104 protein-coding genes and 6 tRNA genes (2 of these 110 cut by a window edge) are annotated in these 112,213 nt (G+C 72.1%); 36 read left to right on the top strand and 74 right to left on the bottom strand.

Features of this window, described 5'->3' with window-relative positions:
• From ASD48_RS40530 to ASD48_RS40560, 7 genes are all read right to left on the bottom strand, one after another.
• Positions 1-1,919, bottom strand: partial view of a hypothetical protein gene (locus ASD48_RS40530; RefSeq protein ID WP_057606938.1) — the 5' portion only. It extends 817 nt beyond the left edge of the window; the window shows 1,919 of its 2,736 coding nt (coding positions 1-1,919); it begins with the start codon at positions 1,917-1,919; its stop codon lies beyond the left edge, outside the window.
• Between the two features lie 124 nt (positions 1,920-2,043).
• Complete coding sequence (locus ASD48_RS40535; RefSeq protein ID WP_057606939.1) at positions 2,044-2,643, bottom strand: hypothetical protein; 600 nt, start codon at positions 2,641-2,643, stop codon at positions 2,044-2,046.
• Positions 2,644-2,653: 10 nt separating this feature from the next.
• Positions 2,654-3,529 (bottom strand): carbohydrate ABC transporter permease, encoded by an 876-nt coding sequence (locus tag ASD48_RS40540; protein WP_057606940.1) that lies wholly within the window; start codon positions 3,527-3,529, stop codon positions 2,654-2,656.
• A complete protein-coding gene (locus ASD48_RS40545; protein ID WP_057606941.1) occupies positions 3,526-4,482 on the bottom strand; it encodes a sugar ABC transporter permease in 957 nt (318 codons plus the stop codon). The genes ASD48_RS40540 and ASD48_RS40545 overlap by 4 nt, the downstream gene beginning before the upstream one ends.
• 14 nt (positions 4,483-4,496) lie before the next feature.
• Complete coding sequence (locus ASD48_RS40550) at positions 4,497-5,786, bottom strand: extracellular solute-binding protein (RefSeq protein WP_057606942.1); 1,290 nt, start codon at positions 5,784-5,786, stop codon at positions 4,497-4,499.
• A gap of 1,143 nt (positions 5,787-6,929) precedes the next feature.
• Positions 6,930-7,001 (bottom strand) — tRNA-Val (locus ASD48_RS40555).
• A 78-nt stretch (positions 7,002-7,079) separates the two neighbouring features.
• Positions 7,080-7,541 carry a TIGR02611 family protein gene (locus tag ASD48_RS40560; RefSeq protein ID WP_057606943.1) on the bottom strand — a complete coding sequence of 154 codons (462 nt, stop codon included), beginning with the start codon at positions 7,539-7,541 and terminating at the stop codon, positions 7,080-7,082.
• A gap of 191 nt (positions 7,542-7,732) precedes the next feature.
• Here ASD48_RS40560 and ASD48_RS40565 point away from each other — a divergent pair, with 191 nt between their 5' ends.
• Both ASD48_RS40565 and ASD48_RS40570 read left to right on the top strand, forming a co-directional pair.
• Entirely contained in the window at positions 7,733-8,146 is a 414-nt protein-coding gene (locus ASD48_RS40565) for an SsgA family sporulation/cell division regulator (RefSeq protein WP_004002642.1), read from the top strand.
• Between the two features lie 285 nt (positions 8,147-8,431).
• Positions 8,432-8,992, top strand: a complete 561-nt coding sequence (locus tag ASD48_RS40570) for a CGNR zinc finger domain-containing protein (protein WP_057606944.1) — start codon at positions 8,432-8,434, stop codon at positions 8,990-8,992.
• 171 nt (positions 8,993-9,163) lie between these two features.
• Here ASD48_RS40570 and ASD48_RS44980 read toward each other — a convergent pair whose 3' ends face one another.
• Complete coding sequence (locus tag ASD48_RS44980) at positions 9,164-9,316, bottom strand: hypothetical protein (RefSeq protein ID WP_020128804.1); 153 nt, start codon at positions 9,314-9,316, stop codon at positions 9,164-9,166.
• 181 nt (positions 9,317-9,497) lie between these two features.
• Positions 9,498-9,944, bottom strand: a complete 447-nt coding sequence (locus ASD48_RS40575) for a hypothetical protein (protein ID WP_057606945.1) — start codon at positions 9,942-9,944, stop codon at positions 9,498-9,500.
• A gap of 264 nt (positions 9,945-10,208) precedes the next feature.
• Here ASD48_RS40575 and ASD48_RS40580 point away from each other — a divergent pair, with 264 nt between their 5' ends.
• Positions 10,209-10,757, top strand: coding sequence for a DsbA family protein (locus tag ASD48_RS40580; protein ID WP_057606946.1), 549 nt, complete (start codon positions 10,209-10,211; stop codon positions 10,755-10,757).
• An 18-nt stretch (positions 10,758-10,775) separates the two neighbouring features.
• Here ASD48_RS40580 and ASD48_RS40585 read toward each other — a convergent pair whose 3' ends face one another.
• The 3 genes from ASD48_RS40585 to ASD48_RS40595 all read right to left on the bottom strand — a co-directional run bounded on the left by ASD48_RS40585 (position 10,776) and on the right by ASD48_RS40595 (position 13,580).
• Positions 10,776-11,600, bottom strand: a complete 825-nt coding sequence (locus ASD48_RS40585) for a GNAT family N-acetyltransferase (protein WP_199876201.1) — start codon at positions 11,598-11,600, stop codon at positions 10,776-10,778.
• A gap of 109 nt (positions 11,601-11,709) precedes the next feature.
• Complete coding sequence (locus ASD48_RS40590; RefSeq protein ID WP_057606947.1) at positions 11,710-12,531, bottom strand: aminodeoxychorismate lyase; 822 nt, start codon at positions 12,529-12,531, stop codon at positions 11,710-11,712.
• Complete coding sequence (locus tag ASD48_RS40595) at positions 12,528-13,580, bottom strand: chorismate-binding protein (protein WP_057607058.1); 1,053 nt, start codon at positions 13,578-13,580, stop codon at positions 12,528-12,530. The genes ASD48_RS40590 and ASD48_RS40595 overlap by 4 nt, the downstream gene beginning before the upstream one ends.
• Before the next feature lie 189 nt (positions 13,581-13,769).
• Here ASD48_RS40595 and ASD48_RS40600 point away from each other — a divergent pair.
• The 5 genes from ASD48_RS40600 (at position 13,770) to ASD48_RS40620 (ending at position 14,239) form a co-directional block, all read left to right on the top strand.
• Positions 13,770-13,842: transfer RNA gene (locus ASD48_RS40600), tRNA-Gly, on the top strand.
• A gap of 46 nt (positions 13,843-13,888) precedes the next feature.
• A tRNA-Cys gene (locus tag ASD48_RS40605) sits at positions 13,889-13,962 on the top strand.
• Between the two features lies 1 nt (position 13,963).
• Positions 13,964-14,035, top strand: a tRNA-Val gene (locus ASD48_RS40610).
• Between the two features lie 26 nt (positions 14,036-14,061).
• Positions 14,062-14,133, top strand: a tRNA-Val gene (locus ASD48_RS40615).
• A 34-nt stretch (positions 14,134-14,167) separates the two neighbouring features.
• Positions 14,168-14,239, top strand: a tRNA-Val gene (locus ASD48_RS40620).
• Between the two features lie 56 nt (positions 14,240-14,295).
• On the opposite strand, the gene ASD48_RS40625 is transcribed toward ASD48_RS40620, so the two are convergent.
• The 3 genes from ASD48_RS40625 to ASD48_RS40635 all read right to left on the bottom strand — a co-directional run bounded on the left by ASD48_RS40625 (position 14,296) and on the right by ASD48_RS40635 (position 16,162).
• Positions 14,296-14,595 (bottom strand): zf-TFIIB domain-containing protein, encoded by a 300-nt coding sequence (locus ASD48_RS40625; RefSeq protein ID WP_057606948.1) that lies wholly within the window; start codon positions 14,593-14,595, stop codon positions 14,296-14,298.
• Positions 14,596-14,676: 81 nt separating this feature from the next.
• Positions 14,677-15,612 (bottom strand): aminoglycoside phosphotransferase family protein, encoded by a 936-nt coding sequence (locus tag ASD48_RS40630; protein ID WP_057606949.1) that lies wholly within the window; start codon positions 15,610-15,612, stop codon positions 14,677-14,679.
• Between the two features lie 355 nt (positions 15,613-15,967).
• Positions 15,968-16,162 (bottom strand): hypothetical protein, encoded by a 195-nt coding sequence (locus ASD48_RS40635; protein ID WP_054239472.1) that lies wholly within the window; start codon positions 16,160-16,162, stop codon positions 15,968-15,970.
• A 612-nt stretch (positions 16,163-16,774) separates the two neighbouring features.
• On the opposite strand from ASD48_RS40635, the gene ASD48_RS40640 reads away from it, so the two are divergent.
• Positions 16,775-18,136 (top strand): serine/threonine-protein kinase, encoded by a 1,362-nt coding sequence (locus ASD48_RS40640; RefSeq protein WP_057606950.1) that lies wholly within the window; start codon positions 16,775-16,777, stop codon positions 18,134-18,136.
• Between the two features lie 42 nt (positions 18,137-18,178).
• Here ASD48_RS40640 and ASD48_RS40645 read toward each other — a convergent pair whose 3' ends face one another.
• The 3 genes from ASD48_RS40645 to ASD48_RS40655 form a co-directional block, all read right to left on the bottom strand.
• Positions 18,179-18,931: an anti-sigma factor gene (locus tag ASD48_RS40645; RefSeq protein WP_057606951.1), complete on the bottom strand. Its 753-nt coding sequence runs from the start codon at positions 18,929-18,931 to the stop codon at positions 18,179-18,181.
• Complete coding sequence (gene sigK / locus ASD48_RS40650; RefSeq protein ID WP_057606952.1) at positions 18,928-19,494, bottom strand: ECF RNA polymerase sigma factor SigK; 567 nt, start codon at positions 19,492-19,494, stop codon at positions 18,928-18,930. Before sigK ends, ASD48_RS40645 begins: the two co-directional genes overlap by 4 nt.
• Positions 19,495-19,581: 87 nt before the next feature.
• A complete protein-coding gene (locus ASD48_RS40655; RefSeq protein WP_057606953.1) occupies positions 19,582-20,022 on the bottom strand; it encodes an ATP-binding protein in 441 nt (146 codons plus the stop codon).
• Between the two features lie 386 nt (positions 20,023-20,408).
• Here ASD48_RS40655 and ASD48_RS40660 point away from each other — a divergent pair, with 386 nt between their 5' ends.
• Positions 20,409-20,750: a hypothetical protein gene (locus ASD48_RS40660; RefSeq protein WP_057606954.1), complete on the top strand. Its 342-nt coding sequence runs from the start codon at positions 20,409-20,411 to the stop codon at positions 20,748-20,750.
• 72 nt (positions 20,751-20,822) lie between these two features.
• Here the strand turns inward: ASD48_RS40660 and ASD48_RS40665 are convergent, their stop codons facing one another.
• The 8 genes from ASD48_RS40665 to ASD48_RS40700 all read right to left on the bottom strand — a co-directional run bounded on the left by ASD48_RS40665 (position 20,823) and on the right by ASD48_RS40700 (position 32,809).
• A complete protein-coding gene (locus ASD48_RS40665) occupies positions 20,823-21,698 on the bottom strand; it encodes an RNA methyltransferase (RefSeq protein WP_057606955.1) in 876 nt (291 codons plus the stop codon).
• Between the two features lie 64 nt (positions 21,699-21,762).
• Complete coding sequence (gene cobA, locus ASD48_RS40670; RefSeq protein WP_057606956.1) at positions 21,763-22,995, bottom strand: uroporphyrinogen-III C-methyltransferase; 1,233 nt, start codon at positions 22,993-22,995, stop codon at positions 21,763-21,765.
• A gap of 147 nt (positions 22,996-23,142) precedes the next feature.
• Complete coding sequence (gene cobT, locus ASD48_RS40675; protein ID WP_057606957.1) at positions 23,143-27,498, bottom strand: nicotinate-nucleotide--dimethylbenzimidazole phosphoribosyltransferase; 4,356 nt, start codon at positions 27,496-27,498, stop codon at positions 23,143-23,145.
• A 501-nt stretch (positions 27,499-27,999) separates the two neighbouring features.
• Positions 28,000-29,223: a precorrin-6y C5,15-methyltransferase (decarboxylating) subunit CbiE gene (gene cbiE / locus ASD48_RS40680; protein WP_057606958.1), complete on the bottom strand. Its 1,224-nt coding sequence runs from the start codon at positions 29,221-29,223 to the stop codon at positions 28,000-28,002.
• Between the two features lie 96 nt (positions 29,224-29,319).
• Positions 29,320-29,958 carry a GNAT family N-acetyltransferase gene (locus tag ASD48_RS40685; RefSeq protein WP_057606959.1) on the bottom strand — a complete coding sequence of 213 codons (639 nt, stop codon included), beginning with the start codon at positions 29,956-29,958 and terminating at the stop codon, positions 29,320-29,322.
• A 169-nt stretch (positions 29,959-30,127) separates the two neighbouring features.
• On the bottom strand, positions 30,128-30,955 hold the full coding sequence (locus ASD48_RS40690; RefSeq protein ID WP_057606960.1) for a MetQ/NlpA family ABC transporter substrate-binding protein: 828 nt from the start codon (positions 30,953-30,955) through the stop codon (positions 30,128-30,130).
• Positions 30,956-31,031: 76 nt separating this feature from the next.
• Positions 31,032-31,769 (bottom strand): methionine ABC transporter permease, encoded by a 738-nt coding sequence (locus ASD48_RS40695; protein WP_057606961.1) that lies wholly within the window; start codon positions 31,767-31,769, stop codon positions 31,032-31,034.
• A complete protein-coding gene (locus ASD48_RS40700; protein WP_057606962.1) occupies positions 31,766-32,809 on the bottom strand; it encodes an ATP-binding cassette domain-containing protein in 1,044 nt (347 codons plus the stop codon). The genes ASD48_RS40695 and ASD48_RS40700 overlap by 4 nt, the downstream gene beginning before the upstream one ends.
• A 649-nt stretch (positions 32,810-33,458) precedes the next feature.
• On the opposite strand from ASD48_RS40700, the gene ASD48_RS40705 reads away from it, so the two are divergent.
• Together ASD48_RS40705 and ASD48_RS40710 are read left to right on the top strand one after the other, a co-directional pair.
• Positions 33,459-33,818 carry a hypothetical protein gene (locus ASD48_RS40705; protein WP_057606963.1) on the top strand — a complete coding sequence of 120 codons (360 nt, stop codon included), beginning with the start codon at positions 33,459-33,461 and terminating at the stop codon, positions 33,816-33,818.
• A 1-nt stretch (position 33,819) separates the two neighbouring features.
• Positions 33,820-34,245 (top strand): hypothetical protein, encoded by a 426-nt coding sequence (locus ASD48_RS40710; protein ID WP_057606964.1) that lies wholly within the window; start codon positions 33,820-33,822, stop codon positions 34,243-34,245.
• Here ASD48_RS40710 and ASD48_RS40715 read toward each other — a convergent pair.
• The 3 genes from ASD48_RS40715 to ASD48_RS40725 all read right to left on the bottom strand — a co-directional run bounded on the left by ASD48_RS40715 (position 34,235) and on the right by ASD48_RS40725 (position 36,533).
• Positions 34,235-34,732 carry a GNAT family N-acetyltransferase gene (locus ASD48_RS40715; protein WP_057606965.1) on the bottom strand — a complete coding sequence of 166 codons (498 nt, stop codon included), beginning with the start codon at positions 34,730-34,732 and terminating at the stop codon, positions 34,235-34,237. The genes ASD48_RS40710 and ASD48_RS40715 overlap by 11 nt on opposite strands.
• 45 nt (positions 34,733-34,777) lie before the next feature.
• Entirely contained in the window at positions 34,778-35,284 is a 507-nt protein-coding gene (locus ASD48_RS40720; protein WP_057606966.1) for a sigma-70 family RNA polymerase sigma factor, read from the bottom strand.
• 67 nt (positions 35,285-35,351) lie between these two features.
• Positions 35,352-36,533 (bottom strand): glycerophosphodiester phosphodiesterase, encoded by a 1,182-nt coding sequence (locus ASD48_RS40725; protein WP_057606967.1) that lies wholly within the window; start codon positions 36,531-36,533, stop codon positions 35,352-35,354.
• Positions 36,534-36,843: 310 nt separating this feature from the next.
• Here ASD48_RS40725 and ASD48_RS40730 point away from each other — a divergent pair, with 310 nt between their 5' ends.
• Positions 36,844-37,515 (top strand): lysophospholipid acyltransferase family protein, encoded by a 672-nt coding sequence (locus tag ASD48_RS40730; RefSeq protein ID WP_054239454.1) that lies wholly within the window; start codon positions 36,844-36,846, stop codon positions 37,513-37,515.
• Between the two features lie 234 nt (positions 37,516-37,749).
• Here ASD48_RS40730 and ASD48_RS40735 read toward each other — a convergent pair whose 3' ends face one another.
• The 4 genes from ASD48_RS40735 to argH all read right to left on the bottom strand — a co-directional run bounded on the left by ASD48_RS40735 (position 37,750) and on the right by argH (position 42,700).
• Positions 37,750-39,273 carry an MFS transporter gene (locus ASD48_RS40735; protein ID WP_057606968.1) on the bottom strand — a complete coding sequence of 508 codons (1,524 nt, stop codon included), beginning with the start codon at positions 39,271-39,273 and terminating at the stop codon, positions 37,750-37,752.
• Positions 39,270-39,917, bottom strand: a complete 648-nt coding sequence (locus ASD48_RS40740) for a TetR/AcrR family transcriptional regulator (protein ID WP_242432873.1) — start codon at positions 39,915-39,917, stop codon at positions 39,270-39,272. The genes ASD48_RS40735 and ASD48_RS40740 overlap by 4 nt, the downstream gene beginning before the upstream one ends.
• A gap of 101 nt (positions 39,918-40,018) precedes the next feature.
• Positions 40,019-40,990: an aldo/keto reductase gene (locus ASD48_RS40745; RefSeq protein ID WP_057606969.1), complete on the bottom strand. Its 972-nt coding sequence runs from the start codon at positions 40,988-40,990 to the stop codon at positions 40,019-40,021.
• A 276-nt stretch (positions 40,991-41,266) separates the two neighbouring features.
• The gene (argH, locus tag ASD48_RS40750) at positions 41,267-42,700 is read right to left on the bottom strand and encodes an argininosuccinate lyase (RefSeq protein WP_057606970.1); all 1,434 of its coding nucleotides are present in this window, start codon (positions 42,698-42,700) and stop codon (positions 41,267-41,269) included.
• 211 nt (positions 42,701-42,911) lie between these two features.
• Between argH and ASD48_RS40755 the strand changes: the two genes are divergently transcribed.
• The 7 genes from ASD48_RS40755 to ASD48_RS40785 all read left to right on the top strand — a co-directional run bounded on the left by ASD48_RS40755 (position 42,912) and on the right by ASD48_RS40785 (position 50,641).
• Positions 42,912-43,805 (top strand): hypothetical protein, encoded by an 894-nt coding sequence (locus ASD48_RS40755; RefSeq protein ID WP_057606971.1) that lies wholly within the window; start codon positions 42,912-42,914, stop codon positions 43,803-43,805.
• A gap of 125 nt (positions 43,806-43,930) precedes the next feature.
• The gene (locus ASD48_RS40760) at positions 43,931-44,512 is read left to right on the top strand and encodes a pyridoxamine 5'-phosphate oxidase family protein (protein WP_057606972.1); all 582 of its coding nucleotides are present in this window, start codon (positions 43,931-43,933) and stop codon (positions 44,510-44,512) included.
• 140 nt (positions 44,513-44,652) lie between these two features.
• Positions 44,653-46,353 carry a heme peroxidase family protein gene (locus tag ASD48_RS40765; protein ID WP_107104519.1) on the top strand — a complete coding sequence of 567 codons (1,701 nt, stop codon included), beginning with the start codon at positions 44,653-44,655 and terminating at the stop codon, positions 46,351-46,353.
• A gap of 105 nt (positions 46,354-46,458) precedes the next feature.
• A complete protein-coding gene (locus ASD48_RS40770) occupies positions 46,459-47,166 on the top strand; it encodes a L,D-transpeptidase family protein (RefSeq protein WP_057606973.1) in 708 nt (235 codons plus the stop codon).
• A 157-nt stretch (positions 47,167-47,323) separates the two neighbouring features.
• Entirely contained in the window at positions 47,324-48,706 is a 1,383-nt protein-coding gene (locus ASD48_RS40775; protein ID WP_057606974.1) for a ferredoxin reductase family protein, read from the top strand.
• 56 nt (positions 48,707-48,762) lie between these two features.
• A complete protein-coding gene (locus tag ASD48_RS40780; RefSeq protein ID WP_057606975.1) occupies positions 48,763-49,848 on the top strand; it encodes an FMN-binding protein in 1,086 nt (361 codons plus the stop codon).
• Positions 49,841-50,641 carry an FAD:protein FMN transferase gene (locus tag ASD48_RS40785; RefSeq protein WP_242432874.1) on the top strand — a complete coding sequence of 267 codons (801 nt, stop codon included), beginning with the start codon at positions 49,841-49,843 and terminating at the stop codon, positions 50,639-50,641. Before ASD48_RS40780 ends, ASD48_RS40785 begins: the two co-directional genes overlap by 8 nt.
• A gap of 637 nt (positions 50,642-51,278) precedes the next feature.
• Here ASD48_RS40785 and ASD48_RS40790 read toward each other — a convergent pair.
• The 5 genes from ASD48_RS40790 to argC are packed head-to-tail and all read right to left on the bottom strand — an operon-like array spanning position 51,279 to position 56,153.
• Positions 51,279-51,824 carry an arginine repressor gene (locus ASD48_RS40790; protein WP_057606976.1) on the bottom strand — a complete coding sequence of 182 codons (546 nt, stop codon included), beginning with the start codon at positions 51,822-51,824 and terminating at the stop codon, positions 51,279-51,281.
• A gap of 30 nt (positions 51,825-51,854) precedes the next feature.
• Positions 51,855-53,042: an acetylornithine transaminase gene (locus ASD48_RS40795; protein WP_057606977.1), complete on the bottom strand. Its 1,188-nt coding sequence runs from the start codon at positions 53,040-53,042 to the stop codon at positions 51,855-51,857.
• Entirely contained in the window at positions 53,039-53,980 is a 942-nt protein-coding gene (gene argB, locus ASD48_RS40800) for an acetylglutamate kinase (RefSeq protein WP_057606978.1), read from the bottom strand. The genes ASD48_RS40795 and argB overlap by 4 nt, the downstream gene beginning before the upstream one ends.
• Positions 53,977-55,128, bottom strand: a complete 1,152-nt coding sequence (gene argJ, locus ASD48_RS40805; protein ID WP_057606979.1) for a bifunctional glutamate N-acetyltransferase/amino-acid acetyltransferase ArgJ — start codon at positions 55,126-55,128, stop codon at positions 53,977-53,979. The genes argB and argJ overlap by 4 nt, the downstream gene beginning before the upstream one ends.
• Entirely contained in the window at positions 55,125-56,153 is a 1,029-nt protein-coding gene (gene argC, locus ASD48_RS40810; RefSeq protein ID WP_057606980.1) for an N-acetyl-gamma-glutamyl-phosphate reductase, read from the bottom strand. Before argC ends, argJ begins: the two co-directional genes overlap by 4 nt.
• Positions 56,154-56,279: 126 nt before the next feature.
• Here argC and ASD48_RS40815 point away from each other — a divergent pair, with 126 nt between their 5' ends.
• The gene (locus tag ASD48_RS40815; RefSeq protein ID WP_057606981.1) at positions 56,280-56,939 is read left to right on the top strand and encodes a hypothetical protein; all 660 of its coding nucleotides are present in this window, start codon (positions 56,280-56,282) and stop codon (positions 56,937-56,939) included.
• 57 nt (positions 56,940-56,996) lie between these two features.
• On the opposite strand, the gene ASD48_RS40820 is transcribed toward ASD48_RS40815, so the two are convergent.
• Entirely contained in the window at positions 56,997-59,486 is a 2,490-nt protein-coding gene (locus tag ASD48_RS40820) for an alpha-L-arabinofuranosidase C-terminal domain-containing protein (protein WP_057606982.1), read from the bottom strand.
• A gap of 136 nt (positions 59,487-59,622) precedes the next feature.
• Between ASD48_RS40820 and ASD48_RS40825 the strand changes: the two genes are divergently transcribed.
• Complete coding sequence (locus ASD48_RS40825; RefSeq protein ID WP_057606983.1) at positions 59,623-60,090, top strand: DUF6314 family protein; 468 nt, start codon at positions 59,623-59,625, stop codon at positions 60,088-60,090.
• Here the strand turns inward: ASD48_RS40825 and ASD48_RS40830 are convergent.
• From ASD48_RS40830 to ASD48_RS40840, 3 genes are all read right to left on the bottom strand, one after another.
• Positions 60,072-60,665: a histidine phosphatase family protein gene (locus ASD48_RS40830; RefSeq protein WP_057606984.1), complete on the bottom strand. Its 594-nt coding sequence runs from the start codon at positions 60,663-60,665 to the stop codon at positions 60,072-60,074. The genes ASD48_RS40825 and ASD48_RS40830 overlap by 19 nt on opposite strands.
• 255 nt (positions 60,666-60,920) lie before the next feature.
• Positions 60,921-61,373: a GNAT family N-acetyltransferase gene (locus tag ASD48_RS40835; RefSeq protein WP_057607061.1), complete on the bottom strand. Its 453-nt coding sequence runs from the start codon at positions 61,371-61,373 to the stop codon at positions 60,921-60,923.
• Between the two features lie 45 nt (positions 61,374-61,418).
• Positions 61,419-62,876, bottom strand: coding sequence for a PLP-dependent aminotransferase family protein (locus ASD48_RS40840; RefSeq protein ID WP_079074264.1), 1,458 nt, complete (start codon positions 62,874-62,876; stop codon positions 61,419-61,421).
• Here ASD48_RS40840 and ASD48_RS40845 point away from each other — a divergent pair.
• Positions 62,875-63,873, top strand: coding sequence for a DMT family transporter (locus ASD48_RS40845; RefSeq protein WP_057606986.1), 999 nt, complete (start codon positions 62,875-62,877; stop codon positions 63,871-63,873). The genes ASD48_RS40840 and ASD48_RS40845 overlap by 2 nt on opposite strands.
• 43 nt (positions 63,874-63,916) lie before the next feature.
• Complete coding sequence (locus ASD48_RS40850) at positions 63,917-64,117, top strand: DUF1918 domain-containing protein (protein WP_057606987.1); 201 nt, start codon at positions 63,917-63,919, stop codon at positions 64,115-64,117.
• A 1-nt stretch (position 64,118) separates the two neighbouring features.
• On the opposite strand, the gene ASD48_RS40855 is transcribed toward ASD48_RS40850, so the two are convergent.
• The gene (locus ASD48_RS40855) at positions 64,119-65,339 is read right to left on the bottom strand and encodes a family 10 glycosylhydrolase (RefSeq protein WP_057606988.1); all 1,221 of its coding nucleotides are present in this window, start codon (positions 65,337-65,339) and stop codon (positions 64,119-64,121) included.
• Positions 65,340-65,521: 182 nt separating this feature from the next.
• Between ASD48_RS40855 and ASD48_RS40860 the strand changes: the two genes are divergently transcribed.
• Together ASD48_RS40860 and ASD48_RS40865 are read left to right on the top strand one after the other, a co-directional pair.
• A complete protein-coding gene (locus ASD48_RS40860) occupies positions 65,522-66,394 on the top strand; it encodes a 3-hydroxybutyryl-CoA dehydrogenase (protein ID WP_079074265.1) in 873 nt (290 codons plus the stop codon).
• 173 nt (positions 66,395-66,567) lie between these two features.
• Complete coding sequence (locus ASD48_RS40865) at positions 66,568-66,825, top strand: hypothetical protein (protein ID WP_057606989.1); 258 nt, start codon at positions 66,568-66,570, stop codon at positions 66,823-66,825.
• A gap of 104 nt (positions 66,826-66,929) precedes the next feature.
• Here the strand turns inward: ASD48_RS40865 and ASD48_RS40870 are convergent, their stop codons facing one another.
• The 10 genes from ASD48_RS40870 to infC all read right to left on the bottom strand — a co-directional run bounded on the left by ASD48_RS40870 (position 66,930) and on the right by infC (position 77,958).
• Positions 66,930-67,466, bottom strand: a complete 537-nt coding sequence (locus ASD48_RS40870) for an NUDIX hydrolase (protein ID WP_079074266.1) — start codon at positions 67,464-67,466, stop codon at positions 66,930-66,932.
• A gap of 160 nt (positions 67,467-67,626) precedes the next feature.
• Positions 67,627-68,967, bottom strand: coding sequence for a hypothetical protein (locus ASD48_RS40875; RefSeq protein ID WP_057606991.1), 1,341 nt, complete (start codon positions 68,965-68,967; stop codon positions 67,627-67,629).
• 211 nt (positions 68,968-69,178) lie between these two features.
• On the bottom strand, positions 69,179-70,219 hold the full coding sequence (locus tag ASD48_RS40880; protein WP_057606992.1) for a PP2C family protein-serine/threonine phosphatase: 1,041 nt from the start codon (positions 70,217-70,219) through the stop codon (positions 69,179-69,181).
• Between the two features lie 221 nt (positions 70,220-70,440).
• Positions 70,441-72,963 (bottom strand): phenylalanine--tRNA ligase subunit beta, encoded by a 2,523-nt coding sequence (gene pheT, locus ASD48_RS40885; RefSeq protein ID WP_057606993.1) that lies wholly within the window; start codon positions 72,961-72,963, stop codon positions 70,441-70,443.
• On the bottom strand, positions 72,963-74,084 hold the full coding sequence (gene pheS, locus ASD48_RS40890) for a phenylalanine--tRNA ligase subunit alpha (RefSeq protein ID WP_057606994.1): 1,122 nt from the start codon (positions 74,082-74,084) through the stop codon (positions 72,963-72,965). The genes pheT and pheS overlap by 1 nt, the downstream gene beginning before the upstream one ends.
• A gap of 151 nt (positions 74,085-74,235) precedes the next feature.
• The gene (locus tag ASD48_RS40895; RefSeq protein ID WP_057606995.1) at positions 74,236-75,375 is read right to left on the bottom strand and encodes an ATP-binding protein; all 1,140 of its coding nucleotides are present in this window, start codon (positions 75,373-75,375) and stop codon (positions 74,236-74,238) included.
• A 53-nt stretch (positions 75,376-75,428) separates the two neighbouring features.
• Positions 75,429-76,289, bottom strand: coding sequence for an RNA methyltransferase (locus ASD48_RS40900; protein WP_057606996.1), 861 nt, complete (start codon positions 76,287-76,289; stop codon positions 75,429-75,431).
• A gap of 187 nt (positions 76,290-76,476) precedes the next feature.
• Complete coding sequence (gene rplT / locus ASD48_RS40905; protein ID WP_020132316.1) at positions 76,477-76,860, bottom strand: 50S ribosomal protein L20; 384 nt, start codon at positions 76,858-76,860, stop codon at positions 76,477-76,479.
• 97 nt (positions 76,861-76,957) lie between these two features.
• Positions 76,958-77,152 carry a 50S ribosomal protein L35 gene (rpmI, locus tag ASD48_RS40910; protein ID WP_006607578.1) on the bottom strand — a complete coding sequence of 65 codons (195 nt, stop codon included), beginning with the start codon at positions 77,150-77,152 and terminating at the stop codon, positions 76,958-76,960.
• A gap of 107 nt (positions 77,153-77,259) precedes the next feature.
• Positions 77,260-77,958, bottom strand: coding sequence for a translation initiation factor IF-3 (infC, locus tag ASD48_RS40915; RefSeq protein WP_079074267.1), 699 nt, complete (start codon positions 77,956-77,958; stop codon positions 77,260-77,262).
• A gap of 393 nt (positions 77,959-78,351) precedes the next feature.
• Here infC and ASD48_RS40920 point away from each other — a divergent pair, with 393 nt between their 5' ends.
• Positions 78,352-78,729 carry a DUF1844 domain-containing protein gene (locus ASD48_RS40920; RefSeq protein ID WP_057606998.1) on the top strand — a complete coding sequence of 126 codons (378 nt, stop codon included), beginning with the start codon at positions 78,352-78,354 and terminating at the stop codon, positions 78,727-78,729.
• A 99-nt stretch (positions 78,730-78,828) separates the two neighbouring features.
• On the opposite strand, the gene ASD48_RS40925 is transcribed toward ASD48_RS40920, so the two are convergent.
• Entirely contained in the window at positions 78,829-79,560 is a 732-nt protein-coding gene (locus ASD48_RS40925) for an SseB family protein (protein ID WP_057607063.1), read from the bottom strand.
• A 151-nt stretch (positions 79,561-79,711) separates the two neighbouring features.
• Here ASD48_RS40925 and ASD48_RS40930 point away from each other — a divergent pair, with 151 nt between their 5' ends.
• Entirely contained in the window at positions 79,712-80,734 is a 1,023-nt protein-coding gene (locus ASD48_RS40930; RefSeq protein ID WP_057606999.1) for a serine hydrolase, read from the top strand.
• A gap of 13 nt (positions 80,735-80,747) precedes the next feature.
• On the opposite strand, the gene mycP is transcribed toward ASD48_RS40930, so the two are convergent.
• Both mycP and ASD48_RS40940 read right to left on the bottom strand, forming a co-directional pair.
• Positions 80,748-81,956, bottom strand: coding sequence for a type VII secretion-associated serine protease mycosin (gene mycP / locus ASD48_RS40935; RefSeq protein ID WP_057607000.1), 1,209 nt, complete (start codon positions 81,954-81,956; stop codon positions 80,748-80,750).
• A complete protein-coding gene (locus ASD48_RS40940) occupies positions 81,953-82,792 on the bottom strand; it encodes a hypothetical protein (RefSeq protein WP_348983251.1) in 840 nt (279 codons plus the stop codon). The genes mycP and ASD48_RS40940 overlap by 4 nt, the downstream gene beginning before the upstream one ends.
• A 2,051-nt stretch (positions 82,793-84,843) precedes the next feature.
• On the opposite strand from ASD48_RS40940, the gene ASD48_RS40945 reads away from it, so the two are divergent.
• Entirely contained in the window at positions 84,844-86,046 is a 1,203-nt protein-coding gene (locus ASD48_RS40945; protein ID WP_057607001.1) for an amino acid deaminase/aldolase, read from the top strand.
• 19 nt (positions 86,047-86,065) lie between these two features.
• Here ASD48_RS40945 and ASD48_RS40950 read toward each other — a convergent pair whose 3' ends face one another.
• From ASD48_RS40950 to ASD48_RS40960, 3 genes are all read right to left on the bottom strand, one after another.
• Complete coding sequence (locus ASD48_RS40950; RefSeq protein ID WP_057607002.1) at positions 86,066-86,857, bottom strand: 3-oxoacyl-ACP reductase; 792 nt, start codon at positions 86,855-86,857, stop codon at positions 86,066-86,068.
• The gene (locus ASD48_RS40955) at positions 86,854-88,275 is read right to left on the bottom strand and encodes an aldehyde dehydrogenase family protein (protein WP_057607003.1); all 1,422 of its coding nucleotides are present in this window, start codon (positions 88,273-88,275) and stop codon (positions 86,854-86,856) included. Before ASD48_RS40955 ends, ASD48_RS40950 begins: the two co-directional genes overlap by 4 nt.
• Positions 88,276-88,407: 132 nt before the next feature.
• Positions 88,408-89,772, bottom strand: a complete 1,365-nt coding sequence (locus ASD48_RS40960; protein WP_057607004.1) for a glutamine synthetase family protein — start codon at positions 89,770-89,772, stop codon at positions 88,408-88,410.
• Between the two features lie 105 nt (positions 89,773-89,877).
• Between ASD48_RS40960 and ASD48_RS40965 the strand changes: the two genes are divergently transcribed.
• Together ASD48_RS40965 and ASD48_RS40970 are read left to right on the top strand one after the other, a co-directional pair.
• Positions 89,878-90,612 (top strand): FCD domain-containing protein, encoded by a 735-nt coding sequence (locus ASD48_RS40965; protein WP_020132305.1) that lies wholly within the window; start codon positions 89,878-89,880, stop codon positions 90,610-90,612.
• 40 nt (positions 90,613-90,652) lie between these two features.
• Positions 90,653-91,363 (top strand): gamma-glutamyl-gamma-aminobutyrate hydrolase family protein, encoded by a 711-nt coding sequence (locus ASD48_RS40970; protein ID WP_057607005.1) that lies wholly within the window; start codon positions 90,653-90,655, stop codon positions 91,361-91,363.
• Positions 91,364-91,448: 85 nt separating this feature from the next.
• On the opposite strand, the gene ASD48_RS40975 is transcribed toward ASD48_RS40970, so the two are convergent.
• Positions 91,449-92,378: a LysR family transcriptional regulator gene (locus ASD48_RS40975; RefSeq protein WP_057607006.1), complete on the bottom strand. Its 930-nt coding sequence runs from the start codon at positions 92,376-92,378 to the stop codon at positions 91,449-91,451.
• Positions 92,379-92,448: 70 nt separating this feature from the next.
• On the opposite strand from ASD48_RS40975, the gene ASD48_RS40980 reads away from it, so the two are divergent.
• Positions 92,449-93,615: a TDT family transporter gene (locus ASD48_RS40980; RefSeq protein WP_057607007.1), complete on the top strand. Its 1,167-nt coding sequence runs from the start codon at positions 92,449-92,451 to the stop codon at positions 93,613-93,615.
• Here the strand turns inward: ASD48_RS40980 and ASD48_RS40985 are convergent.
• From ASD48_RS40985 to ASD48_RS41000, 4 genes are all read right to left on the bottom strand, one after another.
• Positions 93,527-94,246 carry a helical backbone metal receptor gene (locus ASD48_RS40985; RefSeq protein ID WP_057607008.1) on the bottom strand — a complete coding sequence of 240 codons (720 nt, stop codon included), beginning with the start codon at positions 94,244-94,246 and terminating at the stop codon, positions 93,527-93,529. The genes ASD48_RS40980 and ASD48_RS40985 overlap by 89 nt on opposite strands.
• A complete protein-coding gene (locus ASD48_RS40990) occupies positions 94,246-94,830 on the bottom strand; it encodes an XRE family transcriptional regulator (RefSeq protein ID WP_057607009.1) in 585 nt (194 codons plus the stop codon). The genes ASD48_RS40985 and ASD48_RS40990 overlap by 1 nt, the downstream gene beginning before the upstream one ends.
• A 507-nt stretch (positions 94,831-95,337) precedes the next feature.
• The gene (locus tag ASD48_RS40995; protein ID WP_057607010.1) at positions 95,338-97,152 is read right to left on the bottom strand and encodes an ABC transporter permease/substrate binding protein; all 1,815 of its coding nucleotides are present in this window, start codon (positions 97,150-97,152) and stop codon (positions 95,338-95,340) included.
• Positions 97,145-98,230: a betaine/proline/choline family ABC transporter ATP-binding protein gene (locus ASD48_RS41000; protein ID WP_057607011.1), complete on the bottom strand. Its 1,086-nt coding sequence runs from the start codon at positions 98,228-98,230 to the stop codon at positions 97,145-97,147. The genes ASD48_RS40995 and ASD48_RS41000 overlap by 8 nt, the downstream gene beginning before the upstream one ends.
• A gap of 207 nt (positions 98,231-98,437) precedes the next feature.
• Here ASD48_RS41000 and ASD48_RS41005 point away from each other — a divergent pair, with 207 nt between their 5' ends.
• Together ASD48_RS41005 and ASD48_RS41010 are read left to right on the top strand one after the other, a co-directional pair.
• On the top strand, positions 98,438-99,376 hold the full coding sequence (locus ASD48_RS41005; RefSeq protein ID WP_242432877.1) for a 5'-3' exonuclease: 939 nt from the start codon (positions 98,438-98,440) through the stop codon (positions 99,374-99,376).
• Positions 99,377-99,537: 161 nt separating this feature from the next.
• Positions 99,538-100,383, top strand: a complete 846-nt coding sequence (locus ASD48_RS41010; protein ID WP_057607012.1) for a siderophore-interacting protein — start codon at positions 99,538-99,540, stop codon at positions 100,381-100,383.
• 68 nt (positions 100,384-100,451) lie between these two features.
• Here ASD48_RS41010 and ASD48_RS41015 read toward each other — a convergent pair whose 3' ends face one another.
• The 3 genes from ASD48_RS41015 to ASD48_RS41025 form a co-directional block, all read right to left on the bottom strand.
• Positions 100,452-101,228: an ABC transporter permease gene (locus ASD48_RS41015; RefSeq protein WP_057607013.1), complete on the bottom strand. Its 777-nt coding sequence runs from the start codon at positions 101,226-101,228 to the stop codon at positions 100,452-100,454.
• Positions 101,225-102,250: an ATP-binding cassette domain-containing protein gene (locus ASD48_RS41020; RefSeq protein WP_057607014.1), complete on the bottom strand. Its 1,026-nt coding sequence runs from the start codon at positions 102,248-102,250 to the stop codon at positions 101,225-101,227. Before ASD48_RS41020 ends, ASD48_RS41015 begins: the two co-directional genes overlap by 4 nt.
• A 167-nt stretch (positions 102,251-102,417) precedes the next feature.
• A complete protein-coding gene (locus ASD48_RS41025; RefSeq protein ID WP_057607066.1) occupies positions 102,418-103,038 on the bottom strand; it encodes a PadR family transcriptional regulator in 621 nt (206 codons plus the stop codon).
• A 255-nt stretch (positions 103,039-103,293) separates the two neighbouring features.
• Between ASD48_RS41025 and ASD48_RS41030 the strand changes: the two genes are divergently transcribed.
• Positions 103,294-104,850: an amino acid permease gene (locus ASD48_RS41030; protein WP_057607015.1), complete on the top strand. Its 1,557-nt coding sequence runs from the start codon at positions 103,294-103,296 to the stop codon at positions 104,848-104,850.
• 422 nt (positions 104,851-105,272) lie between these two features.
• Here ASD48_RS41030 and ASD48_RS41035 read toward each other — a convergent pair whose 3' ends face one another.
• Positions 105,273-105,854: a GNAT family N-acetyltransferase gene (locus ASD48_RS41035; protein WP_057607067.1), complete on the bottom strand. Its 582-nt coding sequence runs from the start codon at positions 105,852-105,854 to the stop codon at positions 105,273-105,275.
• A 66-nt stretch (positions 105,855-105,920) separates the two neighbouring features.
• On the opposite strand from ASD48_RS41035, the gene ASD48_RS41040 reads away from it, so the two are divergent.
• A complete protein-coding gene (locus ASD48_RS41040; protein ID WP_057607016.1) occupies positions 105,921-106,892 on the top strand; it encodes an RluA family pseudouridine synthase in 972 nt (323 codons plus the stop codon).
• On the opposite strand, the gene ASD48_RS41045 is transcribed toward ASD48_RS41040, so the two are convergent.
• From ASD48_RS41045 to ASD48_RS41070, 6 genes are all read right to left on the bottom strand, one after another.
• Positions 106,886-108,394: a cytochrome P450 gene (locus ASD48_RS41045; RefSeq protein ID WP_057607017.1), complete on the bottom strand. Its 1,509-nt coding sequence runs from the start codon at positions 108,392-108,394 to the stop codon at positions 106,886-106,888. The genes ASD48_RS41040 and ASD48_RS41045 overlap by 7 nt on opposite strands.
• Positions 108,395-108,451: 57 nt before the next feature.
• Entirely contained in the window at positions 108,452-109,072 is a 621-nt protein-coding gene (locus tag ASD48_RS41050) for an ATP/GTP-binding protein (protein ID WP_057607018.1), read from the bottom strand.
• Positions 109,053-109,484, bottom strand: a complete 432-nt coding sequence (locus ASD48_RS41055) for a DUF742 domain-containing protein (protein ID WP_057607019.1) — start codon at positions 109,482-109,484, stop codon at positions 109,053-109,055. Before ASD48_RS41055 ends, ASD48_RS41050 begins: the two co-directional genes overlap by 20 nt.
• A complete protein-coding gene (locus tag ASD48_RS41060; protein WP_057607020.1) occupies positions 109,481-109,888 on the bottom strand; it encodes a roadblock/LC7 domain-containing protein in 408 nt (135 codons plus the stop codon). The genes ASD48_RS41055 and ASD48_RS41060 overlap by 4 nt, the downstream gene beginning before the upstream one ends.
• Complete coding sequence (locus tag ASD48_RS41065; RefSeq protein WP_199876203.1) at positions 109,885-111,513, bottom strand: ATP-binding protein; 1,629 nt, start codon at positions 111,511-111,513, stop codon at positions 109,885-109,887. Before ASD48_RS41065 ends, ASD48_RS41060 begins: the two co-directional genes overlap by 4 nt.
• A gap of 279 nt (positions 111,514-111,792) precedes the next feature.
• A protein-coding gene (locus ASD48_RS41070; protein ID WP_057607022.1) for a TetR/AcrR family transcriptional regulator crosses the window boundary here: on the bottom strand, positions 111,793-112,213 show its 3' portion. It continues 206 nt past the right edge of the window; only the last 421 of its 627 coding nucleotides appear in the window; its start codon lies beyond the right edge, outside the window — the gene reads right to left on this strand; the stop codon is at positions 111,793-111,795.

Here is a 112,213-nt window from a genome sequence, read left to right on the forward strand (position 1 = left end):
TCGGCGTAGTGCTGTACGCCGTGCCGGGTGCCCAGGCCCGCCCACTGGCCGAGGTGGTAGACGTCGACCTCGCCGGTGTGCCGGGTCATCGCCTCGGCGAAGCGGAAGATGTCCGCGCGGCCGCTGCGCAGATAGGCGAACCAGAGCCAGAGGTCCGGTGACAGCTCGGAGTTGTCCCAGGCGTAGCCGCCGATGTCGTACCGCCACTGGTGCCTGACGGTGTCGTAGGTGTGCATGATGTCGCCGTAGTCCCAGAAGCCGTACCAACGGCGCTGCTCCACCTGGTCCTTGTAGTAGGTGAAGAGGAAGTCGAGATGGTCCTCGATCTTCGCCTTGGCGGGAGTGGAGCGGTCCGGCTCGGCGTAGAGGCCGGGGCCGAACACCTTGGCCTTGATCAGCTGCTTGGGCGGGGCGGCGAGCTGGGGCAGCAGCCGTACGGCCTCGACCTGCTCGGCGAGTTCCTCCGGGGCCGGCGTCGACTCGTTGGCCCAGAAGAGGAGTTCGGAGGTGCGGGCGATGCCGTAGGGGGTGCCGAAGCCGGGCTCGTAGTCCTCGTAGGTGATGTTGAGGCCCTCGAGCTGTTCGGGGAAGGTGTCCTGGCCCATGCCGTCGTGGTAGAAGCGCAGGTCCATGGGCTGCGCCTCGGGCGACCAGAGCCAGAGGGTGACCTCGGCCTCGTCGGTGTGCGCGTCGCGGATGTCGAGCTGGGCGGGGTGCTTCTCCCAGAAGTCCCTGAGGCCGAAGGAGAAGCCGCCGCTCACCCCGCCGACGTATCCGAAGCCGGAGGCCCGCTTGCCGCCGCCCGCGCCGATCCAGCCGTAGCCCTTCTTGGTGCGCTTGCGCAGCGCGAAGCCGTCCGCGGACAGCTGGGAGAGGGTGTAGTCGCCCCACTCGGGGATGTACTGGAGGCGGGTGGTGACCCGCTGGTCCCAGGTGGCGGGGTCGGGGAGCTTCTGGCCGGCGTACTGGGCGGCCTGCACCGCCGCGCCGGGGTCCCGGCGCAGACCGGTGATGCCCTTGACCGCCTCGCGCAGCAGACCGGTGCCCTCGCCGCCGATGCGGATGTGTCGGTCGTAGGACTCGTCGCGCATCGGGACGGTGAAGCGGACGCCCAGCCCCCGGATGAAGTCGCCGCTCGCCTTGCCGGGCTCCTGTTTGCCGTCGTAGGTGATGGTGTGCACCATGCGGAAGGAGTCGGCGCCCGCGTAGAAGTACAGGCGGATGGAGAAGGGGAGCCAGCTGCGGCTGCCCTTGCGGTGCTTGCCGTCGATGCGGACGACCGCGCGGACCGGGCCGCTCTGCTCGACGGTGACGCCGTCGACGGCGCCCTCGAAGCGCTCGGTCCTGACGGTGCCCTGGTCCTCGTCCTCGATCTCGGGCTGCCGGATCAGGACCAGCCGGCCGTTCTTGGCGATCTCGGTGGAGCCGCGGGTGACGGACTTGATGAGCGTGGCGCCCGACTTGCCGATCTTCGCGGTGATGACGCCCGTCGACACGTCGATGGTGCCGCCGCTCTTGTCGACGGTGACCTTCCTGGCGGGCGCGGCCGGGGTGCCCGCGGCGAGGGTGAGCTTGCCGGAGCCCGAACCGACCGCGTGGGCCGTCCACTTCAGCGACCCGTCCGGCCAGTAGGCGAGCGGCCAGGACTGTACGGGGACGTCCTTGCCGTCGGCGTCCGTCAGCGCGAAGGTCTGGTCCTCCTGGTACGTGCCCATGGGCCAGGGCACGCCGAGCGTGGAACCGGGGGCGGCGCCGAGGCCGCCGTCCTCCAGCCAGTCCAGGGTCACCGGATCGGCGTCGGCCGCGGCGGCTCTCGGCGCGGCCTGCGCGTCCTTGGCGCCCAGGGCCCAGCTGAACTGGGCGGCGGCTCCGGCGACGGCAGCCGCCTTGAGGAGGGACCTACGGGGGATGGGAGACATGGGATGCAGCCTTTCCTTTCCGTGCGGGTGCAGGGGTGGTTCCGTGCGGGTGCAGGGGTGGTCAGGGGCATGACAGAGAGAGGTGCGGCGCCCGGGGCGCCGGCCTGGTGCGAGGTCACACGCGTCAGCGGTGCCGGTACCGCTCCTCCACGGCGACGGCCGCCGCCGCGACCGCCCCGAGGACGGGGACCGCCAGCGGCGCGACGACCCAGGCGGACAGGACCACGACGGCCAGCCCGCAGACGACCAGGAAGGACCCGGCGGGATCGCGTACGGTCCGGCGCCCGGCCTCCGCGAGCAGCGCCCGCCAGGCACGGCCCGGAGTCCAGACGGCGGCCGCCCGCAGCAGAGCCACGGCGAGCCCGATCAGCGCGAGGATGCCGACGGCACCGACGAGCGGCCCACCGGGAATCCCGGCCCGTGCGGCCAGGACGTCCACCCAGACCGCGGCCGCCGCCGCCCATCCGGCGAGCCCGACGGCCCACCCGCCGCGCACGGCCGCCCGGAAGTCCGCGACGAACTCCCGCGCGCCACCGACCTCATGGGACGTACGACGCCGCAGGTGCCGGGCGCCGGCCGCGAAGGCCGCGGGGTAGGTGACGACCCCGAGACAGGCCACGGCGATCCACACGCCGGTGAGCAGACACTCGGCGAAGACCGCGAAACGCTCGCCGAACACCGACTCCCTGCGCGCGGAGCGGGCCTTCACCCGTGCTTGCGCCATGGTGGCCCCCTCAGCCCTTCAGTCCGGAGGTGGCCATGCCGTCGATCAGATAGCGCTGGAAGGCCATGAAGAAGGCGATGACCGGAACCAGCGCCACCAGCGACATCGCGATCATGCTGCCGTAGTTGGAGATGCCCTCCTGGTCGCGGAACATCATCAGGCCGAGCGACACGGTGTACTTGGACGGGGTGTTGAGATAGATCAACGGCCCCATGAAGTCGTTCCACGCGTTGATGAACGTGAAGATGGCGCTGGTGATGATCGCCGGGCGGCTCAGCGGCAGCACGATGGACCAGTAGGTCCGCAGATGCCCGCAGCCGTCGAGCTTGGCGGCCTCGTCCAGCTCGCGCGGCAGCCCCCGCATGAACTGCACCATCAGGAAGACGAAGAACGCCTCCGTGGCCAGGAACTTGCCCGCGACGAGCGGCACGAGCGTGTCGATGTACCCGAGGTTGCGGAACAGCACGTACTGCGGGATGAGCAGCACATGGTACGGCAGCAGCAGGGTGCCGATCATCAGGGTGAACAGCAGGTTCCGCCCGGCGAACCGGATCTTGGCGAAGGCGTACGCCGTCAGCGAGCTGGAGAGCACCACACCGACCACGGCCAGGCCCGCGTACATCAGCGAGTTGGTGAAGAAGCTGGTGATGGAGATGCCGGAGATGCCGTCGGCGAGCCCGGAGAAGTTCGCCCAGACCGGTTCGGTGGGCAGCAGGTCGAGGCTGGCGATGATGTCCTTGCTCGGCTTGAACGAGGCGCCGAGCACCCAGACGACCGGGTAGAGCACGACCGCGAGCACGAGGATCGCGCCCACGTGCCAGACGAGGGATCCGATGCGCCGCCGCTCGTGCGCGGGGCGCACGGCGGGGCTGGTGGCACTGGTCACTTGGCGGCCTCCTCGTAGTGCACCCACTTCTTCTGCGACCAGAACAGGACTGCCGTGACGAGCGCCACCGCGATCACCAGCGTCCAGGCCATCGCGGAGGCGAAGCCCATCTGGGCCTCCTTGAAGCCCTTCTGATACAGGTAACAGGTGTAGACCAAGGTGGCGTCGGCGGGTCCGCACCGGGTGTCGGAGACGACGTACGCCGAGCCGAACACCTGGAACGCGTGGATGGACTCCAGCAGCACGTTGAAGAAGAGCACCGGGGAGATCATCGGCAGCGTGATGTTCCAGAACCGCCGGAAGGGGCCGGCCCCGTCCATCTCCGCGGCCTCGTACAGTTCCTGCGGCACCTGCTTGAGCCCCGCCAGGAAGATGACCATCGGCGCCCCGAACTGCCAGATGCTCAGTGCCACCAGGGAGTACAGGACGTAGTCCGGGTTGCCGATCCAGCCGCCGACGTCCAGCCCGAAGATCTTCTGCGTACGGTCCACGACGGCGTCGTCCGAGAACAGCGCCCGCCACACGAAGCCCACGGAGACGCTGGCGCCGATCAGCGACGGCATGTAGAACGCGGCCCGGTACAGGGCCTGGCCGCGCCGCTTCTGCGCGAGCAGCAGCGCCACGCCGAGCGCGAGGAGCAGCTTCAGCGGTGTGGCCACGACGACGTACTTCAGGGTGACCTCGACCGACTTCTGCCAGCGCGGGTCCTGGAACATCGTCGTGAAGTTGTCGAGCCCCACCCACCGGGGCGGCGTGAACAGGTTGTAGCTGGTGAACGCGTAGTAGAGCGACGCGATCATCGGCCCCGCCGTGAGCAGCAGGAAACCCGCGATCCACGGCGACATGAAGAGATAGCCGGCGAGGTTCTCGCGGCGCCGCCCGCGCCGCCCGGCGACAGGAGCGGCGGACCGCTTCTTCGCCGGGCGCGCGGGCGCTTCCTTGACGAGCGTCATGGTGGTACGTCCCCTCAGCCCGCGAACGCGGCCTTGGCCTCGCTGAACAGTGCCTTCGCGGCGTCGGCCGGCTTGGTCTTGCCCTGGGCGACCTCACCGCCGATCCGCAGGAAGGCCGCCTCGATGACGTCCGCACCGGACGGGTGCGGGGTGATCTTCCCGAGGACACCGGCCTTGGCGACCTCGTCCTCGTAGGCCGCGACGCCCTTGTTGTTGGGGTCGGTCGGCTTGAAGGCGTCGTACTGCTCGGTGGTGGAGAGGATGCCGCGGTCGTAGCCCATGATCTTGCCGACCTCGGGGTCGTGGACCATGAAGTCGATGAACTGGGCCACTTCCTTCGGGTACTTCGTCCCGGAGAAGGCGCTCAGCATCAGCGAACCGAGGTACTGGCCGGTGTCCTTGCCGTCCGTGGTGGGGATCGGCGCGAGCCCGTAGTCCGACTCGCCCTCGCCCTGGTAGCGGATGGAGAAGTTGTCCCAGGTGAACTCGGACGCGGCGAGGCCCGCCGAGAGTCCGGACTTCGGCTTGACCTGCTCGATCTTCTTCGGGTCGGCGACCAGCCCGGACTTCACGCGCTTGTAGCCGTCCTCCCACCACTGCGTCACATCGGCCTCGGTGAAACCGAGATCGCTGTCGGTGAAGAAGGCCTTGCCGTTCTGACGCAGGTACAGGTCGTAGAGGTACATGATGGCGAAGTAGCCGGTGTCACCGGCGATCTTCAGCTTGTCCTGGATCTTCTGCAGCGCGGCGAAGTACTCGTCCCAGGTCCACCCGAACTTCGCCTCGACGCCCGCCTTCTGGAAGGCCTTGAGATCGATGACCAGCGACATGGTGTTGGCGCCGACCGGAATACCGATCTGCTTGCCGTCGACCTGACCGTTCGCCAGTACGCCGTTGCGGAAGTTCTCCAGGCTCAGGTTCCCGGCGTCCGCCTGGGTCTTGAGATCCATCAGAACTCCGCGCTTGTCGTACTTGCGCAGAAAGCCGACCGCATTCTGGAAAACGTCCGGCGGATTCCCGCCCGAGGCCTGCGTCTGGAACTTCTCCCAGAACGCCTCGTAGTCGGTGAATTCGGGCTTGATCTTGATCTTCGGGTACTTCTTCTCGAAGAGCGCGATCGTCTTCTTGATGGCGATGGTGCGCGGCTCGCCACCCCACCACGCGTAACGGATCGTGACCGTCCCGTCGGCCGACGCACCGTCGCCTCCCCCGCACCCCGTGGTCGCGGCCAGGCCCAGTGTGGCCGCCGTCGCTCCCGCGGCCTTCAGGATCGTTCGCCTCTCAACATTCCTGCTGGTTCCCACAGTCGGGCCCTCCCCGCAGCGTCGTTGCCGCTTGCATGAATCGTTTCAAGAAAGCGCTTGCTGGCACAAGGTACGAGGGGGTTGAGAGAGCGTCAATGATTCGGACAGGAATTTCTTGCACGGGGCTTCGCCGGCGAACCGCGCCCAGGCGAGGGGCGCGAGCTCGCCGACCGGACGAACTCGCAGGTGAGAGACGTCCGTTCGGAGCACCGAACCGCCGACCGGTCCTCGAAAGATCACGCCGAGGGGCTGAAATCCGCCTGCGGGTAAGAGAGTCGGCCGAGGAGCGGGAGCCTGGCGGGACGAGGGGGCGTGACGATGACGAGCGGGCGTTGACGAGCGGGTCGCCCGGCACCCGGCTCGCCTCCTTGCCGTCCACCTCGACCGGAACGCGCTCGACCACCGGCGGCCGACGAGCCGTGCGCCGTGATGGCGAACGAGCCGCACGGGAGCGGGATGGCGCTTCCCTGACGCTGACGCGGGAGCGGGAACGGGCGGACGAGCGGGTCGAAGCCCGCGCCGGCGTTCACGCGGAATCCCGCAGGGGCGGAGGCGGGGCGGGTGAGGCGAGGGATGGCGCAGGGGGCGGGGGCGGCGGTAGGGGGCTCGTCGCCGGCAGGGCCCCGAGGCGGGCGCGCGGCCGGGCCAGTAGGGCCGGAGGGGGACGTGGCGGTCCCGAAGCGGCGGGGAGGTGGTGCGGCGGTCCCGAGCGGAATGGCACCGCCACCGGGCCTGAAGGGGCGGAGAAGCGGCGCGGCCCTGATTGGCGGCGGAGAGGGGGGCACCTCTGGGGCCGAAGGGGCGGAGACGCACTGCCGCCGGGCCAGAAGGGGCGGAAAAGCGGCGCAGCAGCCCCGAGCGGCGGAGAGGGGGCGCCTCTGGGGCCCGAGGCGGCGGAGACGCACCGCCCCCGGGCCGAAGGGGCGGAGGGGTGACGCCGCCGGGGACCGGAGGGGCGGAGGCGCGACGCGGTCGGGACTGGCGGCCAGGGGGCTAGGCGGGCACGGGCGGGGCGGGGCGGGGCGGCGCCTGCCGCCTGCCGCCTGCCGCCTGCCGCCTGCCGCCTGCCGCCTGCCGCCTGCCGCCTGCCGCCTGCCGCCTGTCGGCCCGCCTGCGTTCTCGCAGGCGGGCCGACGTTCCGGGTGGGCGATACTGGGTTCGAACCAGTGACCTCTTCGGTGTGAACGAAGCGCTCTCCCACTGAGCTAATCGCCCGGACGCAGGAAGAACATTACCCCATGTCAGGGGGTGGCTGTGACCAGGACCGATCCTCCCCCGCGGCTCCGCGGCGGATCACTGGTCCTTGATCTTCCAGGGCATCTCGAAGCCGAACTTCCACAGGTAGACACCCGTCAGGACGGCGATGATCACGAGGCCGATCGCGGTCAGGGTGATGTTGCGGCGGCGGACCTTCGGATCGAGCGCGCGCTGGGCCGCCTCGGTGACCTTGCGCTTGGTCCAGCGGAGCACCAGCTGTGCCCAGACGAACTCGGTCGCCCAGATCGCCATGCCGCCGAAGATCACCACCCAGCCGGGACCGGGCAGCGGCAGCATGACCACGCCGGCGGCCACCACGGCGAGGCCGATCACGAAGACCCCGACCTGCCAGCTCAGATGCAGCATGCGGCGCGCCTTGACGAATTCGGGCGCCCTGGAGCCGAGCCCCTGGCCCTGCTGATCCTCGGCCGTTCCGTCCGGCTTCGACCCGTCGACCGCCACGACTGCCTCGCCCGCTCCGTCACTCCCCGTGTTCATACAGCCCGACCTTACCCGAGAGAATCCGGTCACCGGAATGGTGGTACTGGGCGAACGCGCTGTCGGCCGGAAGAGTTACGTAAAGGCACGCAAAACACTCAGAGGGGTTTACAACGGCACCGTAGGTGGCATGTCGATTTCGCCGACGTGCGAATCCCCGAGCGCACACTGAGCGAAAGGCCCTGGCGCTTATGAACACCACGGTCAGCTGCGAGCTGCACCTGCGCCTCGTTGTGTCGAGCGAGTCCTCCCTGCCTGTCCCCGCAGGCCTGCGGTACGACACGGCCGACCCCTACGCCGTGCACGCCACCTTCCACACCGGTGCCGAGGAGACCGTCGAGTGGGTGTTCGCCCGCGACCTGCTCGCCGAGGGCCTGCACCGGCCCACGGGCACCGGCGACGTCCGTGTCTGGCCGTCGCGCAGTCATGGTCAGGGCGTCGTCTGCATCGCCCTGAGCTCTCCCGAGGGCGAAGCCCTGCTCGAGGCCCCTGCGAGGGCCCTGGAGTCCTTCCTGAAGCGGACTGACGCCGCCGTGCCCCCTGGCACGGAACACCGGCACTTCGATCTCGATCAGGAGCTCTCGCACATCCTGGCGGAGAGCTAGGGCGAGGCTCACACCGAGCTGCCCGGCGCCGTCCACTCGGGGAGACGGCTCGGGCCAGGACAACCGAATAGGGCATGCGCCGACGCCGTGCCACGGGTCTCCCGTGGGGCGGCGTCGGCGTGCGCGCGGCATGTCCCGCGGCGTCCGGGCGGCACTCCCCCGGCCTCCCGGTGCCGGGCGCCCGGGGATCCGGTCCCCGAGTGACCGTCGCTCGACGGCCCGGTGCGGCTACCATCGGCCAGCATCGGCGGGCGCTCGCCCGACCCCCAGGCCAGGGAGCGAAATGTGCTGATCACCCACGACACCCGGTGTGCGCTCGATGCCGTGGTGGAACTGGTGAACACCGCACCGGAGGACGACTCGACTCCGGACGCGCTGCCGGATGTCGCCGCCCTCGCGGATTTCGTACGAAAGCACGAGATCAGTGACGTCGGCGTGCTGTCCGAGTTCGACCTGTCCGCGGTACGCAAGATCCGCGGGCGGTTCGCCGGGATCTTCGCCGCTTCGGACCCACGGACCGCCGCCGGGCTGATCAACGAGCTGGTCGCCGCCGCGGGCACCACGCCACGCCTCACGGATCACGACGGCTACGACTGGCATGTGCACTACTTCGCGCCCGGTGCCTCCGTCGCCGACCATCTGGCGGCCGACTGCGGAATGGCCCTGGCGTTCTTCGTGGTGGCCGGGGAGCAGGAGCGGCTCCGGCGCTGCGAGGCCCCGGACTGCCGGCGCGCCTTCGTCGACCTCTCCCGCAACCGCTCCCGCCGGTACTGCGACAGCCGCACCTGCGGCAACCGCCTGCACGTGGCCGCCTACCGGGCGCGCCGCAAGGAGGCGGCGGGCTGACGGCCGGCCTCGCCGCGCGGCAGGTCCCTCTCGCGATCCCTCTCGCGGTTCCTCTACGCCCGTCGATGCCGTCGATGCCCCACGACGTCCCTTGATGTCCCCCGACGCCACGTGATGTCGTTCGACGCCGACGCGGCCCCGGCGGGTGACGCCGGGGACCGCGGGTACGGCTCAGAGCAGCAGCAGATCATGCAGCGAAGCCATGAGCAGCAGACACCCGATCACCGCTAGAAAGATCATCAGCGGTGGCTGGGAAAGGGCGAAGAGGCACCCGCGCGGCTCGTCCTGCGGCGGCGCGGCGTCGCTCTGTGTCGTGTCCAGCATCTCGCGGGCGATGATGACGCAGGTGACGCCCCTCGCGCGATCACGCGCCCGGAATGAGCGGGAGTGCGCCGTATTCCGTGACGTCGATGTCCTGCCGTGATCACTTCCGCGCACAGGCAGGCCGACTGTGTCGTTTCAAGCACCCGGGCCACCCCGTGGCCAGGGGTTCATCGGCCTCGGCTCATATGCCGTGCTTCTTCAGGATGGCCTCGATGTCGCTGAAGTCGTCGGCGCCGCCGGTCGCGCGGGGTGCGGCCGCGGGACGCGACGCCGGCCGGGAGGCCTGGCCCAAGGTGGGCGCGGAGGCGGCGGGGGCCACCGCCTCGGCCTGCGCGGAGCGGGCCGCCGCTCTGCGCTCCTTGCGGCTGCCGCCGCGACGGCGCTCCACGGTGCGAGTGGTGGCGAACAGGGCCCAGGCCCCGCCGAGCACGGCGAATCCCGCCCAGGCCGTCGGGCTGAAGGCGGTGTCGGCGGCCCATTCGACGACGCCGGTCATCACGAGGCCCAGCGGCACCAGGGCGTAGGCGGCGATGCGGGCGGCCGCCAGGAAGCGCTTGCGGTACGCGGTGACCACCGCGATGCCGAGGCCGGCCACGGCGGCGGCGGAACAGACGGTCTCGGCAATCATCCGGTCCTCCAGGCGTGGGATCGCTCGGGCAGAGGTTCACATCGACTCGGCACCGCGGGCCGGCGGCCCCGCGCCTCGTCCCTTCCATCCTGCACCTGCGCACCGCTCGCGGGCCATGTTCCGGCCGGACATCAGGGACATCTCCGGGTCGGCTCCTCCGCAGGTGTCGCACCGGCCAGCCCCCGCGGTCCGGCGGGGAGCGCCGTGCCCCGCGGGCGGAGGTCCGGATTGGGGCGGCCGGGCAGTGGCTGGAAGACTGGCGTCATGAACGACGCGTCCCCGACCTCCGCCTCCGCCTCCGGCCCTGCGGCCGCCCGTCCCGCCGTCGTCCTCGACGTCTGGTGCGAGCTCCAGTGCCCGGACTGCCGCGGCGCCCTCGACGACCTGCGCGCCCTGCGCGAGCGGTACGGCGACCGGCTGGAGCTGCGGCTTCGGCACTTCCCGCTGGAGAAGCACAAGCACGCCTTCGCCGCGGCGCAGGCCGCCGAGGAGGCCCTGGAACAGGGGCAGGGATGGCCGTACGTCGAGGCCGTGCTGGCCCGGGTCGAGGAGCTGGACCGTGGGGGAGAACCCTTCCTGGTCGAGGTCGCCGGTGAACTCGGTCTCGACGCCGAGGAGTTCGACACCGCCCTGATCGACGGACGGCACATCCTGATCGTGGACGCGGACCAGGCCGAGGGCAAGGCGATCGGCATCACCGGCACCCCGACGTACGTCATCGGCGGCGAACGTCTCGACGGCGGCAAGAGCCAGGACGGGCTGCGCGAGCGCATCGAGGAGATCGCCGACCGGCTGCTGGCCGAAGAGGCCTGAGCCGGGCTCCGCGCCGCGTCAGACGAGGTTCTTGTACATCGAGTAACCCACGGGCAGATATCCGAGGGACTCGTAGAGCCGCTCGGCCGGGGTGTTGCCGGCGAAGACGTTGAGGCCGAGAACGCGCTTGTCCGCCGCGATCGCCTGGGCCTCGGCCAGCAGCATCAGCGAACGTCCGTGGCCGCGGCCGCGGAAGGCCTCGTCGGTCTCGACGTCGTACACGAACGCCTTGTCGCCGACGATCGCCACCCAGAGCGTGCCGACCCGGGTGCCCTCCTGCTCCAGGACGCTGAACAGCATGTTCTCCGTCGCCCGGCCCTGCGGCAGCAGCATTTCGTGGTCCCGCCGCGACCCGGCCCGCGCCTCGTCCTCGGGCACCCCGCGATCCGCCCAGTCCTGGGCGTAGGACGCGACGCCGTGCTCGAACCAGGGCACGTACTCGGCCTCCGTCATGGGCCTGCCCCGGCTGCCCTCGGGCAGCCGGGGAGCGGTGGCACCCAGAACCTTCTCCAGGCCGCGGTTGCGGTGGACGTAGCCGAGGGCCACCGCCATCCGCAGGGCCGTCGCCGCGTCGGCGGGCACCCTGAGCTCGATCCGCCGGCAGCCCCAGCCCCGGGCCACCTCTTCGGCGGCCAGCGCGGCCACCGTGCCCCGCCCGCGCCCGCGGTCCGGTTCCTCGATGTGGAGGTCGGCGATCCGGGCGACGCGGGGGCCGAACACGGGGGACGTCGAGAGATGGACCGCTCCGACGGGACGGCTGTTCACGCACACCTGGTAGTGGCGTGACAGTGCCCCGTCGGCGGCGTGCTGAAGCGGCTCGGTCGGCCGCAGGGTCGTGGTCATCAGGGGCTTTCTACCCAACCCCGGCGAGCAACGTCAGCCTGTTTTCCCGGTCCTTGCGGCTGCGGTCCGCGGGGTCACGGGTTCGGTACGACGTACGCGGTACGCGGCTCTACGGATCGAGATCGTCGGCGGCGCGCTCGGCGAAGATCCGCATCGCCTTGGCCGTCACCGGCCCCGGCGCGCCCGGCAGTTCGCGGTCGTCGACGCGGTGAACGGCCTGGACGTCCCGCAGCGTGGAGGTGAGGAAGACCTCCTCGGCCCGCTCCAGCACGTCCAGCGGCAGGTCGGTCTCCTTGGCGCCGGTCCACTCGGCGGTCAGCTCGCGCGTGATGCCCGCGAGGCAGCCGGAGGCGAGCGGCGGGGTGTGGATCTCTCCGTCCAGGACGACGAACACGTTGGACCCGGTGCCCTCGCAGAGCTGCCCGACCGTGTTGGCGAACAGCGCCTCGGTGGCACCGTGTTGGTGGGCGCGGGCCAGGGCGACGACGTTCTCGGCGTACGAGGTCGTCTTCAGGCCGGTGAGCGCGCCGCGTTCGTTGCGGGTCCAGGGGACCGTGACGACGGCCGTGGAATCGGCGCGGCGGGTGGTCTCCCCCAGGGCGACGACGAGGGTGGGGCCGTGTTCGCCGCGGTCGGAGCCGAGCGGGCCGTGGCCGCCGGTGTAGGTGATGCGCAGCCGGCCGAGCGGCATCGGGTTGGCCTCGAGGACGGCGGCGCAGGCGCGGCGGACCTCGTCGTGGTCGGGGTCCGGCAGGCCGAGGCCGCGCGCGGAGCGGGTCAGCCGGTCGAGATGGCGGGTCAGCGCGAACGTCACGCCGTCCACCGCCTTCACCGTCTCGAAGATGCCGTCGCCCACGGTCAGTCCGTGGTCGAAGACGGAGACACGGGCGGACCCGCTGTCCTGCAGCCCGCCGTCGAGCCAGATCTTCACGTCAGTCCCTCTCCTTCGGCCTCGTACGTTCCCGACGCTACCGCGAGCAGCCGGGAGGCCTTCAGCTCGGTCTCCTCCCACTCGGCCTCGGGGTCCGAGCCCCAGGTGATGCCCGCGCCGGTGCCGAAGCGCAGTACGGCCGCGCCCCCGGGGGCGCGGTCGATCCAGAAGGTGCGGATGCCGACCGCCAGCTCGCCGGTCCCCCGGTCGGCGTCGACCCAGCCGATGCCGCCGCAGTACGGGCCGCGCGGTGCCGTCTCCAGCGCGTCGATGATCCGCAGGGCGCTGGACTTGGGGGCGCCGGTGACCGATCCGGGAGGGAAGGCCGCGTCGAGCAGCTCCGGCCAGCCGGCGCCGTCGCGCAGCTCGCCGCGGACCGTGGACACGAGGTGGACCAGACCGGGGTGCTTCTCCACGGCGCACAGGTCGGGGACGCTCACGCTGCCGGTGGCGCAGACCTGACCGAGGTCGTTGCGGACGAGGTCCACGATCATCACGTTCTCGGCGTAGTCCTTCTCCAGGAGGTCCGCCTCGGTGCGTCCGGTGCCCTTGATGGGCCCGGACTCGACGACCCGGCCGGCACGGCGCAGGAAGAGTTCGGGCGACGCGGTGGCCGTCTCTATGCCGTGCCCCGGGAGACGAATCGTTCCTGCGTACGGCGCCGGGTTGCCCCGGGCCAGCAGGGCGGTCAGCGCGTCCACGTCGGCGTCGGACGCGACCGGCGCCGTCAGGACCCGGCACAGGTTGGCCTGGTACACCCGGCCGGCCGCGATGTGCTCCCGGATGCGACGCACACCCGCCGTGTACGCGGCGCGGTCGAGGGACGACGTCCAGTCACCGGCCGAGGGCCCGCGCCATGCGCCGGGCACGGGAGCGGGCACCGGCTCCTCGCGCACGTCGGCGAAACGCGCGCAGACCGGACGGCCCTCGAAGTCGGCACACACGGCCCAGAAACCGGCGGCTTCGAGCGCGGCCGGATCGCTGGTCACATCGAGGAGGCCGGTGGCGACTCGGGTGCCGAAACGGGCGAGAGGAGGGAGGTCGAGCACGTGGTCGAGTGTATGGCGGGTCACCCGAGAGGTGGTCCGGGCAGGCCCCACATGCCCCGGCCGGGGGCCCTGACCAGGTCGGGGAGTGGACACAGCGCAGCACGCTGCACAAACGCGTTTTTGTACTGGCCCGGGTATCCGCTAGAGTTCAACACGTCGCCGGGACGCGAGAGCCGACCGAAACGACATGCGGACGTAGCTCAGTTGGTAGAGCGCAACCTTGCCAAGGTTGAGGTCGCCAGTTCGAACCTGGTCGTCCGCTCGCAGAAAACAGGAAGAGGGGGATCATCCCGAACCCCCTCACTCCTGGTGGAGTGGCCGAGAGGCGAGGCAACGGCCTGCAAAGCCGTCTACACGGGTTCAAATCCCGTCTCCACCTCCAAGGACGATTAGCTCAGCGGGAGAGCGCTTCCCTGACACGGAAGAGGTCACTGGTTCAATCCCAGTATCGTCCACTGGATCTGTTCGAAGATCCGAACCCGCGCGATTAGCTCAGCGGGAGAGCGCTTCCCTGACACGGAAGAGGTCACTGGTTCAATCCCAGTATCGCGCACGCACCGCACACGCCCCTCGGGTCGTGGTCCCGAGGACGATTAGCTCAGCGGGAGAGCGCTTCCCTGACACGGAAGAGGTCACTGGTTCAATCCCAGTATCGTCCACACATCAAGAAGCCCCCGGCCGCCTTCGCGGTCGGGGGCTTCTTGTCGTTACCGGTTCAGCTGGAGAACAGCATCCGGCCGAAGCCCTTCTGGCGGTGGTGCCCGCCGTGGTGGCCGCCGTAGTGACCGCCGCCCTGCGGGGCACCCCAGGCGGGCGCGGCCGGAGCGGCCTGGGGGTACGCCTGCGGGGCGGCCGGCGGCGGCGGGCCCGGCTGGGACCACTGGGACTCCAGGCGGGTCAGCGCCTCCAGCTCGCCGTAGTCGAGGAAGATCCCGCGGCAGTTGCTGCACTGTTCGATCTGGACGCCGTTGCGGTTGTACGTGTGCATCTGAGCGTGACACTTCGGGCACTGCATGGTTCGGCTCAACTCCTCGCCGGTCGGTGCTGTTTCGCGTACCGCCAGGACAGACACTGTCCGGCTGCGGTCGGTTGCACCCTACTTCGCCCGGCCGGCCGTCAACTGCGGGGGGACGGAACCCATTCGGGCACAGGCGTCGACAAGGCACCGCTCGACCTCGTCGAGGGCCCGGCCCTCCGCGAGCGACTTCGTGACAGAACGTGCCGCGGTCTGCACCGTGAGTGCGCGTGCCGGGACGTCGAGGGCTGCCCAGGGGTCGCCGTCCAGGGGGACGGCGGGCCCGCCCCGGGCGCGGTAGGCGGTGAGGAAGCGGGTCCACTCCTCGGGCGGGAGGAGACCGCAGGCGTACCAGGCGGCGGGGCGGGCGAGATCCCAGGCCGGTACGCCGACGCCGACATCGTCGACGTCGATCAGGCGCCAGGGCCCGTCGGGTGCCGGATGGCGGACGAGCTGGCCGAGGTGGAGGTCGCCGTGACAGAGGGTGGCGGTGTCGGGCATGGGGGCTTCGGCGCGGGCCCAGGCCGGCAGCGCGTGCCAGGCGCCCAGGACGGGGGCGACGGCGGGGTGGGGCCCGGCCGCCCGGAGGCGGGCCACGGCGTGGGCGGCCTTGGCGGGACCGCGCATCTCCGGCAGCCCGGCCGGAGCGGGGGTGCGATGCAGCCGGGCGAGCAGGGTGCCCGCGGCCTCCCAGGGGGCCAGGTCGGGATCGTCCGGGTCCACCGGGGTGCCGTACGGCCAGAAGGTCACCAGACGGCCGTGGAGCACGGCCGGGGCCGGTGCGAGCGGCGGGAGGAGGATGCCGGGGAGCCGGGCGGCGAGGGTGAGGCGCGGGGCCAGTCCGGCCGGGTCGGTGTCGGGGGCGTGCGCCTTCGCGACGGTGTCGGCATGCCGGACGACGGTGGCGTCGGGGCGGTCGGCGAGGGTGGCCGCGCCGCAGGGACAGGACGGCGTGCCCTCGTGCGCCTTGGCTCCGGCTCGGCGGGAGAGCTCGGTGAGCAGGGGGTGGGCGGTCACGAGGCTCCCTGGGCGGCGGAGTGCGGGTCTTCCCGAGAGGGTACGCAGCCGGGGTCACCGGAGTCGCGGGGCACCGGAGGCGGGGAGCACCGAAGGCGAGCAGCACCGGAGGCGAGGGGTGCCGAAGTCGAAAAGCACCGGAGGCACCGGAGGCGAGGGGCATCTCGGTCACGGGCGGCCTGAAGAGGGGACGCAGGGCACCGGGGCAAGCGACGCGGGGCGCCGGGAAAAGCAATGCAGGCGCAGCTCCCCAGCTGCGCCTGCATTTTTTGCCGTCCGCCGCACCCCCGTCCCCACGGGGTTTCATGGGTGGATGTCCCCGCCCGGACCGCTCTTCCGGGCCTGGGGTCGCCGCTCAGCGCCCCAGCATCACTCCCACGGACGACGCCTGTGTGGCCACCGTCTCCCAGCCGTCGAAGACGACGAGGAGCAGGACCGCCAGGGGAAGGGCCATCAGCGTCGCCACCAGGGGGTGGCGGCGGCCCGTGCGACGAGGGCGCGTACCGCGTCCCTGTGCGCGGATCATCGTCCGCGGTGCCGTAAGAGCCATGGTCCCTCTCCTGACCTGATCAGTTGTCGTTGGCAGCGGCGGGTGTCTGACCTCGGGGGACGAGTGCTGCACCCGCCGCTTGACCTCAAATCTAGGCGCGGGACGGCCGCCGGGCGTCATGCCCTCGTACCGATTGCCGGGCCTCCCGGAGGATGAGCCATGACCTGCGAAGTACTCCCCTGGGTGGAGAGATGGTCCTAGGTCTCAGGGTCTTCCCGGAGGGGCTCTCCGGTCCGGTCCGGACACCCGCTCCGCATCGGGGCGTGGGGCAGGGCCCCGGGCCGTGACTTCGCTCACTCCGCCGCCCTCCGCCGTGCCGCCGCCACCCCTCGCCGGGCCGCCCGGCGGGCCGTCACCCCCCGGGTCCGGCTCCGGTCGCCGGCGTCGGCGCCGGTTCGCGAGCGGTCATCTGTCACTGGATCAATCCACTGTCCGGAAAGGGTGGTTGGGGCGGAGCGATGGCCAAGGCAGGCCTGTCCGACGGGTCTCTGAGCACCCTTCACATTCGCCGCCGGGCACCGACAATCCATCGGTACGAGAGGGCGCGGCCTCTGCGCGCGAACGGCCGTGGAAACGTAAGCTGTGCCACGTCACACGGACCGGGCAGCGGGGATGAACATGGCGATGATGCGCCTGAGGCGCGAGGACCCGCGCGTCGTCGGCTCGTTCAGGCTTCACCGACGGCTCGGCGCGGGTGGGATGGGCGTCGTCTACCTGGGTTCCGACAAGAAGGGGCAGCGGGTCGCGCTGAAGGTGATCCGGCCCGATCTCGCGGAGGACCAGGAGTTCCGGTCGCGGTTCGCGCGCGAGGTCTCGGCGGCCCGGCGGATCCGGGGCGGCTGCACCGCGCGGCTGGTCGCGGCGGATCTGGACGCCGAGCGGCCGTGGTTCGCCACCCAGTACGTGCCGGGACCCTCCCTCCACGACAAGGTCAACGACGAGGGGCCGCTCGGGGCCGCCGAACTGGCCTCGATCGGAGCCGCGCTGTCGGAAGGGCTGGTCGCCGTCCACGAGGCCGGGGTCGTGCACCGGGACCTGAAGCCCTCCAACATCCTGCTCTCCCCCAAGGGCCCGCGGATCATCGACTTCGGCATCGCCTGGGCGACGGGTGCCTCCACGCTGACGCACGTCGGCACGGCGGTCGGCTCCCCCGGCTTCCTCGCGCCCGAGCAGGTGCGCGGGGCGCTGGTCACCCCGGCCACCGACGTGTTCTCGCTCGGCGCCACGCTCGCCTACGCCTCGACGGCCGATTCACCCTTCGGCCACGGCAGTTCCGAGGTGATGCTGTACCGCGTGGTGCACGAGGAGCCGCACCTGCACGGTGTGCCGGACGCGCTGGCCCCGCTGGTGCGCGCCTGTCTGGCGAAGGACCCGGAGGAGCGGCCCAGCACCCTCGATCTCTCCCTGCGTCTGAAGGAGATCGCCACCCGGGAGGCCCAGGGACTGGCGGACGCGCGTCCTCCGGGTCCCCGCGCCGCCGAGGCGGATCGTCCGACGGGGCGGCTCTCCGACCCCGGTCACCCCGAGCGCACGCTGCGCCAGCAGGCCGGACCCGGTACTCCGCCGCCGCGGAACGGGGCGCCGCCCGCGCGTGGTTCGGTCCCCTCGCGGGGCGGAGCGCCGGCTCGCGGCGGCAATGCCGTACGGGGCGGCGGTGCCTCGTCGTCGCGGTCGGGGGCCCGGCCCGCCCCCTCGCGCAACACCCGCCCCGGCAGCGGCAACCGGCCCGCGTCCCGTGGCGGTGCCCGGCGCCCGGGGCCGAGGACCACGGGAACCGGGCGGCGGCCCGCCAATCCGCGGCTGCTGCGCCAGCGGCTGTTCGTGTTCGTCGTGGTGACCGTGCTGGTCGCGCTCGGCATCGCCGTCGTCCAGGGCTGCCAGGGGCCGGCGCGCGGGCTCGGCGGCGGCGAGGGCGTCGTACGGCAGGAACAGCAGCACCTCCGTCCGCAGCCGGGCGATCCGCTCGGGGACTGAGCCGGAGCTGAACCGGCCGCCGGGGAGGGGGCCGGGACCGCGTCAGGCGGTGATGGGGATGATGCCCAGGGGCTCGGTGGTGGGCTGCGGTGAGCCGCCGGCCGGTTCGACGGTGATTCCCACGGCGACGGCGTCGGCGGGCGATCCCTTCAGGACGTGGGAGCCGTTCGGCGCGCTGCCGGTCACCAGGCCCGCCGGGCGGACGTCGCCCGCCTCGGCCGCGTACCAGAGCTCGTAGACCTTGCCCCCGGTCAGGGCGGGAAGACCGTAGGCGGCGAAGACCGCCCGCGCCTCGTCGAGGGAGACCACGACGGCGGCGGCGGTCCCGCCGGTCAGTTTTCCGGTGTGGACGGTGGCGTCGGGTGCGGTGAGGACCTCCGTGATCGCGGCGCCCGCGGTGCGGGCCTGCTGCTCGGCCAGGGCCGCCCGGGTACGCGCGTCGTCCGCCTCCACGTGCTGCCGGACGGCGATGCCGCCGAGCGCGGCGGCCGCCGCGATGCTCGCGGCGAGCGCGAAGCGCAGCACCCGGTGCGCGGGGGCCCGTGAGCGGTGCGGGACCTGGTCCTGACGGGTGTGGGCGACGGCCTGGAGGGTGCGGGCCCGCGCCTGCGCTGTCACCGGGACGTTCTGCACCGAGGCGCCGAGCCGGGCGGTGGTCTCGAGGAGACCGGCCGCCTCCCGCCGGCACTCCTCGCAACCGGCGAGATGGTTCTCGAACGCGGACTCCTCGGCGGGCGGCAGGGCGTACAGCACATACGCGCCGACGGCCAGGTGGCGGTCCTCCTCAGGTGTCATGCGTCGGCCTCCAGACAGGCGCGCAGTCGCCGGAGCCCCGCGCGCATTCGGGACTTGACCGTTCCTTCGGGGGTGGACAGTGCGTCGGCGACCTCGAGGTAGGTCAGGCCCTGGTAGTAGGCCAGCATCAGCGGCACGCGCTCCTGGCGGGCCAGCGCGGTGAGACAGCGGTGGAGCCGCCGCTGCTCGTCGTGGTCCTGGACGATCTCGGCCACCTCGTCGAAGGGCCGCTGCGGTTCGAGGGTGACCGTGCGGTGTTCGCGAGCCGAGCCCGCCTGCGCGGCGCGTACCCGGTCCACCGCCCGGCGGTGGGCCACGGTGAGGACCCAGGCCTTCGCCGTTCCCCGCTCGGGGCTGTAGCGGCCCGCGGTGCGCCAGACCTCGATCATGACCTCCTGGGTCACCTCCTCGGCCTGCGCGACGTCCCTCAGGATCCGGCACGCCAGTCCCATGACACTGCCGGACAGCGCGTCGTAGACGCCGGTGAACGCGTCATGGTCGCCACCCGCCACCCGGGCCAGCAGGTCCTCCACTCGGGCGTCCGGATCGAAGCTGTGCGGCAAAGCCCTGCTCCCCTCGTGCCTCGTGCTGGGTTCGGACGGCCCGCCCACGGCGTGTGCGGAGGGAAGAGACCTGCACCGGGTGGCTCCTCACCGCTCCGGGGACGGGGCGCGCGCGGATCTCAGGTCGAGCAGGACGTGTACGGTCTTGCCGCCGATGGCGGGGACCAGCCGGATCTGTCCGCCCAGTCCGCGGATGACCCCCATGCCGAAGCCGCCGCGCTCGTCGCCGTCCGAGCGGCGGTGGAGTTCGGGGAGCTCCTCGCTGTGGTCGGCGACGGCGATGTCCAGCCGGCCGTCGCGCATCGTCAGCGTCAGCCGGCAGGGGCCGCGGGTATGGCGGACCGCGTTGGTCACGAGTTCGGAGACGACGAGGACCGCGTCCGGCACGCGATCGACCGGGTCGGTCGCCTTCAGCCAGCTCTCACTGACCTGACGGGCGAGGGACGGGGCCCGCCGGGAGTGCGGCAGGGCGACGGCACAGCGCGCCGTCGTCGGCGGTGCCGTCGGCGGTGACGTGGTGGTGGACATGAGGGCTCCCCTGGAACGAGCGTCGGGGACGTGTTGTGTTCGCAGGGGATTCGTAGCCGCACCGCACACGGATGCCGCCGTGCTCTACCCGAAAGCCTCAGGTTCTCACCCGGCCGGGCGAACGGGGGTCCGCGCGTTCCGCGGGGAGGTCCTCGGCCTTGCGTCGCCGCGACCTTTATGCCGCTCCGACATTTTTTCCGCTTTGTCGTCATCCGTCCGGCTTCCGGGTCCGAATCCTCCGCGTCCGGCACAGCGGGACAGGGAACGTCGTTCCTCCCGGATCCCTACTCCGGATCCGCACCACGCCATCGGCGCGACCGGTGCACGGGAGTCGCGTGACCTCCTCGCATGTGCTCTTCGCTCGACGTTCAAGGGAGATGTGTCCGATGACCGCTTTCCTGCGAGCCCGCCGCCTGGTGGCCGGAGCCGCCGCGACGGGCCTACTGGCCGGAGGGGCCGTGCTGGGCATGTCCGGTGCGGCGACCGCGGCCCCCGCTCCCGCTTCCGCCTCGACCGTGGTGACCACCGACCACGACGGTAAGTGCCACTGGGTGAAGGGCCACTGGGAGAAGAAGTGGGTGAAGGGTCACTGGGAGAAGAAGCGGGTCCATCACAAGACCTGGCACCACGGCCACTGGGAGAACCACTACACCTACAAGTGGGTCTACGTTCCCGGCCACTGGGACCACCAGTGGGTCAAGGGGCACTGGGAGTGCCACCACCGCTGACGGCGGCCGTGCGCGGGTGAGGGCCGGAGGCACCATGCCGTCCGGCCCTCGCTCCACGACCGGGTAGGGCCCTCAGGAGAACCTGGGCCGGGTCGCGTAGAACGCGACGGCGGAGGCGGCCGCCACGTTGAGGGAGTCGATCCCGGCGGACATGGGGATGCGCACCCATTCGTCCGCCGCCCGCAGGGCGTACGTGGAGAGTCCGTGTCCCTCCGAGCCCAGCATGATGGCGCTCTTCTCGAAGCGTGCCGGGTTCAGCTCGTCGAGCGGGGTCGCCTTCTCGTCCGGCGTCATGGCGAGGATGTCGTACCCGGCGTCGCGCACGACGTCGAGCCCGGCCGGCCAGGCGTCGAACCGGGCGTAGGGAACCGAGAAGACGGCACCCATCGACACCTTGATCGCCCGCCGGTAGAGGGGGTCGGCGCAGTCCGGTGAGAGCAGGATCGCCTTGATGCCCAGTGCGGCGGCACTGCGGAAGGCGGCCCCGAGGTTAGCGTGATCGACGAATCCCTCGAAGACGGCGACGCGCTGACCCGCGTCGTCCGGTGGTTCCACGAGGTGGTCGCCGGCCGGCCCCGGGACGGCGGTCCGGCGGGCGGCCTGGAGGAGTTCGGCGGCGTCCGGCAGCGGTTTGCGCTGCATGGAGGCCAGCGCGCCGCGGTGGACGTGATAGCCGGTGACCCGTTCGGCGAGCTCCGGGCTGACGGCGTAGACCGGCGCCGGGAGCTCGTCGATGACATCGCGCATGACGTCGACCCACTTGGCGGAGAGCAGCATCGAGCGCATCTCGTACCCGGCGTCCTTGGCCCGGCGGATGACCTTCTCGCCCTCGGCGATGAACAGGCCCTCGGCGGGCTCGCGCTTGCGGCGCAGCTCGACGTCGGTCAGGCCGGTGTAGTCGCGCAGGCGCGGGTCGTCGGGGTCCTCAACGGTGATGAGATCGGCCACAGGGGTGATACTGCCTTGTCCTGGGTGTGGTGCCAACGGCTCGGAACGGTTGTGTTACCCGCGGTTACTCGGAGCTCCGCGAGCCGACGGCGACGACCGCGCCGACGACGATCACCGCGGGAGGCCTGACCTCCTGCGTACGGACCTCCTCGGCGACCGTGGCGAGCGTCGCGTCCACCCGGCGCTGGGCGGCCGTCGTGCCCTCCTGGACGAGGGCGACCGGGGTGTCGGGCGACTTGCCGTGCGCGACGAGCGTCTCGGCGATCTTCCCGATCTTGTCGACGCCCATGAGGATCACCAGGGTGCCGGTGAGCTTCGCGAGGGAGGGCCAGTCGACCAGGGACCGCTCGTCATCGGGAGCGACATGCCCGCTGACCACCGTGAACTCATGGGCGACGCCCCGGTGGGTGACCGGGATGCCGGCCGCGCCGGGCACCGAGATCGAGCTGGAGATGCCCGGCACCACCGTGCAGGCGATGCCGGCCTCCGCGAGGGCCTGGAGCTCCTCCATGCCTCGGCCGAAGACGTACGGGTCGCCGCCCTTGAGGCGGACGACCGACTTGCCCTGCTTGGCGTGCTCGATCAGCGCGTTGTTGATGGCCTCCTGGGCCATGAACCGGCCGTAGGGGATCTTCGCGGCGTCGATCACCTCGACATGCGGCGGGAGTTCGGCCAGCAGGTCGCGCGGGCCGAGCCGGTCCGCGATGACGACGTCCGCCTCGGCGAGGAGGCGCCGCCCGCGGACCGTGATCAGATCCGGGTCGCCGGGACCGCCGCCGACCAGCGCGACACCGGGGGTCCGGGTGCGGTGGTGAGGGGCGACGAGGGTGCCGTCGCGCAGCCCCTCGACGACCGCGTCGCGGATGGCGGCGGTGTGGCGCGGGTCGCGGCCGCGGGCGTCGGTGGTGAGCACGGCGACCGTGACCCCCTCGCTGTGGCCGGTCGCCGGGGTCCAGGCGGTCGCGGCGTCGGCGTCGTCGGAGCGGACGCACCAGACGCGGTGCGCCTCGGCTTCGGCGGAGGCCCGGCCGTTCGCCTCGGGGTCGCTCGTGGCGATGAGGGCGTACCAGGCATCGGCGAGGTCACCCTCGGCGTACGGGCGCTTCGACCAGGTGATCTCGCCCGTGTCCGCCATCGCTTCCACCGAGGGCGTCGCCGCGGGGGACACGAGGTGGACGTCGGCGCCTGCCGCTATCAGCGCGGGGAGTCGGCGCTGGGCGACCTGGCCGCCGCCGAGGACGACGACCCTGCGGCCGGCGAGACGGAGGCCTACGGGGTAGGCGGGGTGTTCGGCCATGAGGGTGCGGCTCCTCGTACGGGCAGAGAGCAGAGGGTGGGCGCTGCGGCTCTGGAGCGGCCCTGACGTGCGCATTTTAGAGGTGACTTCAGCATGCGGCGGGGCCGGGGGCAGCACAAGCGCGTGCCCCCGGCCCCCGAGCGGGCCCTACTTCTCGGTGACGCCCGCCGAATCGAACGTCGCCACCTCGTGCATCGCCCGGGCTGTGCTCTGCACCAGCGGCAGCGCGAGCAGGGCGCCCGTTCCCTCGCCGAGGCGGAGGTCGAGGTCGACCAGAGGACGCAGGCCCAGCTTGTTCAGGGCGGCCACATGACCGGGTTCGGCGCTGCGGTGGCCCGCGATGCAGGCCGCGAGGACCTCGGGGGCGATGGCGCGGGCGACCAGCGCGGCGGCGCCGGCGCTGACGCCGTCCAGGATCACGGGCGTGCGCAGGGAGGCGCCGCCGAGGAGGAGGCCGACCAGCGCCGCGTGTTCGAAGCCGCCGATCGCGGCCAGGACACCGATGGGGTCCGCCGGGTCCGGCTGGTGGACCTCCAGTGCGCGGCGCACGACCTCGGTCTTGCGGGCGAGGGTCTCGTCGTTGATACCGGTGCCGCGGCCGGTGACCTCGGCCGGGTCGGCGCCCGTGAAGACCGAGATGAGGGCCGCCGACGCCGTGGTGTTCGCGATCCCCATCTCGCCCGTGAGCAGCGCCTTGTTGCCGGCCGCGACCAGGTCCCGGGCGGTCTCGATGCCGACCTCGATGGCCTGCTTGGCCTCCTCGCGGGTCATCGCGGGGCCGGTGGTCATGTCGGACGTGCCCGCGCGGATCTTGCGGGGCAGGAGACCGGGGGTCGCGGGGAGGTCGGCGGCGACGCCCACGTCCACCACGCAGACCTCGGCGCCCACCTGGGTCGCGAAGGCGTTGCAGACCGCTCCCCCGCCGAGGAAGTTGGCGACCATCTGGGCCGTCACCTCCTGCGGCCAGGGGGTGACCCCCTGCGCGTGCACCCCGTGGTCGCCCGCGAAGATCGCGACGGCCGCGGGCTCCGGGATGGGCGGCGGGCACTGCCGGGAGAGGCCGGACAGCTGCGCGGAGATGATCTCCAGCATGCCGAGCGAGCCCGGCGGCTTCGTCATGCGCTTCTGCCGCTCCCAGGCCTCGCCGAGCGCCTTGGCGTCCAGCGGACGGACGCTGGCGACGGTCTCGGCAAGCAGGTCGTGCGGGTCCTCGCCGGGCAGCGCGCGGCGGCCGTACGTCTCCTCGTGGACGACCCAGGACAGCGGACGGCGCTTGGCCCAGCCGGCCTGCATCAGCTCGGGTTCGTCCGGGAACTCGTCGACGTAGCCGACGCACAGGTAGGCGACCACTTCGAGGTGCTCGGGCAGGCCCAGCGCGCGGACCATCTCGCGCTCGTCGAAGAAACTGACCCAGCCGACACCGAGGCCCTCGGCGCGGGCGGCGAGCCAGAGGTTCTCGACCGCGAGCGCGGAGGAGTACGGCGCCATCTGCGGCTGGGTGTGCCGCCCGAGGGTGTGGCGGCCGCCGCGGGTCGGGTCGGCGGTGACGACGATGTTCACCGGGGTGTCGAGGATCGCCTCGATCTTCAGTTCCTTGAACTGCTTCGCGCGGCCCTTCGGCAGCGACTTCGCGTAGGCGTCCCGCTGACGGTTCGCCAGTTCGTGCATCGCGCGCCGGGTGTCGGCGGAGCGGATGACGACGAAGTCCCAGGGCTGCGAGTGCCCCACGGAGGGCGCGGTGTGGGCGGCCTCCAGGACGCGCAGCAGCACCTCGTGCGGGATCGGGTCGGCGCGGAATCCGTTGCGGATGTCCCGGCGCTCACGCATGACCTTCAGGACGGCCTCGCGCTCGGCGTCGTCGTACGCGGGCGCGGCGGGGCCGGTGGACTCTCGGACTTCTTCCACGGGAGCCGGGCTCTCTTCCTGGTCTGCGGCCCTGGTTTCCAGGTCCTCCGGGCTCTGTGCGGCATCGGGGTCGATGCCGGTCTCGGGCTCCGTGTCCGGGGTCGCCGGGGCGGGAGCGGGGTCGGCGCCGCGGGGGGCGGGGACCGTGACGGTGGGCGCGGCGGCGTCCGCTTCGGCGCTCTGCCCCGGTTCCGCCGCCGCGGGGGCGGTCTGCTCCTCCGTGGGAAGCACAACGGGGTGCGGCGGGGTCGGGGCGAGGTGCGGGGTGCTGGGCACCGTGCCCTCGACCGGCACGAACCGGCCCAGGGGCTGGTCCGGCGACGCCGACCCGTCCGACCGGTCGAGCCGCTCCTGCCGGGCAGCCGCAGGGGCGGCGGGCGCCGCGAGCGCGGTCACCGGACCCTGGGCGGGCTGGGGGTGGGCGTGCGCGGGCGCCTGCCCGGCCGGCTGCGGGATGACCGTGGCGTCCACGGCCACGGGGACCGCGACCGCCCCGGGCTCGGGGAGGACCTGGGGCGCCTCGACGGGCGACTCCGCCGCCGGCGGTTCCGACTGCGGTTCCGACTGCGGTTCCGCGGCAGACTCCGGAGCCGGTTCGGGCTCGGGCTCCGACTGCTCGGGCTCCGGCTCCGCGAGGGCGGCGGCGGGGTCGGGCTCCGACTGACCGACCGGGGCCTCCGCCTCGGGCGCTGGTTCGGCTGCGGCTTCGGCTTCGGGAGCGGCCTCGGGCTGGGGCTCGGGCTCGGGCTGGGGTGCCGTCCCGGGAACAGGAGCTTCCGGGATGTGAGACACGGGGGCCGCGATGTGGGCAGCCGGGGCGAGAGTCTCGTGCGAAGCCTCCACCTCCGGCTGCGGCTCGGGTGCCGTCGGCGGCTCGGGGTCGGGCAGCGGTGCGGGCCGGACGTCCTGGGACGGCTCGACGGATTGCCGCGGAGCGGGCTCGGACTGCTCGGCAAGGGCTGCCGCCGCGGCGACCTCGGCGGATGCCACGAAGGCGTCGACGAGCAGGACGGACTCGGGAGCGGCGGCGGGCGCCTGGGCCTCAGGCACGGAGGCTGCTTCGGGCGCGGCGGGCTCGGCGACGGGGCCGGGCAACTCCTGGGCGGGCGCCGCCGGTTCGGACACGTCGGGCACGGCGGTCGCCGCGGGCTCGGAGGCCTGCGCGACTGCGGGCGCAGGGGTGGGCTCGGCGGGGAGAGGCTCGGCAGGGGTGGGCTCAGGGTTCACGACGGCATCCGGCACGGGACCTTCGGCCGCGGCGCCGGGTGCGGGAACGAACTCGGCGACCGGGACCGCTTCCGCCACGGGCGCCTCGTGGGCCTGGGCCGGTGTGTCACCGGGGCCCGCCTGAGGCTCCACGGGCTCCACGTGCTCAACGGGCTGCTGGGGCTCCGGCTGCCGCGGCGCCTCGACCGGGCTCTCCTGCCCGGCGTCGGCCGCCTGAGCGACGGTCTCCGCGACGGAGTTCACTTCGGAGGCCTCGGCGGGCGCCGCCGTCTCGGCAGCCTCCGTCACCTCGGCAGGCTCCGCCACCTCGGCCGGGTCCGCGTCCTCAGCTGCCTGGGCCACGGCCGGTTCGGTCGGTGGGGTCGATGGGGTGTCCTCGGCGACGACGACCGGCGGCACGTACTCGGACCCGGACTCGGGGCCCTGGGGATCCTGGGCGGCTTCCGCTGCCTGCGCCGCGTCCACCGGTGCTCCCACCGCAGCGTCCACCGGCGCGTCGGCGGCCGGGACGGATGTGCCGTGCGTGGGCCCGTCGTCTCCGGAGAGGGGGACGTCGGCCGCGTCCTGCCCGGCCTCCGCGAGCGCGACGGCGGGAGCCTGCTCCGCCTCCGCCATCATCGCGGCTCCGAGCAGTTCGCCGGGATCGACGACCCCGTACCCGGTGGCGGCCTGCGCCGGCACGGGCGCCTCGCCGCCGACGGTTTCGGCCTCCTGGGCCTCCTGGGCCTCCTGGGGGGCGGTCGCGGCGATCGCCTCGGTCGCCACCCGGGCTACGGCGGCCTGGGCCACGCCGACCGGTTCGCGCTGCTGAGCTGCCGCGACGGTTGCCGGGGCAACCGTTTCCGCAGCCGTGGCCCCGTGCTCGACCGACGGCTGCGCGGCGCCCCAGGGAGACGCGCCCTGCGGCGGCATCTCGCGCAGCTGCGGGGTGTCGAGGTACTCGGGACCCGACGCGGACGGGCCGGTCTGTCGTACCGGCGCGCCCGCGGGGCCGCGATCGGCGAGGGAGCGGACCGGGCTCGCCGAGGCGTCGGGGATCGGCGGGCCGAGATGCAGGGGACGGCGCGGGGCCGCCTGGGGCGCCGACGGGCCGGGGAGGCGGACGGCGCTGAGGTCGACCGAACCGCTGTCACGGCCGGCCGTCTCGTGCGGGCCCGGCTCGTGCACCGTCTCGACGACCGGTTCCGGCGCTGGCGGCGCCACCTCGTTGCCCCACGCGCTCTGGGCACCCGGCAGCAGCAACAGGTCTTCGTCCTCGGCGGTGGTCTCGGAGAGGTAGGCGTACGCACCGTGCGCGGGGGCGCCCGGCTGTTCCACCATGCCTGCGCTCTCCGGCAGCCCCTCGCCCGGGACCTGGCCGGTGTCGGTCATGCGTACCCCTCGCCCATCGGTTAGTGCTTCTACGACCAGCTCACCCGGAGCGGCGCACCGACCGCCCCGTAGTGAAGAACGAGCGTCCGTGCCCAGCGGCACGAACGACCCGCCCGAAAAAGCGACAAAGCCATTCAGTGGCATTGTCCCGGCCGTAGTCGCGTCGCGACAGCGTGATCCGCGACGCCCCGCTGTGGACTGCGCCACGTTGCGCGTCCTCCGGTTCTGCCGTACCACACCCACCCCAAAAGGGATGTGTTTTCCGGACATTGACCGACGAAGTGCCGGGCGAACGGAAGCGGTACGACGATCGGCCAGCCTACCGCGCGCGGTACGACAACAGGATCACGGGGAGGGCGCGCCGGGTCACGGCCGGCGGTCGGCAGGTACCTGCCCGCCACCCGTCCCACACGGGTTCCGCACGCACCCCTCGCCTGTCCCTCACACGTGCCCCGCCTGTCGGCGGGCCCGTCCGCGAACTTCAGCGGACCTCAGCGGGCCTCAGCGGGGCGACGCGCGCCGGACGATCTCGCCGGTGAGGAGGAACGCGACGCTGCGCTCCCGCTCCGTCCAGGCCCGCGTGTCGAGTTCGACGGACTGGACGAGCGAGCACTCGACGCGGTAGCCGTGCTCGGTCAGGTCGCGGCCCACGAGTTCGGCGGCGTCGCGGGTCCCGGCGTGGGTGACGATGCGCTGCGGGCGGCGGTCGGCGACGGCGGAGACCACGGCCGCTCCCCCGCCGCCGACCCGTACGACGTCGGGTTCGGGCAGGTTCTCCAGGACGTGCGGGGCCGTGCCGTGGACGATCTGGAGCTGGACGCCGTGGCGGCGCGCGGAGCTGTCGGTGCGGGCGCACGCGTCGAGGTCCCGGTCGACGGCGAGGACGGCGGCGCCCGCCCGCGCCGCCTCGGTCGCGAAGGCGCCGCTGCCGCAGCCGATGTCCCAGACGAGATCGCCGACGCGTGGGCCGAGCCGGGCGAGTTGGGCGGCCCGCAGCAGCTCCGCCTCGCCCTCGCCGAGTCCGCCGCCGTACGCCTCGGCGGGCAGGGCCCAGCCGCGCGGGCCGGTGCCCGGGTCGCGGCCGGCGATCCAGCCGCTGTCCCCCGAGACGACCGGCCCGGTGGGACCGCCGATGACGATGACCACGTTGGGGTCGCGCCAGGTGTGGTCGGCGGCCTTGTCCGAGGTGACGACGCTGACCTGTTCGCGGGTGGTGCCGAGTTCCTCGCAGACCACGAACGTGCGGTGCACGCCGTCCATGAGCAGGCCGAGCTCGGCGGGGCCGGCGCCCGGGGAGGTGAGGACGGCGACCTTGGTGTGGGCGCGGCAGACGTTCACGGCGCGACGCAGGGTGCGCCGGTGGGCGACGACCACGTGGGCGTCGTCCCAGGGCATGCCGGCCCGGGCGAAGGCGGCGGCGACGGCGGAGACGGCCGGGACGACCTCGACCTCCAGGCCGAACTCGGGTGCGCGCAGGGTCCGTACGACGCCGAAGAAGCCCGGGTCGCCGTCGGCGAGGACGACGGCGGTGCCGCGGTGGCCCGCGATGCGGCGGGCGGCGAGGGAGACACTGCCGAGCCGGACGCGCTCCGCACCGGGCGGCACCTCGGGGAGCGCCAGGTGGTGGGGGGCGCCGGCCACCAGCGTGGCGGCGCCGAGGGCGGAGCGGGCCGCGGCGGTCAGCGGCGAACCGTCCCATCCGATCACCGTGACGCGGTCGGCCATCGTCGTCAGTCTCCCCCGGGGTTCGCGCAGGTAGCGGGCTCCGTGAGGGTACCTGTTCGGTGGGTCACGGCAATGGTGGTGGCACCGGCGCGGGGGTCAGTTCCAGTCGGTGTACGACGTGAAACCGCCGCTCTCCGCGAAGTGCTCCCCGGGGCCCTCCAGGTCCTCCGGGAGGAGGCTCCACACGATGTAGTCGGTGCGCACCTCGTTCCACCTGCCGTCCTCGGCCCGGGCGCGCGCTATGCAGGCGCCCCGCAGCACACCCTCGCTGATACAGCCGATCTTCTGCGCGACCTGCTGGGAGGCGGTGTTGTCGGCGGCCGTGCGCAGCTCGATGCGCTCGAACTTCTGGTCGCGGATCAGCCACTGGGCGGTGGCCAGCGCCGCCTCGGAGGCGTAGCCCTCGCCGCGCGCCCAGGGCGCGATGATGTACGACAGTTCGGTGGAGCGGACGTGCCAGTCGGTCCTGGCGAGCTGGATGACGCCGACCAGACGCTGGGTGAGGAACTCCGTGACCGCGAGGTCGAGGCCGCGGCCCTCGGTGCGTTCGGTGGGCGCGCGCTCGGTGATCCAGCGGCGGGCGGCCGCCTCGTCGTAGGGCTGGGGCACGGCCGTCCAGGCGGCGACCTGCTCGTCGTTCATCATGTCGGCCAGGGCGGGCACGTCGTCCTCGTCGAGGGGACGCAGCACCAACCGCTCCGTGCTGATGGAGATGGTGGGGAAGGTGCTCGTCATGCGCCGCTCCGTAACCTTCGAAACCTCGGGGTGTGACCTGCCGACCCGTCAGGGTCCGCTGAACTGCCCAGCATGCAGCATGTGAGCCCGGAACCACACCACGGGGTCCACACCGGGTGAAGGTGTGGACCCGGGGCGCGGTGGCCGGTCCTCCGGCCGGTCGAGGTGATCAGAACGAGGCGATGACGGAGCCCGCGTACTTGTCCTCGATGAACTTCTTGACCTCGGCGGAGGTGAGGAGCTTGGCGAGCTTCTTCACCCGCGGGTCGTCCTCGTTGCCGTCCTTGACGGCGAGGAAGTTGCCGTACGGGTTGTCCGTGGCGGACTCCAGGACGAGGGCGTCCGACGCGGGCTTCAGGTCCGCCTCGATGGCGTAGTTGCCGTTGATGACCGCGGCGTCCACGTCGTCGAGGGAGCGCGGGGTCTGGGCCGCCTCCAGCTCCTTGAACTTGAGCTTCTTCGGGTTCTCGGTGATGTCCGCGGGGGTCGCGTCGTTGCCCACGCCGGCCTTGAGGGTGATGAGCTTGTTCGCGGCGAGCAGCTTCAGGGCGCGGGCCTCGTTGACGCTGTCGTTGGGAACCGCGATGGTCGCGCCGCTCTTCAGGGCGTCCGCGCTCTTGACCTTGTGGGAGTAGAGGCCGAGCGGCTCCAGGTGGACCGTGACGACGGGCACGATGTGGGTGCCGTTCTTCTTGTTGAAGTCGTCGAGGTACGGCTGGTTCTGGAAGTAGTTGGCGTCGACCGAGCCGTCCTCCGTCGCCGTGTTCGGCGTGACGTAGTCGGTGAACTCCTTGACCTCCAGGTCGAGTCCCGCCTTCTTCGCCAGGTTGTCCTTGACGAAGTCGAGGATCTCGGCGTGCGGGGTCGGGCTCGCGGCGACGGTCAGCGGGCCGCTGGTGTCGGAGGCGGCGTCCTGGTCCGAGCCGCAGGCGGTCAGCCCCAGGGTGAGGGCGCCGACGGCGAGGACTGCGGTGGTGAACTTGGCGGTGTTACGCACGAAAAGTGCCTTTCCTGAGGGTGTAGCGACCCGCGTGGGGTGTGCGGGGGATCTGTGGGAGCGGCCCTGGGTGGGCTCAGGCGACCTTGCTGATGTCCGCGGCGGCCGGCTCCTTGGCCTTGAGGAGCCGGAGCTTCGGCGCGGGGCCCGAGCTGCCGCCGCGGCGGTGCAGGGAGCGGGCCGCGTAGTCGCCGGCGAACTGGATGAGCGAGATGACGACGGCGAGGATCGCCACCGTGATCCACATCAGCTCGGTCTCGAAGCGCTGGTAGCCGTAGCGGATGGCGATGTCGCCGAGGCCGCCCGCGCCCACCGTGCCGGCCATGGCGGAGTAGCCGATCAGGGCGACGATCGTGGTCGTGGTGCTCGCGATGAGCGAGGGCAGGGACTCCGGCACGAGGACCTTGCGCACGATCGTCCAGGTGTTGCCGCCCATCGCCTGCACGGCCTCGACGAGTCCGCCGTCCACTTCGCGGACGGCCGTCTCGACCAGACGCGCGAAGAAGGGGATGGCGCCGATGGCGAGCGGCACGATCGCGGCCTCGCGGCCGATGGTCGTCCCGGTGATCGTGCGGGTGAAGTTCATCAGCGCGACCATCAGGATGATGAACGGCAGCGAGCGGGCGATGTTCACGACCTGCCCGATCACCTTGTTGGCGGCCAGGTTCTGCAGCAGGCCGCCGCGGTCGGTCAGGACCAGCAGGACGCCGAGCGGGAGACCGCCGACGACGGCGATGAGCGTGGACCAGCCGACCATGTAGAGGGTGTCCCAACAGGCCTGGGACAGCAGGGGCTGCATCTCCGACCAGGTCACTTGGCACCCTCCTTCAGCAGCACGGGCTCCTGGGCCGCGTGGTCCACGATGTCGATCTGGAGGCCCTGTTCGCGCAGGAAGCCGATCGGCACCACGTTGTCCTCGTAGCGGCCGGGCAGCTCGATGCGCATGCGGCCGACCTGGAGCCCGCCGACGGTGTCGATGGCGGCGCCGAGGATCGAGATGTCGATGTTGTAGGTGCGCGACAGCTGGGAGATGACGGGCCGGGTGGCGGCCTCGCCGTGGAAGGTGACGTCGACGACGGTGCGGTCCTCGCCGGTGGCGTCGCCGCCGACCGGGAAGAGCGCGCCGGCCAGCTCGGAGCCGGGGGTCGCGAGCAGCTCGCCGACCGTGCCGGACTCGACGACGCGGCCGTTCTCCATCAGCGCGGCGGAGTCGCAGATCGACTTCACCACGTCCATCTCGTGCGTGATGAGCAGGACGGTCAGGCCCAGCTGGCGGTTCAGGTCGCGCAGCAGCTGGAGGATGGAGCGGGTGGTCTCCGGGTCGAGCGCGCTGGTGGCCTCGTCGGAGAGCAGCACCTTGGGGTCGCCGGCGAGGGCGCGGGCGATGCCGACGCGCTGCTTCTGACCGCCGGAGAGCTGGGCCGGGAAGGACTTCGCCTTGTCGGCGAGACCGACCAGGTCGAGCAGCTCCAGCGCCTTGCGGGAACGTTCCTGTCCCGAGATGCCGAGGATCTCCAGGGGCAGTTCGACGTTGTCCTGCACGGTCCGCGAGGACAGCAGGTTGAAGTGCTGGAAGACCATCCCGATCCGGCTGCGCGCCTGCCGCAGCTCCTTGCCGGCCCGGGGTCCGCGCCCGGCGAGCGCGGTGAGGTCCTGTCCGGCGACGGTGACCGTGCCGGCGGTGGGACGCTCCAGGAGGTTGATGCAGCGGATGAGCGAGGACTTGCCGGCGCCGGACTGGCCGATGACGCCGTACACCTCGCCTTCGCGGACGTGGAGGTCGACGCCGTCGAGGGCGGTGACCTCACGGCCGCGCGAGCGGTAGACCTTGGTCAGGCCCGTGGTGGTGATCACGTGGATTTCCGTCACTGTCGAGTGCGCGGGCGTGGGTGTGCCCGGGCGCACGGGTGCAGGCTGTCAGGGACGCGACACGGCTCTCGCTGTGGCGGGGAACCGGGGAGAAACATGTGCGCGGGGCGCGGCTACGTCATGTACGGCGGACTTGCGGCGCACGGACATGCCACGGCGTCTCGCTTCGGGGCGCGAGCTCGGGGTGGTGCGGGGGCCCTCTAGAAGGCGCACATTCGACACATACAACGAGCACCGGGCGTCATGGTCGCCTCGGTCGCAGGGGTGCGGCTGCTCGTAGTGGTCATGAGCATCAGTAAAGCAGACGTACGGTCCTGACCGAGACCCCGCTGTCCGCATGCCGGACAGCCGTGGACGGTGGGCGGGTCCACGCCGGGCCCGTCCGGAGATCTCCGCACCCCCGTCCGTGACCAGCGCCGACAAGGCGGACCGGCCCTTGCCGGGCGGCCGGCGCCGAGCCCGTCACCTCCATGGGCTGTGGCCAACGACACGGTCCCCGGACGGCGGGGAGGACGGCGGGGAGGACGGCGGGGAGGACGGCGGGGCAGGCGGTGCCGGGCCCGGCCGTCCGGGCCGGCGCCGGGGGCACGGGCCCGATCGCGGGACGCCTGATACGCCGTAATAAGGTCGCAGCATGCTTAATGCCCTGACGCTGGTGACCGGCGTCGCCGCGTTGCTGCTCGCCGCCTGGTGCGGCTGGGCCGCCTACCGTGACCAGCCGACGAAGGACTGGCATTTCATCGGGATGGCCGTGGTCTCCCTGCTGGCCGTGATCCAGCTGGTGGTCGGGATCGTCCAGCTGGCGCGGGGCGAGAAGCCGGAGCAGGGCACGACGATCTTCGTGGCGTATCTGCTCGGCGCGGCCGCGTGCGTTCCGGCGGCGGGGCTCATGTCACTGTCCGAGCGGACCCGCTGGGGCTCGGTGACGGCCGCCGCGGGCGGTGTCGTGCTCGCCGTGCTCGAGGTGCGGCTCTTTGACATCTGGGGAGGCTGACATGGCGGCGGTGGACGACGAGCCGGACCGGCTCATCAGCGGGCCCGGGACACTCCTGGTCTGGTTCTACGGCGTGATGGTGGTCGGGGCGGTGTCGCGGTCGGCGTACCAGATCGCGACCGAGTTCGACCGGGCGCCGCTGGCCTACGCACTCTCGGCCGTGGCGGGCGTGGTGTACGGATTCATCACGTACTCGCTGGTGCGGGGCGGCGAGAGGGCCCGCAGGGCGGCGCAGGTGTGCTGCGCCGCCGAGCTGGCGGGCGTGCTGATCGTCGGCACCTGGACCCTGGTCGAGCCGTCGGCCTTCCCCGACTCGACCGTGTGGTCGAAGTACGGGATGGGGTACGTGTTCATCCCCGTGCTGCTGCCGCTGTCCGCCCTGTACTGGCTGCGGAAGTCCCGTACCGCTGCGCGGCCTACGCCGTAGCCGCGTACTGCCCGGCCTGCTTCTCCAGGACGATCATCATGACGCCGTCCGTGCCCTGCGAGGTGCCGACCGTCTCGTAGCCGACCCGGCGGTAGAGACGGAGGTTGCCCTCGCTGCGGTGGCCGGTGAAGAGGCGGAACTTCTTGGCGCCGCGCTCCTCGGCCAGTGCCGCCTCGGCCGCGCGGAGCAGCCGTGCGCCGATGCCGTGGCCCTGGAGGCGCGGGTGGACGCAGAGCTTGCCGATGGCCGCGGCGCCGTCCTCGGTGAGACCGCCTCGTACGGAGCCGACCACCTCGTCGCCCAGGCGGGCCACGAAGACGCAGTCGGCGGCGAGTTCCTGCCGGACCGAGTCGAGGCTCTGGACGAGCGGGGCGATGCGGTAGTTGGCGTACAGCGCGGCTTCACTCTGGAAGCACAGGTACTGCAATCTGAAGATCTGCTCGGCATCCTGCTCGGTCGCCTCCGAGATGGTCACGCTCATGCCCATGTGCGCACGCCTCCCGCTCACCTGATCGCCTGTGGTCCCTCACTCCTATCCCCGCAGTTCGCGGGCCGCAACCTCCGGCGCCAGCAAACGCCGCAGACATCCCAGACATCTGGAACGTTCCGGTCCGAGACTGCCCTGTGAGATACCCAACTCCCCCGCGATCTCGCGGTAGGTGAGGTCCCGCGGCGAGAGAAGAGCCTGCAGCAGACGGGAGCAGCGGCCGGGCAGCCGGGCCACGGCCTCGCGCAGGGCGCGGTGCCGGGCGGCGGCGAGGGCGAGCTGCTCGGGGCCGCGGCCGGAGTCGTCGGCGGGGTCGCTCTCGTACGGCTGCTCGCGGCGGGTCGTACGGCGGGTGCGGCGGACCTCGGCGCGGACGGCCCGGCGCAGCCAGCCGTGGGGGTCGGAGGGCGGGCCGTCGGTGGCGAGGTGCTCCAGCAGGCGGAGCCAGACCGCCTGTTCCAGGTCGCCGGGTTCGGCCCCGGTGGCATGGGCCTCGGCGGAGGCCTCCGCGGTGAGCAGCGGGCGCAGGGTGGTGAGCAGGTCGTGCGTCATATGCCACACGATGCGGCCGCCCGGGCGGCTGGTTGCCGGGGCGGCCGACTGTCACTCCAACGGGGACTCAGGCGTTGACGAAGTCCGCGCGGGCCAGCAGGCCGGTGTCCGGGTTGTCCGTGAAGACACCGTCGATGCCGGTCGCGAAGTAGGTGCGGAACGCGCCGAAGGAGTCACCGTAGGCGTCCGCGTCCGTGCCCTTGCGGAAGCCGGTGGGCAGGAAGGGGTTCTCGTTGCGCATGGTGTACGGGTGCAGCACCAGGCCGACCGCGTGGGCGTCCTTCACCAGCGTGGTCGGGGTCGTGAGGTTGCCGGCGGCGTCCTTCGGGATCACCAGGTCCAGGGTCGGGCCGATGCCCTGGGCGTAGCCCGCGATCTCCCGCAGGCCCGCCCGGGTCACCAGGTCGGCGACCGTGCGTGGGTCGCCCGCCTCGACGAAGTCCCACGGGCGCGAGCTCGCGCCGGACAGCAGCACCACGAGGGGGTTGTCGACCAGCTTGTTCAGGCGCTGGATGCTGCTCGGCTCGAAGGACTGCACGATGACCGGCGAGTTCTTCTTGTCCTTGCCGTACTTGTGCAGCAGCTTGGCGACCCGCTCCTCCAGGCCGAGGCCCAGCTTGCGGAAGTAGGTGGGGTGCTTGGTCTCGGGGTAGATCCAGACCTGCCTGCCGCGCTTGCGGGTCTGCTCGTCCTGCCACTTCAGGACTTCCTCGAAGGTGGGGATCTCCCAGCGGCCGTTGTAGAGGGTGTTGTGCGGGCGGTTGGCCGGGATGCGCTCGACGGCGCGCAGGGTCTTCAGCTCGGCGAGGGTGAAGTCCTCGGTGAACCAGCCGGTCGTGGAGACGCCGTCGAGGACCTTCGTGGTCCTGCGGGCGGCGAACTCCGGATGGTCGGCGACGTCCGTGGTCCCGCCGATCTCCGGCTCGTGACGGCACACCAGGTGGCCGTCCCTGGTGGGGACGAGGTCCCCCGCCTCGACGATGTCGGCGCCCAGGTCGAGGGCGAGCTGGTACGAGCCGAAGGTGTGCTCCGGCCGGTAGCCGCTGGCCCCGCGGTGACCGATGATCGTCGGCACGGGCAGGCTCTTCAGGCCCTTGCCGGAGCGGGAGGAGTCGGCGGCTCTCGCCGTGCCCGACAGGCCGAGGACCGATCCGGTGGCACCGAGCACGGCGGCGCCGAGGAGCGCCCGCCGTCCGGTTCCGCCCGCGCTCGCCTGCTGGTTCGACTCCTGCGTGCCCTGCGTGTCCATGGGGCCTCCTGCCGTCGGCTCGTCCGTGCGGCCCGATCGTAGGGGCGTGGACATGACCGTCGGGAGACCTCGGTCCTAACACGCGGGTGACGGCGGATGGCAGGTGCCGTACGGCCGTCCGGCCGGTTCCGCGCGGTAGTTCACCGCGTTCCGGGCAGATGACAATAAGGAGGCGATGCCGCCGTACAGGTAAACGTACGTCAACAGTGCGTAAGACCTGGGTGACCCGATGTGCGTCACACCCGATGCCGCGAGTATCGTCCTCACCTGCACAGACTCATACCGTTTTCCCTTGACATCGGAGGGCTCGTTGTCCCGCTTCGTGCTCATCAAGGCAGTACTCGGACCGGTCATGCGCCTGATGTTCCGCCCCCGGGTCGAGGGCGCGGAGCACATCCCTGGCGACGGCCCCGTCATCCTGGCAGGCAATCACCTCACGTTCATCGACTCGATGATTCTTCCACTCGTGTGCGACCGGCAGGTCTTCTTCATCGGCAAGGACGAGTACGTCACCGGCAAGAGCCTCAAGGGCCGGCTCATGGCCTGGTTCTTCACCGGGGTCGGCATGATCCCGGTGGACCGCGACGGCGGCCGCGGTGGTGTGGCGGCCCTGATGACCGGGCGGCGGGTGCTGGAGGAGGGGAAGGTCTTCGGCATCTACCCCGAGGGCACCCGGTCGCCCGACGGCCGGCTGTACCGCGGGCGGACCGGTATCGCCCGGCTGACGCTGATGACCGGGGCGCCGGTCGTTCCCTTCGCGATGATCGGCACGGACAAGCTGCAGCCGGGCGGGGCGGGGATGCCCCGGCCCGGGCGGGTCACCGTCCGCTTCGGCGAGGCGATGGAGTTCTCCCGGTACGACGGGATGGACCGGGACCGGTATGTGCTGCGGGCCGTGACGGACTCGGTGATGACCGAGGTCATGCGGCTGTCGGGGCAGGAGTACGTGGACATGTACGCCACGAAGGCGAAAGCCGCGTAGGCCTCCGGCGGGGGCGTTTTGCGGTGCGGGGCGTTGTGGCTCGCCTCGCCGCGGGTCCCCTCGGGGGGCGTTTTGCGGTGCGGGTGCGTCGTGGCTGGCCGCGCAGTTCCCCGCGCCCCTGAGGGTGGGGGACTTGCCCGGGGGCGTGAGGGAACTGTTTCCCGCAGCCCGGAGGGTGGGGGACCTGGCCGGGGGCGGGTGGGTGTCGTTTGCTCGGCGCTGGTTCGTGGTCCTCTACTCGGTGGTCTCCAGGTGCTGGCCCCTGAGCAGGAACCACGCGGCCACCGCCGTTGCCAGCAGGACCGCCGCGCCCGCTCCGGACGCCGTGGTCAGGCCGTCGACGAAGGCCTCCCGGGCCGACGACAGCATCTCCTCGGCCGCGGCCGACGGCATGTGTCCCGCAGCCTCCACCGCGCCGCCCAGTGACTCGTGCGCCCCTTCCGGTGTGCCCGCCGGCGCCGCGAAGCCTCGGTAGACGCCCGTCACGATCGAGCCGAGTACGGCGATGCCGAGCGCCGCGCCGAGCTCGTACGCCGTCTCGGACACCGCGGACGCCGCTCCCGCCTGTTCCTTGGGCACGGAGCCCAGGATGACGTCGGCGGTCACCGTGAAGGAGAAACCCGCTCCCACGCCGACCAGCAGCAGCGCCGCGCCCAGCACGGGGTAGCCGGTGGACTGGCCGATCGTCGTCAGGGCGGCCAGCGCGAGGCCGATCGCCGCGAGGCCGCCGGAGACCACGGCCCTGACCGAGAGGCGGCGGGCCGCCCGGCCCGCGATCAGGCCGGCCACCACCGCGCCCACGGCGGCGGGAAGTTCGGCCAGACCGGCCTCGAACGGGCGCCTGCCCTGGACGAGCTGGAGGTACTGGGAGAGGAAGAACACCAGGCCGGACAGGCCCAGGATGGTCAGCAGGTCGGCCAGGACCGCCCCGCTGAAGCCGCGGTTGCGGAACAGGCGCATGTCCAGCAGGGGGGTCGGCAGGGTCAGCTGGCGGCGGACGAAGCCGTACAGCGCGGCCGCGCCCAGCAGGCCCGTGCCGACCGAGATCCCGGTGAAGCCGTGCGTGGCGGCCTCCTTGACCGCGTAGACGACGCCGATCATGCCGACCAGGGACAGCAGCACGCTGGGCAGGTCCCACGGGCCGGGGTTCGGGGTGCGGGACTCCGGGAGCGTCCTGATGCCGACGACGACCAGGACGACCATGACGGGCAGGTTGATGAGAAAGACCGAGCCCCACCAGAAGTGTTCGAGGAGGAAGCCGCCCACGATGGGGCCGACCGCGGTACCCGCGGAGGCGGTGGCGCCCCAGATGCCGACCGCGAGGCTGCGCTCGCGCGGATCGTGGAAGAGGTTGCGGATCAGGGCGAGCGTGGCGGGCATCAGGGTCGCGCCGGCGACGCCGAGCAGGGCACGCGCCGCGATCATCGTCTCCGGGGTCGTCGCGTAGGCGTTGAGGACGGATATCAGCCCGAACGCGGTGGCGCCCATGAGCAGGATCCGCTTGCGGCCGATGCGGTCGCCGAGGCTGCCCATCGAGACGAGCAGACCGGCGATGACGAAGGAGTAGACGTCGCCGATCCAGAGGAGCTGGGTGCCGGAGGGCTCGAGGTCCTCGCTGATGTAGGGGGTCGCGAGACCGAGGACGGTCGCGTCGACGGCCACCAGCAGCACGGCGAGCACGAGGACGGAGAGCGCGAGCCAACGGTCCGGACGCTTCACCGCCCCGGTCGTGGTCGTCGGCCGCAGGGTGCTGGTCATGATTCCTCTATCTGTGATGCCGAACTCTGTGGTGCGGGGTTCTGTGGTGCCGGGCTGTCGGGTGCCGGACGAGGGCCTGGGGCGTCCGGGCTCTGTGCCGAGGGCGGCCTCAGCGCGCCGCCGAGCAGCAGCTCGACGATCATGTGCTGGAAGTCCTTGGGGGCGCCCTTGCCGCTCTGCACCATCCAGGCGCCGGAGGCCAGCAGGCCGAACAGCGCCTCGGTGAGCCAGGCGGGCGTGAGGTCGATACGGAACTCACCGCTCAGTTGCCCGCGCCGGAACAGGTCCGAGATCCGGTCGTCGATCCGGGTCCAGCCGTGGTTCAGCTCCTCGCCCTCGAACAGCTGGTTCTCGGTGTAGAGGAAGGCGAGCAGGCCGGCGGCCGGTTCGATCTCCTGGACGAGCCGGCGCACGGCGTCGGGCGCGGGGCCCTCGTCCAGCCGCGCCGCATCCAGAGCGGTCTCGCACTCCGCGATGCCGAGGGCCTCCAGGGCACGCACCAGCGCGTCGCGGCCGGCGAAGTGACGGTGCAGTGTGGCCCGGCTGATCCCGGCCGCCTTGGCCACCTCGTCCATCGTCGCGGTGGATTTGCGGGTCAGCAGGGCCGCGGCTCCGCGCAGCACTTGATCACGATCGACAGCCATGAGACAAGACTAACCCAGATGAGACACTGATGTCTCATTCTGAGCGTGCGCGAGTCACTCGGGCGTGCTCAGCGCTGATGCTCGACGGTCCGGCGGATGCCTCAGTGCCAGGGCAGGCTGCCGCGCCGCTCCCAGTACGCCCGCGGCTCCTCCGCCAGTCCGGCCAGCCGGGCCACCTGATCGTCGTCGAGGTCCACGACCGCCGCGTGCAGGTTGGAGGCGAGCTGGGTGGCGGTCGCCGCGCCGGAGAGGACGACACCGGCCCAGGGTTGCCGCAGGATCAGGGCGAGGGCGACAGCGTCGCAGCCGAGCGTTGTCTGTGCCGCCACGGCCTTCAGGGCGTCCGGCGCATGCGGCTGCGCTAGGCGTCCGTTGGCCATGCCCTCCTTCACGATCACCGTGAGCCCGGCGTCATGGGCCTCGGCGAGGGCGGGGCCGGCCGAGGTCTCCAGCGCGTTGTACGTCGACTGGACGGTACGGAAGAGGGGCTCGCCGTCGACCGTCACGGCGAGGGCCGCGCGAATCGCCTCGGCCTGGGCGGGGCCGCTGGTGGAGAAACCGACGGTGAGGCCCTGCGCGGCGGACTCGGCCAGCTTGGCGTGGAGTTCCTTGTCGGTGAGGGCGGGACTGTCCGGGGTCACCGAGTGGATCTGGTAGAGGTCGAGCCGGTCGCCGAGCAGTTCCGCCGTCTCGGCGCGCTGCCGTTCGTACGTCGGGAGCCCGTGGTCCTTGACCTCGTGGCGCTCCGCGTCCGTGGTCCAGTCGGCGGTGTAGGTGTAGCCCCACTTGCTGCCCACCACGATGTCGTCCACGCCGGGCCTGGCCTTCAGCCAGTCGGCGAGGAACTCCTCGGAACGGCCGTACGAGCGGGCCACGTCGAAGTAGCGGACGCCCTGGGCGTAGGCGGCGTCGAGGAGTTCGTGGGTGCGGGCGCGCAGCGATTCGACGCTGCGATCCGCCCCGAGGTCGGTTTCCCGGCCGAGGTTGATGTAGCCGGGGCGGCCGACTGCGGCGAGGCCCAGTCCGATGTGACAGGTGGGGGTCGTCGCTGTGGCCAGTCGGGCGAAGGGCATCGCGGGCTCCGTTGGTCGGCTGCGGTACGGCTTCCGACCAACGTAGTCCGTCATGCCTTCGGTGAATGCGGGGCGCCCCGGAGCTCGGCGGATGCCGCTCGGGAGCTAGGCGGGTGCCGCTCGCCGACGGGTGCCGCTCGCCGACGGGTGCGGGTCGTGTGCGTGGCTTGTCGCGCGGTTTCCCGCACCCCTCGGGCACTGCCGCCCTCAGCACACCCCTCGGAGCACCGCCACCCTCGGCGCACCCCTCAGGGCATCACCCTCAGGGCACCGCCGTCAGCGCTTGTCCTTGGCCGTTGCCCAGGCGTGCTGAGCGGCCACGTCCGCCTTCACCTCTGCGAGCTGGATCGCCACCGCGCTGGGCGCCGTACCGCCGCGGCCGTCGCGGGAGGCGAGGGCACCGGGGACGTTGAGGACGGAGCGCACCTCGGGGGTGAGGTGGGCGGAGATCTTCGCGAACTGCTCGTCGGTGAGGCCGTCGAGTTCCTTGCCGTCGGCCTCGGCCACCTTGACGCACTCGCCGGCGACCTCGTGCGCGACCCGGAACGGCACGCCCTGCTTGACCAGCCACTCGGCGATGTCGGTGGCGAGCGAGAACCCGGCCGGGGCCAGCTCCTCCATGCGCTCACGGTGGACGGTGAGGGTGGCGACCATGCCGGTGAAGGCGGGGAGAAGGACCTCGAGCTGGTCGCAGGAGTCGAAGACCGGCTCCTTGTCCTCCTGGAGGTCACGGTTGTAGGCGAGCGGGAGGGCCTTGAGGGTCGCCATGAGACCGGTGAGGTTGCCGATCAGGCGGCCCGACTTGCCGCGCGCCAGTTCCGCGATGTCCGGGTTCTTCTTCTGCGGCATGATCGACGAGCCGGTGGAGAACGCGTCGTGCAGCGTCACGAAGGAGAACTCCTTCGTGTTCCAGATGATGATCTCCTCGGAGATCCGGGAGAGGTTCACGCCGATCATCGCGGTGATGAAGGCGAACTCGGCGACGAAGTCGCGGGACGCCGTGCCGTCGATGGAGTTGCCGACGCTGCCGCGCTCGAAGCCGAGGTCCTCGGCCACCGCCTCCGGGTCCAGCCCGAGGGAGGAGCCCGCCAGGGCGCCGGAGCCGTACGGCGACACGGCGGTGCGCTCGTCCCACTGGCGCAGGCGTTCCGCGTCCCGGGACAGCGACTGGACATGGGCGAGCACATGGTGGGCGAAGAGCACCGGCTGGGCGTGCTGGAGGTGGGTACGGCCGGGCATCGCCACGTCCGGGTGGGCCTCCGCCAGGCCGATCAGGGCGTCCTGGAGTTCGGCGATCAGGCCGCCGAGGATCCGGGCGTGGTCGCGCAGGTACATCCGGAAGAGGGTGGCGACCTGGTCGTTGCGGGAGCGGCCCGCGCGCAGCTTGCCGCCCAGGTCGGCGCCGAGGCGTTCCAGGAGGCCGCGCTCCAGGGCGGTGTGGACGTCCTCGTCGGCGATGGTGCCCACGAAGGAACCGTCGGCGACGTCCGCCTCGAGCCGGTCGAGGCCCTCGGTCATCCGGGTCAGCTCGTCCTCGGTGAGCAGCCCCGCCTTGTGCAGCACGCGCGCGTGGGCACGCGAACCGGCGATGTCGTAGGGCGCGAGGCGCCAGTCGAAGTGGACGGAGGCGGACAGCTTCGCCAGCGCCTCGGCGGGACCGTCGGCGAAACGGCCGCCCCAGAGCCTTACGTCACCGCTGTTGCTGCTCACTTGCGTTGCTCCTCACCACTGCGCTCAACGTCATGCATGAGTATGCAGTGCTATGCATGATTCGTCAATTCAACTCCGGCAGGCCGCGCGGTTCCGGATCTCGGGAATTTTTTGAAAGGAGTTTGAACAACAGCAACCGCTTACCCGTACTCACGACTGAACGCCGGCGCCGCGTTTGTACACCCACTCCTGACCCAAGTGAGGCATCCGCATGTCCAGGGCTCTTCCGAAGTACAACAAGCGTCGCGTGGTGGTCATCGGCGCGGCCGCCGCTCTGGCACTGTCCGGCGCGGTCGTCGTCAACTCCGCTCTCGCCGGGGAGTCGTCCAAGAGCAGCGGCACGACCAACGCCAAGACGCTCGCCGGCCCCGGCACCATCTCGTGCCCGGACGTGGCCTCCCAGCTTCCCGCGATCCCCGCCTCCGCGCAGGCCGAGGTCGACCGCAACCTGGCCCTGCTGCAGACGCAGATCGCCGAGGCCAACAAGCGACTCGTCGACACCGTGGGCCAGGGCGGGGCGAACTTCGTGCAGAACGCGATCCTCGGCCCGCTGGAGGGCAAGCGGGTCTCCACGATCGACCGCATCGCGATCTCGATCGGCCGCCAGGGCACCAAGCCGCAGGGCCTCGACGCGCTCGCACCGTGCGCCCTCGACGCGGGTGGCGTCGCGGACACCGGTGAGGACGCCGGAGACGACGCCGCCGCGGGCGACGAGGCCGAGGCCACCCCCGGCGCGGAGGAGACCGGCGCCGAAGGAGCGGACGGCGGCGCGGCGGAGACGGGCGACGACGCCGGCGGCGACGCGGCCGGTGTGGGCACCATCAGCTGCCCGGACGTCGCCTCGCAGCTCCCCGCGATCCCCGCCACCGCGCAGGCCGAGGTCGACCGCAACCTGGCCCTGCTCCAGACGCAGATCGACGAGGCCAACACCCGCCTCCAGAACACGGTCGGCCAGGGTGGCGCCAACTTCGTGCAGAACGCGATCCTCGGCCCGCTGGCGGACAAGCGGGTGTCCACCATCGACCGCATCGCCATCTCGATCGGCCGCAAGGGCACCAAGCCGCAGGGCCTCGACGCCCTGGCCGCCTGCACGTTGAACAAGTGACGTGACAGGCACGGCGACCGCCCCGGGAAGCGCCGGCCGGGGCGGTCGCCGTGGCGTGTTCACCTCGCACACCGTTCGTCAATCTCCTTAGACACGCGAAGGGCTTTCCCGGATAATCGTTAGACATGGGAAAGATCTACGAGCGCATCGACGGCAGGCTCCGCACCTTCATCAAGGAGCAGCCCCTCTTCTTCACCGCGACCGCCCCGCTCTCCGGCGACGGCACGGTGAACCTCTCCCCCAAGGGCCTCAAGGGCTCGTTCGCCGTTCTCGACGAACTCACCGTGGCCTACCTCGACTTCGCCGGCTCCAACGCGGAGACCATCGCGCACCTGCGGGAGAACGGCCGGATCACGCTGATGTGGTGCGCCTTCCAGGGGCCGCCGAACATCGTGCGGGTGCACGGCCGGGGCGAACCCGTCTTCCGCGACGACCCCAGGTTTTCGGAGCTCCTCGCCCGTTTCCCGGACCTGGACCCGACCCCGCACGGGCTGCGCGCGATCATCGTCGTGCACGCCGAACTCGTGCGGGACACCTGCGGGTACGCGGTGCCCTTCATGACGTACGACGAGGACCGCGAGCTGCACGCCAAGCGGTTCGCGCGGGAGGACGACGAGTCGCTCAGCGCGTACTTCGCGAAGAAGGAGTACATCGCCACGAGCATGGACGGACTGCCCGGACTGCCGTTGCCCCTGAGTCCGATTTGACGTGCATGGGCTTTCTGTACAGACAGTCAACACTTGGGCCTCTTGGGGGATTTGACGGAATTCCCCCTTCCGCCGCACTCGTCCCCTAGCGTGGCTCACGCCCGCGCGTTCTCGCGCGGGCGCGACCACATGGGGGAAACATGTTCCGACCCGCACGCGAACCACAGAGCAAACGCCACGTCCGCTCCTCGTTCTACGTCATCGGCGAGGGCATACTCGCCGAATCCCGGGACGGCGGTCCCGTGGAGCCGCAGGCCGCCTCCACCGTGGCGGACCTGCGCAAGTTCCGCTTCTCGCGGCTCGGCCCGCGCTCCGGGCCGGCCCGGCAGCTCGACCGGAACGCCCGCATCGAGCTGGCCAGGGCGATGACGGACCCCAAGCGGGACCACCCCGACCAGCGGGGGGTCCCGTCGGGGTTCACCTATCTCGGCCAGTTCGTGGACCACGACCTCACCCTGGACGCCACCGCGGTGCGCCTGGACGACGAGATCACGGTGCGCCAGCTCCTCCAGGGCCGCTCCCCGGCCCTCGACCTCGACTCCCTCTACGGCCTCGGGCCCGCCCACCGCTTCGACCGCCGGTTCTACGAGGACGACGGCCTCCGGCTGAAGTCCGGCACGACCCAGGGTGTACCGAACGACCCGTCCATCGTGGGCCTGCCCCTCACCGGGTTCGACCTGCCGAGGCAGGGCACGGGCTCACTGAGGTCCGAGCGGCGCCGGGCGCTGATCCCGGACCCGCGCAACGACGAGAACCTGGTCGTCGCCCAGGTCCACGCCGCCTTCATCCGGTTCCACAACCGGGTGGTGGCGGACCTGGTCGGCAAGGGCGTGTCGAGCGCCGTCCTCTTCGAGTCGGCACGCGAGACGGTCGTCAAGCACTACCAGTGGATGCTGCGCCACGACTTCCTGCGCAGGATCGTCGACCCCGAGATCGTCGAGGACGTGTTCGACAACGGCCGCCGGGTGTTCGAGCCCTCGCCGGGCGAGCACGACCTGCCGACCATGCCGATCGAGTTCTCCGTGGCCGCCTACCGGCTCGGGCACAGCATGGTCCGGGACCGCTACAACTGGAACCGGATCTTCGACCGCGGGCGGGGCACGCTCGAGCTGCTGTTCCGGTTCAGCGGCACCAGTGGCACCCTGTCGCCGCCTCCCGCCGACCCGGCGGACCCGGAGTCGGGGGACTTCGAGCGCCTGCCCACCAACTGGATCGCCGACTTCCGGCGGCTGTTCGCCTTCCAGGAGGCGGTGCCGGAGCGGACCGACCTCCTGGTCCCCGAGACGCAGTTCAACCTCGCCAAGCGCATCGACACCCTGCTGGTCGACCCGCTCGCCGACCTGCCGCTCGGCTCCTTCGGCGGACGCGGTCAGGCCAAGCCTCCGCAGGAGGAGCTGAACCTCGCCTTCCGCAACCTCACCCGGGCCTCGATGCTGCGGCTCGGCACGGGACAGCAGATGGTCGAGCACTTCATCGACCGCAAGGTCGACGTGGAGCCGCTGACCGCGGCCGACCTCACGCAGAGCGGCGGTGCTCAGCTCTCCGGCGGGCTCGCGGAAGCGGTCGCCCGGCACACCCCGCTGTGGTTCTACATCCTGCGGGAGGCCGAGGTGAGGGGCGACGGCAAGCTGACCGGCGTCGGCGGCCGCATCGTCGCCGAGGTGTTCCACCGGGCCATCGAGGGCAGCCGGCACTCCATCGTGCGCGACCCGTTCTGGCGTCCGTTCCTCAGCCCGGTGGAGGAGCGCAACTCCCAGGACCTCTTCGAGATGACCGACCTGCTGCTGTACGCCTTCGAAGGACGGGCCGACCAGCTCAACCCGCTGGGTCCGGTGGCCTGAGCGGCCGGCGCGGGTGGGCCTGAGCGGCCGGCGCGGGTGGGCCGGCGGCCGCACGGTCGGCCCACCCGGCCTGCCGGTGCCGCCACCCGCGCTTAGCGTCGGACCATGCGCCCTCGTGTCGTCACCACCGCCCTCGTCTGCGCGTCCCTCGGCCTGCTCGGTGCCGCGCCGGACACCGGGGCCGCCCCGCCGCTGCCGGCGCGGATGGCGGACACGGGCGGCGGCACCCAGCTGATCACCGCCGTGGCCCCGCGGACCGGTGCCACCTCGGGCACGCTCACCTGGTGGGACCTGCGGAACGGCCGGTGGGTGCCGGCCGGTTCCACGCGGGCCAGGTTCGGCGCGAAGGGCCTGGTCGAGGGCGCCTCCCGCCGGCAGGGCTCGAACACGACACCGACAGGCCTGTACGGCCTCCCCTACGCCTTCGGCATCCGGCCGGCGCCGCCAGGGACCTCGTACGCCTACCGACCGGTGCGCCAGGACTCCTGGTGGTGCCAGGACAACAAGTCCCGCGCCTACAACCGGTGGACCGAGCCGCGGCCCGCGGACTGCCGCGCGGCCGAGTCCGAGCATCTGGTCACCTACCGCACGCAGTACGCGTACGCGCTGGTCATCGGATTCAACTACGGCAGACCGGTGCGGGGCCGCGGGGCGGGAATCTTCCTGCACGTCAACGGGCGCGGCGCGACGGCCGGTTGTGTGTCGGTGACGGCGGGGGCGATGCGGCGGCTGCTGACGTGGGCCCGGCCGGGGAAGCGACCGCACCTCGCGATCGGCACGGCGGACGGGCGGACGGCGATCACCCGGTACTGAGGCCCGGCGAGGCCGCGCCGCAGCACGCCGCCCCGGCGCGAACGGCCGCGCGAGCATTCCCGGTGGTCGCGTCCGGTGACGGTCTGCGCGGATGGCTGAACACTCCGCCCCCGTGGCCCGTATCTGAGGGCCAAGGGTCCGTATCCACGGAGGAACAGTGACCACGACGATCGCCGGCGGCCGTGCCGCCCGCCGCCAGACGATGCGCCGCATCCGCCCGCGCCGCTCCCCGGCCGTCCCGTTGCTGCTCGCCGTATGGGCGGGCGCGGCGGGTGTGCTGTGGCTGTGGTGGGCCAACACGCCGAACATCGCGGACGACAACAGCAAGATCCTCAACGCGGGACGGATCACCGGGCTCCTCGCCGGGTACCTGATGGCGCTCGTGGTGCTGCAGATGGCACGGGTGCCCGCGCTGGAGCGGCGGGTGGGCTCGGACCGGGTCGCCCGCTGGCACGCGATGAGCGGCCGGTACACGCTCTGCCTGGTCTTCGCGCATGTGTTCCTGATCATGTGGGGGTACGCGCTCCAGGCCGGCAAGACGCTGGGGGACATCGTCCAGCAGACGATCGACTCCATCAACCAGCTGCCGGACATGGGCAAGGCGGCGATCGGCACCGGCCTGTTCCTGCTCATCGGGCTGGTGTCCATCGGACCCGTGCGCCGCCGGATGCCGTACGACACCTGGTACCACATCCATCTGATGACGTACGCGGCCGTGTTCCTGACGTTCTGGCACCAGATCACCACCGGCAACGACTTCGCGATCGAGCCGACCGCGAAGACCGTCTGGTACGCGCTGTACGGCTCGGTCACCGCGCTGGTCGTCTGGTATCGCATCATCGTGCCGGTCCGGCTGAACCTGCGGCACCGGCTGCGCGTCGAGGCGGTCATCGAGGAGACGCCGGGCATCGTGTCGGTGCTGATCGGCGGGCGCAAGCTGCACCGGATGGGCGCGGAGGCCGGGCAGTTCTTCCGGTGGCGGTTCATGTCGCCGGGGATGCGGTTCAGCTCCCACCCGTACTCGCTGTCGGCGGCCCCCCGCCCGGACCTCCTGCGGATCACCGTCAAGGCGATCGGCGACCACAGCGCGGCACTGCGTGAGCTGCAGCCCGGCACGAAGGTGTGGGCCGAGGGTCCGTACGGTGCGATGACGGCGTCCCGGCGCAGCCGCGGCAAGGTGCTGCTGGTGGCCGGCGGGGTCGGCATCACGCCGATGCGGGCGCTGTTCGAGACGCTGCCTGGCGCGGCCGGTGACATCACCCTTCTCTACCGGGCCAACAGCACTCAGGATCTGGCGCTGTGGGACGAGCTGGCGAAGATCGCCGACGAGCGGGGGGCGCGGCTGATGTACGCCGTGAACAGCCCAGACGGGGAGCGCCCCGACATCTCGGCGGAGTCCCTCCAGCGGAAGATCCCCGACATCGACAGCCACGACGTCTTCATGTGCGGACCCAACGGCTTCGCCCGAGGGGTGTACGAGGCACTGCGCGGCGCCGGGGTTCCCGCCCGCCGCATCCACCACGAGTCGTTCGAGATGTGAGCGACCCGTACTCACTCAAACCTCGCCACCAACGGGAATCAGGAGCTCAGGAAGAGATGAGGAAGAGCCACCCTCTTCGGCGCGTCGTACTCGCCACCGCCGCCACCGTGTCCGGGATCGTGCTGCTGCTGTCGCTGAAGCCGTCGTCCGACCCGGGCGCCGCGCAGGCGGCGGGCGCGGGCGCGGCGGCGCAGGAAGCTGCGCAGGGCGGGGCCGGGGCGGTCGTGTCGGGAACGATGACCGGTGACGCGGCGCAGACGCAGTACGGGGCCGTGCAGGTCCGGATCACCGTCGTCAACAACAAGATCACCAAGGCCGAGGCGGTCCAGGCGCCCAAGGGCGGCACCAGCTCCCAGAAGACCGAGCTGGCCGTTCCCAAGCTCAACGCCGACGTGGTCGCCAAGCAGAGCCCGGACATCGACACGGTGTCGGGCGCCACGTACACCAGCGAGGGCTACAAGAAGTCCCTCCAGTCGGCGATCGACAAGGCGAACGCCAGCGCCGGTTCCGGGGCCTCCCAGGGCTCCGGCAGCGCGCAGGCCTCCGGCACCTTCACCGGGGACGCGGCCCAGACGCAGTACGGCGCCGTCCAGGTCCGGATCACGGTCGCCGGCGGCAAGATCACCAAGGCGGAGGCCGTCCAGGCCCCCAAGGGCGGCACCAGCGACCAGAAGACCGAGCTCGCCGTCCCGAAGCTCAACGCGGCGGCGGTCGCGGCCGGCAGCGCCGACATCGACACCGTCTCCAGCGCGACCTACACGAGCGAGGGCTACAAGAAGTCCCTCCAGTCGGCGCTGGACAAGGCGAAGGCGAAGGCGGGTTCGTCGTCCGGGTCCGGCGACGCGGGGGCCTCCTCGGGGGCCGCGCAGGCCAAGACCGTCACCGGCAGCGTCGCACAGACGCAGTACGGCGCGGTCCAGGTCAGGATCACGGTCGCCAACGGGAAGATCACCAAGGCGGAGGCCGTCCAGGCGCCCAAGGGCGGCACCAGCTCGCAGAAGACCGAGCTGGCCATCCCGAAGCTCAACGCGGCGGCGGTCGCGGCCGGCAGCGCCGACATCGACACCGTCTCCAGCGCGACCTTCACCAGCGAGGGCTACAAGAAGTCCTTGCAGTCGGCGCTGGACCAGGCCGGTGGCTGACGCCGTGGCCGAGTCGGCGCCGGCTCCCGCCGTGCTGCGTCACGCGGAAGAGGTCATGGGGACCGTCTTCTCCTTCGACATCCGCGGCGGGGAGCCCGAGGCGGTGCGGGCGGCGCTGGACGAGGCGATCGCCTCGCTGCACCGGGTGAACGAGGTGTTCAGCACCTATCGCGAGGACAGCCAGGTGTCCCGGCTGGTACGCGGTGAGCTGACCGTCGAGGAGTGCGATCCGGAAGTGGCCGAGGTGCTGGAGCTGGGCGCCGAGGCGGAGCGGGTGAGCGACGGCTGGTTCAGCATGCGCTACCAGGGCCGGCTCGACCCGACCGGCATCGTGAAGGGCTGGGCCGCCGAGCGCGCGGCCCGGCTGGTCGCGGCGGCCGGTGTGAGCGGCGTGAGCGTCAACGGCGGCGGGGACGTGCAGTTGCTCGGTGTCCCCGGGCCCGAGCGGCCGTGGCGGGTCGGGGTGTCGGACCCGCTGCGCCCGGGTGGTCTCGCCGCGGTGGTCTCGGCGGCGGGAGCGGACGAACTGGCCGTCGCGACCTCCGGTACGGCGGAGCGGGGCGCCCACATCGTGGATCCGCGAACGGGCCGCTCCGCGGTGACCGACTTGGTCGCCGTGACGGTGGTGACACCACAGTTGACCTGGGCGGACTGCTGGGCCACGGCCGCGTTCGCGATGGGCTCGCGCGAGGCGCTGGGATGGCTGGAGTCCCTGCCGGACGTGGAGGCACTGCTGATCACGGCGGGCGACGAGGTGCGCTGCACGGGGGGCCTGGCCGGCCGCCTCGGCTGAGCCGTGGCCTTCCGACCCGACCCTTCGGCCCGGAGCCGCGGCCCGTCGCCTCGGCTGAGCCGTGSCCKRCCGGCCCGGGGCCGTGGCCTGYCGACCCGGAAACCGYGACCTGGCAACCCGGACCTGTGGCCCGTTGCCTCGGCTAAGCCGTGCCCGACCGGCCCGGGGCCGTGGCCTGCCGACCCGGAAACCGCGACCTGCCGACCCGGAGCCGTGGCCGATCGGCGCGGCCGTTCGGTCCGGAGCCCTGGCCCCGCCGCCTTGGCTATGCCGTGGCCTGCCGGCCCGACCCTTCGGCCCGGAGCCGTGGCCCGTCGCCTCGGCCGAGCCGCGACCCGCCGACCCGGAGCCGTGCCCGGTCGACCCGGAAACCGTGACCTGCGGACCCGGAGCCGTGGCCGACCGTCCCGGAGCCGTGGCCTGCCGACGTGGCCGGTCGCCTCGGTCGTGGCCGGTCTGGGCGGGTGGCACAACCCTGCCCTGACGGCCTGGGGCCACGCCGACCCCTCATCGGCCGCCGAGCAGCCCTTCGGTGGCCGCTCGGCGAGGCCGCTCGGTGGCCGTACTGAGCAAGGGGCCGCTCGGTGGCCGTACTGAGCAAGGGGCCGGTCAGTGGCCGTACTGGGCAGGGGGCCGGTCAGTGGCCGTTCTGGGCAAGCCGCAGCAGGTGATCCGCCAGCGCCTGTCCGCCCGCCGGTTCCCTGCTGATCAGCAGCAACGTGTCGTCGCCCGCGATCGTCCCGAGGATGTCCTGCAGCTCGGCCTGGTCGATCGCCGAGGCGAGGAACTGGGCCGCGCCCGGCGGGGTGCGCAGCACCACGAGGTTGGCGGACGCCTCCGCCGAGATCAGCAGCTCCTGCGACAGCCGCCGCATCCGCTCTTCCTTCGCCGACTCCCCGAGCGGTGCCCTGGGGGTCCGGAAACCCCCCTCACTGGGCACCGCGTAGATCAGGTCGCCGTCGTTGTTGCGGATCTTCACCGCGTTGAGCTCGTCCAGGTCCCGCGACAGCGTCGCCTGCGTGACACTCAGCCCGTCGTCCGCCAGCAGCTTCGCCAACTGGCTCTGCGACCGCACCGGTTGGCGGTTGAGGATGTCCACGATCCGGCGGTGACGCGCGGTGCGGGTCTGCGGCACGGCGGCCCCGCCCGCGCCCGGCTGCTCATGTTCCTGCGCCTGACTCATCGTCGTCTCATTCTCCGGTTCTCCGGATCGTCACTCTCCGCTCGCCGCGGCTGCGTCGAGGATTCCGGGCAGCGCCCCGAGGAACGCCTCCACCTCGTCGTCGCCGAGGTTCAGCGGCGGCATCAGCCGGACGACGTCGGGGGCGGGCACGTTCACCAGGAATCCGGCCTCCTGAGCCGCCACCCGCACCTGGGGCGCGCGGGGCTCGGTGAGCACGATACCCAGGAGCAGGCCCGCTCCCCGGACATAATCGATCAACGAGTGGCCCGCACCCTCGATTCCGGTCCGCAACTTCTCGCTCTGCCGCTTGACGTTGTCCAGCAGCCCCTCGTTCTCGATGGTGTCGAGAACGGCGAGACCGGCGGCGCAGGCGACGGGGTTGCCGCCGAAGGTGGTGCCGTGGTGGCCGGGCCGCAGCAGCTCGGCGGCCCGCCCGAAGGCGATCGTCGCGCCCAGCGGCAGTCCGCCGCCGAGGCCCTTGGCCAGCGTCACGACGTCCGGCAGGACGCCCTCGTGGGCCTGGTACTCGAACCAGTGCCCGGTCCGGCCGACGCCGGTCTGCACCTCGTCCAGGACCAGCAGGGCGCCGGTCGCCGCGGTGATCGCGCGGGCGGCCTTGAGGTAGCCGGCGGGCGGCACCACGACACCCAGTTCGCCCTGGATCGGTTCGAGGACGACGAGCGCCGTCCGGTCGGTGACCGCGGCGGCCAGCGCCTGCGCGTCGCCGAACGGCACATGGGTGACCTCGCCGGGCAGCGGCAGGAACGGGTCCCGCTTGCCGGGCTGGCCGGTGAGCGCGAGCGCGCCCATGGTCCGGCCGTGGAAGGCGCCCTCGGTGGCGACGACGTGGGTCCGCCCGGTCAGCCGGCCGATCTTGAAGGCGGCCTCGTTGGCCTCGGCGCCGGAGTTGCAGAAGAAGACCCTGCCGTCCCGGCCGAAGTGCTGGAGCAGCCGTTCGGCGAGCGTGACGGTCGGCTCGGCCATGAAGAAGTTGGAGATGTGGCCGAGGGAGCCGATCTGCCGGCTCACGGCCTCGACGACGGCCGGGTGGGCGTGACCGAGCGCGTTGACCGCGATGCCGCCGACGAAGTCGAGGTACTCCTTGCCGTCGGCGTCCCAGACCCGGCTGCCCGCGCCGCGTACGAGGGGCAGCAGCGGGGTGCCGTAGTTGTTCATGAGCGCGCTCTGCCACCGCGCGGTCAGTTCCTCGTTGCTCATGACGGCTCCCCCTGTGCGTCCGGCTGTGCGGCCGGCTCTGCGTGCGGCTTCTCGTCGGGCACGACCATGGTGCCGATGCCCTCGTCGGTGAAGATCTCCAGCAGGATCGAGTGCTGGACCCGCCCGTCGATGACCCGGGCGGTGTTCACGCCGTTGCGCACGGCGTGCAGGCAGCCCTCCATCTTCGGGACCATCCCGGAGCTCAACTCCGGCAGCAGCTTCTCCAGTTGGGAAGCCGTGAGGCGGCTGATCACCTCGTCGCTGTTGGGCCAGTCCTCGTAGAGGCCCTCGACGTCCGTGAGGACCATGAGGGTTTCGGCCCCCAGTGCCGCAGCGAGTGCCGCAGCCGCCGTATCAGCATTGACGTTGTAGACATGTCCGTCGTCCTGGGAACGGGCGATCGACGAGACGACCGGGATGCGGCCGTCGGCGAGCAGCGCCTCGATGGCGCCCGTGTCGATCGCGGTGATCTCGCCGACCCGCCCGATGTCGACCAACTCGCCGTCGATCTCGGGCTGGTGCTTGGTGGCGGTGATGGTGTGCGCGTCCTCGCCGGTCAGCCCGACGGCGAGCGGCCCGTGCTGGTTCAGCAGCCCGACCAGCTCGCGCTGGACCTGTCCGGCGAGCACCATCCGTACGACGTCCATGGCGTCCTCGGTGGTGACCCGCAGGCCGGCCTTGAACTCGCTGACGATGCCGTGGCGGTCGAGGGCGGCGCTGATCTGCGGGCCGCCGCCGTGCACGACGACGACGTGCAGGCCGGCGTGGCGCAGGAAGACGACGTCCTGGGCGAAGGCGGCCTTCAGGTCCTCGTCGATCATGGCGTTGCCGCCGAACTTGATGACGACCGTCCTGCCGTTGTGCCGGGTCAGCCAGGGCAGCGCCTCGATGAGGATCTGGGCCTTGGGCAGGGCGGTGTGCTTGCGGGTAGTGCTCATGACGAGTACGCGCTGTTCTCGTGGACGTAGTCGGCGGTGAGGTCGTTGGTCCAGATGGTGGCCGTCTCGGAGCCGGCGGCGAGGTCGGCGACGATGTGCACCTCGCGGTAGCGCATGTCCACCTTCTCGCGGTCCTCCCCGACGCCGCCGTTCTTGCAGACCCAGACGCCGTTGATGGCGACGTTGAGCCGGTCGGCCTCGAAGACGGCCCCGGTCGTGCCGATGGCGGAGAGCACCCGGCCCCAGTTGGGGTCCTCGCCGTGGATAGCGCACTTGAGGAGGTTGTTGCGGGCGATGGAGCGGCCCACCTCGACGGCGTCGTCCTCGCTCGCCGCGTTGACGACCTCGACCTTGATGTCCTTGCTTGCGCCCTCGGCGTCCCGGATCAGCTGCTGGCCGAGGTCGTCGCAGACGGTCCGTACGGCGGCGGCGAACTCCTCGTATCCCGGGGTGACTTCGGAGGCGCCGGAGGCGAGCAGCAGCACGGTGTCGTTGGTCGACATGCAGCCGTCGGAGTCGACGCGGTCGAAGGTGACCCTGGTGGCGGCGCGCAGCGCCTTGTCCAGGGTCTCGCTGTCGAGGTCGGCGTCGGTGGTGAGGACGACCAGCATGGTGGCGAGGCCGGGGGCGAGCATGCCCGCGCCCTTGGCCATGCCGCCGACGCTCCAGCCGTCCCGGGTGACGACGGACGTCTTGTGGACGGTGTCGGTGGTCTTGATGGCGATGGCGGCCTTCTCGCCGCCGTGCTCGGAGAGCTGTCCGACGGCCGTCTCGACCCCCGGCAGCAGCTTGTCCATCGGGAGCAGGACGCCGATGAGTCCGGTGGAGGCGACGGCGACCTCACCCGCGCCCAGCCCCAGCGCCTCGGCGACCTTCTCGGCGGTCGCGTGCGTGTCCTGGAAGCCCTTCGGTCCCGTGCAGGCGTTGGCGCCGCCGGAGTTGAGGATCACGGCGGACACCTGGCCGCTCTTGAGGACCTGCTCGGACCACAGCACCGGCGCGGCCTTCACACGGTTGGAGGTGAAGACGCCGGCGGCCGCGCGGCGGGGCCCGGTGTTGACCACGAGGGCCAGGTCCGGGTTGCCGTTCTGCTTGATCCCGGCGGCGATGCCCGCCGCCGTGAATCCCTTGGCTGCCGTGACGCTCACGGTGCGACTCCGATCGTGGAAAGCCCGGTGGTCTCGTCGAGCCCGAGGGCGATGTTCATGCTCTGGAGGGCGCCGCCGGCGGTGCCCTTGGTCAGGTTGTCGATGGCGCTGATGGCGATGATCCGGCCCGCGGCCGCGTCGTACGCGACCTGCACCTGAACGGCGTTGGAACCGTGGACGGACGCCGTGGCGGGCCACTGCCCCTCGGGGAGCAGGTGGACGAACGGCTCGTCGGCGAAGGCCTTCTCGTAGGCGGCGCGGACGGAGTCGGCGGTGACGCCGGGCTTCGCCTTGGCGCTGCACGTGGCGAGGATGCCGCGGGACATCGGCACGAGGGTGGGTGTGAAGGAGACGGAGACCGGCTCCCCGGCCGCCGCGCTCAGGTTCTGGATCATCTCGGGTGTGTGCCGGTGGACGCCGCCGACGCCGTACGGGGAGACGGAGCCCATGACCTCGGATCCCAGCAGGTGCGTCTTGGGCGACTTGCCGGCGCCCGAGGTGCCGGAGGCGGCGACGATCACGGCCTCCTGCTCGGCGAGGCCCGCCGTGTACGCGGGGAAGAGCGCGAGCGAGACGGCCGTGGGGTAGCAGCCCGGGACCGCGATGCGCCTTGACCCGGTGAGCGCCGCGCGGCCGCCGGGCAGTTCGGGGAGGCCGTAGGGCCAGGTCCCGGCGTGCGCGGAGCCGTAGAACCGCTCCCAGTCGCCCGCGTCCGTCAGCCGGAAGTCGGCGCCCATGTCGACGACGAGCACCCCCGGGCCGAGCTGCTCGGCGACCGCGGCGGACTGGCCGTGCGGCAGGGCGAGGAAGACGACGTCGTGTCCGGCGAGCACCTCGGGGGTGGTCTCCTGGAGGACGCGGTCGGCCAGCGGCAGCAGGTGTGGCTGGAGCGCGCCCAGCCGCTGACCCGCGTTGGAATTGCCGGTCAGGGCGCCGATCTCGACCTCGGGGTGCGTGAGGAGCAGGCGCAGCAGCTCTCCGCCCGCATACCCGCTCGCTCCGGCCACCGCCGCACGTACCACCATGACTCCTCCTCCTGGATGGCATGACTATACGTTTCGCTGCACGTTTATGCAATCCATGCATCGGCAGGGCCCGGAGCGATCTTTGCCCGGGCCGGGGGGCTGCGTAACCTCGACCCGGTGATCGCCATGACACCGATAACCAGCCTGGACCTGACCGGCTTCACCGAGCGGGAGCCGGGGGTGTGGACCGACACGGCGGGGCTCGTCCTGTCGGTCCACTTCTTCCCGCTGATCCCGGACCTGCCCGCCGCGCTGCACGAGCCGCAACGGCTCGGGGCGGGCCTCGCGCAGCTCGTGGCCGGGGCCGGTGGCGGGCTGATCGAGGCGGTGCCCGGCTCCGTGGACGGCGTGCCGGCGGTGCGCCAGCTCGTCAAGATGCCGCTGGGCAGCCGGCCGGGCCAGGCGTTCCTCGGCTCCTGGACCGTGCCGCGGGCCGGGTCCAGCACGGTCGTGAAGGTACAGGCCGCCGAGGGCGCCACGACCGGGATGCGGGAGGCCGTGATCATGGCGCAGGTGGGTCCGGCCGACTACTTCCGGCCCCACCCCTACGCGGACGGACAGCCGGGCGGTCTGCCGTACCACGTCGGCGACCACGAACAGTGGGACGCCGGGTTTCCCGACCATCCGCTCACCCTCGTGCGCGCCGCCCTGAACCGGATCACGCCCACGATCACCTTCGACGACCGCTTCAAGGCCCTGCCGCCGTTCGGCGGGCCGGCCGACCCGCGGACGCTGCCGCACCTGCCGCCGCCCAAGCGCGGCTGGTTCCGGCGCAAGGGCGTCTGAGGGGCCGTGGACGGCCGGCGGGTGCGGGCCTCGATCGCCCGCACCCGCCGGGACGCGCTAACGCTGTCTGATCCGCAGGAAGGTGATCGAGTTCGCCGGGAAGGTGTAGGTGAATTCTCCGGCCACCCCGCTGAAGGTGGAGGTCACCGGTGCGACCGCGGTCGCGGTCTCCGTGTTGACCGCCTCCGGGGCGGCGGCCAGCGTGGTCACCTTCGCCCTGGACGCGACCTTGGCACCGCCGAGGTCGATCGCCGTACGGGCGTCCGTGGACTGGGCGTTGACGACCTTGACGATCAGATCGCCGGTCTTCCTGTCCTTGGTCACGACCTGGCGGAACGGCTCGGCCGGCTTGTCGTCGGTGAAGCTGCCCCACTCCTGGCCGTCGAGGTAGAGGGTGACCTGGCGGCCCCGCACCTTGACGTCGATGTCGTAGGCGCGGCCGGTCTCGACGGACCCGGCCTTGGAGACCAGCGTCGACTTGCCGCCGTCCACGGCCTGCTCGACGGCGGACTGGGTGTTGTTCCAGCCGCCGAGGTTCCACCAGTAGTAGTTGCCGGTGTCCTTGACGCCGAAGGCGACCAGGAAGCCCTCCTTGCCGGACGTCTTGGTGGCCTTCACATGCAGGTCGTAGTCGTGCCAGCCGACGTCACCGGCCGAGACCATGGTGTTCTCGGCGGCGGTGTCGCTCTGCACGTACTGCCCGTCCTGGAGCGACCAGCTGCCGCCGCCCGTGTGCGTCCACTTCGAGGCGTCGCCGGAGAAGTCGTCGCTCAGCAGCGCTTCGCCGTTCGCGCCGGTCACCCGCACGTCGTCGTACGCCGCGCCGGTGGCCCAGGTCGACAGGCCGACGGCGCCGGTGATGGGGCCCTGGAGGGACGGGGTCCCGGTGGCCGTCGACGGCACCACCCGGTCGCCGACGTTCGTCATGAACAGCTTCTGGACCTCGTAGTTGGCCGAGTTCCAGGAGGCGTGGTTGTTGAACCACACCATGTCCGGGCTCCACTGCACATAGTCCTCGTTCGCGAACAGCGGTGCGTAGGAGGCGAGTTCGACGACGTCCGCGTTGCGCTCGAGGCCGGTCATGAAGGCCGCCTCGGCCAGCCCGTTCTTGAAGGCGTTGCCCCAGGAGGCGTACTCGCCGAGGAAGACCTTGGGACCGCTGCGGTCGTAGGTGTCGTAGCGGTCGTTGTTCTGGAGGAACCACTGCGGGCTGTTGTAGTAGTGCTCGTCGACCATCGCGACGCCCGCGTCCCGGTTGAGCTGCCAGGCCGTGTCGAAGGTGGCACCGGCGTCGTCGGGACCGGAGTTGGAGATCACGGTGATGTCCGGGTACTTCGCCGCGATCGCGGCGCGGAACTGCTCGAAGCGGGCGAAGAACTCGGCGGGCAGGTTCTCCTCGTTGCCGACCTCGAGGTGCGTGAGGCGGAAGGGCTCGGGGTGGCCCATCCGGGCCCGCTTCTTGCCCCAGGCGGACGTGACCGGGCCGTTGGCGAACTCGATGAGGTCCAGGGTGTCCTGGATGTGGCGCTTGAGCAGCGCGTCGTCGACGACGGCCCGGTTCTGGCCGCAGCCGGTCACCAGGGCCGGCACGACGGGCAGCGGCATCGCGCCGATGTCCTCGGCGAAGCGGAAGTACTCGTAGTAGCCGAGCCCGTAACTCTGGTTGTAGCCCCAGAAGTTGGAGTTGGTGGCGCGCTCCTCGACCGGCCCGACGGTGTCCTTCCACTGGTAGGAGCGGGCGCGCTGCCAGCCGGAGGCCTCGCTGTAGTCCTGCATGGAACCGGTGTTGACCAGGCAGCCGCCGGGGAAGCGCACGAAGCCCGGGTGGAGGGCGGCGATCTTCTCGGCGAGGTCCTTGCGCAGCCCGTTGGACTCGTTCCTGTACGTGTCGCGGGGGAACAGGGACACCATGTCGAGGGCGGCCGCGGCCGAGGAGGCCACCGACAGACGGCCGTCGCTGCTGGTGCGCGTGGCGGTGAAGGCGGCCCGGTAACGTGCCCAGCCGTCACCGCGCACGGTGACCTTGCGGGCGGTGGCCAGCGCGCCGTCGGCGTCCTGGAGGCTCACCGTGAGCGTGCTGCCGTTCTCGGCGCGGGCCCACACCGAGAAGTCGTACCTCTTGCCCTGCTCGACCCGGACACCGGTGTTGTAGCCGGCGTTGGTCACGGAGGAACCGGCGCCCAGGGAGAGGTAGTTGCGGTTTCGGTCGTTGAGGCGGCCGGCGTCGTCCAGGACCTGCGCGGCGCCGTCGACCGTCCAGGAGGTCAGCGGGGTGTACGACCGGTTGTCGACGGTGGAGTACTCGAAGGACCGGTTCTGCACGAGTTCGGCGTACAGGCCGCCGTCGGCCGCCCGGTTGATGTCCTCGAAGAAGACGCCGTACATCGAGTCGTCGATCTCCGCGCCCCTGGCGGTGGGATCGACGGTGATGGCGTAGTCGGTCACGGCCTCGGCGTGCGCCGGAACGGGGACGAGGGCGGTGACCGTCAGGAGGGCGGTGGCGGTGAGGCCCAGTCTCCAGCGGGTGCGGGTGGTGCTGCGTGGCATGAATACTCCGCGGCTCGATAAGGCGAGTTGTTCGAAATATCAGACGATGATCAGCACTTCGAACGGCAAGATAGGGAGGGGGCCAAGGCGCGTCAATGGGGCGTGCGGCAGCGAAAGTGTCGGAGGCGAGGAACGCATGGACGAGTTCCGGCCAGTGCCGGACGCCCTGGCCTACCTCCGGGGAAGCTGGCGGGTCACCCGGTCGGTAAGGGACCGGGCGAGCGGCGCCGAGGGCCGCTTCGACGGGGTCACGGTGTTCAGCGCACTGGACCGGCGCGGAGGCGGGGCCGGGTGCGAGGACGGGCTGCTGCACGAGGAGTCCGGTACGTTCGTCTGGCTCGGGGTCCCGCGGCCCGCCGAGCGCACCCTGCGCTTTCTGCCGGGGCCGACGCCCGGCACGGCGGACGTGCGGTTCGCCGACGGCCGCCCCTTCCACGACCTGGACCTGACCACCGGACGGCACATCGCCGACCACCCCTGCTCCGCGGACCTCTACCGGGGCGAGTTCACGGTCGAGGACGCGGGCCACTGGCGGACGGTCTGGCGGGTGGCGGGTCCCGCCAAGGACCTGCTGCTCACCACCGACTACGCGCGGGTCGGCTGAGCCGAGGCCCCTTCGAGGCGGAGGTTCCAGCGGCCGGCCCGGCCGGTGAGGGTGGTCGTCGACAGCGGACGCACATCGATGTTCCAGTACGTCGCGGGCGGCGCCTTCAGCGCGTACACCAGGGCCGCCCGGATCACGCTCGGCTCGGCGACGGCGACGATCCGGCCGCCGTCGCCCACCGGCCGGGTGTCGAGCCAGCCGGCGACCCTGGTGATGAACGCGAACAGCGACTCGCCGCCGTGCGGGGTGGCGAGCGGATCGGCGAGCCAGGCGTCCACCGCCTCCGGCTCACGGGCCATCGCCTCGCCCAGCGTGAAGCCTCGCCAGCGGCCCATGTCGCAGTCCCGCAGGGCGAGCTGCACCAGCGGGGCGTAGCCGAGCGCGTCCCCGGTGGCGCGGCTGCGCGGGGTCGGTGAGCAGTAGCGCAGCTCGGCGGCAGCGAGCGGCAGCAGAGCGTCGGCCACCTGCAGCACCTCAGCCCAGCCGTCCTGGTCCAGCGGCCGGTCGTCCTCGAAGCGTTCCGCGAGCAGCGCGGAGCTGCGAGCGGCGGCGACGAACGTGACCCGAAGTGGCATGCGGTGATGGTGAGCCGCGTAACTGCGCAGGTCAAGAGCTGTCGGCCGACGGCCGGAAGAAAACTTACCGACGGGTCAGGACCTGCCGGACAAGTCCCCAGAAAGCGGTGTCCTCCGCATGATGTCCCGATCGCGACGTCCGGATCAGGCCACCCGGGCCCGCCCTTCGGCCGCGTCCGGTCGGCTCACACCGGCCCCGGCACGCAGGGTCCGTCACACCGACCCCGTCACACCGACCCCGTCACACCGGGTCCGTCACACCGCACCGGGCTTCGCGAAGATCAGGGCCATCCAGTTGTCCGGCTTCTCCAGCGCCTCGAAGCCGACCTGCCGGTAGACCCCGTGCGCGTCGTGCGTGGCGAGCAGGATGCGGCGCAGGCCGTACGAGCGCAGGTGGTCGCGGACGGCGGCGACGAGAGCCGTCCCGATGCCCTTGCCGCGCGCCGCCCGGTCCACGTACACGTCGCACAGCCACGCGAACTCCGCGAGGTCGGTCACCACCCGCGCGTAGGCGACCTGCTCCCCCGACGCGGTGTCGTAGACGCCGAAGTTCAGCGAACCGGCGATCGCCTTCTCCTGCCGCTCCCGCTCGCGTCCGAGGGCCCAGTAGGCGTCCGTGGACAGCCAGTGGTGCACTCGATCGACGTCGACTCGGGCGGAGTCGGCGGAGATCTCGTAGCCCTCGGCGAGGGGCGGAACGGCGTTCATGGCGTTCGTGGCAGTCATGGCCGGATCCTCACAGGACGGCATTCATCATGTCGAACGCTTTCCGGGGAACACCTCGTCGCACGCCACCCGAAGCCGCCGCACCCCCTCCGCGATCTCCGCCGTCCCGGCGACGGCCGCGAAGCTCAACCGCACATGGGCGGCCGGGGGTTCGGCGCTGAAGTAGGGGCGGCCGGGGGTGAGGGCGACTCCCGCGCGCAGGGCGGCCGCCGTGAACGCGCTCTCTCCCCGGGTGCCCTCGGGCAGCCGCAGCCACAGGTGGTAGCCGCCGGACGGGATGTGCGGGAGGGCCAGTTCGGGCAGCCGCAGCCGCAGCGCGGCGGTCATCGCGTCCCGCCTGATCCGCAACTCGGTGGCGACGGACCGCAGATGACGCGGCCAGGCGGGCGAGCCGACGAGTTCGAGGGCCGCTTCCTGCAGCGGGCGGGGCACGAAGAAGGTGTCGACGACCTGAATGGCGCGCAGGCGCTCCAGGACCGGGCCGCGGGCGGCCAGCGCGCTGACCCGGAAGCTCGGCGAGGTCGCCTTGGTCAGCGAGCCGACGTGCACGACCACGCCGTCGGGGTCGTCGGCGGCGAGGGGGCGCGGCAGCTGCCCGGCGTCCTCGTGCGCGAGCCGCCTTACGAAGTCGTCCTCGACGACGAACGCTCCGGCCTCCCGCGCGATGCGCAGTACCTGCGCGCGCCGGTCGGGGGCGAGGACGGCGCCGGTCGGGTTCTGGAACAGCGGCTGGCAGACGAACACCCGGGCGCCGGTCGCCCGGAACGCGTCGGCGAGCAGTTCGGGCCTCACCCCGTCCCGGTCGACCGGGACGGGGACGGGGCGCAGTCCGGCCGCCCTGGCGATCGCGAGCATGCCCGGGTAGGTGGGCGACTCGACGAGCACCGGGGCCCCGGGCGGGGCGAGGGCACGCAGGGCGGTGGTGAGCGACGTCTGGCCACCGGCGCTGACCAGGACCTCGGCCCCGGTGATGGAGCCGCCGATGGTCCGCGCGAACCACTCGCGCAGTTCGGGCAGGCCCTCCATGGGCGGCCGGCCCCAGGCGCCCGGCCGCCGTCCGGCCCGGGCCAGGGCCGCGGCCATCGCCCGCTCCGGCTGGAGCGAGGGGTGCAGATAGCCGCCGTTGAACTCGATCACGCCGGGCGGCGGGGCGGCCAGCGACACGGTGACGCCGGAGGCGTCCACGGAGCGCGGGACGACGTCGGTGGCGCCGTCCGCGCTCAGCGCGACCTCCTGCCAGGAGGTGTCGCCCGCGGGGGCGGCGCCCGCCCGCGCCGGCCGGGCCCGGAAGGCGCCCGCACCGGGCCGGGTGACCACCAGTCCCTCGGCGGCCAGCTGCGCCAGTGCCCGCGAGACGGTCACCGGGCTCACCCTGAACCGTTCGACCAGGGCTCGGCTCGACGGGAGCTTTCCACCAGGAGAGTAGCGGTCGAACTCCCGCCGCAGCTGATCCGCCAGCTCACCCACACTGCTACGCTCTTGCATGAAGACACAGAGTAGCGCTACCGACCGGCCCGCGATAGCGGTCAGCACCCGGGCCGATGCCTCGGCCGGCACCGGGGCCGACGCCCCGGTGGACGCCCCGGTCGGCACTCCCGCACGAACGCCCGTCGGCGCCGCACGGGCGAGCGGCCTCGGCACCCTCCTGGCCGCCCTCGGTGTCGTCGCCTTCTCCCTGACGTTCCCCGCGACCGCCTGGGGCCTGGAGGGGTTCGGCCCGTGGTCCCTGGTCGCCGTGCGCAGCGTCCTGGCCGCGCTGATCGCGGGCGGGTGTCTGCTGGCCCTGCACGTTCCGCTGCCGGCCCGGCGGCACGGGGCGGGGCTCGCCGTCGTGGCCGCCGGGGTCGTCGTCGGATTCCCGCTGCTCACCACGCTCGCGCTGCGGACGTCCACCACCGCGCACGCCGCCGTCGTGGTGGGCCTGCTGCCGCTGACGACCGCGCTGCTGTCCGCCCTGCGGATGGGAACCCGCCCCTCCCGCACCTTCTGGGCGGCCGCGCTGGCGGGTGCCGCCGCGGTGGTGGCGTTCACCGTGCAGCAGAGCGGCGGGGCCCTGACCACCGCCGATCTGTATCTGTTCGGGGCGCTGCTGGTCTGCGCGGCCGGCTACACCGAGGGCGGCCGGCTGGCCCGGGTCATGCCGGGCTGGCAGGTCATCGGCTGGGCGCTGGTGTTCTGCCTGCCGCTGACGCTGCCCGGCGCCGCGCTCGCCGTGGCCCACGAGCCCGTCCACCTGACCGCGCACAGCGTGGCCGGGCTGCTGTGGGTCGCCGCGGGCTCGCAGTTCCTCGGCCTGCTCGTCTGGTATCGGGGCATGGCGCTCATCGGCATTCCGAAGGCCAGCCAGTTGCAGTTGGCGCAGCCCCTGCTCACACTGGTGTGGTCGGTGCTGCTGCTGGGCGAGCACCTCACGCCCGCCGCTCCGCTGACGGCCGCCGCCGTGCTCGTGTGCATCGCCGTCACGCAGCGGGCGCGCGGTTAGCCACGGCAGACGTACCGTCGCACCCGGTGAGGAGGCCCCGCAGATGCGCGCAACCAAGGGCGACCAGTTCGTCCAGCACGGCAGGGTGGTCGGCCAGCACGACAAGGTCGGCGAGATCGTCGAAGTCATGGGCCAGGGAGGAAATCCCCCCTTCCGCGTCCGCTTCACGGACGGGCACGAGGGCGTGTGCTCGCCCGGCCCCGACACCGAGATCCGTCACAGGACGACCGAGGAACAGCGATAGATCAGCGCGGGGGCTCCGCCGGCTGACGGTAGTGGTCGGCGACCACCCGCGCCATCGCCCCGATGCGATCGGTCCGCATGTCCTTGGCGGCGAAGAAGACATGGCCGCGCACCTGCGGGTGGGCGGCGGCCAGTTCGAGGTGGTCCGACAGTTCGGCCGGGTCCTGCCAGGCCGCGGGCTGTGCCGGGTCGCCCGCCCGGTACAGGGCCTCGCCGATGTACAGGCGGGTGCGGCTGCCCTTGGCCACCTCCGCCCACCAGGGCACGAGTTCGGCGTAGTCGGCGACCGAGAGCCCGATGTTCCAGTAGAGCTGCGGGACGATGTAGTCGAGCCAGCCCTCCCGCACCCACTTCCGGGTGTCCGCGTGGATGTCGTCGTACGACTGGAGCGCCCGGGTGTCCGAGCCCCGTGAGTCGGTGGAGGCGTTGCGCCACACCCCGAAGGGGCTGATCCCGAACTGGGTGCCGGGCCGTACCGCCTTGATCCGGGCGGCCGTCTCCAGCACCAGTTTGTCGACGTTGTCGCGCCGCCAGGCCGCCCGGCTGGGGAAGGCGCCGCCGTGGGTGTCGTACGCGGCCCCGTCGTCGAAGTTCTGGCCGGCCACCGGGTACGGATAGAAGTAGTCGTCGAAGTGCACGGCGTCCAGGGGGTACTTCTTCACGGCGTCGAGGATCGCGTCCTGGACGAAGGCGCGGACCTCGGGCAGCCCCGGGTTGTAGTAGAGCTTCCCGCCGTAGGAGACCACCCACCGCGGGTGGCGGCGCGCGGGGTGGGAGGCGACGAGCCTCGAGGGGTCGTCGTGGGTGGCGACCCGGTAGGGGTTGAACCAGGCGTGCAGCTGAAGGCCCCGCGCGTGCGCCTCCGTGACGGCCGTGCCCAGCGGATCCCAGCCCGGTGACCTGCCCTGGGTGCCGGTGAGCACCTGGGACCACGGTTCGTACGGGGAGGGCCACAGCGCGTCCGCCGTGGGCCGCACCTGGAAGATCACCGTGTTGAGCCGCCGGCTCACCGCCAGGTCGAGCAGGGCGATCAGTTCGGCGCGCTGGGCGGCGGCGGTCAGGCCGGGGCGGGACGGCCAGTCCCGGTTGCCGACGGTCGCCAGCCACATCCCCCGCATCTCGGTCGCCGCCCGCCGTTCCCTCGCGGGAGCGGCCACCGCGCCCGTCGTGGTGAACGCCGACAGCGCTGCCAGCGCGAACGCCCGCCGGGTCAGTCGACCCATCGCACACATCCCCACACACTCTGCGGATCCGCTCGGTCACGGATCGTTTCGCGGTCCAGCATGCCTCCACCCCGGCGATCGATCATCGATACTTGCTAGTAACGTGCACGATCGGAGCAGGGCGGCCGAGACCCGGCAGACCTGCCCCGGCGATCTGAGTCAGCGCGGCGAAAGGGACTGATGTGACGGGCACCCCAGCGGGAGATCTCTCACGGGTCGGAGTGGTGGGCTGCGGCCAGATGGGAGCGGGCATCGCAGAGGTCTGCGCCCGCGCCGGTCTCGACGTCAAGGTCGCCGAGACCACCGGCGAAGCCCTGGAGATCGGCCGTACCCGGCTGCTGAACTCCCTGGCCAAGGCCGCCGAGCGCGGCAAGATCTCCGAGGAGGAGCGGGACGCCGCACTCGCGCGCCTCAGCTTCACCACCGATCTCGGCGAGTTCGCCGACCGTGACCTGGTCATCGAGGCCGTGGTCGAGAACGAGCAGGTCAAGACCGAGATCTTCCAGGTCCTCGACCAGGTGGTGACCCGTCCGGACGCGATCCTCGCCTCCAACACCTCCTCCATCCCGCTGGTGAAGCTGGCGGTCGCCACCTCGCGGCCCGACCACGTCGTCGGCATCCACTTCTTCAACCCGGCCCCGGTGCAGCAGCTCGTCGAGCTGATCCCGGCGCTGACCACCTCCGAGGGCACGCTCAGCCGGGCCCAGCTGTTCGCCGAGAAGGTGCTGGGCAAGCACGCGATCCGCGCCCAGGACCGGTCCGGCTTCGTGGTCAACGCGCTGCTGATCCCCTACCTGCTCTCCGCCATCCGGATGTTCGAGACGGGCATCGCCAGCCGCGAGGACATCGACAACGGCATGGAGATGGGCTGCGCCCACCCGATGGGTCCGCTGAAGCTGTCCGACCTGATCGGCCTGGACACCGTCGCCTCGGTGGCGCAGAGCATGTACGACGAGTACAAGGAGCCGCTGTACGCCGCTCCCCCGCTGCTCCAGCGCATGGTGGACGCGGGCCGGCTGGGCCGCAAGACCGGCTCGGGCTTCTACTCCTACTGATCACCCAGCGTGTTCCCCGCGGGCCCGGAGTGCCGGGCCCGCGGCATTCACACGCCGTGTGCGCCACGGGTTCGCATATGCCCGGCGCACACTCTCCCCGTGAGCCCACCAGGCGAGTTCACTCGTCATGCGCATGCAAGGGATGGGAGACGACTACGGAAAGGAGCGGCCACGTGACCGCCGACCCCGAACATCCCGTGGTTCATGGAGAACTCGCAGAGTTACGTCGCCGGCTCGATGTGGCCTACGCCCGCGTCGAGGGCGGACTGGCCCTGCTGTCCCACCGCACCGAGGAGACCGCCAAGGAACTGGACGAGCTGAACACCCGCATGATCTCGCTGGAACACGCACGCTGGCCGCTGCCCTCGCTCGCGGCGCTGACGGCGCTGGGGGCACTGGTCGCGACGGTCTGGCAGGCGCTGGCCCACTGAAACCTCGGCCCGTCCACGACCGGGCCGACGCCGGTCTCCGCCGGTCCACACGGGCCCACGCCGGTCTCCGTCGTTCCACACGGGTCGACGCCGGTCCCCGCCGGCTAGCCCTCGGCGAGCCTGAGGTGGTGCAGGAGCATCAAAGCGGCCACCATGTTGGCGGCCGGGACCTCCCCCCGCGCGACCAGGTCGGGAACGACCTTGAGGGGGACCCATTCCCGGCGGTCCGACTCGAAGTCGTCCACCGGATGCCCCACGTACTCACCGTGGTCCGACCAGTAGATGTGATGGACCGCGTCGGTGAGCCCGTTGGACGGCTCCACGCTCATCAGGTGGCGCAGCGGCCCCGGCCGCCAGCCGGTCTCCTCCTCGAGTTCCCTGGCGGCCGCGCGGACGACGTCCTCGCCGTCCTCGACCACGCCCGCCGCGAGCTCCCAGCCCCAGCTGTCGGTGATGAAACGGTGGCGCCACAACAGGAGAACCTCGTTGGCCCGGTTCACGACCGTCGCGACCGCGACCGGCCTCAGCCGTATGAGGAAGTGGTCGAGGTGTCGGCCGTCGGGCAGCTCCACATCCGCCAGGTTGACGCTGAACCAGCGGTTTTCATACACAGTTTGTTCGTTCTGTTTCGTCCACTGCACGGTTCTGCCACCTTCCGTCGAGTGAGTGGCAATATCGCAGCAGGAACTGTGCAGTGTGGCGTAGCCGCCGGTGTGGGGGCCTGTGCAGATGTCGTGTCGGTGCAGGTGTCGTGTCGGTGCAGGTGTCGTGTCGGTGGTCGGATACCCCGCTGCGCCCCGCCTACAGCGGTACGCGCAGTGCCCCGTCGATGAGTTCGGCGGCCTCGGCCGTGCCCGCGCAGCCGCTGCGCACCAGATGTTCGCGCACCGCCCGCAGTCTGTCGCGCAGACGCTGGGACTCCATGCCCCGGGCCTGTTCGGCCATCTGCACCGCGGTGACCACCGCCTTGTCGGCGTTGCCCTGGCGCAGTTCGATCGTGCTGAGCATGGCGAGCCGGTGCACCCGTCCCCGGTCGTGCGCCGGGGTGTCGACGGCGGCCGCGGCGTGCTCGGCGGCGGCGGCGAGGTCGCCGAGGCTGAGCAGCGCCTCCGCCACCTGGACGTTGACCAGGCCCGGTTGGACATAGCCGGTCTCGTCGGGCTCGTGTCCGCGCCGGATGTGATCGGCGGCGGTTTCGGCACGCCGGATGCACGACAGGGCGCTCGTGCCGTCGCCGAGGTGGGCGTACGCCTTGGCCTGCATCGCGTACAGGTCGGAGGCGAGGGCGGGCGTGATGTGCCGGCCCGCCGCCCGCAGCGCCGCCTCCGCGAAGGCGACGGCCTGCCGGTACTCCCGCATGAACAACGACTGGTTGACGAGGAGGGCGATGACGTACGCCCCGAGTCCCCGGTCCCCACTGGCCTTTGCCAGGCGCAGCGCCTGGTGGAAGTAGCGCTGGGCCAGACCGTGCGCGTCCGAGTCGTACGCGCAGATCCCGGCGACCGCGACCAACCCGCCGGTGGCCCTGTGCAGTTGACGGCCCGTCTCGTCGGTGTAGCTGCCGCGCAGCAGGGGCGCCGTCTCCGCGTTGAGGAAGCCGACGATACGGCTGCGGGTCGCGATACCGCCCGCCTTGCGGTACATCTGCTCGTAGTGGGCCCGGGCGGCCCGCAGCATCTCGATGTCGGCCGAGGTGACCCGGTGCCGGCCGCCCCGGGAGACGTCGACGTCCTCGGGCGGGTTCTCCCACTCCCACACCGGCATCACGGCCGGCGTGCCGGTGACCGCGGGCGCCCCCAGGAGGTGCGGGCGCTGCTGCTCGTCGGAGCGCCACAGGGCGGTGGCCCGTTCGACGAAGCCGGAGAGCGAGGTGCCGTGCGGGCCGGCCGCTTCGCCCGGTACGCCGAGGCCGATGTCGTCGAGGGTGACCGGCCGGTGCAGCCGTCCCGCGAGCACCTCGCAGATCAGGTCGGGCACCTGGCCCCGCGGCCGCTGGCCCTTCAGCCAGCGGGCCACCGCCGTGTGCTCGTACCGCAGCGCGAGCCCGCGGGCCCGTCCGGCCTGGTTGACGTGGGCGGCGAGGCCCGCGTGCGAGACGCCCGCCTCGTCCAGGATCGCGTCGAGCAGAGTGTTGGGCTGCATGGGTGCCCCCCGGGTGCCTCGGTGCCGTCAGAGTAGTGGTTCCGTCCTCACACGGGGTGTGAACGGAGTACGCGCATCCGCAGGGTGCGCGCGCTGTCGCGGAGCGTCGCCGGCCGGTTGACTGAAATGCCTCGCAAGAGGTTCGCCGGGCCGTCGGCTCCCCCTCATAAAGCGGCGGCCCGGCGGTTCGCTCCGCGGGTCGGGCCGGGGGCTACAGGTGCGTCGTCGACTGCGCGTGCGTCGTGGTCGTCCGCCCGGATTCCCGCGTCCCCAGGGGGCTGGACTCCCGTCCGTTCTCCAGTACCAGCAGGGCGATGTCGTCCGTCGGTCCGCCCGCCGTGTGCCGCAGGAGCGCGGCCAGGACCGTGCGCAGGATCTGCTGGGGTGAAACGGGACGGTCGTGCGCCGCCTTGGTGAGCGACTCCGGCAGGGAGAAGAACCTGCCCCGGGCGTCCCTCGCGTCCTCCGCGCCGTCAGTGAAGAGGACCAGGGACTCGCCGCGCAGCAACGGTCCGCAGGGCGTGGCGGACAACGCCGTCGGCAGCGGGAACGGTCCCAGGGGCGGCAGCGGATCCGCCCGCGACAACGGCCGCACGCTCGTGCCGCTGAGGAGATACGGCCAGGGGTGCCCGCAGTTCAGGACGTGCAGTTCGCCGTCCTCCCTGATCTCGAGCACCAGCACGGTGACGAACTCCTCCGCCACCGTGGCGTCGGGCGTGTCCCGGTCCCGTTCGCGCAGGTGCCGCTCCAGGGCACGCTCCAGGCGGCGCAGGACACGGCCGAGATCGTGCTCGTCGTGGGCCGCCTCCCGGAAGCTGCCGAGGAGGGCGGCGACGGTACCGAGCGCGGGAAGCCCGTGCCCGCGGACGTCGCCGATCACGACCCGCACGCCGTGCTCGGTGGCCATCACCTCGTACAGGTCACCGCCCACGCTCGCGCCCCGGTCCGCGGAGAGCTGGGTGGCCGCCGCGTTCAGCCCGTCGACGCGCGGCGGCGGCGGGCGCAGCACCACGCTCTGCGCGGCCCCCGCGACCCGCCGCGCCTGCTTCAGCTCGCGCACCAGGGCCTGCCGCATGTGGAGTACCAGCCCGGTGCCGACGGCGAAGAAGACGGCGCTGGTGACGAGCCTGGCCGGCAGCCCGTCCTGCCGGGCCAGCGGACAGGTCAGTTTGTAGATGATCGCCAGAGCGCCCCAGGCCGTGGGCAGCCCCAGCGAGAGGGCCCGGCGTAACGGCCGCCTGATGCCGAACATGTCGTTGGTCCCCCGTCCAGGCCCCGACAACGCGGATCGGACCGGCCCCGAAAGGCCGGTCCGATTCTGTCGAGGTCATGGCCCGGAAGACCAGATCCCCAGGGGATCTCACCCGAAGGAGTGAGGTAACCGAGGAAGCGCCCCCAGGGACGCGGGGAACTGCGCGGCCTGCCACGACGACGACGTCGTGGCAGGCCGGGAACCGCGGCTCCCCCGACGGGCTAACCGCGCAGCACCGCTCCGGTACGCTCGCCCGCCAGGGCGACCGCCGCATCCCTCGCGGCCGACGCCTCGTCGACGGTCAGCGTCCGGTCGTTCGCCCGGAAGCGCAACGCGTACGCGAGCGACTTCCGCCCCTCACCGAGCTGATCCGCGTTCTCGTACACGTCGAACAGCCGGATCCCCTCCAGCAGTTCACCGGCGCCTTCGCGCAGCGCGGCCTCGACCTCGGCGTGCGGGACGAACCTGTCGACGACGAGGGCGACGTCCTGCGTGGCCACCGGGAACGCCGAGATGCTCGGCGCCTGGGGCGTGTCGTCGCCGACCTGCTCCAGCACGTCCAGGTCCAGCTCCATCGCGGACGTGCGCGAGGGCAGCCCCAGGGCCTTCAGCACCCGCGGGTGCAGCTCACCGGCATGGCCCACGACGCGCTCGGCACCGTCGACGACGACCAGCAGCTCGGCGCACCGGCCCGGGTGCCACGGCCCGTACTGGCCGCTGCGGACGACCAGTTCGGCCCCCGCCTCACGGGCGACGGCACGCGCCGCCTCGACGGCGTCGGCCCAGTCCGCCGGGCGGCCCTTGCCCCACCAGCCGGCCTGCTCGCGGGCGCCCGCGAGAACGACGGCGACATGGCGCGGCTGCGCGGGCAGCACGGCGTCCAGGGACGCGATCTCCTCGTCGGTGGGGCGGCGGTCGACGGGCAGGTGCCCGGCGACGCGCTGCTCCTCCTGCGGGAGGAACACCAGCCCGGTCTCGAAGAGCGCCAGGTCGTGCGAGCCCCGGCCGTCGTTGCGGCGCAGGGCGGCCAGCAGGCCGGGCAGCAGCGACGTGCGGAGCGCGGGCTCCTCGTCGTTGAGCGGGTTCGTCAGCCGGACGACACGGCGGGCCGGGTCGTCGGCGTCCAGGCCGAGCTGGTCGAAGACCTGCTCGCCGATGAACGGGTAGTTCGGCGCCTCGACATAGCCGGAGCCGGCCAGGGCGCGGCCGACGCGGCGGTGCAGGCGCTGGCGGTGGGTGAGACCGCGGCCGGAGGGCGGCTTGGGCAGCGTGGAGGGCAGGTTCTCGTAGCCCTCCAGCCGGATGACCTCCTCGGCCAGGTCGTTGGCCTCGGCGAGGTCGGGCCGCCAGGACGGGACGGTGACGATCAGCTCGTCCTGCCCGTACGCGTCGCAGCCGATCTCCTGGAGGCGGCGGACGACGGTCTCGCGGCCGTACTCCACCCCCGCGACCTTGTCCGGATGGTTCGCCGGGATGCTGATCGTGTGCGGGCCGGACGGAGCGGTGATCTCCGTGACGCCCGCGTCGGCCGTACCGCCCGCGAGCAGCACCAGCAGGTCGACCGTGCGCTGCGCGGCGGCCGCCGCGGCCTGCGGGTCGACACCGCGCTCGAAGCGCCTGGACGCCTCGGAGGACAGCTTGTGCCGGCGGGCCGTGCGCGCGATCGACACCGCGTTGAAGTGGGCGGCCTCGATGACCACGTCGGTCGTCGAGGCGCCCCCGTTCTCGGCGGCCTCGTGATCGGCGATCTCGGTGTTGGCGCCGCCCATGACCCCGGCGAGGCCGATGGGACCGCGGTCGTCGGTGATCACCAGGTCCTCGGCGTGCAGCTCGCGCGTCACTCCGTCGAGGGTGACGATCCGCTCACCCTCCCCGGCCCGGCGCACGCCGATGGTGCCCTGGACCAGCGAACGGTCGTAGGCGTGCAGCGGCTGGCCGATCTCCATCATCACGTAGTTGGTGACGTCGACGGCGAGCGAGATCGGGCGCATGCCGACCTTCTGGAGCCGGCGCGTCAGCCAGATCGGGGAGCGTGCCTCGGGGCTCAGACCGGTGACGGTGCGGGCGGTGAAGCGGTCGCAGCCCATCGGCTCGGAGACCTGCACCGGGTAGCCGAAGGCGTTCGGCGCCGGTACGTCGATCAGCGCCGGGTCGCGCAGCGGCAGACCGTAGGCGATGGCGACCTCGCGGGCGACGCCGCGGATGGACAGGCAGTCGCCGCGGTTGGCGGTGACGGCGATGTCCAGGACCTCGTCGACCAGCTCGAGCAGCTCGATGGCGTCCTTGCCGACCTCGGTCTCCGGCGGCAGCACGATGATGCCGTGGCTGCCGTCGTCGCCCATGCCCAGCTCGTCGCCGGAGCAGATCATGCCGTGGGACGTCCTGCCGTACGTCTTGCGGGCGGCGATCGCGAAGTTGCCGGGCAGGACGGCGCCCGGAAGGACCACGACCACCTTGTCGCCGACGGCGAAGTTGCGCGCGCCGCAGACGATCTCCTGGGGCTCACCGGTGCCGTTGGCGGTGCCGACGTCGACGGTGCAGAAGCGGATCGGCTTCTTGAAGCCCTCCAGCTCCTCGATGGTGAGCACCCGGCCCACGACGAGGGGGCCCTTGAGGTCGGCGCCGAGGGGCTCGACGGTCTCCACCTCGAGGCCCGCCGACACGAGCTTGGCCTGCACGTCACGACCGGTCTCGGTGGCCGGCAGGTCGACGTACTCCCGCAGCCAGGAAAGCGGGACCCGCATCAGATCTCCATCCCGAACGGCCGGGTGAACCGGACGTCACCCTCGACCATGTCTCGCATGTCTTCGACGTTGTGGCGGAACATCAGCATCCGCTCGATGCCGAACCCGAAGGCGAACCCGCTGTACTTCTCCGGGTCGACGCCGCAGGCGGCCAGCACCTTGGGGTTGACCATGCCGCAGCCGCCGAGCTCGATCCAGCCCTCGCTGGAGCAGGTGCGGCAGGGCCGGTCGGGGTTGCCGACGGACTCGCCGCGGCAGACGTAGCACACCATGTCCATCTCGGCGGACGGCTCGGTGAAGGGGAAGAAGTTCGGCCGCAGCCGGGTCTTCATGCCCTCGCCGAACAGCGACTGGACCATGTGGTCCAGGGTGCCCTTGAGGTCGGCCATGGTCAGGCCCTCGTCCACGGCCAGCAGCTCGACCTGGTGGAAGACCGGGGTGTGCGTCGCGTCCAGCTCGTCGGTGCGGTACACGCGACCGGGGCAGATCACGTACACCGGCAGCTCACGGCCGAGCAGGGAGCGGATCTGGACCGGCGAGGTGTGGGTGCGCAGCACGACACCGGACTCGGTGCCGCCCTGCGGGCCCTGCACGAAGAACGTGTCGGCCTCGCCGCGGGCCGGGTGGTCCGGGCCGATGTTGAGCGCGTCGAAGTTGAACCACTCGGCCTCGACCTCGGGCCCCTCGGCGACCTCGTAGCCCATGGCCACGAAGACGTCCTCGATGCGCTCCGACAGCGTGGTGAGCGGGTGGCGGGCGCCGGCCGGCTCGCGGTCGTACGGCAGTGTGACGTCCACCGCCTCCTCGACCAGCACGCGCTGGTCACGCTCGGCCTCGAGCTCCTCCTGGCGGGCGGCGAGGGCCTTGTTCACGGCGCCCCGGGCCTGGCCGACCAGCTTGCCGGCGGCCGCCTTGGCGTGCGGCGGCAGGGCGCCGATCTCGCGGTTGGCCAGGGCCAGCGGGGAGGTGCCGCCGGTGTGCGCGACCTTGGCCTCCTGGAGCGCGTCGAGGGAGTCCGCGGCGGCGAAGGCGGCGAGCGCCCCGTCCCGCATGCGCTCGATCTCTTCCGGTTTCAAGGCCTCGACCTCTACTGGGTCGTACGACTTATTCGGTGCCGACATCTCTTCCCGTGCTTCCGGTTGGCTGGCTGAAGGTCCCCGTCACCGACTCACGCAGAGGTCAGAGGGCCGTCCATGGGACACAAAGGTGCCAAAGGCCGAGTCTAACGGGGTGGAGGTATACGGATGCGCCCGCGGGCTGCCCGGCCGGTTCTCAGGTGAGATACGCGGGGGTGCTCACGGGCAGCGTAAATCGGAACTCGGCGCCGCCGCCGGGGGCGCGGCCGACCGTGATGACGCCGCCGTGGGCTTCGACGATGCCCTTGACGATGTACAGCCCGAGGCCCGTGCCGCCGCGCTTGCTGCCCCGCCAGAAGCGGGTGAAGACGCGGTTCATGGACTCCTCCGGGATGCCTGCGCCCTCGTCGCTCACGGTGACCGACGTGCCGGTGTCCTCTCCCTCACGGGGGGACGCGGCGGGCGTGACATCGATCGTGACGGTTCCCTCGCCGTGGCGCACCGCATTTTCGATGAGGTTGCTGAGCACCTGGTCGACCTTGTCCGGGTCGGCCCACAGGGCGGGCAACGGCTGCTCGAGCCGCAGCAGGAACCGGTCGGCGGGCTGTCCGGCGGCCACGTAGGCCTGGATGTGCCGGCCCACGGCCGCGCCCATGTCGACGGGCTGGCGGCGCACCTCCAGCCGTCCGGAGTCGATGCGCGAGATGTCGAGCAGCTCGGCGATGAGGCGGGTGACCCGGTCCGCGTCGGCGTCGACGGTCTCCAGCATCAGCCGCTTCTGGTCGTCGGTGAACCTCGACCACTTGGCGAGCAGGGTGGCGGTGAAGCCCTTGACCGAGGTGAGGGGCGAGCGCAGTTCGTGGGCGACGGTGGCGATCAGCTCGGCGTGGCTGCGTTCGGTGCGGCGGCGGGCCTCGGTGTCGCGGATCGAGACGACGACCCGGCGGACCGGTCCGGTGGGTTCGCCGCGGACGTACCGCACCGTGACGAGCACCTCGCGTCCGCCCGGCAGCAGCAGGTTGCGTTCGGGCTGGCCGACCCGGATGGCGAGGCCGCCGTAGGGGTCGGTCAGCTGCCACCAGCGGCGGCCCTCGAGGTCCTCCAACGGCAGCGCCATCTCGAGCCGCCGGCCGAGGGCGTCCTCGGCGGGGACGGCGGTGATGCGCTGGGCGGCGGCGTTGAAACAGACGACGTGCCCGTGTTCGTCGGCGACCACGAGCCCGTCGGGCAGGTCGTCCGGGTCGATGCCGAGACCGGCCGGATCACCGGCCGGCCGGGGTGCGGAGGCGTCGGGAACGGCCTGCGCATCCCGTGTACCGCTCATGCCGACGCTCATTCCCCGTACCCCACCTCTCAGACGACTGAGGGGCCCCCGAGCTGGTCACCCTACTAGCTCTCGGTGACGGAGCGGCACCCTCCGGAGGCACGCTGTGCACGGGCCGACGCATAGAGACATACGGCGGCGGCGGTCGCGAGGTTCAGGCTCTCGGCCTTCCCGTGGATCGGAACCCGCACGACGGCGTCCGCGAGGTCCCGGGTCTCCTCCGGGAGCCCCCAGGCCTCGTTCCCGAACACCCACGCCGTGGGCCCGCCCATCGTGCGCTTGTCCAGTTCGTCGTCGAGGTCGTCGTCCCCCGCGCCGTCGGCGGCGAGGATCCGCACCCCGGCGTCCTTCAGCCCGGCCACGGCCTGTTCGACGGGGACCCCGACCGCCACGGGAAGGTGGAAGAGGGACCCCACGGAGGCGCGGACGGCCTTGGGGTTGTACAGGTCGACGGAGGCGTCGGTCAGGACGACGGCCTCGGCGCCCGCGGCGTCCGCGCACCGCAGGACGGTGCCGGCGTTGCCGGGGTCGCGCACATGCGCCAGTACGGCGACCAGCTTCGGCCGGGCGGCGAGGATCTCCTCGAAGGGCGTGTCCAGGAACCGGCAGATCCCGACCAGCCCCTGCGGGGTGACGGTGGTGGAGATGTCCTCGATGACCTGTTCGTCGGCGAGGTGCACCCGGGCGCCGACGGCGCGGGCCTCACCGATGATGTCGGCGTACCGCTCCGCGGCCTCGACGGTGGCGAACAGTTCCACGAGGGTCGCGTCGCCGCCGACCCGGTGCGCGGCCGCCTCCCGCACGGCCTGCGGCCCCTCCGCGAGAAACAGCCGTTCCTTGCCCCGGAAGTTCCGCTTGGCGAGCCGCCGGGCGGCGGAGACCCGGGGGGAACGGGGAGAGATCAGCTCGGGGCTGGCCGGGGACATGTGATTCACCTTCGGCGACGGGGTCGACATGGGGCCGACGTGAGTGGACTTCCCTGGGGGCGCGGGGAACTGCGCGATCGGCCACGGCGGGCCCGCAGCCGAACGACGGCCGTGGCGTCCGCAGCAAAGGACCCGCAGGCGAAGCCTGCGGGTCCTTCAGTCACGTCGGCCTAGAGCCGGCGCAGCGTCACGCGGCCTTGGGCGCGTTCACGTCCGCCGGGAGGGCCTTCTGCGCGACCTCGACCAGCGCGGCGAACGCGGTGGCGTCGTTCACGGCCAGCTCGGCGAGGATCTTGCGGTCGACCTCGATGTTCGCGGCGTTCAGACCCTGGATGAAGCGGTTGTACGTGATGCCGTTGGCGCGGGCAGCCGCGTTGATGCGCTGGATCCACAGCCGCCGGAAGTCGCCCTTGCGCTTCTTGCGGTCGTTGTAGTTGTAGACCAGCGAGTGGGTGACCTGCTCCTTGGCCTTGCGGTACAGGCGCGAACGCTGACCGCGGTAGCCGGAGGCCGCCTCGAGGATCGCCCGGCGCTTCTTGTGGGCGTTGACTGCCCGCTTGACGCGTGCCACTTGTTTAACTCCTTGTAGCGGGGCCGTGGTTGGACTCACACGGCCCGGAATCGATTGGGTCCCGGTCTGACATCAGGCGCGCGTCACGCGCCCGGCGTCACTTGCCGAGAAGCTTCTTGATCTTCGCGGCGTCGCCCGGGGCCATCTCGGCGTTGCCGGTGAGGCGACGCGTCACGCGGGACGACTTGTGCTCGAGCAGGTGGCGCTTGCCGGCGCGCTCACGGAGCACCTTGCCGGAGCCGGTGATCTTGAAGCGCTTGCTGGCACCGCTGTGCGTCTTGTTCTTCGGCATAGCGCCGTTATCTCCTCGTCGGTGGCGTTCCGGTGCCCGGTCGTGAAACCGGGCACGGTGGAACGTCGCTGTTATCGGTTACGTCCTGGGGACTCGCGTCCCGCGGATCACGCCTCGGCGGAAGCCTCGGCAGGGGCCTCGGCGTCGGCCTCGGCATTCACGACGTCGGCATCGGCGTCGCCCTCGGCGTTGACGGCGTCGGCGTCCGCGGCGTTCTGCGAACGACCCGGGTTGGCCTTCGCCTCGGCCTTGCGGGCCTCCTGCGCCTGACGGGCCTCGGCCATCGCCTCGGTCTTCTTCTTGTGCGGACCGAGAACCATGATCATGTTTCGGCCGTCCTGCTTCGGGTTCGACTCGATGAACCCGAGGTCCTGGACGTCCTCCGCGAGACGCTGCAGCAGTCGGTAGCCCAGCTCGGGCCGGGACTGCTCACGACCGCGGAACATGATCGTGATCTTGACCTTGTCGCCCTGCTTGAGGAACCGAACGACGTGACCCTTCTTGGTGTCATAGTCGTGCGGGTCGATCTTCGGCCGGAGCTTCATCTCCTTGATGACCGTGTGCGCCTGGTTCTTGCGCGCCTCACGGGCCTTCATGGCCGACTCGTACTTGAACTTCCCGTAGTCCATGAGCTTGCAGACCGGCGGACGGGCGTTCGCCGCGACCTCGACCAGGTCCAGGTCGTACTCCTGGGCAAGCTCCAGTGCCTTGGCCAGGGGGACGATGCCCACCTGCTCGCCACTGGGACCGACAAGTCGCACCTCTGGAACGCGAATCCGGTCGTTGATGCGGGGCTCGGCGCTGATGGATCCTCCTTGGTAGCACCACGCGGCAGTCTGGCGAACGGCCGCGTAACGTCTTGGTTGTTATTTTTATAACCACGCCGAAGCACAAAAAATGCCCCGAACGATCACATGCGGGGCTCCAAGCACTACCGGAGCACCGCCGCGTGAACGCGGGGCGCACTACCGGGCGACTCCATCGTCCGTACGGAACGATGGTGGCCGCCTGACCGGGGTGACCCGCCGTCCGCGAGGACGGTCGGGTGGGAGTTCGGAGCCTCCACTTGTGGGCCGGGCCCGCCTGCTGAGGGGCACGCGTGTCCGACCGGTCGTTACACGAGATTAGCAGTCTGCGCCAGGAACGGCCAATCGAGCCTCGGTACGAGGCCCGGCGGGCCTGCGCCTATCGTGTGGGGCATGAGTGACTCCTCCCCCGCCGGCTCCGCCGAGACCCCCGGCGCCCCCGACTTCGACGAGATGACCCGCGACATCGCCGAGGTCCCCGCCGTCGAGGTGATCGTGACGGTCGCCGTCAACCTGATGAGCGCCGCCGCCGTGAAGCTGGGGCTCACCGAGGAGGGCGACAAGTACAAGGACCTCGACGAGGCCCGCAAGCTGATCCACGCCCTCGCCGGCCTGCTGGACGGAAGCGCGACCGAGATCAGCTCCTTCCACGCGGCGCCGCTGCGCGACGGTCTGAAGTCGCTCCAGCTGGCGTTCCGTGAGGCGTCGATCGTCCCGGACGAGCCGGGTCAGGGCCCGGGCGAGAAGTACACGGGCCCGATCTACGGCTGAACCGGCCACGGGCCCGGTCCACGGCTGAACCGGCTTCGCCGCTTCGCCGCTTCTTTCCTCTCTCCGCTTCTTCTCTTCTCCGCCGGGCCGGCCGCCAGGTCAGCTCTTCACGTACAGGGGCTCGCCCGGAGGCGTCGTCCCGGCCGGCAGCAGTGCCAGGTCGAGGCCGCGCACCAGGCGGGCCCTCAGTGTCTCGTCGGCGGCGAGCCGCCCGGCCACCGCCCGGACCGCCTCGGCGGGGACGGCGTCCGGGTCGAGGACGAGGGCGAGCGTGCCGTCCGCCTGCCCCGGCCCGAGGTGGGCGCTGAGCACCTCCGGTTCGGCGGCGACCGCCGCCCGGACCGCCGCCCGCACCGCCGGATCGGCTAGCGGGTCGGTCGACGTACGGCCCTCGGCGAGCGCCAGCAGCGCCGGCCCGGTCAGTTCGAAGGCCACCGGCCCCGCCAGGTCGAGGACGACCGTGTCCGCCTTCTCGTGGGCGGCGGCCTGGAGCGCCTGGTGCAGCGGTACGGCGACCGGGCGGGCCTGCGGGTCCCAGCGGGCGAGGGAGTCCGTGGACGTGAACGCGGGCAGCGCGGTGCGACCGCCCGCCTTCAGTGTGGGCACGGCCATGTCGCTGGTCTTCTCGCGGCGCAGTCCCTTCTCGTCCTCCTCCACCTCGCCCAGCACGGCCACCACGGGCACCAGGAGCCGGGCGCCCTTCAGAGCCGCCAGGACCGGGCCCACGGCGGTGCGGTCCTCGGCCCAGGCGGCGAGCGCCGCGCTCAGCCGGGGGTCGGCGGAGCCGTCGTCGTCGGAGAAGCCGGAGTCGGGAATGTTCTTGTTCGCCACGGTCGTCGACCCTATCGGGGGGATGACGCTGCGCTTGTGCGGGGCCCGAAACACGGCGGTGACGCCTTTCACCGGATTCTCAGACATCCCTGACGCGCCTCTAACCTCCGTCTAACGGGGCGCACAGTCGTCACCCCGAGCATCGACGGTCATGGAGTCCTCCAGAGCACGTCGCAGCCGCCGCTCTCGACCCTCCCGGCGCCGTCCGCTCCTCTGCACGGCGCTCGCCACGGTCGCCGTCCTCGGGGCGACGGCGGGCGGGACCGTTTATGTGAAGGCACAGGCGCACTCGGGTACCGGAGTCGTATCGTCGTCCTCCGCGACGCCGTCGGCGTCCGGTCCGGGGAGCGGAAAGGTGTCGGTGGAGACGGTGGCGGCGCCAGAGGTGGACCACGACGCGCTGCTGGCGTCCGCGATGAGGTCGGTGACGGTGCCGGGCGACGCGGCCGTGTCCGTGGCCGTGCTCGACCTCGGCTCCGGTGCCGACGCCACCTACGGCGAGAGCGCCTTCGACACGGCGAGCATCGTCAAGGTGGACATCCTGGCCACGCTGCTGCTCCAGGCACAGGACGCGGACCGGCGCCTCACGGCGGCCGAGAAGACGTACGCCACCGCGATGATCGAGAACAGTGACAACGACTCGGCGTCGGCGCTCTGGCGGATCATCGGGAAGGCGCAGGGGCTCGACGCGGCGAACGAGCGGTTCGGGCTGACGGACACCGCGGGCGGCGACGACATGCTCTGGGGGCTGACGCAGACCACGGCCGCCGACCAGCTCACCCTGCTCCAGCAGGTGTTCGGGGACGACTCGGAGCTGAGCCGGGCGTCGCGGACGTACCTCCAGGGCCTGATGGGGCAGATCGCCGCCGACCAGCGCTGGGGGGTCTCGGCAGCGGCCGACGGGTCCTCGTGGGCGCTGAAGAACGGCTGGCTGGCGCGCAGCACGACCGGGCTGTGGGACGTCAACAGCATCGGCCGGGTGACCGTCGGCGGCCAGGACTGTCTGGTGGCCGTGCTGTCGAACGGCAACGCGACGCAGACGGCCGGGATCTCGCTGGTCGAGCAGGTGGCGCGGACGGCGGTGTCGGCGCTGCGGGACGGCGGCGCGTCCGCGTCGGCCTCCGCGCCCACCTCTGCGTCGGGCACTGCGTCGGCCCCGTCGTCCGCCGACTAGCCGACGAGTCCCGTCAGGGCTGGAGCGTCTCGTAGGCCCCGGGCCGGTCGCGCTCGCGGCGGCCTCGCCACAGGACGACCGCCGCCACCAGCAGCACGCCCCCCGCGCCGCCCGCGAGCAGGCCGGCCCAGTCGGCCGTGTCGTCGTCCGCCGTCGGCTTGTCCGGGCCGGAGCCGAAGTACTGCTCGCCGTAGGCCGCCGACTGCAGGCCCTCCGGCTTGAGGTCGGCGGCGGCCGCGATCGCGGCGGCCGGGTCGATGAACCCGAAGCCGCGGGAGTCGTCGCGCCCGCCGCTGGGGGCGTTGCGGGCGGTGTCCTCCAGCAGCTTCTTGATCTGGGCCGGAGTGAGCCCGGGACGGGCGCCCTTGATGAGCGCCACGGCCCCCGAGACGAAGGCGGAAGCGGCGCTGGTCCCCCAGCCCTCGTAGTACTTGTGGTCCGGGTCGGCGATGACGACGTCGACGCCGGGCGCGCTGACCGTGGCGTACCAGCGGCGGGTGGAGAAGGAGGCGCGGGTGCCGTAGCGGTCGACGGCGGTCGCGGCGATGACGCCCGGGTAGGCGGCCGGGTAGGAGATGTGGTCGCCCTTCTCGCCGCCGTTTCCGGCCGAGGCGACGACGACCGAGCCCTTCTTCAGCGCGTACTGGACGGCCTCGTCCTCGGCGGGCTCGGGGTGGGCCGAGGCGGAGTCGTCGCCGAGGGAGAGGTTGATGACGTCGGCACCCTGGTCGGCGGCCCAGCGGATGCCCTCGGCGAGGGCGTTGCCCCGGGTGTTGCGGGCCTTGGTGCGCTGCGGGTCACCGTCCTCCAGGATCACGCGGACGGGCAGGATCTTCGCCTCCGGGGCGACGCCCAGCACGCCGTCGGCGTTGCCGCCGCCATGGCCGTGACCGGCGATGATGCCGGCCATCGCGGTGCCGTGGCGGGCCCACGCGCGGTCACCGGGACCGGCTCCGAAGCCGACCATGTCCTTGCCGGTGAGCACGTTGCCGGTGAGGTCGGGGTGATCGGCCTCGACGCCGGTGTCCAGGACGGCGACGGTGATGCCCGCGCCCTTGGTGGTCTGCCAGGCCTCCTGGGTGTGCAGGGCCTCCAGGGCCCACTGCTTGGCACGGATGCCGTCGGCGTAGGCGGTGGAGGGCGGCACGAGGGCGACGGTGGCGGAGAGGAGACAGCACAGGAGCCCGGCCCTGCGGGTCGTACGGCTCGTACGGATGCTCATGAGGGCTGCTCCGAGGGCGTGACGGCGGTCTTGCGCAGGCCGCGCTCGATGCGGTCGGCCAGGCCCTGGGCCTCGTTGCCGAGGCCCGCCTGGGCGGGGGCCGTGGTGGCACCCGCCGCGGTGGCCGCCGGGGCGGACTGCGGGGTGTCGACCATGCGGCCGTCGGCCCAGCCGGAGACGGCGTAGACGACGACCGGCGCGTCGGTGAGGACGGAGACCGTCCACGCCGCGCGCTGCTTGTCGCCGAAGGCGGCGGCGACGGTGCCCTTCACGGCGTAGGACCGGGGCATGAGATCGGCCCGGTCCGCCAGCTTCTCCTTGGTGAAACGGGTGTCGAGCGCACGCATGCCGGCCGCGTCGGCCGTCGTGAACAGCAGACCGACGGTGGTCACGTAGCTCTGGGTGGCGTCGGTGTAGGTGGCCCGCAGGAGCCGCTGGCAGCCGACCGGGGCGAGGGTCTTGAGCAGCAGCGGGTCGAAGGCGCCGGCGCAGTCTCCGTCCGGCGCGACGGCGATCCGCGTCCAGGTGCGGTCGGCGCCGCCGGGACCGGCGCCCTGACCGTCCACCGTGGGCGGGAACAGCTGATCGACCGGCACGTTGTGCCACAGACCGCCGGCGGTGGTGTAGGTACTGCGCTCGGCGGCGTCCGCCGAGTCCCCGACCAGCCAACTGCCGGTGACCGCGCCCCCGATGAGCCCCATGCCGAGGACGACACAGACGGCGGCCGCCACGACGCGTCCCCGTCGGCCGAAGATGCCGGACAGGTCCCTGTACCCCTCGGGGCGCGCGAAGGTCACCACGGGCCGGGTGGCACCGAGGGTGCCGCCCGGGGCCATGGGAGCGCTCCAGGACAGGGACGGATCGGGTCCGCTCGCCGCACCCGGACCGCCGTCGGTCCGCCGCGGAGTCTCCGGCGCGGGGGGCGCGGCCGGAACGGGCGGCACGGCGAACCCGGGCTGCCGCACGGCGGCCCCGGGACTCCAGGCCGGCCCGTCGTCCGCCACCGCCGGGCCCGCCTGCGCGTCACCGCGCAGACCGTCCCGGGCGCCCTCCGCCTCCGTCTCCCGCCGGCTCCGCCCGGGCACGGGGACCCAGCTCCGGGGCAACGGCGACCAGGCACTGTCGGACGCGGGCGTGGCCGAGGGGGCACCACCCGTCGAGCCCACGGGGCGGGAGGACGGCGGCGGGCCGGCCGGCCGGGAGGGCGGCGGGGGGCCGACGGGGCGGTCGGCCGCACCTGCGGGGTGAGCGCCCGCGCGCGCGGAGAAGAAGTCGCCCGTGGCGTCGGGCCGGGAGCCGCCCGAGCCGCTGGGGTACGTTCCCGAGCCCGCGGAGGAGAAGAGATCGCCCGAGTCATCGGGACGCGAGCCGCCCTGACCTGCGGGTCGGGAGCCGTTCCGGTCTGCGGGGCGTGAGCCGTTCGAGCCGGTGGGGCGTGAGCTGCCCGGATCGGCGGGACGCGAGGTCTCCCGTGCGGCAGGACGAGCGCCCTCGGAACCGGCGCTGCGCGCGCTGCCCTGACCCGCGGTACGGGAGCCGTTCCGGTCCGCGGGACGGGAGCTGCCCGGGTCGGCGGGACGCGTGCCCGCGGGAGCGGCGGTACCGCCGGGAAGGGAGCCCTCGGGACCGGCGGGACGCGGAGGACGGTCACCGGTGGGGCGGACGCCGGAGGGTGGGGCGCTGTCCTGGGCGGCGGGGCGGGTGACCTCCCCGTCGGCGGGGCGGGGCGCGGCCGTACCGGCGTGCGGGACGGCGCCGCCCGGGCCCGCGGAACGCGAGTCCTCCGGGGCGGCGGGGCGGGTGGCCGGCCTGGTGGGCCGGGGGGCGCGGCGGAAGTCGTGGGGCGGGGCCGGACGGGAAACATGAGGGGCGGCCGGGCGTTCCTCGGCGCGCGGGGGCGTCCCGGTGTCTTCGCGCCGGGGAGCCGGGGCGGGGCGGGCCGGCTGCGGCGGGATGTCCGGGAAACGGGCCGACGCGGGCGGCGGGGGCGGGGTCATGGCGTCCGTGTGCTGGGCCCGCAGATCGGTGAAGCGGGGGGCGGTGCGGGAAAGGGGGGAATCCGTGCCCGCGGAAGGGAAGCCGTCCCCAGGAGACGCGAAGCCACCCCCGGGAGACGCGAAGCCGTCGCCGGAGGAGGGGACGCCCTCTCCGGCGGAGGGGAAGCCGCCCCCGGCGGAAGGGAAACCGTCGCCCGAAGACGGGACGCCGTCCCCGGCCGAGCGGAAGCCGCCCCCGGCGGAAGGGAAACCGTCGCCCGAAGACGGGAAGTGGTCCCCCGCCGTGGGCTCGCCCTCGCCGGTCACCTTCGGTGCGGGCGGGCCGGGGGGCGCACCGTGCGTCGACTCCCGCTCAGCAGCCTGCCGCCGCGGTGGGCCGGTCGGCGTCCGAGGCGGTGCGGCGGACTCCCGGGACTCGGCGGGAGCAGCCCGGCGGGCGGGGTCCTGGTTCGGCGGCTCGGCGGGGGCCCGGCCGGTGCTCTCCCCGTCCGGCGGGGCCGTCGGGGGCTGGGCCGGGCGGGGCGGGGTGGCGGGCCGGGGCGGTACACCGGGGTGGGGCGGCACGTCCGGGCGCGGGGGGACCGAGGCGCGGCGTGCTTCCGTACTCATGCACCCCCCGTTTCCTCGTCCCCGGGCCGTCGTTCTGGTACGCGGGCGGTCGGTCTCGTGCCCGGGCGGCCCGGCGCGGACGCGGCAGTCCGCCCTGGGCACGCATACCCGCACGGGCGGACCGGCATCCCGACACGGTTGCCCGGCCGGAGCCGTCCTCCGTGCGTGCGCGTCACTCTACGGCTTGTCGCCGGGCGAACGGGAACCAGTCCGCGACGCCCGGGGCTTCTGCCCGGAACGTCCCCCTACCCTGCGGTAATCCTGTCTGGCAGGCTTCGTTCATGACTGCGCGCGCCGCCGACCGGGCCCGGTACGACCGGGCCACCGCTCATCTCGACGCACCTCTCGCCCTCGTGGACCTGGACGCCTTCGACGCCAACGCCGAGGACCTGGTCCGCCGGGCCGGCGGCAAGCCGATCCGTGTCGCCAGCAAGTCCGTACGCTGCCGGACGCTGCTCGAACGCGTCCTGGCCAGGGACGGCTTCGCCGGCATCATGTCGTTCACCCTCGCCGAGTCCCTGTGGCTGGCCCGGTCCGGGTTCGACGACATCCTCCTCGCCTACCCGTCGGCCGACCGCACCGCCTTCGCCGAACTGGCCGCCGACCCCAAGCTCGCCGCCGCCGTCACCGTCATGGTCGACGACGTCTCCCAGCTCGACCTCATCGACGGCGCGCGCGGCGAGGGGCGCGAAGTCATCCGGGTCTGCCTGGAGTTGGACACCGCGCTGAAGTTCCTCGGCGGCCGGGTCCGGGTCGGCGCCCTGCGCTCGCCGCTGCACTCCCCCGCCCAGGTCGCCGACGTGGCACGGGCGGTCGCCCGGCGGCCCGGATTCAAGGTCGTCGGGATCATGGCCTACGAGGGGCACATCGCCGGGGTCGGCGACGCCGTCGCGGGGCGGCCCTTCCGGTCCCGGGCCATCCGGCTGATGCAGGCCACCGCCCGGCGTGAGCTCGCCGAGCGCCGCGCCGCGGTGGTGCGCGCGGTGCGGGCCGTCGTACCGGATCTGGAGTACGTCAACGGGGGCGGCACCGGCAGTGTGCAGCACACCGCCGCCGAGGACGCGGTCACCGAGATCGCGGCCGGGTCGGGGCTGTACGTGCCGCGTCTGTTCGACAACTACACGTCCTTCAGCGGCCGTCCGGCGGCCCTGTTCGCGCAGCCCGTCGTCCGGCGGCCGGGGGTGGGGATCGTCACCGTCCTCGGTGGCGGGTATCCGGCGTCCGGTGCCGCGGGGCCCGACCGGCTGCCCGTGCCGTATCTGCCGGAAGGGCTGCGCTACGACCCCCAGGAGGGGCCGGGCGAGGTGCAGACGCCGCTGCTCGGCTCCCCCGCCGACGATCTGCTGATCGGCGACAAGGTGTGGTTCCGGCACGCGAAGGCCGGTGAGCTGTGCGAGCGGTTCGACGTGCTGCACCTCGTCGAGGGGGACGCGGTGACGGCGACCGTGCCGACCTACCGGGGTGAGGGGCAGACCTTCCTGTAGGCGGCCGGCCGACGGCGTCCTAGAGCGGGGTCACGTAGGCGCCGGAGATCCCGCCGTCCACCAGGAAGTCGGCGGCGTTGACGAAGGACGAGTCGTCGCTGGCCAGGAAGGCGACGGCGGCGGCGATCTCCTCGGCCTCGGCGAACCGGCCGACGGGGATGTGGACCAGCCGGCGGGCGGCCCGCTCCGGGTCCGTGGCGAACAGCTCCTGGAGCAGCGGGGTGTTGACCGGCCCCGGGCAGAGGGCGTTCACACGGATGCCCTCCCGGGCGAACTGCACGCCCAGCTCACGGGACATGGCGAGGACACCGCCCTTGGACGCCGTGTACGAGATCTGCGAGGTGGCGGCGCCCATCCGGGCCACGAAGGACGCCGTGTTGATGATGGAGCCCCTGCCCTGGCGCCGCATGTAGGGGATCGCGGCCTTGCAGCACAGGTAGACGGAGGTCAGGTTGACCTCCTGGACGCGCTTCCAGGCCTCGAGGCCGGTCTCCAGGATGGAGTCGTCGTCGGGCGGGGAGATCCCGGCGTTGTTGAAGGCGATGTCAACGCTGCCGTAGGTGTCGTAGGCGGTCTTGAACAGTGCCTCGACCTGCTCGGGGTCGGTGACGTCGACCTTCACGAAGGTCCCGCCGACCTCCTCGGCTGCGGCCTTGCCGCGGGTCTCGTCGACATCGCCGCAGACGATGTGCGCCCCCTCGGAGGCGAGCCGGCGCGCGGTGGCGAGGCCGATGCCGCTGCCGGCTCCGGTGATGACTGCGGTGCGGCCGACCAGACGGCGGCAGATGATCTCGTCAGGCGATGCGGTCACTGTGCGGGGCCCTCCGTGCTGATGAAGACGTTCTTGGTTTCGGTGAAGGCGGTCAGGGCGTCCGGACCCAGCTCACGGCCGACGCCGGACTGCTTGTAGCCGCCGAACGGGGTCCAGTAGCGCACGCTGGAGTGGGAGTTGACGGACAGGTTGCCGGCCCGGACGGCCTGGGAGACGCGCAGCGCCCGGCCGACGTCCCGGGTCCAGATGGAGCCGGAGAGGCCGTAGGGAGTGTCGTCGGCCAGCCGGATCGCGTCCGCCTCGTCGGTGAAGGGGAGCAGTACGGCGACGGGGCCGAAGATCTCCTCGCGGGCGGCGGGCGAGTCGGGTGCGACGCCGGTGAGGACGGTCGGCGGGAACCAGAAGCCGGGGCCGTCGGGCGCGGTGCCGCGCAGCGCCTCGGCGTCGTCGGGGACGAACGACCGTACGCGATCCACCTGTTGCCGGGAGATCAGCGGACCCATCCGGGTCTTCTCGTCGGCCGGGTCGCCGACCGTCACGGCGGCCAGTTCCCGCGCCAGGTGGTCGGCCACCTCGTCGTAGACCGATTCCTGGACGAGGACGCGGGTGCGGGCGCAGCAGTCCTGGCCGGAGTTGTCGAGGAAGGAGAACGGGTCGACCGCGGCCTTCAGGTCGGCGTCCGCGAAGACGATGTTGGGGCTCTTGCCGCCGAGTTCCAGCGTGACCGGCTTGACCTGCCGGGCGCAGCGTTCCATGACCTCGCGCCCGGTGCGGGTGGACCCGGTGAACACGATCTTCGCCACGCCCGGGTGGTCGACGAGCGCGCGGCCGGCGACGGCTCCGTGGCCGGGCAGTACCTGGAAGAGGTGCTCCGGCAGGCCTGCCTCCAGGGCCAGTTCGGCCAGGCGCAGGGCGGTGAGCGGGGTGGTCTCGGCGGGCTTGAGGACGACGGCGTTGCCTGCCGCGAGGGCCGGGAAGGAGCCCCAGGCGGCGATGGGCATCGGGAAGTTCCAGGGGGCGATCACCCCGACCACGCCGAGCGGCTCCTGGAAGGTGATGTTCCAGCCGCCGGGGACGGGGATCTGGCGGCCGAGAAGCCGCTCGACGCCGCCGGCCGCGTACAGGAGCAGGTCGCGGGCGTTGCCGGCCTCCCAGCGGGCGTTCCCGAGGAGGTGACCGGCTTCCCTGACCTCGAGCAGCGCCAGCTCCTCGACATGCGCGTCGACGACGTCGGCGAAGCGGCGCAGCAGCCGGGCCCGGTCGGCCGGGGCGGCGGCCGCCCAGGCCTTCTGGGCGCGGCCGGCGCGGGCGACGGCGCGGTCCACGTCGGCCGCGTCCGCGGCCGGGACGGTGGCGACGATCTCCTCGGTGGCCGGGTTGAGAACGATCAGCTCGTGCGGAAGCGACTGCGCATCGGACGAAGAGGGACCGGCCGAAGACGAAGAAGGACCGGGCACAGAAGGGCCGGACGAGGAGGGACCGGAAGAGGAGGGACCGGGCAGGGAGGGACCGGGCAAGGAAGGGCCTTTCGCGGGCGGGTGCGCGGACGAGTGCGCGGGCTTGCGCGGGCGGGTGCGCGGGCGGGTCCGTCAGAGACGTTCGAAGGAGCGGCGCAGCTCCCAGTCGGTGACCGCGGCGTCGAAGGCCTCCAGCTCGACGCGGGCCATGTTGCCGTAGTGCGCGACGACCTCCTCGCCGAACGCGGCCAGCGCGATCAGGCTGGCCGCCCAGATCTCGGCGGCCTCGCGCAGGGTGGTCGGAACGTGTGCGTACTCGGCGGTGTAGGCGTTGCCGGGACAGGCCTCGGGCAGCTCCAGCTTCTGTTCGATGCCGTACAGGCCCGCCGCGACCAGACCCGCGACCGCGAGATGCGGGTTGACGTCGCCGCCGGGCAGCCGGTTCTCGAAGCGCATCGAGCGGCCGTGGCCGACGACGCGGAGGGAGCAGGTGCGGTTGTCGTAGCCCCAGGCGACGGCGGTCGGGGCGAAGGAGCCCGGCTGGAACCGCTTGTAGGAGTTGATGTTCGGGGCGTAGAGGAGGGAGAAGTCGCGCAGGGCGGCGAGCTGCCCGGCGAGGAAGTGCCGCATGACGTCGGACATCCCGCCTTCCCCGTCGCCGGCCATGACGTTGGTGCCGTCGGCGTCGGTGAGCGAGAGGTGGATGTGGCAGGAGTTGCCCTCGCGCTCGTTGTACTTGGCCATGAAGGTCAGCGAGACGCCCTCCTGGGCCGCGATCTCCTTGGCGCCGGTCTTGTAGATCGCGTGCTGGTCGCAGGTGACCAGGGCCTCGTCGTAGCGGAAGGCGATCTCGTGCTGGCCGGGGTTGCACTCGCCCTTGGCGGACTCGACGGTGAGTCCGGCGCCGGCCATCTCGTTGCGGATGCGGCGCAGCAGCGGCTCGACCCGGCCGGTGCCGAGCACCGAGTAGTCGACGTTGTACTGGTTGACCGGGGTGAGTCCGCGGTAGTTCGCGTCCCAGGCGGCCTCGTAGCTGTCCTTGAAAACGATGAACTCCAGCTCGGTGCCGACCTGGGCGGTGAAACCGTGCCCCGCGAGGCGCTCCAGCTGACGGCGCAGGATCTGGCGGGGCGCGGCGACCACGGGTGAGCCGTCGTTCCAGGCCAGGTCGGCGATGAGCAGGGCGCTACCGGCGTTCCACGGCACGCGGCGCAGGGTCGTGAGGTCGGGGCGCATGGCGAAGTCGCCGTAGCCGCTCTCCCAGGAGGACATGGCGTACCCGTCGACGGTGTTCATCTCCGTGTCGACGGCGAGGAGGTAGTTGCAGCCCTCGGTGCCGTGCTGGAGTACCTCGTCGAGGAAGAACCGGGCGGCGAACCGCTTGCCCTGGAGACGCCCTTGCATGTCGGGGAAGGCCAGGACGACAGTGTCGATCTCACCGCTCGCGACATGAGCGTGCAGCTCGTCGAGACTGAGCGGGGGTGTGCGGTCTGCCACGGGAAGGGCCTCCTTCGGCTTCCCCGGCTCCCTCGTCTTCTTCGGGCGGGCCGGGAGCCATAAGGTATTGCGGAGAACCATTGCTTGGGAAGGGGGCGCGACCAGATGTCGGTGGACGCTGACGGCGGACCGGACGACCGGTTGACGCCGGTGCTGCGGCCGGTGCGGGCCGGGAACGGCTTCGAGGAGGCGCTGGAGCAGATTCTCCAGGTGGTGCGGCTGGGCCTGGTGCCCGGAGGCGAACGGCTGCCGGCCGAGCGGGATTTGGCGGAACGGCTCGGGATCAGCCGGGTGACGCTGCGCGAGGTGCTGAAGGTCCTCCAGGACCAGGGCCTGGTCGAGTCCCGCCGGGGCCGCTACGGCGGAACGTTCGTGCTGCCGCGAACGGACGCCGGCGGCGAGGACGAGCTGCGGCGGCGGATCGCGGAGGTCGACATCGAGGACGTGCTGCGCTTCCGCGAGGTGCTCGAAGTGGGCGCGGCGGGGCTGTGCGCGACGCACGGGCTGACGGACGAGCAGGCGGAACGCCTGCGCGAGGCGCTGGCCCGCACGGCGGACGCGCCGCTGGCCGACTACCGCCGCCTGGACACGATGCTCCACCTCACCCTGGCCGAGCTGTGCGGCTCGCCCTCGCTGACCGCCCGGTACGCGGCGGTCCGGGCCACGGTGAACGACCTGCTCGACTGCATCCCGCTCCTGGTCCGCAACCTGGAGCACTCGCAGCGGCAGCACCTCGCGCTGGTGGAGGCGGTGCTGGACGGGGACGCGGACGGGGCGCGGGAGATGATGCGGGAGCACTGCGCGGGGACGGCCGCCCTGCTCAGGGGCTTCCTGACGTGAAATGGTATGGCTACGATCCATTGCGGGAGTGGGAGGGCACATGACGGACGGCGCACGGCCGCTGATCGGCGTCAGCACGTATCTCGAGTCCGCGGCGCGCTGGGGCGTGTGGGCGCTGGACGCCGTGCTGCTTCCCGTCGGATACCCGCGGCTGGTGCAGCGGGCCGGCGGACTGGCCGCGATGCTGCCGCCGGACGCCCCCGAACGCGCGGCGGCGACCGTGGCCCGCCTGGACGGCCTGGTGATCGCGGGCGGCCCCGACGTCGAACCGGTCCGCTACGGCGCCGAGCCGGACCCCCGCACCGGGCCGCCGGCGCGGGAGCGGGACGCCTGGGAACTGGCCCTGATCGAGGCCGCGCTGGCGGCGGACCTCCCGCTGCTCGGCATCTGCCGGGGCATGCAGCTGCTGAACGTCGCGCTCGGCGGCACCCTGACCCAGCACATCGAAGGGCACGCCGAGGTCGTCGGCGCCTTCGGCCGGCACCCGGTCAAGCCGGTCCCCGGCACGCGGTACGCCACGGCGGTCGAGGAGGAGACCTCCGTCCCGGCCTACCACCACCAGGCCGTGGACCGTCTCGGCAGGGGCCTGATCCCGTCGGCCTACGCGACGGACGGCACCGTGGAGGCCATCGAACTACCGTCCGCGGCCTGGGTACTGGGCGTCCAGTGGCACCCGGAGATGGACGAGGACGTACGGGTCATGCACGCCTTGGTGACGGCGGCGCGCCCATCCAGCCCGTCCGGCGTTTGAGGACGAGGCCGTTCAGGCCGAAAGGGGGGTCTGGGGGCGCAGCCCCCAGGGCCGGGAAGGGAAGGGGCGGCGGGGGCGGGAGAACCTACCCCCGCGTCAACGACAACAGCTCCCGCGCCGGCCCCGCAGGCCGATGCCCCGTGGGCCACACCGCCCGCAGATCGCGCGCCAGCGCAACCCCGTCCACCGGCACCTTCACCAGCCGCCGCAACCCCAGCTCCTCACCGACCGCCAGCTCGCTCAGCACCGCCGGCCCCGCCCCACTGACCGCCGCCGCCTTGACCGCGGTCGTCGAGGAGAGCTCGATCAGCGGCCGGGCCAGACCGCCCAGCGCCGTGTCGAGCACCTGCCGGGTCCCCGACCCCTTCTCGCGCAGGATCAGCGGCGTCGAGGCGAGCTCGGCCGCGGGCAGCGGCCGCCGCCTGCGGGCCCACGGGTGGGCGGGCGCGACCACGACGATCAGATGGTCGTGGGCTATCACCGCCGAGTCCAGGCCCGGCGGCACCGTGAGGCCCTCCACGAAGCCGAGGTCCGCCTCCCCCGCGAGCAGCCGCTCGGCGACGGCCGCCGAGTTGCCCGCGAGCAGCGACACCGCCGTGTCCGGCCGCCCGGCGCGCAGCGCGAGCAGCCAGCCGGGCAGCAGGTATTCGGCGATCGTCATGCTCGCCGCCACCCGCAGCCGCGAGTCTCGGCGGACCCGCAGCGCCTGCGCACCCGCGTCGAACGCCCGCGCCGCCTCGACGACCCGCCCCGCCCAGTCCGTCACCAGCGCGCCGGTGTCCGTGAGCCGGGAGCCGCGTGGCGAGCGGTCCACCAGGGCCACACCCAGCTGGCGTTCCATGGAACGGATCCGGCTGCTCGCGGCCGGCTGGGTGATGCCGAGCTCCCGCGCGGCCGCGCCCAGGCTGCCCAGCCGTGCCACCGCCAGCAACAGCTCCAGCGCGCCCAGGTCAGGGACCCGGTGCGCGATCGAACCCGTTCCGCCGTCCGCGGGCTGTTCCTCGACACTCCCCATAAGCCCAGCTTATGTCCCCATAGAGGCGTACTCCCTGGTCGCGGGGGCGCGGCCCGGCGACCGTGGAGGCATGGTCACCGCCGCCCAGCCCGTGTACGCCCTCCCCCGTGTGCCCGCCGGCGCCGTCCGTCACCTCGGACCGAACTGGTACGCCACGGTCATGGGGACCGCGATCCTCGCCACGGCGGGAGCCGCGCTGCCCGTCCGTCCGCCGGGGCTGCGGCCGCTCCTCACCGCCTGCTGGGCCCTCGCCCTCGTCCTGCTGGTGGCCCTGCTCTGCGCCCGCGCCCTGCACTGGCGCCATCACCGCGACCAGGCCCGCGCCCATCTGCTGGACCCGGCGACGGCGCCGTTCTACGGCTGTCCGGCGATGGCACTGCTGGCCGTCGGGGGCGGTGCCCTCACCGTCGGCCGGGACTGGATCGGCGTCCGGGCCGCGGTCGCCCTCGACGCCGTCCTGTTCACCGCGGGGACCGCCGTCGCTCTCGCGGCCGCCGTCGCCGTCCCGTACCTGATGGCCGTACGTCATCGGGTGCGGGCGTCCCAGGCGACGCCCGTGTGGCTGCTGCCGCTCGTCGCTCCCATGGTGTCCGCCGCGCTCGGGCCGCTGCTGGTGCCCCATCTGCCGGCCGGGCAGCCGCGGCAGACCCTGCTCCTGGCGTGCTTCGCGCTGTTCGGACTGAGTCTGCTCGCCACGCTCGCCATGCTGCCGGTCGTGTTCGCGCGGCTGGTGACCGGCGGGCCGCTGCCCCTGGCCCTCACCCCGACCCTGTTCCTCGTCCTGGGCCCGCTCGGGCAGTCCACCACCGCCGTCGGAAAGTTCGCGGAGGCCGCTCCGGGGGTCCTGCCCGGCCCGGACAGCCGTGGTCTCGCCGTGCTCGCCGTGCTGTACGGGGTGCCCGTCATGGGGTTCGCGCTGCTCTGGCTGTGCCTGGCCACCGCGCATGTGGTGCGGGCCCGCCGGCACGGGATGGGCTTCGCGATGACCTGGTGGGCGTTCACCTTCCCGGTCGGCACCTGCGTGACCGGAGCGGCGGCGCTGGCCCGGCACACCGGGCTGGTCGCCTACGACGTGCTCGCCTGCGCGCTGTACGTCGTCCTCGTCGCCGCGTGGGCCTTGGCCGCCGCGCACACCGTCCGCGGGCTGCTCAGCGGTGAGCTGCTCGCAGCGCCTCGCCCAGCACCTTCGGCGCCTCGGCGAGCGACGGGCCGTACCACGTCAGGTGCCGTCCGCTGAGCAGCGCGCAGGGCAGACCGGGGAAGGCCTCCGGGCCGTCGTCGGCGGTGAAGCGGTACGGCTCGTCCGGCAGGACGACCAGGTCCGGTGCGGCGGCGAGCAGCTCCTCGACCGGGATCCGCGGATAGCGTTCGGCGTGCCCGGCATAGAGCTGGTCGACGCCCAGGCGGGCCAGCACGTTCCCGGCGAAGGTGTCGCGGCCCAGCACCATCCACGGGCGGCGCCAGATCGGTACGACGGCCGTCCGGCGGCGGATGGGCGGCAGCGGCGCCGCCCACGCCTCCTCCGCCTCGTCGAGCCACTCGGGTCGCGCGGGCGCCCCGCACGCCCGGAGCACCCGCGCCAGCTCGGCGAAGGCCTGCGGAAGGTCGCGGATCACGGTCACCAGCACGTCGAGGCCGGCCGCGCGCAGAGCGGCCAGGTCCGGTTCCCGGTTCTCCTCCTCGTTGGCGATCACCAGGTCGGGGGCTAGGGCGACGATGTCGTCGACCCGGGGGTTCTTGGTCCCGCCGATCCGGGTGACGTCGAGGTCCGCCGGGCGGGTGCACCAGTCGGTGGCGCCGACCAGGGCACCGGGCACGGAGGAAGCGACCGCCTCCGTGAGCGACGGCACCAGCGAGACGATCCGCACTACCGCTTCCGGCCCCGGTCCCGGTCCCGTACCGCCTCGATGTGCTCGGCCACGGCGACGACGACGACCCGGGTGTCCGGCACGGTCGCCCGCCAGCGGTGACGGACCCCACCGGTCAGGTACAGGGTGTCGCCGCGGCCGAGGCGGTAGGCGCGGCCCTCCGCCTCGATCTCCACGGCGCCGTCGGCCACGTACATCAACTGGTCGTTGCGGTACTGGAACTCACGGCCCGCGTCATGGTCGCCGGTGAACTCCGAGGCGTGCATCTGGTGGTGACCGCGCACCAGGGAACGGGAACGCGGCTCGGGCCCCGGACCCGGCTCGGTCACCTCGGCGCGCACGACGTCGACGCTGCAGGCGGGGTCGGCCGCGGCGAGGAGCTCGACGGCCGTGGTGCGCAGGGCGTCGGCGACCTTCTCCAGGGAGCTGGTGCTGGGCCGCGCGCGTTCGTTCTCGATCTGGCTGAGGAACGGCACGGACAGGCCGCTGCGCTCGGCCACGACGGCGAGGGTGAGCTCAAGGGACCGGCGGCGGCGCCGCACGGCCGCGCCCACTCGCAGTGGCTGTTCTTTGTGGTCGCCCATCGCTCCGGCTCCCTCCTTGGCTCGTCTCTGCCGTGACGTCCTCCACACCCTCTGAGGAGTTGTCTGCACCCTACGCATGTTCGGCAAACCGTTTCATGCGCCCGTCACATCGAGGACACCTGACGTAACACCGGACCTCACAGTTCGCGCCAGTCGATCGGGCCCCGGACAGGCCGGGCACGGACCCGCCCACCGGTTGTCCGGTTCAATGCGCGAACGGCCGCGCATGTTCCCGCTCGTCCCCGGCGTCCCGCGACCTCGGCTCAGGCATGGGCGTCGCTCTCCGTACTTGGCCGGATTCCTACTGTGGCAGGGCGGCCGGCGGAGGGGGCCGGACCAGCGCCGCGGCGGGGCGGGGGCGGCGCCGCGGGGGAGACCGGAGCGGCGTCGTGGGGGTGCCGGAGCGGCGGGGAACGCACGGGAACGACACGAGGGGCGGGCCCCGACGCGGCCCGGAGGCCGTACGTCGGTGCCCGCCCCTCGTCAGGCGGTCGCGGTGCTGTCAGGTCACCGGGCCGCCCGGCTTTCCTGCCCCGAATCGGCGACCGGTACCCACTTCTCGACCAGACCTGGATTCTTCTTCAGCCAGGTCCGGACCGCGTCCTGCTCCTTGCCCTTGCCGGCCTTCTGGATCTGCGCCTCCAGACCGGTGAGCTGGGCCTCGGTCATGCGGAAGTTCTTCAGCCACCTGCCGACCTCGGGGTTGTCGGCGGCGAAGCCCTTGCGGGCGACGGTGTGCACGCCGTCCCCCTTGCCCCAGGCGCCCTGGGGGTCGTCGAGCTTCTTCAGGTCGTAGTCGCTGTACGCCCAGTGCGGCGACCAGAGCGTGACGACGATCGGCTTCTTCGCGGCGTACGCGCGCTTGAGTTCGGCCAGCATCGCCGGGGTGGAGCCGTCGACGACGGTGTAGGCGCCGTCGAGGCCGTACTCCGTGAGCACCTTGTCCTTGAGCAGGCCCATCATCCCGGCGCTGGGCTCGATGCCGGTGATCTTGCCGTCGAACTCGGCGGCATGGCTCTTCAGGTCCGCCAGGGAGCCCACGTCCTTCACGTACGAGGGGACGGCGAGCTCCAGGGAGGTGGGGCCGTACCAGGAGCCCAGATCGTCGAGCTCGTCGCCGTACTTCTTCCAGTACTCGTCGTGGGTGGTGGGCAGCCAGGCGTCGGTCTGGAAGTCGATCTGCCCGGTCGCGACGCCGGTGTACAGGGGGCCCGCGGCGTACTGGGTCGTGGTGACGTCGAAGCCGCGTTCCTCCAGGAGTTCCTTCCAGAGGTAGGTGGAGGCGATTCCCTCGTCCCAGGGGATGTAGCCGATCTTGACCTCCTTGCCCTTGCCGATGTCCGACGCGGAGGCCTCGGCGGTGCCGGCGGAGGAGCCGAAGACGTTCATGCCTCCGGCGACCAGGGCCAGCACGACCACGCCGACCACGGCCACGGCCGGGCGCGGACGGTACGTCCACACCGTGCCCCGGGCCTTGGCGGCGGCACGACGGCCGAGCGGGGAGATCCGGGTGCCGAGGGCGCCGGTCATCCGGTCCAGATAGATGGCGAGGACCACGATGCCGAGCCCCGCCTCGAAGCCGAGGCCGATGTCCAGCTGGCCGATGGCCTCGTTGACGGCGCCGCCGAGACCGCCGGTGCCGACCATGCCTGCGATGACGACCATCGACAGGCCCAGCATGATGACCTGGTTGATGCCCGCCATGATCGTCGGCAGGGCGAGCGGCAGCTGTACGCGCAGCAGGGTGTCGCGGGGCGTCGTGCCGAACGCCTCGGCGGCCTCCACGAGTTCGGCGTCGACCTGGCGGATGCCGAGCTCGGTCATCCGGACGCCGGGGGCGAGCGCGAAGATCAGGGTGGCGATCACGCCCGCGGGGACGCCCATCCCGAAGAACAGGATGGCCGGGATCAGCAGGACCATCGACGGCATCGTCTGGAGCAGGTCCAGGACGGGGCGGAGGGTGGCGCTGACGGCCGTGGAGCGGGCGGCCCAGATGCCCAGCGGGAGGGAGATCACCAGCGCGATCACCGTGGCCACGAGCACCAGGGAGAGCGTGGACATCGCCTCGTCCCACAGGGCGAGGGAGTCGATGAGGGCGAACCCGGCGAAGGCCAGGACGCCCGCGACGAGGCCGCGCAGCCACCAGGCGAGCACCGCGAGGATGCCCGCGAGGAGAAGCGGCTCGGGGGCGGTGAGGACGGTGTCGAGACCGTCGTACATCCCCTCGACGACCGTCTTGATCGCGTCGAAGAGCCAGGACATGTGGGTGACGAGCCAGTCGACGCCGGAGTCGACCCAGTCGCCGAGATGGAGCCTAGGCACGGGCCGTCACCTTCTTCCCGCCGTCGCGCGGGCCGTCGCAGGCCGTCGCCCGGCCCTGTTCGTCACCGAGGAAGCGGACGAGGCGCTGCCCGGACACGACGCCGACGAGTTTCCGCTCCCCGTCGAGGACGGCGACCGGATGGCCCAGGCGGGCGCTGAGCGCGCACAGTGCGGTGAACGGGGTGTCGGGGGTGGCGGTCTCGCAGCCGCAGTCGGCCTCGTCGCCGCGCACGGCGGGGTCCATGACGGCGGAGGCGGTCAGCACGCGGGAGCGGTCGACGTCCTGGATGAAGGAGGCGACGTAGTCGTTGGCGGGGCGGAGCAGGATGTCCTCCGCCGTGCCGGTCTGCACGATGCGGCCGTCGCGCATGACGGCGATCCGGTCGCCCAGCCGCATGGCCTCGTTGAGGTCGTGGGTGATGAAGACGATCGTCTTCTTCAGCGTCTGCTGGAGCGTGAGGAGCTGGTCCTGCATGTCGCGGCGGATCAGCGGGTCCAGCGCGCTGAAGGACTCGTCCATCAGAAGCAGGTCGGCGTCCGTGGCGAGGGCGCGGGCCAGGCCGACGCGCTGCTGCATGCCGCCGGACAGCTCGTCCGGCCAGGACTTCTCCCAGCCGGCCAGACCGCAGAGCCGCAGCGCCTCGGTGGCGCGCTCCTCGCGTTCGCGGCGCGGGACGCCCTGGACGGCGAGGCCGTAGGCGGCGTTGTCGAGGACGCTGCGGTGCGGGAAGAGCGCGAAGTGCTGGAAGACCATGCTGATCTTCTTCGCCCGGACCTCGCGCAGTTCGCGGTCTGCGAGGGCGGTGAGGTCCTGGCCGTCGAAGAGGACGCGTCCGGCGGTCGGCTCCAGCAGCCCGTTGAGCATCCGCAGCAGGGTGGACTTGCCCGAGCCGGACAGGCCCATCACGACGAAGATCTCACCCGGGGCCACCGTGAAGGAGGCGTCGATGACGGCGGCCGTGGTGCCGTCTGCGCGCAGTTCCTCCCGGTCGGCTCCCTCCCGGAGCCGCTCGACTGCCTGCTGCGGTCGTCTGCCGAACACCTTGTGCAGATGCTCGGCCTCAAGCCTGGAGGACACGCGTACCTCTCGTCGGGGACAGGAATCGGAGCAGTCGGCAACAGCAAACAGTTGAAAGCGCAACCGGACACTGCTCCGAGGCCGCCCCTGCCCTGGCCGGATGGGGTCAAACGTACGAGTGGTTCAGTTCACAGCAGGTTTCACCGGACGTTCACTCGTGCCACGGGAGTGAATACGCACCGGATACCGGGGCGCGCGTGCGGCATGATGCGAGGCGTGACCGGACGACTGATGCTCCTCGACACCGCCTCGCTCTACTTCCGCGCCTACTTCGGCGTCCCGGACTCCGTGAAGGCGCCGGACGGTACTCCGGTGAACGCCGTGCGCGGACTGCTGGACTTCATCGACCGGCTGGTGAAGGACCACCGGCCGGACGAGCTGGTCGCCTGCATGGACGCGGACTGGCGCCCCCAGTGGCGGGTCGACCTGATCCCGTCCTACAAGGCGCACCGCGTCGCCGAGGAGCGCGAGACCGGGCCGGACGAGGAGGAGGTGCCGGACACCCTCTCGCCGCAGGTGCCGATCATCGAGGCGGTCCTGGACGCGCTCGGCATCGCACGGGTGGGCGTCGCCGGCTACGAGGCGGACGACGTGATCGGCACCTTCACCGGGCGGGCGAAGGGCCCGGTCGACATCGTCACCGGCGACCGCGACCTCTACCAGCTGGTGGACGACGCGCGCGGGGTACGCGTGCTGTATCCGCTGAAGGGCGTCGGCACGCTCCAGCTCACGGACGAGGCGTGGCTGCGCGGGAAGTACGGCGTCGACGGGAGCGGCTACGCGGATCTGGCCCTGCTGCGCGGCGACCCGAGCGACGGCCTGCCGGGCGTGCCGGGCATCGGGGAGAAGACCGCGGCCAAGCTGCTGGCCGAGTTCGGCGACCTGGCCGGGATCGTGGCGGCGGTCGACGACCGCACGGCGAAGCTGACGCCGTCACAGCGGCTTCGGCTGGACGAGGCCCGGCCGTATCTGGCCGTCGCACCGAAGGTGGTGAAGGTCGCCGACGACGTGCCGCTGCCGGACGTGGACACCGCCCTGCCGCGCGCACCGCGGGACGGAGCGACACTGGAGGCACTGGCGCAGCGCTGGGGACTCGGCGGGTCGCTCCAGCGACTGCTGACGACCCTGGGCACACCGCCCGCGTAACCATTGTTCCCGTGTGGGGGAATGACACGGGCGCGGGCCGGGAGTCATCCTCTGCATGAGATCCGGATGAGAGGTGAGCCGACTCTCGGACGGGGAGGGCATCACCGGGGGAAGAGATGCTAACTTAGGTAAACCTAACCATACCCACATGGGAGGCCGTCATGGCAGAACGTCCGGCACGGAAGCCGCGGAAGCCCCACTCCGCGCAGGTCGTCCGCACCGAACGGCTCACCCCCCACATGCAGCGCGTCGTCCTCGGCGGCGAGGGCCTGGCCGACTTCACCGCGGGCACCTGCACCGACCACTACGTCAAACTGCTCTTCGGTCCCGAGGGCGTGACCTACCCCGAGCCCTTCGACCTGGAACGCATCCGCGCCGAGTTCCCCCGTGAGCAGTGGCCGGTGACCCGCACGTACACCGTGCGCAACTGGGACGCCGAACTGCGGGAACTGACCCTGGACTTCGTGGTCCACGGCGACGAGGGCCTGGCCGGGCCGTGGGCCGCCCGCGTCCAGCCGGGCGAGACCGTCCGCTTCATGGGCCCCGGTGGCGCCTACGCGCCCGACACCGCCGCCGACTGGCACCTGCTGGCCGGCGACGAGAGCGCCCTGCCGGCCATCGCGGCCGCCCTGGAGTCACTGCCCGCCGGCAGCGTCGTCCACGCCTTCGTCGAGGTGTCCGGCCCCGAGGAGGAGCAGAAGGTCGACTCCGACGTGGAGATCGTCTGGCTGCACCGCGGCGACCGGCCGGTCGGCGAGCGGCTCGTGGAGGCCGTGCGGGCGCTGGAGTTCCCCGAGGGCCGCCTGCACGCGTTCGTGCACGGCGAGGCCGCCTGCGTGAAGGAGCTGCGCAAACTCCTGCGCGTCGAGCTCCAGATCCCGCGCGAGGACCTGTCGATCTCCGGCTACTGGCGGCTCGGCCACAACGAGGACGGCTGGCAGGCCTCGAAGCGGGACTGGAACGCTCGCGTGGAGGCGGAGCAGGAGGGCGCGGCCCCGGCGGCGTGACCTGACGGAAGCGGCCCGCGGGTGGTGCGGGCCGCCCCTGCGACCCCTCGGGGACCGCACCCGTCGGGCTACACCGACCGCTGGTACGACCGGAACGTTCCGATCGAGAGCCACACGGCCGCCGTCGCGAGCGCGAGCAGCGCCCCGCCGCGCACCAGCACCGCACCCCAGTCGGGGTCGGCGGACAGGGCCGAACGGCCGGCGGTCATCGCCCAGTCCAGCGGGTTGAAGCGGGCCACCTGCCGTATCCAGCCGGGCATCCGGTCCGGCGCCATGAACGCGCTGGAGAGGAAGGTCAGCGGGAGCAGCAGGAACGTGTTGACGCCGATGATCGACTCCCGCTCCCGCACCAGCATGCCCAGGGCGTTGGACAGCGCCCCGAAGACCGTGCCCAGCAGCACCGAGGCGACGACCAGGACGACGACGCCGACGATCCCGCCCGGGTACTCAGCACCGCCCGCCAGGCCCAGCAGCACGATGACGGCCGACTGGAGGGCGGTGACGATGCCGTTGTGGACGACATTGCCGTTCATCAGCGCCGCCCGGCTCGCGGGGGTGGTCAGAAATCGGTTGAGGGTGCCGCGCTGGATCTCCTCCAACGTGCCCATGCCCGCCCACAGGTTGGAGGCGAGCGCGCTCATCACGACCACGCCCGGCACCAGGTAGTCGAGGTAGGAGGCCGTACCGAAGCCGCCCAGCGCCACGACGTTCTTGAAGAGGCTGCCGAAGAGGAACAGCCAGATCACCGGCTGGATCAGCGTGATCACGGCGTACGCGGGCTGGCGGGCGAACACCATCAGCTGGCGTTGCGTCATGTACCAGGTCTGGACGATCGCGGTGCTCATCGCGCACCCCCGGCGAGGACGAGGGCGTCGGCGGCGGTCCCGCTCCCGGCCTCGGCCTCGGCGTAACGACGGCCCGCGTACCGCAGGTAGACGTCGTCCAGCGAAGGGCGGGCGACGGTCGCGGTGGCGACGGCCACCCCGGCCCGCTCCAGGGCGCCGAGCAGCGCGGGCACCGCCGCCGCCCCGTCCTCGGCGCGGACACTGATCCGTGGCCCGTCGAAGACCACCTCGTGGACGCCCGGCAGGCCTCCCAGGGCGCCCCGAAGCAGCACACGGCCGCTCTCGCCCAGCGCGGTGCGCAGCTCCACATGCACGGCGTCGCCGCGGAGTTCGCCCTTGAGGGAGTCGGGGCTGCCGGTGACGACGACCCGGCCGCGGTCGACGATCGCGACGCGCTCGGCGAGCCGGTCCGCCTCCTCCAGGTAGTGCGTGGTGAGCAGGATGGTCAGCCCCTCCTCGCCGGCCAGCCGGCCGATCTCGTCCCACATCGCGGTGCGGGCCTCCGGGTCCAGACCGGTGGTGGGCTCGTCGAGGAAGAGCACCTCGGGCCGGTGCACCAGGCCGAGGGCGACGTCGAGCCGGCGCCGCATGCCGCCGGAGTAGCCCTTGACCGGGCGCCGGGCGGCCTCGGTGAGTGCGAAGCGCTCCAGCAACTCGTCGACGCGCCGGTCGAGGGGGGCGCCCCGCAGGCCGTAGAGCCTGCCCTGGAGGCGGAGGTTGTCGCGTCCGGTGGCGACCGGATCGGCGCCGGAGTTCTGGGCGACCACGCCGATCGCGCGGCGCACCCGGTCCGGGTGGCGCAGCACGTCGTGACCGGCGACGGCGGCCGATCCGGAGTCGGGGCGGGCGAGGGTGGTGAGGATCTTGACGGCGGTGGACTTGCCGGCGCCGTTGGGGCCGAGCAGCCCGAAGACGGTACCGGGCTCGACGGTGATCTCAAGGCCGTTCAGGGCGGTGACGCCACCGGGGTAGGTCTTGACGAGTCGACGCGCCTCGACCGCGGGCGCACGGGTGTTGCTCATGACGGTGCTCCTTCGTGAGCGGACAGCACTGCTGATCCGCGTGAAGAGCGCCGGGCTATCCTGGGTGTGCCGCACCTCGATGGCCCGGAGCCGCCTCACGGCGGATTCCGTTCGGGGTTGGGGACCCCGGCGGAGCTGCTGCAACAGCCCTGCCGGGGTCGTTCTCATCAGGTGAATCGCGTCGGCAGCTCCCCCGTCTCGTGGAAACGCCGCCAGTCCTCGACGCCGGGCAGCGAACCCTCTCTGATCTCCTCGAGGAAGCCGCCGACCCACTCGGCCTGCGCCTCGACCATGTGCAGCTGGTACTCGACCTCGACGAGGAAGAGCCTCGGCAGCGTCTCGTAGAGCTTCTCGAGGGCGCCACGGCCGGCGGCCACCTGGACCTCCAGCGAGCTCAGCCGGGTCTCCAGCAGGCGCACCACCTCGTCGGGAGGCAGCGCCGCCATCAGCGAGAGCGCCGTCTCGAAGATCGGGTACTCCTTGGCCGGGATGGCGATCAGATCGGACAGCCACTCGGCCATCTCCTCGCGCCCGGCCTCGGTGAGCCCGTAGACCGTGCGCTCGGGGCGGTTGCCCTGGCGCTCCACACCGGTCACCTCGACGAAGCCGTACTTCTGAAGGTTCTGCACGACGGTGTAGAGCGAACCGTAGTTCGTCTTCGTACTGGTGTCCTTGCCCTGACTGCGCAGGGTCTGCGCGATCTCGTACGGATGCATCGGCTTCTGCCAGAGCGTGGTCATCACGGCGAGCGCCAACGGATTGCTGAGCTTGCGGCGCTTCCTCGCCATCACGACCACCTCGCTTCACGTCACGACGAAACGGACGACGAACAGTTCGCTACCGAATATCCGTAGCCGAACATATCTCGAGTGGCCGCACACCCGCAAGAGACGCGATGTAACGCGATCGAGTGAGGTGCGCGAGGACGTGAGGACTTGGGCCCGCCCCGGACACGGCGGCGTGACGCGCACGAAACAGCGCGTCCCTAATTTCTGTCGCCCGACAGGAATTACGTTCCCTCTGGGCCCAAGGCAGGTTCCGCCGTGACGACAACAGCCCCTTCCGACGTACGCCCCGACCCGCCGCACTCCCCCGGCGCGGGCGACGGCTCCCTCGCCGAGTTCGGCTACCGCCAGGAGCTGCACCGCAGCCTGGGCCGGTACGCCTCGTTCGCCGCCGGGTTCTCCTTCATCTCCGTGCTGACGACCGTCTTCCAGTTCTTCGCCTTCGGGTACGCCTTCGGCGGCCCGGTCTTCTTCTGGGCCTGGCCGGTCGTACTGGTCGGTCAGCTGCTGGTCGCCGCGTGCTTCGCGGAGCTGGCGGCGCGCTACCCGATCTCGGGCGCGATCTACCAGTGGTCCTCGCGGCTGTCGACGCCGTCGTTCGGCTGGTTCGCCGGCTGGATCATGGTGATCGGGCAGATCGTCGTGGTCGCCGCGGCCGCGCTGGCGCTCCAGATGGTGCTGCCGGCGATCTGGTCGGGCTTCCAGCTGATCGGCACCGACCCGGCGCCCACCTCGCCCGACGGCGCGGCCAACGCGGCGCTGCTCGGCGTGCTCCTGCTGGCTCTCACCACGTTCGTGAACGTCGTCGACAACCGCGTGATGTCCTTGGTCAACCGGGTCGGCGTGACCGCCGAGATCATCGGCGCGGTGCTCATCGTCGTGCTGCTGCTCACCCACTCCGAGCGTACTCCGAGCATCACCTTCCACACCGAAGGGGCCGCGCAGAGCGGCCTGTTCGGGGCGCTGCTCGTCGGCTCGTTCACGGCCGCGTACGTGATGATCGGGTTCGACAGCGCGGGCGAGATGAGCGAGGAGACCCACCATCCGCGGCGCACCGCGCCCCGCACGATCCTCACCGCGCTCGCCGCGGCCGGCCTGCTCGGCGGGCTGATCGTGCTGGGCGGGCTGCTCGCCGCCCCCAGCCTCACCGACGGACGGCTCGGGGTCGACGGCCTCAGCTACGTCCTCACCAGCAGCCTCGGCGACGGGATCGGCAAGGTGCTGCTGGCGGACGTGGTGGTCGCGATCACGGTGGCGACGCTCGCCATCCAGACGGCGGCCTGCCGGATGCTGTTCTCGATGGCCCGCGACGGACAGCTCCCGTTCTCCGGCCGCCTCGCGCGCGTGAACCCCCGTACCGGCATGCCGAGCGCACCGGCGCTGGTGGTCGGCGTCCTCGCGGCGGCCCTGCTGCTGCTGAACTTCGCCTCACCGGACGCCTTCCTGGCCATCGGCACGACCTGCATCGTGATGCTGTACCTGGCCTACGCGATGGTCACCGGCCCGCTGCTGGTACGCCGGCTGCGCGGGCGGTTCTCCTCGGCCGGAACGGACGAGACGGGCGCCCGCCTGTTCTCGCTGGGCCGCTGGGGCGTCCCGGTGAACGCCCTCGCGCTCCTCTACGGCCTGCTGATGACGGTCAACCTGGCCTGGCCGCGCGCGGCGGTGTACGACCCGGCGGGCGGCCACTGGTACTTCCAGTGGTTCACCGTGCTGTTCCTCGGCGCGACACTCGCGGCCGGCGTGGCCTTCCGGGCCTACCGCAGGCGGTCACCCGCACCGGCCACCGCGGTACCGGAGACGGCGGCCGCGTAGCCCCGACGGCCACGGTCCGGCAGACGAACACGTCAGGCCGACGCGCGCGTGGACAGCCATGCGCGCGTCGGCCCGACCGCGCCGCGGAAAGGGCCGACCCACGGTCCGACGCGGTCCGCCGCACGGCCCGGACGGGGATGCGCGTCCGGCTGAGCCCGAGTCGCCGCAAGGGCACGGAACGCCGACGGGTGCTCCCGCCGGACAGGGGTGCCCTTCGGGCCGGCCTGGCGCGCCGAAAGCGCCGACCGCCGATCCAGCGCGGGCCGCGCGGTGCTGCGTACGCCGTGGACGGGCAAGTGCGCCCGGTCGGCCGCCGGACGGTGCGAGAGGCCGACAAGTGCGGCGGGCCCGCGGCCGCGTCCCGCACGCGGGGCCGGGAGGCCGACGAGGCGCCGGGCACGCGCGCGTAGGGCGTGCCCGGCTCAGTCGCCCTGCACGCGTGCGTGGAGGTGCATGTCGTGCCAGCCGTCCTGGTGGAGGGCGGCACTGCGCCTGGTGCCCTCCAGGAGGTAACCGGCCTTGCCGGCCACCCGGCAGGACGCCTCGTTGGCGGTGGCGTGCATCAGCTCCAGGCGGTGGAAGCCGATCTCGTCGAAGGCCCAGCGGGTGAGGGCGGTCGTGGCCCGGGGGGCCACTCCCCGGCCACGGGCCGCCCTGGTCGTCCAGTAGGCGACCTCGGCCACGCCCTCGGCGAGCAGGATGCCGCGCAGCGCCACCCGCCCGAGCAGTTCGCCGGTGTCCGTGTCGACGACGGCCCACTGGGCGTTCCGCTCCTGCGCCCAGCTCTCGCGCCACTCCTCGATCCAGCCTTCGACCTCCTCCTCGGAGTCGGCGGCCCTGACGTGCCACTGGTGCATGGCCGGGTCCTGGAAGGCGGCATACACGCCGGGGGCGTCCTCGGCCCGCCACGGGCGCAGGAGCAGCCCGTCGCCGCTGCGGAGCACGGGCTGCGGGGCCCCCGAGAGGGTTCCGGCGGGCAGGACGGCGTCGGCGGTGAAGGGCATGAGCCGCATCCTGCCAACCGACCACGGCCCGGCCAACGGGTTTTCCGGCCCGTAGGCTTGACCCCGATGAGACGCCGTACGCCGCCCCCGCCCTCCCCGTTGCCGCAGCGCGACGGGATCGACCCGGTGCGGGTGCGGTTGCCCGGCGAGGGCGCCTGGGCCACCGTGCGGGAGCACCTGGTGGAGCGGCTGGGCGCGGCCCGCGCCGGGGTCGTGGACGGGATGCTGGAGGCCGGGCTCGTCGTCGGCGCCGACGGGCGGCCGGTGGCGCCGGGCGCGGCCTTCGTGCCGGGGATGTTCGTCTGGTACCACCGCGAGCTGCCGCCCGAGGTGCCCGTGCCGTTCCCGCTGGAGATCGTGCACCGCGACGAGCACATCGTCGTCGTCGACAAACCGCATTTCCTGGCCACCACCCCGCGCGGCAGCCATGTCACCGAGAGCGCGCTGGCCCGGCTGCGGCGGGAGCTGGACCTCCCCGCGCTCGGCGCCGCGCACCGGCTCGACCGGCTGACCGCCGGACTCGTGCTGTTCACCGTGCGTCCCGAGGAGCGCGGCGCCTACCAGTCACTCTTCCGCGACCGCCTGGTGCGCAAGGTCTACGAGGCCGTCGCGCCGTACGACCCGGAGCTCGCCCTGCCCCGGACCGTGCGCAGCCGGATCGTCAAGGAGCGCGGGATCCTGGCCGCCTACGAGGTGGCGGGCGAGCCGAACGCCGTGAGCCGCGTCGAGCTCGTCGAGCACGGTGCGCGGGGGCTCGGCCGGTACCGGCTGCTGCCCGCCACCGGGCAGACCCATCAGCTGCGCGTCCACATGAACAGGCTCGGCGTGCCCATCCTCGGCGATCCGCTCTACCCGGAGGTGGCCGCCCCCGTGCCGGCCGGTGACTTCCGGCGCCCGCTTCAGCTGCTGGCGCGGGAGCTGGAGTTCACCGATCCGGTCACGGGGACGGAGCACCGGCTGCGGAGCGGCCGGGTGCTCGAGGCCTGGACGTCGTACGACGGCTGGGCGGCCGCTCCGTCGGCGGGCGCCGCTCAGTAACCGCGCCACCAGGACAGGAAGCGCCGCCAGGCGTTGGGCCTGCGGACCGGCGCCGACGGCTGCGGGACGGGCGGCGCGGACTGCGGCACCGAACGCGGCGCGGGTGCCGGTGCGGCCACCGGTTCGGGGGCGGGTGCCGGGACGGGCCGCGGCGCCGTGCTCACCGGCCGGGTGAGGCGCTGCGGCGGGATCGGGGCGTGGCTCGGCTTGTGCTTGACGTCCTGCTGGTCCTTCGGCTCGAACCGGACCGGCAGCTCCACCAGGTGCCGCGAGGCGATGGACATCGTCCACCGCAACTCGTCCTCGTCGCAGTCGAGTTGCACGTCCGGCAGCCGCATCAGCAGGGCGTCGACGCCGACGTCGGCGATGGCGCGGCCGATGTCCTGGCCGGGGCACTCGTGCGGACCGCTGCCGAAGGCGAGGTGGGAGCGGTTGCCCTGCATGTGGGCGGACAGGTCGGGGCGTACCCGGGGGTCCACGTTGCCGGGCGCGGGCGCGAAGAAGAGGCCGTCGCCCCGGCGGATCCGCTGACCGCCCAGCTCCGTGTCCTGCTTGGCGAAGTAGCCGAAGATGGTGCTGAACGGGGGCTCGTCCCACAGGGACTGCTCGACCGCCTCCGCCACGGTCATCTGGCCGCCGTTGAGCTGGGCGAGGAAGCGCGGGTCGGTGAGGACCATGCGCAGCGCGTTGGAGAGCAGGTTGACGGTGGCCTCGTATGCGGCGAAGAGCACCAGGCGCAGATGCTCCCTGACCTCGTCGTCGGTGAGTCCCGCCGGGTGGCCGATGAGGTGGCTGGTGAAGTCGTCCTCGGGCTTGGCGCGGCGGCGGGTGGTGAGCCGGGCGAGCGCCTGTACGACGTACTCGTGGCTGGCGACGGCGGTCTCGCTGCCCTTGAGCGCGTCGCGGGCGGCGTGCACCATCTTGTCGTTGTACTCGTCGGGCATGCCGAGGACATGGCACATCACGGCCATCGGCAGGTGCTCGGCGAAGTCGCCGACCAGGTCGGCCCGGCCCTCCTCGCAGAAGCGGTTGACCAGGCGCTGGCTGGAGCGGTTGATGTAGCGGCGCACGCTGCGGTCGTCGATGGTCGCCATGGCCGCGGTGACCGCGCCCCGCAGCCGCTTGTGCTCGTCGCCCTCGGCGTGGGCGCAGATGGGCTGCCAGGCCATGTGCGGCATGAGCGGGTGGTCGGGCCTGACCTTGCCGTCCAGCATCTGCGACCAGATGCGGCTGTCCTTGGTGAACTGCGAGGGGGTGCGCACCATGCGCAGGTTCTCGGCGTGTCCGAGGACCATCCACATCGGCAGGTCGTCCTGGAGCAGGACCGGCGCCACGGGGCCGTGTTCCTCGCGCAGCCGCTCGTAGAGTTCGTTCAGGTCCTCCGCGCCGGGGCCGTAGAGGCGGGCCAGTCCGCCGGGGCCCCGGCCGTGCGCGGGGCAGCCGGGCGGCGGGTCCAGGGCGAGGTCGCGCGGGCCGGTCGGGGTGGGGTGTTCGGGAGTCACAGGGGGTCGCTCCGAAACTGTGCTGAATCCGGGTGTGGGGAGGTGATGCCGTGCGGGTCAGGTGAGGCTGCGGGTCAGAGCCAGGGAGTGCAGGAAGCGCATGAGGGTCATCAGGACGTCGCGGCTGGAGGCGCGGCGGCGGACGTCGCACTCCACGATCGGGATCTCGGGCGGCAGGTCGAGGGCCGCGCGCAGGTCGTCGATGGGGTAACGGGGCCCGTCGGGGAAGGTGTTGACGGCGACGACGAAGGGCACGCCGCCCTCCTCGAGCCGGCCCATGACCTCGAAGCTGACCTCGAGGCGGCGGGTGTCGACCAGGACGACCGCGCCGAGCGCGCCCTCGAACAGTCCGTTCCACAGGAACCAGAAGCGTTCCTGGCCGGGCGTGCCGAAGAGGTAGAGCACGACCTGCTCGGTGATGCGGATCCGGCCGAAGTCCATGGCCACGGTGGTGGCGGTCTTGGTCTCGGAGCCGTAGTTGTCGTCGACCCCGATGCCCGCCTGGGTCATGGTCTCCTCGGTGGTCAGCGGCCTGATCTCGCTGACGGAGCCGACCATGGTGGTCTTGCCGACGCCGAAGCCGCCCACGATGACGATCTTCGCCGCGGCCGTGGTGGTGTGCGGCAGATGGTCCTCGGCGCGTGGGCCGGGGATCGTGTCAGAGCCGTTGTAGTCCATGCATCACCGCTTCGAGAAGGGAACGGTCGGGGAGCTGCTGCCGGACGATGGGGGCGCGTGCCTGTACGAGTTCGGCCGCCAGCATCTCGGTGAGCAGCACCGTCACCACACTGAACGGCAGGCCGAGGTAGGCCGAGATCTCGGCCACCGACAGCGGGGCGGCGCACATCCGCAGGACCGCCGTCTGCTCCGGGGTGGCCGAGGAGGGCGGTTCGGCACGCGCCACGACTAACGTGACGAGGTCGACGGGTGCGCGCTCGCCGTCCGCACCCGTGATGATGTAGAGCCGTTCGGGGTTCTTGCCCTCCCCCTCCGCCCCCTCCTTCGAGTCCTTCGGGTCCGCCGGGAGGGGTGGGGGCGGCGGGGGCGGCTGGGGCAGGGGTTGTCGCCGGCGGCGTTGCGGAGGAGTCATACGCTCTGCCCGTTGCGCCGGGGCGGACTGGTCAGATGGGCGCCGATACGGACCACGAGGTCGCGCATCATGCCGCTCATCCGGCTGGCCTCGCAGCGCACGTCGGCGAGGACGGCGAGGTAGGCGTTGGCCCCGGCCGACATCATGTAGAAGTAGCCGCCGCTCAGATCGATGACGACCATGTCCATCTCGCCGGTGCTCGACTGGATCTCCTGGCCGACCGCGGCGGCCAGGCTCTGGAGGCCCGCGCAGGCGGCGGCGACGCGGTCGGCGGCGTCGGGGTCACCGGCGTAGCGGGCGATGCGCAGCCCGTCGGCCGAGAGGACCACGATCATCTCGATGCCCGGAACCCCGTCGTAGAGCTCCTTGAGCAGCCAGTCGAAGTTTTGGCGCTGCTGGATCACGTGAGGTCCCCTTCATCGTCGGCCTCGGGCTCGGCCTTGTCTTCGAGCAGATGCACGTATGCGGTGGGATTGCGGGTGAAGTCGGTGGGGTGCACGCCGGGCGGGGCCGCCTTGACCAGGCCCTCCCAGAAGGCCTCGAACGCCAGGCCGGGCTCCCGCTTCTTCTGGGGCTCCGGTTCGGGCTCCGGCCTGCGCTGTGCGAACGGGTCGGGTTTGCCGAGGCGCTCGGCCTCCTGGGCGGCGTACGCCTCGGCGTAGCGCTGGGTGATCGGGATCGTGGTCTTGCTGCGGCGCTGCGGCAGACCCTGGTCGGTCCACTCGGTGACCTCGGGCACCTCGTCGTCGGTCAGGGAGACTCCGGCCGGGATACGCGCGTTGGTGGGGCGGCGCTTCTTGGGCGGCCGCTTGGGGCCCTCGCCGATCTGGCTGAGGTCGATCTGCGGTACGGCGGTGGCTCCGATGCCGTGCGCGAAGCCGGGAGCGGGGTCGGAGGTCTGCATCTCGCTCGGCACGATGAGGACGGCCCGGACGCCGCCGTAGGCCGAGGTGCGCAGCGAGACCTGGAGGTTGAACGACGTGCACAGACGGCCCACGACCGCGAGGCCCAGGCGCGGGGTGCCGCCCACGTCCTGGATGTCGACGCCCGCCTTGGCCTGTTCCAGCATGCGTTCGGCCTTGGCGCGGGCCTCTTCGCTGAGGCTGACTCCGGCGTCCTCGATCTCGATGGCGATGCCGGTCTGCACCTCGACGGCGTTGACGTGCACCTTGCTCTGCGGGGGCGAGTAGCGGGTGGCGTTGTCGAGGAGTTCCGCGAGCGCGTGGATGAGCGGCTCCACGGAGAGGCCGCGGATGTTCACCTTGGCGATGGAGTCCAGTTGGATGCGGCGGTACTCCAGGATCCGGGACATGGCGCCGCGCAGCACGCTGTACAGCGGAACCGGCTGGGGCCAGTTGCGGCCGGGCCGGCCGCCGCCGAGCACACCGATGGAGTCGGCGAGGCGGCCGATCAGCGACGTGCCGTGGTCGATGCGCAGCAGGTCGTCGAAGACCTCGGGGTTACGGCCGTGGTCCTCCTCCATCTCGCGCAGTTCCGCGGACTGCTGGTGGACGATGGCCTGCACCCGGCGGGCGATGCTGACGAAGGAGCGCTGGGCCGAGTCGCGCAGGGACTCCTCGTGGTCGACGATGTCGAGGATCTTCCTGATCACGGCGCGCTGTGCGTCGTCGAGTTCACGGAAGTCGGGATCACCCTCGCTGAAGTCGCGCATCACCTCCCTGGGGGAATTTCCGGCCCGCAGCCATTCCACCGCGTTGGGCACGAACTCCTCGGCGAGGCGGCGGTTCTCCTCCGCGTGGCCGGCCACCCGGTGTTCCAGGTAGGCGACGCGCTGGTCCCGCTCGGCGCGCAGTTCCCGCAGGCGCCGCCCACGGCGCACCGACTCGGCTCCCGTCGCGATCACCAGGACGGTGGCGACGGCTCCGCAGACGCCGACGGCGAGCCGGGCCTGTGTCGCCACCAGGGCGACGGCGGCTCCGGTCGCCGCGGCCATCAGTATCGCCGGCAGCAACAGCACGCGTGCGTAGGGAAGTTCTCGGCGACCGGGTGGGGACTGAACACTCACCATGTGGGCACCCTCTGTAGGGATCTGTCGGCATCTTCGGGAAGTTTGGGAACAAGCGCACGAATACGCCTCAACTCGGTGCGCCGCGGGCGAGCTTAGTCCGACCGGATCATCGCCGTGTCATATTCCACAACTGCCTGAAACCACTTCCGCACGTGGAGTAACCTCAGTCCATTTGCACGCACGGCATTCATTCGAACACCGTGCGTCACTCGGAACAGGCGTGCGGGACAGTTCACCGGGACGGATGAGACGAGCACCCGTGAGGGGCTCGGGCGGTGGTCAGTTCCCCGCGATGCGCAGCGCCGCGTCGGCGGTGGCGCGGGCGAACTCCGAGACCGAGCGGTCGGGATCCGAGCGGTGCACGAGGATCACGCCCTCGATGAGGCCGAAGACCAGATCGGTACGGAGATCCAGCGCGCCCTTCGCGAGCCCGCCGCCCGCCGCCGTGGCCGCGATCAACTGGCGGTAGGTGTCCTTGAGTTCGGCGCGCACGGCATGGAAGCCGGCGAACCGCTCGGTGCGCACCTCCGGCAGCAGGTAGAGACCGCCGAGGTTGTGCGAGCCGCCGCACAGCAGCTCGACGTCGGTGCGGCACAGCTCCCACAACCGGTCCTCGGCCGTCCGCGTGTCGTCCGCGAGCAGCTCACGGGCGTAGGCCAGCGAGGGCGTGACCGTCGACTCCAGCAGCGCGGCGAGCAGC

This window comes from Streptomyces sp. Root1310, from assembly GCF_001426425.1.
Lineage (GTDB): Bacteria > Actinomycetota > Actinomycetes > Streptomycetales > Streptomycetaceae > Streptomyces.

Bases quoted from the DNA above. Each gene is read 5' to 3' on its own strand.
- ASD48_RS40535 (WP_057606939.1), bottom strand. From the start codon at position 2,643: ATGGCGCAAGCACGGGTGAAGGCCCGCTCCGCGCGCAGGGAGTCGGTG.
- ASD48_RS40545 (WP_057606941.1), bottom strand. From the start codon at position 4,482: ATGACGCTCGTCAAGGAAGCGCCCGCGCGCCCGGCGAAGAAGCGGTCC.
- ASD48_RS40560 (WP_057606943.1), bottom strand. From the start codon at position 7,541: ATGAACACGGGGAGTGACGGAGCGGGCGAGGCAGTCGTGGCGGTCGAC.
- ASD48_RS40565 (WP_004002642.1), top strand. From the start codon at position 7,733: ATGAACACCACGGTCAGCTGCGAGCTGCACCTGCGCCTCGTTGTGTCG.
- ASD48_RS44980 (WP_020128804.1), bottom strand. From the start codon at position 9,316: ATGCTGGACACGACACAGAGCGACGCCGCGCCGCCGCAGGACGAGCCG.
- ASD48_RS40575 (WP_057606945.1), bottom strand. From the start codon at position 9,944: ATGATTGCCGAGACCGTCTGTTCCGCCGCCGCCGTGGCCGGCCTCGGC.
- ASD48_RS40580 (WP_057606946.1), top strand. From the start codon at position 10,209: ATGAACGACGCGTCCCCGACCTCCGCCTCCGCCTCCGGCCCTGCGGCC.
- ASD48_RS40585 (WP_199876201.1), bottom strand. From the start codon at position 11,600: ATGACCACGACCCTGCGGCCGACCGAGCCGCTTCAGCACGCCGCCGAC.
- ASD48_RS40625 (WP_057606948.1), bottom strand. From the start codon at position 14,595: ATGCAGTGCCCGAAGTGTCACGCTCAGATGCACACGTACAACCGCAAC.
- ASD48_RS40635 (WP_054239472.1), bottom strand. From the start codon at position 16,162: ATGGCTCTTACGGCACCGCGGACGATGATCCGCGCACAGGGACGCGGT.
- ASD48_RS40640 (WP_057606950.1), top strand. From the start codon at position 16,775: ATGAACATGGCGATGATGCGCCTGAGGCGCGAGGACCCGCGCGTCGTC.
- ASD48_RS40645 (WP_057606951.1), bottom strand. From the start codon at position 18,931: ATGACACCTGAGGAGGACCGCCACCTGGCCGTCGGCGCGTATGTGCTG.
- ASD48_RS40655 (WP_057606953.1), bottom strand. From the start codon at position 20,022: ATGTCCACCACCACGTCACCGCCGACGGCACCGCCGACGACGGCGCGC.
- ASD48_RS40660 (WP_057606954.1), top strand. From the start codon at position 20,409: ATGACCGCTTTCCTGCGAGCCCGCCGCCTGGTGGCCGGAGCCGCCGCG.
- cobA (WP_057606956.1), bottom strand. From the start codon at position 22,995: ATGGCCGAACACCCCGCCTACCCCGTAGGCCTCCGTCTCGCCGGCCGC.
- cobT (WP_057606957.1), bottom strand. From the start codon at position 27,498: ATGACCGACACCGGCCAGGTCCCGGGCGAGGGGCTGCCGGAGAGCGCA.
- cbiE (WP_057606958.1), bottom strand. From the start codon at position 29,223: ATGGCCGACCGCGTCACGGTGATCGGATGGGACGGTTCGCCGCTGACC.
- ASD48_RS40685 (WP_057606959.1), bottom strand. From the start codon at position 29,958: ATGACGAGCACCTTCCCCACCATCTCCATCAGCACGGAGCGGTTGGTG.
- ASD48_RS40705 (WP_057606963.1), top strand. From the start codon at position 33,459: ATGCTTAATGCCCTGACGCTGGTGACCGGCGTCGCCGCGTTGCTGCTC.
- ASD48_RS40710 (WP_057606964.1), top strand. From the start codon at position 33,820: ATGGCGGCGGTGGACGACGAGCCGGACCGGCTCATCAGCGGGCCCGGG.
- ASD48_RS40715 (WP_057606965.1), bottom strand. From the start codon at position 34,732: ATGGGCATGAGCGTGACCATCTCGGAGGCGACCGAGCAGGATGCCGAG.
- ASD48_RS40720 (WP_057606966.1), bottom strand. From the start codon at position 35,284: ATGACGCACGACCTGCTCACCACCCTGCGCCCGCTGCTCACCGCGGAG.
- ASD48_RS40725 (WP_057606967.1), bottom strand. From the start codon at position 36,533: ATGGACACGCAGGGCACGCAGGAGTCGAACCAGCAGGCGAGCGCGGGC.
- ASD48_RS40735 (WP_057606968.1), bottom strand. From the start codon at position 39,273: ATGACCAGCACCCTGCGGCCGACGACCACGACCGGGGCGGTGAAGCGT.
- ASD48_RS40740 (WP_242432873.1), bottom strand. From the start codon at position 39,917: ATGGCTGTCGATCGTGATCAAGTGCTGCGCGGAGCCGCGGCCCTGCTG.
- ASD48_RS40745 (WP_057606969.1), bottom strand. From the start codon at position 40,990: ATGCCCTTCGCCCGACTGGCCACAGCGACGACCCCCACCTGTCACATC.
- ASD48_RS40755 (WP_057606971.1), top strand. From the start codon at position 42,912: ATGTCCAGGGCTCTTCCGAAGTACAACAAGCGTCGCGTGGTGGTCATC.
- ASD48_RS40760 (WP_057606972.1), top strand. From the start codon at position 43,931: ATGGGAAAGATCTACGAGCGCATCGACGGCAGGCTCCGCACCTTCATC.
- ASD48_RS40765 (WP_107104519.1), top strand. From the start codon at position 44,653: ATGTTCCGACCCGCACGCGAACCACAGAGCAAACGCCACGTCCGCTCC.
- ASD48_RS40770 (WP_057606973.1), top strand. From the start codon at position 46,459: ATGCGCCCTCGTGTCGTCACCACCGCCCTCGTCTGCGCGTCCCTCGGC.
- ASD48_RS40780 (WP_057606975.1), top strand. From the start codon at position 48,763: ATGAGGAAGAGCCACCCTCTTCGGCGCGTCGTACTCGCCACCGCCGCC.
- ASD48_RS40790 (WP_057606976.1), bottom strand. From the start codon at position 51,824: ATGAGTCAGGCGCAGGAACATGAGCAGCCGGGCGCGGGCGGGGCCGCC.
- ASD48_RS40795 (WP_057606977.1), bottom strand. From the start codon at position 53,042: ATGAGCAACGAGGAACTGACCGCGCGGTGGCAGAGCGCGCTCATGAAC.
- argB (WP_057606978.1), bottom strand. From the start codon at position 53,980: ATGAGCACTACCCGCAAGCACACCGCCCTGCCCAAGGCCCAGATCCTC.
- argC (WP_057606980.1), bottom strand. From the start codon at position 56,153: ATGGTGGTACGTGCGGCGGTGGCCGGAGCGAGCGGGTATGCGGGCGGA.
- ASD48_RS40815 (WP_057606981.1), top strand. From the start codon at position 56,280: ATGACACCGATAACCAGCCTGGACCTGACCGGCTTCACCGAGCGGGAG.
- ASD48_RS40820 (WP_057606982.1), bottom strand. From the start codon at position 59,486: ATGCCACGCAGCACCACCCGCACCCGCTGGAGACTGGGCCTCACCGCC.
- ASD48_RS40825 (WP_057606983.1), top strand. From the start codon at position 59,623: ATGGACGAGTTCCGGCCAGTGCCGGACGCCCTGGCCTACCTCCGGGGA.
- ASD48_RS40830 (WP_057606984.1), bottom strand. From the start codon at position 60,665: ATGCCACTTCGGGTCACGTTCGTCGCCGCCGCTCGCAGCTCCGCGCTG.
- ASD48_RS40835 (WP_057607061.1), bottom strand. From the start codon at position 61,373: ATGAACGCCGTTCCGCCCCTCGCCGAGGGCTACGAGATCTCCGCCGAC.
- ASD48_RS40845 (WP_057606986.1), top strand. From the start codon at position 62,875: ATGAAGACACAGAGTAGCGCTACCGACCGGCCCGCGATAGCGGTCAGC.
- ASD48_RS40840 (WP_079074264.1), bottom strand. From the start codon at position 62,876: ATGCAAGAGCGTAGCAGTGTGGGTGAGCTGGCGGATCAGCTGCGGCGG.
- ASD48_RS40850 (WP_057606987.1), top strand. From the start codon at position 63,917: ATGCGCGCAACCAAGGGCGACCAGTTCGTCCAGCACGGCAGGGTGGTC.
- ASD48_RS40855 (WP_057606988.1), bottom strand. From the start codon at position 65,339: ATGGGTCGACTGACCCGGCGGGCGTTCGCGCTGGCAGCGCTGTCGGCG.
- ASD48_RS40875 (WP_057606991.1), bottom strand. From the start codon at position 68,967: ATGCAGCCCAACACTCTGCTCGACGCGATCCTGGACGAGGCGGGCGTC.
- ASD48_RS40880 (WP_057606992.1), bottom strand. From the start codon at position 70,219: ATGTTCGGCATCAGGCGGCCGTTACGCCGGGCCCTCTCGCTGGGGCTG.
- pheT (WP_057606993.1), bottom strand. From the start codon at position 72,963: ATGCGGGTCCCGCTTTCCTGGCTGCGGGAGTACGTCGACCTGCCGGCC.
- pheS (WP_057606994.1), bottom strand. From the start codon at position 74,084: ATGTCGGCACCGAATAAGTCGTACGACCCAGTAGAGGTCGAGGCCTTG.
- ASD48_RS40895 (WP_057606995.1), bottom strand. From the start codon at position 75,375: ATGAGCGTCGGCATGAGCGGTACACGGGATGCGCAGGCCGTTCCCGAC.
- ASD48_RS40900 (WP_057606996.1), bottom strand. From the start codon at position 76,289: ATGTCCCCGGCCAGCCCCGAGCTGATCTCTCCCCGTTCCCCCCGGGTC.
- rpmI (WP_006607578.1), bottom strand. From the start codon at position 77,152: ATGCCGAAGAACAAGACGCACAGCGGTGCCAGCAAGCGCTTCAAGATC.
- ASD48_RS40920 (WP_057606998.1), top strand. From the start codon at position 78,352: ATGAGTGACTCCTCCCCCGCCGGCTCCGCCGAGACCCCCGGCGCCCCC.
- ASD48_RS40930 (WP_057606999.1), top strand. From the start codon at position 79,712: ATGGAGTCCTCCAGAGCACGTCGCAGCCGCCGCTCTCGACCCTCCCGG.
- mycP (WP_057607000.1), bottom strand. From the start codon at position 81,956: ATGAGCATCCGTACGAGCCGTACGACCCGCAGGGCCGGGCTCCTGTGC.
- ASD48_RS40940 (WP_348983251.1), bottom strand. From the start codon at position 82,792: ATGGCCCCGGGCGGCACCCTCGGTGCCACCCGGCCCGTGGTGACCTTC.
- ASD48_RS40945 (WP_057607001.1), top strand. From the start codon at position 84,844: ATGACTGCGCGCGCCGCCGACCGGGCCCGGTACGACCGGGCCACCGCT.
- ASD48_RS40965 (WP_020132305.1), top strand. From the start codon at position 89,878: ATGTCGGTGGACGCTGACGGCGGACCGGACGACCGGTTGACGCCGGTG.
- ASD48_RS40970 (WP_057607005.1), top strand. From the start codon at position 90,653: ATGACGGACGGCGCACGGCCGCTGATCGGCGTCAGCACGTATCTCGAG.
- ASD48_RS40975 (WP_057607006.1), bottom strand. From the start codon at position 92,378: ATGGGGAGTGTCGAGGAACAGCCCGCGGACGGCGGAACGGGTTCGATC.
- ASD48_RS40980 (WP_057607007.1), top strand. From the start codon at position 92,449: ATGGTCACCGCCGCCCAGCCCGTGTACGCCCTCCCCCGTGTGCCCGCC.
- ASD48_RS40990 (WP_057607009.1), bottom strand. From the start codon at position 94,830: ATGGGCGACCACAAAGAACAGCCACTGCGAGTGGGCGCGGCCGTGCGG.
- ASD48_RS41005 (WP_242432877.1), top strand. From the start codon at position 98,438: ATGCGAGGCGTGACCGGACGACTGATGCTCCTCGACACCGCCTCGCTC.
- ASD48_RS41010 (WP_057607012.1), top strand. From the start codon at position 99,538: ATGGCAGAACGTCCGGCACGGAAGCCGCGGAAGCCCCACTCCGCGCAG.
- ASD48_RS41015 (WP_057607013.1), bottom strand. From the start codon at position 101,228: ATGAGCACCGCGATCGTCCAGACCTGGTACATGACGCAACGCCAGCTG.
- ASD48_RS41020 (WP_057607014.1), bottom strand. From the start codon at position 102,250: ATGAGCAACACCCGTGCGCCCGCGGTCGAGGCGCGTCGACTCGTCAAG.
- ASD48_RS41025 (WP_057607066.1), bottom strand. From the start codon at position 103,038: ATGGCGAGGAAGCGCCGCAAGCTCAGCAATCCGTTGGCGCTCGCCGTG.
- ASD48_RS41035 (WP_057607067.1), bottom strand. From the start codon at position 105,854: ATGCCCTTCACCGCCGACGCCGTCCTGCCCGCCGGAACCCTCTCGGGG.
- ASD48_RS41040 (WP_057607016.1), top strand. From the start codon at position 105,921: ATGAGACGCCGTACGCCGCCCCCGCCCTCCCCGTTGCCGCAGCGCGAC.
- ASD48_RS41050 (WP_057607018.1), bottom strand. From the start codon at position 109,072: ATGGACTACAACGGCTCTGACACGATCCCCGGCCCACGCGCCGAGGAC.
- ASD48_RS41055 (WP_057607019.1), bottom strand. From the start codon at position 109,484: ATGACTCCTCCGCAACGCCGCCGGCGACAACCCCTGCCCCAGCCGCCC.
- ASD48_RS41065 (WP_199876203.1), bottom strand. From the start codon at position 111,513: ATGGTGAGTGTTCAGTCCCCACCCGGTCGCCGAGAACTTCCCTACGCA.